Origin of the sequence: Thioclava sp. GXIMD4216, assembly GCF_037949285.1 — a bacterium.
Classification (GTDB): domain Bacteria; phylum Pseudomonadota; class Alphaproteobacteria; order Rhodobacterales; family Rhodobacteraceae; genus Thioclava; species Thioclava litoralis.
In genome coordinates, this window is record NZ_CP149926.1 from 651336 (window position 1) to 765432 (window position 114097).

The window sequence follows — 114097 nt, forward strand, 5'->3', positions numbered from 1 at the left end:
GAGTTGCTACTTTTGGAACAGGAGGCGGATAAAGAATTTCCTCTGTTGTTGATCGAAGAGCCAGAAGCGCATCTCCATCCGCAGCTTCAGATGAAACTGCTGCAATTCATCAACGAAAAGGCCAAGTCTGCCGACAAGCCTGAGGGTGTGCAGTGTATCTTGACAACACATAGTCCGAATATCTCGTCGCAGGCTCTTCCTTCAGAAGTAATTATGCTCGGAGCCGGGATGGCATGGGCTCTTAGGCCAGAAGAGACTGAGCTGAGCCCAGATGACTACAAATTTTTGCAGAAATTCTTGGATGCGACAAAGGCCAACATATTCTTCGCAAAGGGTATTCTTTTGGTCGAAGGAGATGGCGAGAATATCCTGCTGCCCGCAATCGCGCGCCTGCTTGGTAGACCTTTGGAGAACTACGGCGTCTCGATCGTGAAATATGACAATAGCGGTTCATGGAAGCGATTTGCCAGACTGTTCCTGCGGACAGGCAAAGATGATAAATCTGAACGTGAAAACTGGAACCCAATAAAGGTGTGTGTACTGCGCGACCTCGACCTATGGCCCGACTGTGCCGAAGAAAAAGATGATGGGAGCAACCCCTACGGTTTCAAAAAGCTAACGGAAAAGAACCAAAGATACTGGCATCGAAACTGCGATGATCCAGAGCAACGCAAGGTCGATCACAGAGACGGCCTTAGCAGGCAAAATATTTTGGTCAAAATATCTGACGATTGGACGTTTGAATACTGCCTGGCCAAGTATGGCCTGTTTGATGAGTGCTACGAGGCAATCAAAGGGTCAAAAGAAGGGATAAATAGTGTCGTCGGCACTAACGAAGAAAAAGCGACATATATTTTGGCCAACACCTCCAAAACGGACTTCGCCTATAACTTATCCGAAATCTTGTCAGCACAACTGAAGAACAACGTTTCGGACGCAGTTGCCGCCCTAGGCGTTGAGCAACGGAGCGACACTGTCGTTTGCGCTGCTGCATCCGCAAGCGCGCGGTATAAATTTGCTGTCGAATTAAAAAACAAATTGCCACCCTATATTGTTGAAGCCATAGAATATGTGACCGCTTCAATTGATGATGCAAAACAGGAAGAGGAGCCGGTCAATGGTGTCCTCGCTTGATGACCTGATCACACGTGAGGACATTGTTGAAGTGGCTGCAAGCGAAGGCTTGGTGCTTGAGGATGAAGATCGCATTTCGATCCTTAAGGCGATGCGGTCAATTGACGTTCAAGCTTGCCCTGGAAGCGGCAAGACGACTCTTGTGGCCGCCAAGCTTATTCTTCTCGCGAGAAAGTGGCCCTACAAAGATCGAGGTATTTGTGTTCTATCACATACCAACGTTGCCAAGAACGAGATTGTCGAGCGGCTTGTCGCGTCCAAATACCCCGAAGCGCAAGGGCTCCTTTCTTACCCCCATTTTATAGGAACCATACAAGAGTTTGTTGGAAAATATTTGGCTTTTCCATTCCTGAGATCCAAAGGAATAGAGATTCGTCAGGTTGATACAGACGCATGCGTTCAGATGCTTTATTCAAAGCTTACAAGAGGGACGCGCGCTTACGTTGATCGGAGGAGCAGGTATTCAAATATTCTCTATGATTTCAGATTAGACAACGTCGATGGAAGATTAAAGATTAAAGTTCCAACATTTCCAAGCGGTTCGAAGTCAAATTCATTCAAGGAGCTGTATGGGAGGAAAGCTGATCTGATTTCTAACGGCTATTTTTTCTTTCGTGACGTGTACACCTTCGCCGATCTAGCCTTGGAAAGAAGCGAAACCTTGCTGTCAGCGCTTCGGACTAGGTTCCCATGTATTTTTTTGGATGAGATGCAGGATACCCAGAAGTTTCAGGATGATCTTTTGAGAAAGATATTTTCTGTCGATGATAGGAGCCTGATTGTTCAGCGTTTCGGGGATCCTGACCAGGCCATTTTTCATGGTTCCGGAGGAGAGGAGCCGAATGAGAGTTTTAATGGGAAAACTGCCAGCGACATGGATTATGTCGTCAACAAATCCCATCGGTTTGATGGATCAATTGCCGGGAAAACAAGCGTATTCAGCCTGAATTCAGTGCCGCTCGAGACAGAGCAATCTGAGGAGAAGGTTGCGGAACTACTCGCTCACGCCTCAAAGGCAGGCAAATTCCAGCATACGCTGCTGATCTATGAAAACGACACGCGCGAGAACGTTATCGACTGTTTTGCCGAACTTGTTTCCAGTCAATTTTCTAACGAAAAGAAAGAGTCCGATCGCTTTTGCGTGAAGGCTGTAGGCGCAGTTGGTAACGAAATTGATCCTGCCAAAGATCAATTGAAGATTGGTCATTATTGGTCTTCATATGACAAGACTAGGTCGAAAGCGAGTTTCAAGCCGGCTACCTTGCAGGAGGCTGTGGAATTCTGCCGCAGATCCGAGGTCTCGGACTGGGCAGATAGTTACAAACTGCTCTTGGACTGTATTGTCCGTTTTTTGAGATTGGCGGGTTTCATAGAAAAAGGTGGACGGAACCATACGTCGAGATCGCTGCGGATGTATTTGACCTCCAAAAATCAATGGGCTGACTTTCGTCAGACCATTCATTTATTGCTCAGCGCAACGGGGAAAATTGAAAAGGATTTTTGGACAGAAATCTGTGAGAAGTTGAAGAAAATATTTGATTTTGATACACTGCCGCCCGAAGCCAAAGCATTTCTGGCTTACTCCGAAAAAGCTGAACTGTTCGAAGATGACGTTGATGCCGAGGGACAGGAGGTGACTGCGTCTGTTCAGTCCGATGGAAACTCTTACTTCCACCCGGATGGCTTCAAAATTGAATTGTCGACCATCCACGGCGTTAAAGGTGAAACGCACGACGCAACCTTGGTTCTGGAGACAAAAAACTACTGCTGTGATCTCGAGGTGATGCTTGGGTATTTGACTGGATGCCTGCCGAGCGCGGCGTATCCAAATTCAAATTTGCCTGACAAGCCGCACGCGACTAGAGCATTCAAACCCAATAAGACATTCATGCGCCAGCTTTATGTAGCGATGAGCAGGCCACGACATTTGCTGTGTCTTGCTATTCATTCGGACAGAATAACTGCAGATCAGAAAGCTACTTTGCTTAGACTTGGCTGGAAGGTTCAAAGGGTAATCGTTCCGGAGGAAGAAGAAGAGTGATTGTGCGATGGCAATTTCTGGCTTTGCTCAACGTTGCCGACCTTCATAAAACAATTTCGTTGCACGCTGCACGAATGGCCGCTTGAGGGATGCTGCTCATCGGCGGCAGGAGCAAGTTGAATGTCCGGATAGGGCCGTGAGTGTCAGGCAGCGGGAGGCGGGAGGGACCATGCGGTTTGTCCGGTTCAGCAGTTTTGCCAGGGCATCTCGCGATTACGGTCAGTTGACCCGCTGCGCACAAACAAAGTCGGCGCGTGTTACGATGTCGGTGCGCGGCAGCTCCGTGATCTCGTAACCAAGCGCGGTGTAAGTGTCGCGCATGACGGCACCTGTCGCTTCGGCCTCGGCGCGGGTCTGCTTGCGCTCGGCGTCCTGCGTGAAGATATCGTCCCAGAACGGCGCTAGGAAGATGCGGGCGTTGTAGCGCGTTTCCTTGGCTGCTGCAGCGATGTGAGGCGGCACGGGGAGGCCGCAGAGGGTCAGGTAGCCCAGAATGTCGGGAGTGCCCCGGTCGAAGATCACGGGGCCTGAGAGTGCCCGAGCGTCCTCATAGGCGCGCAGGTCGCGCTCCAGCATCCTTTCGGCGTAGGCCATGCGATCAGCCCAAGGGAGGGCATCTCCGCCGCTTACCATCTCTTCGCGGATGATCGCGCGGCCGGATTCGGGGATTGTATGGAAACCGCGGCGGGAGAGCTCGGTGATCAGGCTGGTCTTGCCCGCACCGGGGCCGCCCGTCACGACGAAGAAATGGTCGCTCATGGGCCATCCTTGGATTTGACAGGGGAATGCGCTGCGAAGCGATCGACACGCCAGGAGCGGCGATCAAGGCAGCATGGATTTTCGTAGGGAAAACAGCACCCGTCTGCGCGGCAGAGGCAAATCCTCTGACGGAAAAGGCAGAACTATCTGGTGCGTTTCATCAATGTGGGAAGCGTCACAAAGTTCTGCCTCTGCATGCCAAAATTTCCTTTTGAATTCAGTGCCCCGAAATCTCGATGCTGAACTGAAGCTGCCTTTTTCGTCAGATAAGGTTGCCTCTGACCGCACATGAAAAAGCCGGCGCAGCGGCCGGCTTCCCGTGAGTGATGGTTCAGAGAACGTCGTTTCGCCTGAAAATCATGTTGGCGCGTGGCTCCAACGGTAGCGGCTTCGCCCCGCGATCAAGTTGGATCACGGCCTCTACGCCCGGCAGCCGCCCGTTCTTCGCCGCCAGCTCTACCACCGAGATATGACTCTTGGAAAACTGCTCCATCGACTTGGCGCAGACGTACCGTCGCCTTCGTCCGCTGTTCAGCTCCTCTATGTCGCAAGATTCTAGTACGCCTGTGTCCATCAGACTGCGGATCGTCCGGATATTGATTCCGAGAATTTTCGCGGCCCGGGTCGGCCGAACGGTTCCGTGGTGATCGGTAGCGATGACCTCCCGCAGCACGGCGAGCGACACGTGGAAATCCGGGAAACGCGTGGTGGCAGGGTCGACTGCATGCAGCGGAAGGCGGTTTCTCAGAATGATTTCGACCACGCGCTCGGTCGGTATGCGGACACGATGCGATGCCGTCGCAATGTCGAGTAGGTCCTCCGATTTGGGGCGTTCAACGCGCGCCCGCAGCTTCCCAAGGAACCCATCGAGATCGCGTGGATGATACATCGGCGAGGCATTCTTTTCGTCGAAATACTTCTCAACGAGTCCGGGCTTCGTCAGCTTGGTCATCATGAAACGTTCGACGCCAAGGTATTTTCCTGCATCGGCGGCGTTCAGGAGGTCATCGAAATCGGTCGCGATGTCATTGATGATCTCTGTGGGCACGTAGCCGGTCAGTACAAAACCTTGGCCTGACGTTTTCCTCTCCGCGAGCCCCATTGAGGCCAGGCGGCGCGCCAGCTTCCAGCCAGACATCCCATAGCGCGAGCGCGCCGTCGAAAGCGAATGAACGTATTGTTCCGGGCAAGGTCGGCCCAGAACGATGTAGCCTTCGGAGATCGGAAAATTGCGGAAGATGAACTCTCGCACCAGATCACGGATCACATCGAACTGAGGGTCGTCGTCGCGGTGGCGCAACCACTCGAAGAACACGCGATAGCGGGTCCGATAGAGGGTGTTGTCGACCGGATGCGCCCGCTGGATCTCCTTGAGCTTTTCCCTGAAAGCATCTGGTCCGTGACGTAGGACACCATAACCGGCAGTGCCTGCAGCCGCCCATTGCGCCGGCGTCACTGTTTCTCGCCGGGCTTTCGGGCCAAGGGTCAGCAGGAGCCCGAAGCCTTCGCACGTCTGCGCCGCAACATGGAAAGGCAACCGGTCGAGCCACGTTTTCCCGGGCCCTTTCTCGATCCTGGTTCTCAGGTAGTGCTCGAACAAAAGGTCCTGATCGTTCGCGATTTGGGGTTCTGGTGGTGAAAAGCCAGAGGTCAGCTTGATGACGTCAAACCGCTCTCGCGTCCCAGAAGACGTGGGCAACGGAGTGAGGTAGCAGCCGTGCAAGCAGCAGGTGCGGATTGAGGTCAACTGCCATAGGCCGAAATGCGCAGCATCGTTTTGGTTTGAGGCGTCTTGCAGGCATTGCGGGCAGCCTTTGAGAGCGGTTCGGCTGAAGGCCGTGAACTTGATCTCCTCCATGCCCAACCGGAACCAGCCAGGAGAGACTAGCGCAGGTGTATGACGATGCAATTCCGCCTGATCGACACCGGCAAGTGAAGCCAATCGGGCGCAATCCTCCTGGTCGCCATTGGATAGTTTCAAATAGTCGATCCCGAAGTCCGACAGAAACATAACCATGCCTGACACGCCGTTGCGACGTGCCAAGCGGGATGCGAGAGAGGTTGCGGATTCTCCGTTCTGGTATTTTACATTTAGGGGCAACGGCTTGACTGTCGAAAACATCATGTGCGGTTCTCCCGAGAAAACACCTGGCGAGCGTCGATGCGCAAGAAGTCCGGCACGACAAACGGATTGAACTCGGCATCGCAGGAGGTCCGCCGATGGTAGGCCCTGATGAAATTGTGCCGGTTCAGAGTCTTCTGGCCATGCAGATAGGCATCCTCGATGGCGTCGAGGATCAGGACAATGGCGATGCCGAACTGGTTTGCCGCAGCATGGACCACGCGTTCGCCGTGGGATAATTCCAGAACGTCATCCTCTGGTTCGAGCTGCGCCAGTTCACAGTAGTTCTCGAGCAGGTCGAGGATATCATCACCATATGCGGCGGGGGATAGGCTCTCGAAACGAACGGTCCTCATGCGTCGAGCGAGCTGGTGGTCGTGGTTGAGGATGTCTTCCAGTTCGTTTGTGCCCGACAGAATGATCCCGACTGGCCATTCCGGGTCCGTCATCAGAGTCTTCAGCATGGATGTCACTGAATCCAGCTCGTGCTTGGTGCCCCGCGACGCCAGGTCCTGCGCCTCGTCGAGATGCACGAACAAAACGCGACGCTCTTTCAGGTGATGTTGGACCAGATCCCAGATGTACCAAGCATGGCGATCGGCACCGATAGGGTAGCCGAGCGCCCGAAGGAGCATCTGCCCGACGAATTTCAGCGTTGCGGGTGATGGCACCCGCAAGCTGATGATGGTTGAATCTCCGTATCCCTGATCGGCCAGCCTCTGCCTTTCTTGGGCAAGAAGATGGGTGATTGCCGCGCTTTTTCCGGCCCCGGAGTGCCCGGACAGGGCAAGCCCTTGCGCCTCGCTGATACGGTCGGTCTGGATGTCTACGAGCCTTTTCTCAGCGAGGATGAAAAACCCTTCTGCCAGTGGAACGAAGCGCTCGTGATCGACGAAATACGCCTTCAGTTCAGCGACCCGTTGTGCCGCTTGGGTGATCAGATCATTTCCCATCGTTGAACCCCCAGCGTCTGCGGTTCTTGCGTCTCGTTCGGCGCTCGGAGACCGGCCCGTTAAATCTCGATGACCTGGTTCATCAGGGCTTCCGCCTTTGGACACCAGCGCCGGCTCCGATTGCCGGATAGGTGAGTGGCCGGAATGAGCGAAAGTGCGGAATAGCCTGCCGCCTGATAAGAGCGGACCCACTGCAAGACTGTCCGGCTTCCCGGCAGCTTGCGAGTTTTTATTTCCTTACCCGGTCGTATCTTGGCAAAGGCCGCTGCGCCTTCACCAACGAGCCTGGCCGTCACTGATGCGAGCTGCGCTTTGGCCTGCTCATAGGCCCGCTGCGTGCGTTTGACGAGGCCCGCAGCTTCGAGAGCCAGGAAGGCGTCACAGACGGCCTTCCGCCAGATCACCAGCCGTGCGGTCTTTTCTGACAGTTCGCTGATGACCTGCACAGGTTTATCGCGATGGGCCTCTTGGGTGGCTCGATCAAAATACCCGGCAAAGTAGGTCGTGTCCGGCCGACGCATCATCTCGGCGAGCTCTTGGTGGGAAAACGCCTCAGTAATTCCCGGCTGGCCGACGCGCTCGAAGGTGCCGCCTTTGTCGTCGATTTCTAGCGGGCGCATGGCGACGCCTGCCGTGGTGATCATGTCGGAGTTCGAGAAGCGAAAACGCAGGGTCATGCCGCCACCTCCGTTAGAGAGGGGCGCGACCAGGCGAGTGTCCGAGCCGCTTCGGCAGCGGCAGCCCGATCGATGTGCTGGTCGGTGACCAGCAGCACGCGGTCTGCAAAGGATTTGGAAACTGCGGCTGCAACAGCTTCGAGCTCGGATGCAAAGTTCAGCTTCAGCACACGCTGCATAGGTTTGACGGCCACTGCAATGCGCTCCCCGTCAGTTTTCGTGATCACGAAATCGAAGACATGTCGCACGGGGCGGCCGTCAGTGCCGACATAGAATATCGCCGGGGGTTGTTCGCGGATGTGGTGCACGTCGTCGCGTACCAACATCAGGCAGAGGAAAGCGTATTCGAGCGCACTCTCGAAGTGGATGATGCGCGGGCGCTCGAAGCCGGGCAGCAGTGCGACCATTGAGCCGCGAAGGCTCCCCTTTGAACGGCGCGCAGGCACCCGGGTCGCGTGGCTCGGCTCCGGCCCGCGGTAGAACAAGGTGTTGTACATGATGTTTGGAGCGCACCTCACCTGGGCGCCGACCCATGTGGATCGGAGCAGGCGCGGGGCGACATCCCCCTATGTTTGAGATGAGTTTGACTGCCCTGCCGAGAGACGCCTCGGCAGGTTGACTTTTCGTGAGACTCAGGGGATGAATAAGGGGTCGCGACCAACGACACTTATTCAAAAGGCCTTCCTGTTAGCGCAGGAGGGTCTTTTTATTTCCCGATGTCAGGTGTTGTTTGCCGCGTTGTCCTCCTCTGCTGGGTAACGGTCGGGGAAAAGCTCGGCCGGAGTCGTGTCGACAGCATCGGCAAGGGCCCTCTCGATTTTCAAAGACCTGCGCAGGCCTTGGCTGACCAGCGTAACTGTCGAACGCAGAACCTCCAGCTCGCGGGCGACTGAGGCGATGGATTTGCCACGTAGACGTAGCTCCATTTTCAGGCGTTCATGAGCTGGGTTCACTGTGTGTGACATTGACGCTGTAACCATGATTGCTGGGACTTCGTGATCCGGAGGGAATCAGCTATCAACGAATCAGTCAAGGATAACTGTTTAGAATCATGTGGTTAAAATCTGCGGCAAAATTCTCATGATGGATGGCGTTAGAATTTCACCGGAGTTTTTAGTCAGAGGAAGGGTCTATGGCCGAAGCAAAACACTATCTGGAGGTTTCTGGCGATTTCGTCATCATCTTTGCGGATGGCGACGGTCAAGGCGTCCATCATTCTGAACTCATCGAACTAATGACGCTTAGCCGGTCGCTGGCTGAGGTTCGGAAACGTTTCGTCGGCAGTCGGACCAATCTGATCGAGACGTTGGAGCACTTCGGCTATGATTTCGACGCGCTGCTCCAATCCCAGTTTCGGGAGGGTTATCGCGACACGACCCTGGCGAAGCTACATCGCGTTGATCCGAAATGGATCGCTCGTAAGCGGGAGGCACTGGGCTTTCCGAATACGCCAGGACGGTCGCGTGTGGAGTTCCCGGCTGATCAAGTGAGAATGGCGTATGATGCCGCTGGCAGCTTTGTCGGTGCCGCAAGGCTGATGGGCATCGATCGGCGGACGTTCAGAGAGTTATACGCCCACGCGACCGAGCAAATGGGGCCGGGGCGTGATGACACCTTGGACCGGCCTCTGGAGAATGAACGTCTCGCAAGGGCGCGAGCGGCAGCTCGCTGCGTCGGACCCAAGGTTTATTCTTCTGAGGATGAGCTGAAGAGGTTCTTCGACGAGGAATGGGGGGAGAGTTGATCGCGACATACTGTGGCCAGTGAAGAGCGACCCTAGCAGTCACAATGACCAGAAGTGGCTAGCCGGTCGCGTGATGCTAAGGTTGGAATGGGCAGGAAGCAGACATGCCACTGACTCTGGAAGTCCTGCTGCAGCTGATACTAACGACCAAAACTAGCCTTTGGTGTCGGGCACGGCAGACGATCGGTGTAAGCCACTCAGCTGTATAAAGCTGATGCTGAGCAGCCAGATTTCTGCCATGCGAGAAGGTGTGCGGATCACCTCTATTAGGTGCGAGGCGCTGGATTTCAAGACGCACGGCGGCCAAGTTCTATTCAATAGAAGGCAAGCGCGACCGCGTCGTTCGTGGTGAATATCGCGCTGCGGAATGGATCAAGGTCAGATTCGACGGGCCGGAGGACAGTTACAAACCTGAGGGATCGGTCAAGGAAATGGATACGCTCCATCCCATACTGCAACCGGCGTGTGGTGACAGTATGGGTCTATAATGCAATAGCACTATACCATCGTGCTCAGCCTAGTCCAAAAGGCATTGCCGAAAGCTACAGTCAAGCAATAACCACTAATCGGCATCAATTGTGCCGTTGCTAAAAAAATCAATTCTGAGGGAAGTCTGTGAATAGGGATCTGATCGTTAATGTCGATGCGTCGTCTTGGCCGCCCCCGGGAAATCACCCTGTCTTTCCGAGCGCTTTTCACAGCGGCATTGCTACCTGGGATATGAACTTTCCGGCGATGCTACTCATGATCGGGTATTTGACCACCCCCACGACGTCCACTGGTGTCTCTCTGAGCGAATTTTGGGCGTGGGTAAGATACCTATCGGCAATCACGCCGGATCCGGACCTCAGGCTCACTGGCAGCTTCTCCGAACTTGATGCCCACCAGAAGACAATCTTGAGCGACGATTTTGGTATGGGGGCTCCCCTCCTATGGTTGAGCGAACGCTTTGACTTGGATCGTATTGTGGATGGTCGATATTTCGTCGAATACTTGGCACCGAGATTGGGGGCTACACAACGAAGAACGGCCAAGCGCGGCCCGAATAAAACTCCAGATTTTGTGGCCCGGGATGTAAGTGGTGTATGGCATGTTATCGAGTGTAAAGGAACGCAATCAGGCTCGGAATACAGCGCCCGACAGTTGGGGCATGTAGGCCCTCCGCCAACTGGAGGTGTTGCGCAAAAACGTTCTATCGTCTTCCCCTCCGGATACAGCGGACAGCGCCTAGTCAGTGGACTTCAGATTGGTGTCCCTCACGGAGAGCCTAGCCGCCTCACCATCATCGACCCGGAAGCAGAGAAGCCATTTCAGATCTTAGAGACTGAGATGGCGATGGCGGATGACGCGGCAACCAGATGTGTCGTTTCAAAATCCTTGCGGCAAGCGGGCTATGAAGTCGCGGCAGAGGCGATTTCCATGCCGTATGATGATGTTTTCTTTATGGAACGCCGCGCAACCGCAGGGCTCTCGGATGATGAGGGCACAGCTGGCCTACGCGATGAACGCGCCCGAGAAGAGTTGGGGAGTCGAGAGCGGACTGTCCAGTTCGCAGAAAAATATGTCGGGCGTGAAAGGCAGTTTATGCTGCCGAGACCCGTGTTCGTTAATGATAAGCCCGTCTATCGCGTGATCTTGAGGCAAGGGATGCATAAGGAGGCCCTCGACGAAATGCAGTCGGATCCGAGCATAGTGGGCCCTTTGTCAGCATCCAGCGCCGATTGGGTGGCTGGTCTAGGGAAGAGTGTAAGCAAAGGCAGAGAAGGCTTCGCATCAATGACGATTGGTAACATTTTTCGTTCAGAGATAATTCTGGAAGAATAGCTGATTGGGTCGATGCTTTGAAGACCTGGCTGGCAAATGCGTTGCTTGGCGGTCCGAACCCATAGGTGGGTCTGCAAAGGCCGGGATGGCACGGAAACCCGCCTTTGGTGTTGGCGTTTAGCGTCTTGCGTGGATGTTGCAGAAGGGCCGCCGACGGCCCTAGCCGTGCCTCGCCTTGAATGCGGCACTGAGGAATACATCCAAAGGAATCCGCTTTCCTCATTTCGACGAAAATGCGAGCGTCACCACAACGCTCGAGCCACTCTTTACACTTCGTGTGTTTTGTTAAGAGTTGATCAAGGCCAACCCTTGCTCGGCAGAGACTTGTGAGAGGCACCAGAACCATGCCCACCCGGCGAAGTGTCAAGAGTGACGATGACCGCGCGACCCATGCCCATATCCGGAGCCGGGACTACCTTGGTCAGCCGGATATTGACCGGCTTCTCGCTGCCGCCAAGAAGAGCCGCCACGGGGTTCGCGATCGCCTCTTGATCCTGATGATGTTCCGGCACGGCCTGCGCGTCTCCGAAGTGATCGCGCTTCGACGGCGAGATGTGGATCTCGCGCAGTCGCGGATCTGGATCACACGGCTGAAGAACGGGCTCAGTGTCGAGCAGCCAGTCGCTGGCGACGAGCTGCGGGCTATCAAGCGCTGGCTCGCGCGCAGGGACGATGCACTGCCCTGGCTCTTCGTCTCCGAGCGTAAGCTGCCGCTCACACGGCAGGCCGTGAACTACATTGTCGGGACCGCCGGCACCCGTGCCGGACTCGAGCGCGTCCATCCACATATGCTACGCCATTCCTGCGGTTTCGCGCTAGCCAACAAGGGCCGCGATCTGCGAGTCATTCAGGACTACCTCGGCCACCGAGATCCCCGACACACAGCGCATTACACGCGGACGGCGGCGCACCGGTTCGACGACCTCTGGTAGCCGGAAGCTGCAGTGCCTGAGAAGAGGAGGAAGGGCGGAGAGCCGACCTTCGCCGCAGGCTAGCAAGAAACATCTAGCCACGGAGAAAGCCGACCTTCGTAGTAGACCAGAACGACGGCATGCCTCTGTACAGCCTTACATAAGAACGAAGAGGTTCTGCTGGCGATCGCCCCCTTACGCTTAAGCGGTTTCAACAGCGAACCGCATTACCCTTCGTGATTGCAATTCTTAGCGGAATAGCTGCTATGGAATGCGGATGAAGCGAGTGCGAAATCAGGCTAGGGTTGCGCCAGCGCCTGCTGCAAACGGCAGAAACCGGAAATCACAATCGAAATATATTTCTTCTTATAAAATCACAGTGGTGTGGAGAACATGAGCTTGAAAACGATCGGAATAATAGATCCTGATAGACTTCAGAACATTCCAAAAAAGCACTGGGCAGAGCACGAGTTTTGCTTTCACCTGCATGACCTTATGGCGCGACTGCTTGTGCAAATGGAAATTCAAAAAGCAGGACATATTCAGTTTGAGATCGAGTCCGAAGCTGATCGCCATCTGTTGGCTAGCGGAATTAACATTTTGGATTTTCTTGATAAATCCGGACGCGGGGACTTAGAACGGCGGGCGGCAGTAAATCACGTCTGCAATGCGCTATTTTCAGACATGCTCCACTTCATCTATGAAGCTCTACGGGCATTGGAAAAGCGAAAATTCACTGTCGCTTTTTCGCTCCTACGCAAGCCCCTGAAAGAAGGCATGTTGATCGTTGCTCAAATGTGCGCGGACGAGGGGGCATTCTTTGATAAGCTGAAATCTGACGCAAAGAACCTGCTCAACCGGAAAGACTTGGATGAAGCAGGTATTAAAGCCTTACTAGCCTCGGCGATGAAAGAGAGCCAAGGGTGTAGCTTCACAAATGCTGATGCAGTGTATGATACACTTTTCAACTTTCAAAATGACCTTGGCTTTGCAGGCCTTTTTGATAAGGCAACACATCTGGTGACGGAGTTTAGAAGAAACCAGACGGAAGATTACAATCTGAATTTCATCTTCAAAAATCCCATGGATGACGACATCTATGCCGGTGGGACATATAGCCAACTCGCAATGTTAATGCTCTTTCTCCATGTCATGCAGATTGAACTGTATGGTCGAATGAGAAAGCCCAGCAAGAAATATCAGAATTGGATGCTGTTCACATCGCTAGGCTCATATGAAGCGCTCTTTACGAGGGGGCGCTCCCGACTGACTAATTTTGTGAACTCGAACTTCGCCGAGCTTATGCGGTGTCCGGTGTGCGAAGCGCGGATTCGTATTAAAAAAGTAGATGCTCCGCGTCTATTTATCGGAGAACGCCTAAACTGCGACCAATGCTTCACCGACCAACATTTTCCCTTTGGTTGGCTACTCAATCAATTCGATTTAGACCTTTTCAATGAGTAAGATGCCCACGTTTGCGTCGCGTTTTTTGCACATGGAACAGCATCTGGAACTCTGAACTTAGAGCAGGCACTAGCCGCGCCTTCAACGGGTGTTATGTCGCCTACTGCGGGCCCTCATTATCTAAACTTTCGGCGTGATGTCACGAATGGCGGCTTCGGAGAAGCCGCGCTGCAGCAGAACAGAACCTGGCGAATGACCGCAGAGGGTCGTCACACTAGGTACAACCAGTTGGACAGGTGATTTCTGGCTAGTGTGGTGATTTGCAGAAAGCCACGAAGCGATGACCAGCTGCCGTCAATCGGTCGCCAAGGAGGTCGAGCCCTTGCGAGGCTGTCATCGTATGGAATATTGACTTGTCTGTGTTGAGGAAGCCAAGCTGGTAAAGGTCTCCGAATGCACCTTTGATCGACTCAATGCCCACGCCTGGAAGGGCAACTGGCATGAAAGAAGACAAGCCTCCGCGGAGCTGCCCTTCGGGTATTTCATACGCGAACAAATATGTCTTCGGATCAGATAAAAAAGCCAAGATTCTCAAATGCAATGCAGACAGCCTTTCAACCAAGTTGAGGTAATATTCCCGTTCATCCGAACTGACCTTCGATCCAACCGCCGAGTTTATCAGAATACCTCGGAACGCCTGCAACTTCTCCATTTGGTAATTTTCTGCCGCTCCGCGGAAACATCTCTCCAAAACGAAAGCAAACTCATCTGTCCGAATTGTTTTTTCGTCTATGCGGTTTTCAAGCGCTTGCAGGTCGCACGCAATTCCTTGGACGAAGTCTTTTAGGCGCTTTTCCTTCATAGATGGGATGTAGTCTGTCATTAGAGATGCGATGCCTCCACCGAACGGCGCCGTCGACAGAGCGGCTTTGACGATGTGAAGAAGGTGCTCCCTTGGCCTCATCTGGCTGTCAATTTCTTGGATAGGTGAGTGCTGCTCTTTGTCGTTCATGTGCTCTACCTTCTTTTGGCTGCCCCAAGTAATCTAGCGCAAAGCTCAGCATCTCCGGAACAAACTATTTCTTACGCAATCTAAGATAGGTCGATCCTAGGTCGCTGCAGTGCGGCTCTCAATTGTGCTCTCAACGGCCGCTTTGGGCCGGGTGCATTGGTCATCTCGTCGTCGTTGCGAGGGGCGGGAAGTTGCCGTTCGCTGCTCTTGCAAACTTGATCGCGACTCTAAACCCAAGGGACTTCGGTGACCGGATGTCTCCACATTCTTGCTGCACAAGGTTGCGGCGAGTGCTAGCTTCGAGAAAAACATAGGAAATCTCGATTTGAGCAGTGAGATCGCAAGCCAGGGCAGCCTTTTTACTTCCGACTTTTTGACCGATTCCATTCAGGACGTTTCGGAGTGGAACACGCTTGGCGATGCTGATCCTGAAAAGTTTGGTGACAGCATTCGCTGCCATTCTGACAGCTTCCCAAACCGCGACGCGGAGATCAAGTTATGAGTGTAGAAGAGAAGGTCGTTGAAAGGATTGCAACCGTAGCCCAAAGTTGCATCCAGCGACATCCGGTCCTCATTTTGGGAAGTGGGGCATCGGTCGTTCACGGTCTAAGAGGCATGGGTGAGTTGGCCCAGTATCTTCGAGATCACATGCAACCTGACGAAGGCGAGGAGACCGATGCTTGGCTGCTAGTTAGAACGGCTTTGGCGAAAGGTGATGGCCTTGAGGAAGCTCTGTTAAAAACTGCTGCACCGCTCAGTCTCGTCGAGAAGATTGTAGCACTTACCTGGCAAGCCATTGCAGAGGATGACCTTGCCTTGATGGCGAGGGCAGCACGAGGGCAGGAGCATTTTAGCCTGTCTGACTTGCTTCAAGGAATGTTTAAGACCACTCACATGGTCACAAATATTGTGACACCAAATTATGACCGTGTGGCTGAGTATGCGACTGACATAGCGGGGTACATTCACGTTACAGGTTTTGCGCCAGGGATCATTCGAAGCCGTGAGGGCAGCGATCTAGTGTCAATTCGACGTGGAGCGCATGCGGCAAGGACGGTCAGAATCTGGAAGGTTCATGGTTCGCTCGATTGGTTCGTGGATAACACCGGTCGCGTCGTATCCTTGCCGATTCCAGAACGGTTACCAGAGGATTTTAGTCCGCTAATCGTGACACCAGGTGTCAGCAAGTATGAGCGAACGCATGACGAACCTTTTCGGTCTGCCATCCAAGGAGCAGACAGAGCGTTGGATCAAGCGGCTTCCTTTCTCTGTGTCGGCTACGGCTTTCGTGATCGGCACATTCAGCCGAAAATCGTCGATAGGTGCAGGCAACGGAATGTTCCAATCGTGATATTGGCGCGCACACTCACAGATGAAGCTAAACGGTTCCTCGCCGATAGCGCAGGGCAAGCATATATGGCGCTTGAGAAGGACGGCGAAGCAACTCGTGTGTTTCTACCAGAGCATCCCGAAGGAATGAGCATCCCTCTGCCCGATCTCTGGTCGTTCGATAATTTTAATAAGATGGCTTTGTGAGGTTTTAGATGGCAATTTTTGACTACGATGATGGTGAAGCGTTAGGGAAGATTATAGCCGTTGATACGGCAGTAGTCGTTGTGAGAGTTGATGAACTTGAGCGCCTAAAGCGAGTGCAGGTCAATCGACTGGTCGCACTTCAGAGCAGTAAGGCAGGGCAACATTTGGTTGGTGTTGTTTCACGGATCACACGTAGAGCGCCCGAAGTTACGCCAGACGAGTCGGAGGCTGATCCAGATGAAGTCACTGAGTTGCCAGAGAATAACTTGGTGCGAGTTTCGTTGATTGGCACTTTGATCGACAAACAGGGTATGCTCAAAAATATTTTCAGAAGAACACTTGAAACCGTACCTGAAATTGATGCCAATTGCTTTGCTCTTGAAGGCAAGCGTCTGACAGACTTCATGCAAGTAATCTCGAACGTAACAGGTGACGGCCCGCAGTTAGAGCTTGGAAAATATACCCTTGATGAAAATGCCACCGCGTTTCTCAACGGGAACAGGCTATTTCAGCGCCATGCGGTGATTGTAGGCAGCACCGGTTCAGGTAAATCATATACGACAGCGCGTATGTTAGACCAAGTTGCCGCTTTAGATCAGGCCAACGCCATCTTGTTCGATATACACGGTGAATATAAGACGCTTGACGGTGAAGAGTTTCGACATTTGCGCGTAGCTGGCCCAGGTGATTTGGAGCACGATCAAGGGCTTGATGATGGCGTCCTCTATCTACCATATTGGCTTCTCGGTTATGAAGCTATGGTTTCGCTATTTGTTGATCGCTCTGATCAAAACGCCCCAAACCAAGCAATGGTCATGGCCAACAGCATTACCGATGCAAAGCGTAAGTATCTTCAGGACGGTAAACATGCAGAGGTTTTGGCGAATTTTACCGTTGATAGCCCTGTACCATTTCCACTTCAGGCTGTGCTTGAACGTCTAAGTTTTCTCGATACTGAACGCGTCCCCGGCGCGAAGGCCAACACTGACAAAGCGGGCGACTTCAACGGAAAGTTAAGTCGTTTGATTGCCCGCTTTGAGGCTAAGCACATGGATCGCCGCTTAGGTTTTCTTTTTCAGCCTCATTCGGAATGTATGGAAATGGACTGGTTGCCAAGGTTGGCGCACGCGCTGACAGCAAGCAGAGGGACGCAACAAGACAAGAAAGGCGGCATAAAGATCATTGATTTCTCGGAAGTCCCATCCGACATACTGCCTTTGATGGTCAGCCTACTTGCGAGATTGGTTTTCAACATCACTCAGTGGACTCCAGTGGAGAAGCGCCACCCCATTGCCTTGTTTTGCGACGAGGCGCACCTTTATATTCCCGAGCGAGCGGGGCGTGATGGGGTCGATGACATATCCGTAGGCATCTTTGAACGTCTGGCCAAAGAAGGCCGGAAATATGGTGTTGGGCTCGTGGTCATTAGCCAGCGTCCTGCGGAGGTGAACAGGACAGTTCTAAGTCAGTGCAATAATGTGATCGCCATGCGCCTGACGAATGGCGACGATCAGAGTGTTGTCCGAAGGCTTTTGCCAGATAGCCTTGGCGGGTTTGGAGATCTGTTACCCGTTCTCGATGTTGGGGAAGCGTTGGTAGTTGGTGACGCGAGTCTTTTGCCGACCAGAGTTCGCGTAGGAGAGCCGAGATACAAACCAAACAGCGCAACCATCGACTTCTGGGATCGTTGGGCGGGTGAGACGCCGGAATCTGATATTACGGGGGCAGTGTTGTCTTGGAGGCGTCAAAGCGCGAGATAGTGACGCGAGGAATGCGTGCATAGATCAAGACTTATGCACACCCGCACTGCGTTAGCGTTTTCAATCGCTTCGAGCGTGCAAAATTCACGGTCGGAATTTTGTTTGCAACGCATGAATGTCGGCTTGGCAGGCTGCAACAACAGCAAGTTGGCTGGTCGGCGAATGTCCGGTTAGGGCCGTCGGCTTCAGGTAGTAGGAGGCAGGAGGGAGCTGCGCGGTTTGTCCGCTCCAGTAGGTTCTCCGTCCATCTGGAGAAGCCGGTCAGAGCGCTAGTTGCGCAGAGACAAAATCAGCGCGTGATGCGATGTCGGTGCACGGCAGTTCCGTGATCTCATATCCGAGCGCGGTGTAGGTCTCCCGCATGACGGCGCAGGTCGCTTCGGCCTCGGTGCGGGTCTGCGTGCGTTCGGTGTCCTGTGTGAAGATCTCGTCCCAGTAGGGCGTCAGGAAGACGCGGGCGTTGTAACGGACTGCCTTGGCCGTAGCGGCGACGTGGGGCGCCACGGGGAGGCCGCAGAGGGTCAGGTAGCCCATTATGTCGGGAATGCCCCGGTCGAAGATCACGGGGCCTGAGAGTGCCTGTGCGTCCTCGTAGGCGCGGAGGTCGCGCTCAAGCATCCGTTCGGCATAGGCCATGCGGTCCGCCCAGGGGAGGGCGTCTCCGCCGCTCTGCATTTCCTCGCGAATGACCGCGCGACCGGATTCGGGGATCGTATGAAAGCCGCGGCGGGAGAGCTCGGTGATCAGGCTGGTCTTGCCCGCACCAGGGCCGCCCGTCACGACGAAGAAATGGTCGCTCATGGGCCATCCTCGGGTTTGACAGGGGAAGGGCTGCGCAGCGATCGACGCGCCGAAAGGTGCGGATCAAGGCAGCATGGATTTTCGTAGGGAAAACAGCACCGGTCTGCGCGGCAGAGGCAAATCCTCTGACAAGAAAGGCAGAACTATCTGGTGCTTTTCACAATGATATTTGGTGGAGCCTAGGGGGATCGAACCCCTGACCTCTTGCATGCCATGCAAGCGCTCTCCCAGCTGAGCTAAGGCCCCGTCAGCAAATTGCTTTGCTTGAGCATCTCTTAGGGGGGAATTCCGGTAGGAGCAAGAGAAAAAGATCGTCGATCTGCTTTTTAAATTGTACACAATGTACGACTGATTCTGCCTCTCGCAAAACTGCTCCCTGTAACTGAGAGTCTGCGTCAGTTCTGAAGGAGCAAATGTATGCAAAAAATCCGCATCACCTAGGTGCGGAGGATGTCTGTCGCGAACCGTAGCGCATTTGCGCGGCGCGCCTTGGCACTTTTCCATGTGACTGACGTGGAAGTCGCCCACGCATATGAGATACGGCGCTGTCCGTTCTTCTCTGATGAGCATCCTAAAGCTTGTGGTGGAAAACAATTCCCACTAAGTTCAAGGAACTTCCTCACACAGTGTAGCCGATCTTCACATAATTCCGAATTAGATCATATATTTTAGAATCGCGCGGAAAAACTCGATGCATTTTGAAGCAGTGTTAAGGCTATGGAACTTGAGCTTGTAGCGGTACTGCCATTCATTACTTGCTCTCGTAACAGGTAGTATTTTATGAGTTTTTCGACATTTTCACTGTCTGTGAACTGAGATACATCGTCAGAACCAAAAACCTGCTGCGCTTTCTGTTTATAAACGGTCAACTGTTGATCAACATCGAGAGAAGCAACGCTTTCTGGTAAACCCAAACCAGTCCGGACGACAGTTGCGAGAGCTTCATTGCCAATAATTGTGTACCATTTCGTATTCTCAGATCCGTCTTCTGCGGCTAACTCTGGGAGTTCACGCTGTACATTGAGAGCAAATCGATAAGTCTCATCACTATCGCCAACCGCCAACTCAAACTGGCGGTCCTCGTATTGCGTTAGGATTTCATCCGAGAAGCTACTCAGGGCTGTATTCGGAGGCGTAAAATCAAATCCGAATGCGCTTGCAAGGTCGGAATAGCGACTATCCGTTAGCTTATTGGCAAAAGCATCCTCGCTAATTGTGCCTTCTTCGAGAACTTTCTTGATAAAGAACTTGTTCTGAATATCATCATCAAGACCGAAAGCGCCAAGAGCAACCTTCAATAGCTTGTAGTCAGACACCAATTCTTCTGCGGAAGAAATATTTCCGATGTTTTCTCGGAAATATTCTTCATCACTTTGAACCGTCGCAGAGGCAGTAAAAGCTGCCTTCTGCGTCTCCATTGTCCGCGTCAAGACTTTCCAGCCTGCATAACCGCTTAATGGGACAATGGGTTGATAGGTCATTGGCGTGCGGCGGCCAGAAGCCGCTCCTCCCTTGGAAGCAAGCTACGCAGCGCTTTAAGCGCTTGATAATGCTGTTCTTCAAGAACAGATTTCGTAGCGATTGCAAGTTGCGTACGACTGTCGTGATCCGTGAGGACCTGACTCAGTTGCTCAATACCTCGCAGAAGTTGCATTCTTGTTTCTTCCGGATTGTTATCTCCGGAGAGCACGAGCTGGGCAACATAGCACACACGCCGCACAGGCGTATTTGCCTCTTCGGGATGGATGGCATCGCGCAGGCGCAAAATGTTTGCATTGGGCGTCATAATAGCCAGACGAGACCGTCGGTCACCATTTTCGATCACGGCACCGTTGATGAGGACACGCTCTTTGGGAGCGAGTTTTAGAACCAAACCACTCACTTAGCGCCTCCAGTCGGTCGAAGGCCACGCATGATGGCAGTGTTTATTTCGATGAGAGGGGCAACCGACGCCTTGCGCGCCAGAACCTTCGAGCTATGCGCATCGGTGAATTTTTGGAGGAAAAGAATCCGTGCACGCAGCAGGTCAGGCAAACCATTTCCTGAAGTTGCAACGTCTTCCGCAAGAATTTTCCAGAGCTTGCGGTTGCGATTAACCGCGTCAGCGAGATCCGGGAATTTTTCGAGCTCTTTGCCCAACACGCCGCGAAGACGGCTTGTTATGCGCGCGATGGCTTCGTATTCGATATCTCGGTCGGTACGAATAGCCTGATTTGGAGTGGAATAGGCCGTTTTGGCCTGAGCATAAGCGTTCACGAGAAGCCCTTCCTGTGGCTGCAAGTTTAAAACCCCGGCATTTTGCCAGGTGGTTGAGGGGCGCATATGCTGCGCCCCTCAGATGCTCATTAACGGAACAGCGACAGGAGCTGTTGGGGCGCCTGATTGGCAATCGACAGAGCTTGCGTGCCCAGCTGCTGCTGAACCTGCAGAGCCTGCAGACGCGCAGAGGTCTCTTCCATATCGGCGTCGACGAGCGAACCGATCCCCGAGGTCACCGAGTCAGACAGCTTCGAGATGAAGTCTTTCTGATCGGTAATACGGGCAGACGATGCACCCAACTTAGCGGCTTCGGCCGTTGCGGTGTCGATAAATGCCTCGATCATCGCCAACGACTCATCAGCTTTGGCCGAAGTCGTCACATCAATGTTAGCCAGCGTCACACCGGTAGCCGTGCCGACGGTAATACCACTGGTCGTGAATTTATCGGTGAAATCCGCGGCTGAGACACTGATATTCGATGCCGTCACTTTACCGGTATTGTCGCGATCAAGCGATGACAGGACGGTGATACCGTTGGTAGCAGAAGTACCGGTAGTTACCGTCGAGCTGTCGAGCAGGTTCGCACCGTTGAACTGCGAAGCACCAATGATCGAGGTGATCTGACTCTTCAGTTCTTCGACTTCGCTCGAGATCTTGTCATTATCGACATTCTCGCCGGTTGCCGAAACAACCTTCTCTTTGATCTCTTTGAGCTTTTCGACAATCTGCTCTGCCCCGGTGGAGGCAACAGCAACGGTCGATTCGCCAAGAGACAGGGAGTCTTCGATTGCGTTGTAGCCGGCAACATCCGACTCCATCACTTTCGAAATTGCCCAAACGGACGCGTTATCTTTTGCCGAGTTGATATCCTTACCGGTCGAGATGGCCGACTGGGTATCATTCAGCGAGGAGTTGATCGACTTCAGGGTTTGAAGTGCAACCATTGCGCCATTGTTGGTCAGAATGCTGGACATAGTTTTGGGTCCTCAGATATGTGCGCTTTTGCGCGAAGGTGTCTATAAACCGCCCGACATCTTGTCGGAGCGAGTGCACAGGTCCTTCTGACACATGCGTCCCGGTTCCCGGAGCGCGCCACCCATTCACTGGATGCAGGGGCATATTTGCACTATCTCCCCTAACGAAATGCTAAGGCCGGCACTGTGGCCGGCCCTAGATAGATTGCATTTGATTAAAATGGTTTACGCGCGCTTCTCTATAGATCCCTGCGTGCCAACAATCCTCTGCGGACGACCAGATTTATCGTAGCTTCCGAAACTATGCGCCGCTTTCTGGATCGCCGAGAGACGAATCTGCGCGGCCCGTATCCCTTTCAGTGCCGCCGACAGCAGGCGCTGATTCTGCCGCGACATCTCATGTGCACGCCGCAGTTTTTGCGCTGGAATATCTTTCACCTGTAGCAGGAGCGATTCTTTGCGCGCGGCGATATCCGCCATCGCATCAAATTCTGCCTTCCGGATTACGTCACGCTCGATTCGCAGAAGATCAATCAGCTCTTCAATCACGGCATCATCTTTCTCAGCCATTCTGGGCCCTCTTCAGCATTGCATTGAAAATTGTTTCGGCAAGGCCGATTCCACCAGCCTTCGCCATCTCCTTGGCTTGTTCTTCCCGCAGGAAAGACGAGAATTGTTCTTCACCGACTCCCCCTGAAAATTCAGACTTATTTTCGCCCAGGCCGGTATATTTCAGCATTTCGGACAAAAAGCTCGCTTCCAGCGCCTGCGCCGTTTTGTGCATCTTCTCTTGTGTTTCAGCACTGACCGCACGGGGCGTCTGGGAACTCTCTATAGAGAGGGGCAATCCTGTCTGTGTGACTTGCATGGGATTCTCCGCATCATTCGCATTCACCCCTTTTTGCCAGCTTGCGGTAAAGAAGCGGTAACCTCATTGAGGCAATATGCAGATCATCATAGGCAGAAGTCTTGAGGATCATGACCAGTTTTGACTCATTAGCAGCGCAGTTCCCCTTTGCAGCAAAGGGACAAGCAGCTGGCACCGATTCGGCCCAGGCCGCAAAGACAGAAGGCGGCTCCGAGTTTTTCGCAGAATTTTCAGCATATGCCCAAGGTGGCGGTGCTCCGGCAGAGGCCGCAGGGGCGCGTGCAAAAGATATGACCACTCTAGCGCAAGGCAAAAGTCAAAGCGCGGATGGCACCGTGACTGCGGTCAGAACCGATGTCCAGCCAATGTTGCGCGATGCCTCCGAGCCTTCTGCGCAAGTGCTGCCCGAACCAAAGACAGAGATTGCAGAACCGGCCTCTTCTGCTCTTCCCGCTCAGGCGGAAGATGCGGCAGATACGGACGCTTTGGAAGCCGCGCCGTCCGGTGACGTGATTGCCCCCGCGCCCGTTCTGCAAGTCAAACAGGCGGCACCTTCCAAGACATTTAATGCGGAAAATGACCCTGATCCAAAGGGGGCAGAGCCGCAGAAAGCCGCATCTCTGACCACGCAGAGTGATCTGGTCGCGTCCGAGCAAACGATGTCCATGCTGGGCTCAGTTTCAGGGGCGGACCAACAACCTGCCAATGCGTTTGGGGACGACGATAGGGCAGTCGCTCTGACGCAGCCAGAGAGCGCTCCGCTCCAGAATATGTCCGTTCCCCATCACGAAAAGCAGGCGACGATTGCCGCGTCAGATAGCACTGATGTGCGCCAAGCTCCTGCGCAGAGTGCGAATGATCCTGCCTCTGGGGGGCGCGCGCGACTTTCGGACGTTAAAGCCGCGTCCGAGACCGTGCCCTTCGCTGCTATGCAAGGAGAGGATATGCAGGAAGCATCTCGAACCGCAGCCGCGTTCCCACGACACGCGACCGAGGCTTCGCATATCTCGCAATCTGCAGCCTCTTTGTCTGTTATGTCGAGCCCGGCCCAGGCTACGTCGCAACTCGCTACGGCTCAAAATCCGCAGGACGGCAGCGTCGCCCTTCCCGATGGGATGACCCTTTTGGAGGTGCCGGAACGTATCGAGCTTGCGCAGGTGCCCTCGACAGGAACAGACCAGGCAGCACCCGAGGGGGAGGTGAAGATCAAATCCGGTGCTCCGATGCGGACAGCCGGCCCCGCTACCGCGCCGCAGGTCGCGTTAGAGGCTGCGCAAGCGACGGGCGATTCGCAGGCGGTAGGCGATATCGATGCTCGCACGGCAGATCTGACGCCGCAGGCACAGGCCAGCACAGCCGCCGTTACGCAGCCGTCGCTTGCCATGCAAACCGCGGCTCACGTGCAGATGGGGGCCGAAAAATATGTTACGGCCCGGAAGGAGATCCGCGAGCAAACCCATGCCGACAGTGTGCAGACATCAATGACGACCGGCGCGCCGGCAACCGTCAAACCTGAAACCGCCTTCGCGGTCACCAGCGCCTCGGCCGCCACGGCCGCGCCACCGGCAAGTCTGCAAAATGCAGCGGCAGAGATGCAGGTGATCTCGCCAGAGGGGGCTGAGGCGACGGAAGACGAGCAACTGCGCTTCACCCTGTCCGCCACCAGTACGCCCCATCTGGCGTCGGGTCCCGCAACCGCACAACCTGCATTACAGCAAGCCACGGCGCACAACATTTCGCAGCAACTCACCCGCGCATTGAGCAATAGTTCGGACGATTCGGTCGAGCTCACTCTTGCGCCTGAAGAGCTGGGGAAAGTACGCATGGTCCTGCATCATAGCGATCAGGGCATGTCCGTCATGATCTATGCAGACCGGCCCGAGACCCTCGATCTGATGCGACGCAATGCCGATATGCTCAGCCGCGACCTGCGGGAGCTTGGCTATACCGATGTAAATCTGAATTTTACCGATCAGGGGCAGGGTGGGAAAAACTCCCAAGAACTTGCCGAGCAAGTCGACCGTATCCGTGCTGAACGCGGGACACAGACAGCGTTCACGATGGGACCTGTTTCAAACGATCTTAATCCCTCACGCACCTCCGGCTCGTTGCTGGGGGGGCTGGATCTCAGAATGTGACAGAGGATTTTTCATGACAACCGTAACAAGCGCGACGTCCTCGACAACGTCGACAAGCAGTTCGACCACGGCGAGCGCGGATACATTTGCAAGCACGGACTATCAGACATTTCTTGAAATGCTCACGGTCCAGATGCAGAACCAAGATCCGCTTAACCCGATGGACAGTACAGATTATGCTGTGCAACTCGCCACCTTCTCGGGGGTAGAGCAGCAGGTTCAGACCAATCAGTTGCTGGAAACGATTGCCGGTTCGATCGGACAGATGGGCATTTCCGAACTGGCCAATTGGGTGGGTATGGACGGCAAGACGGAAGAGCCTGTCTATTATTACGGCAACTCGGTGGTTGTCGAAACCGATCCGGCAAGCGGTGCGGATTCTGCGGTGCTGACGGTGAAAGACAGCTATGGAAACACCGTCTATAGCGGTGCCGTCGATATCACCAATGACTTTGTAGAATGGGACGGCACGCAATCGGATGGCACAACGGCCGCATATGGCAATTATAGCTTCCAACTGAAAAGCTATTCCGGCAGCGATCTGATCGCGACCGAAACGGCTCCGGCTTATGGGCGGATTGTCGAGGCCCGCGTCACCGATAGCGGCACGGAACTGGTCATGGCCTCTGGCGCAACGGTTTCCAGTTCCGATATCACCGGCCTCCGGACGCCATCCAGCTGATCAGGCAATCAAGCCTATTGCCACCCCCCCGACAAAGACCGCCGCAACTATCCCTGCCCAAATGGCGGGGTGCAGCGGTTTATCGGCGGGGGCGGCATCCTGAGGTTCGGAATGCCGTTCGATCGAGGCTTTCAACATGTCGGGGAAGCGCGAGCTGTAGCGCGTAATGACTTTTGCGGCCCGTTGTACATCCTGCAACGCAGCCTTGGGGCCAAGGTTTTCGCGGATATAGGTTTCGACTGCAGGCTTGGCCGCCTGCCACATATTCAGCGACGGGTTGAGCGAGCGTGCCACCCCTTCCGCAACCACCATAGACCTCTGGAGCAAGATCAGTTCCGTCCGCGTCGGCATCCCGAAACGTTCTGTTACTTCAAATAGATAGGCCAGAAGTCGCGCCATAGAAATATGGCTCGCATCCATCCCGAAAATCGGCTCGCCCACCGCACGGAGTGCCAGTGCGAATTCGTTCACATCGCGATCTGCGGGCACGTATCCCGCTTCAAAATGTACCTCTGCCACACGACGGTAGTCGCGCTGGATAAACCCGATCAGGATCTCGGCATAGACACGGCGGGTATATTCATCGATTTGCCCCATGATCCCGAAATCATAGGCGACGATATCACCGTTTGGCGCAACTTTCAGGTTGCCCTGATGCATATCGCCGTGGAAATACCCGTCGCGCAACGCGTGGCTTAGGAAAAGCTGCAAGATCCGTTCCGACAGACCCACCAGATCATGCCCTGCCGCCTTGATCGCTTCGGGGTCGCCCATCGGCACGCCTTCGGCCCAATCCAGCACCATCACACGACGGCTCGACATATCCCAAATGGGTTTGGGCACCGAAAAGCCTGCATCACCTGCCGTATTGGCGGCAAATTGCGACGCACGCGCGGCTTCCATACGTAGATCCAGCTCGCCCATCACGGTGCGTTCGAAATGCTTCACCACATCCGTCGGACGCAAACGGCGCGACGCGCGCGAAAAACGTTCGATGAAATTTGCCACAAAATGAAACGCATCCAGATCACGGCGGAAAGCTTTTTCGATTCCGGGACGCAGGACTTTGACCGCCACTTTCTCGCCATTACGCAGCAACGTTGCCTGATGGACCTGCGCAATCGACGCGGCCGCTACCGGCTCGGAAAATTCTGCAAACATCTCGGAAATCGGGCGCTCGAACTCTTCCTCGATTGTCCGCTTTGCCAGCGCGGTCGAAAACGGCGGCAGACGGTCTTGCAACACACGCAGTTGGGCGGCCATTTCCGGCCCGACAACGTCGGCGCGTGTCGAAAGGATCTGGCCGAACTTGATATATGCGGGTCCAAGCGCCGTGATCGCCCGCGTGACCGGGGGGAGGTTTGGATCCCCTTTATAACCAAGCCACGCAAAAGGAGCCGAAATCGCATAGGCCGCTGCCCGCAGACGTGGCGGCGCATCCATCGCCTCCAGCACGGTATGCATGGCGCGCGAGCGGATAAAGGTCGCACCCGTACGGATCAGGCGCCAGATATTGATCGGCCCCCGCATCTCAGATCTTCCAGCCCGAATGCAGCGCCGCAATGCCCATAGTCAGGTTGCGATAGCTGGCCTGTTCGAAGCCCGCCTTGCGGATCATCGACAGGAAGGTGTCCTGATCGGGGAATTTGCGGATCGATTCGACCAGATATTGATAGCTGTCGCGGTCATTGGCCACGATCTGCCCCATGACCGGAATGATGTTGAAGGAATAGAGATCATAGACCTTCTGCATCAGGTCATTGGGGATCTGGCTGAATTCCAGCACCATCAGGCGACCGCCGGGTTTGAGGACGCGATAGGCTTCGTTCAGTGCCTCCTGAACGCGGGTCACATTGCGGATGCCAAAGGAAATCGTGTAGACATCAAAGGCGTTATCCTCGAAGGGCAGGGCCATCGCATCGCCCACGATCCAGTCCAGACGCTCGGCCATATCCTCGGCCTCGGCGCGTTTCTGGCCCTCGATCAGCATCGATTCGGTCATATCGCAGACGGTTGCCGTGGCCCCCGGCGCGCGGCCAAGGAAACGGAAGGCCACATCGCCGGTGCCGCCCGCCACATCCAACAGCTTCTGACCCGGGCGCGGCGCAAGCCAGTCCATCATCGCATCCTTCCAGATACGGTGGATGCCCATGCTCATCAGGTCGTTCATGATATCGTATTTCGACGCCACGCGCGAAAATACGCCATGCACCATTCCGGCCTTCTGGCTTTCATCCACGGTCTGAAAGCCGAAATGGGTCGTTTTGCTTTGCTCTGCGGTCATCTGTCCCGTGGCCCCTTGAGGTTCGTCTGATCTATCCCTTCTTATAGGGGCGGTTTCAGAAGTGACAATGCGCGAGGGGGATCACAATGCCCGAACTTCCCGAAGTAGAGACTGTCCGACGCGGACTTCTGCCTGCAATGGAAGGCCGCATAATTGAAAAGGCCGAGGTGAATCGTCCGGATCTGCGCTGGCCGCTGCCCGAGAATATGGCCGCGCGGCTGACCGGCGCACGGGTGCTGCGGTTGCGTCGGCGGTCGAAATATATCCTTGCCGATCTGGACCGTGGCGAGACGCTGCTGATCCATCTCGGCATGTCGGGGCGGATGCTGGTCTCGGGCGTGGCTTTGGGTGACTTTGTCATCGACCACCCGACGCCCCAGAAACACGACCATATCGTCTTCCATATGGAGGGCGGCGGGCGCGTCACCTTCAACGATGCACGGCGCTTCGGGGCGATGGATCTGTTTCCGACCGAGGCCGAGGATAGCTATTGGTTGCTGGAAAAACTGGGGCCGGAGCCCTTCAGCAACCAGCTGAGCGAGGATTACCTGACGACCAAGCTGCGCGGACGGGCCAGCCCGATCAAGACGCTCTTGCTGGATCAGGCGATTGTCGCGGGGCTTGGCAATATCTATGTCTGCGAGGTTCTGTTCCGCGCAGGCATAGATCCGCGCCGTCAGGGGCGCCAGATTGCCGAGAAGCGGCTGCGGCCTCTTGTCGCAATCATCCGCGAGGTTCTGGCAGAGGCGATCGACGCGGGCGGCTCATCGCTGCGCGACCACCGGCAGGCGGATGGGGAGCTTGGATATTTCCAACACCGGTTCAAGGTTTATGGCCGCGAGGGGCAGCCCTGCCGCAGTTGCGGGCAGCCTGTGCTCCGTATCGTGCAATCGGGGCGATCCAGCTTTTATTGTGCGCATTGCCAGCGCTGAACCCATCACGGGCGTGAGAGTTGACTTGATATATGGGCCGGTTTTGTTAGGACTTCGATCTGATGAAAAGGAAAGGCGCTGCCACATGGCCTACCAGACGCTGATCGTCGAGATCGAAGATAATGTTGCCCTCGTCCGGCTGAACCGACCGGAGGCGCTGAATGCGCTGAACTCCGTTCTGCTGGGGGAGCTGGGCGACGCGCTGTCGAGCCTTGACGCGAATGACAAGGTCCGCGCCATTGTCATCACCGGCTCCGAGAAGGCCTTTGCCGCCGGTGCCGATATCAAAGAAATGTCCGAGAAGGGCTTCGTCGGCATGTTCAAGGCCGATTTCTTCGGCGATACGACCGAGGATTTCCTGCGCACCCGCAAGCCGGTGATTGCGGCCGTGTCCGGCTATGCCTTGGGCGGCGGCTGCGAATTGGCCATGATGTGCGACTTCATTATCTGTGCCGATAATGCGAAATTCGGTCAGCCCGAGATCAATCTCGGCATTTGCGCCGGTATCGGCGGCACCCAGCGTCTGACCCGTTTCGTCGGCAAATCCAAAGCGATGGACATGCATCTGACGGGGCGCTTCATGGATGCCGAAGAAGCCGAGCGTTCAGGGCTGGTCAGCCGCGTGGTGCCTGCCGCCAAACTGGTTTCCGAAGCGATGGCCGCCGCAGCCAAGATCGCCGAAAAATCCCAGATTTCCGCAATGGTTGTCAAAGAGGCGGTCAACCGCTCTTACGAAACCACGCTGCGTGAAGGGCTTCTGTTCGAAAAACGCATGTTCCACGCGCTCTTTGCAACGGAAGACCAGAAAGAGGGCATGGCGGCCTTCCTTGAAAAGCGCGAGCCGCAATTCCGCGACAAATAAGAGCGGCCATTCGTTCCTGAAGCCGGGCCTCTGGGTCCGGCTTTGCATTTGGGGCTTCCCAAGCGGACAGAATTGCCTTATAGGCAGCCTTCACATGCGCGTGGAGCCCGCTTAGGCTAGAATCGACCGGTTCACTGGTGTGCCCGGGTTTTGTCGTGCAACAGATATTGTAACAAACCCGAAAGTGGAAACACACATGGCAAATACGCTCCAGTCCAAAAAGCGCGCACGTCAGAACGAGCGTCGCAACGACATCAACAAAGCCCGTCGTTCGCGCATCCGTACCTTCATCCGTAAAGTCGAGGAAGCTATTGCTTCGGGCGACTACGCAGCGGCTCAGGAAGCTCTGAAAGTGGCGCAACCGGAACTGATGCGTGGCGTTGTCAAAGGCGTGGTTCACAAGAACACCGCCTCGCGTAAAGTGTCCCGTCTGGCGGCACGCGTGAAGGCCCTGAACGCCTAAGCGATTCCCTTTTCAAGACAAGATAAAAAGGCGCCATTTCTGGCGCCTTTTTTGTTTTTCATAATGTTTTCAAGGTCATGATATGTCCGAAATGCAACATGACATCTTTATGGAAGATTCGATTCACGCAATCAGGAGTCAAGCGTGAAGTTCTGTTGCGACTCGTTAGCGGGGCGGGGTAGTTTCACTGAGCGATCAACGTCGCCTCGGGGGACTGACGCATCTTAACCTAGCCGGACCGGACAATAACGTCTGCCACGACAAGGATAACAACCGGACGATACAGGCTGGAAAGATGCGATTCCGATGCTGGAGGACTGCCACCTCCCACATTTCGACTCTGTCGAAGTCTGCGTTAGCGGGCCGGGTAGCTTTGTCCTAAGTGCAGAAAATGCACCACGCGCCAAAATGTGTTTGGCGTGTTGGGTCGTATTTTCCGAGAGAGGTTGGTCTAATGGTGTGATAAAAATGGGCAAGAATGATGACCGAAGATACTTGGGGGCGGGTCTGTGATGAACTCCAGAAAAGCGTTGGGAAGAACAACTTCCTCACCTGGATTGCACCGCTAAAGGTCATTGAAGTCGAAGACGGCATCGCTGCCTTTGAAGCACCGACGAAATTCATGCGTGACTGGGTCCAGCGGAACTTTTCCGAAGCGATCCAGAACGAGCTGCGCAAATTCGGGATCATTGTCGAACGTATCGATCTGCGCGTGTCCACGGCACCGATGATCCGTCCGGCCAATTCCGCCAATCCTGTTGCGCAGGCCACCACTGTCAGCAATTCGCCCCGTATTGCCTCGATCAAGCCGCGTCTTGCCCAGACGCAGGACGATGATCTTCCCGGTGCACCGCTGGATCAGCGCTTTACCTTCGACACATTCGTGGTCGGCAAGCCGAACGAGCTGGCCCATGCCGCGGCCCGTCGTGTGGCCGAAGGCGGCGTGGTGACCTTCAACCCGCTGTTCCTTTACGGTGGCGTCGGTCTTGGTAAGACGCACCTGATGCATGCCATCGCCCATGAGCTCCAGACCAAGCGCCCCGATCTGCGCGTGCTCTATCTCTCGGCCGAGCAATTCATGTATCGTTTCGTGCAGGCCCTGCGCGAGCGTCAGATCATGGATTTCAAGGAGATGTTCCGCTCGGTCGATGTGCTGATGGTGGATGACGTGCAATTCATCGCGGGCAAGGATTCGACCCAGGAAGAATTCTTCCACACGTTCAACGCGCTGGTCGATCAGGGCAAGCAGATCGTGATTTCCGCCGACCGCGCGCCGGGCGAGATCAAGGAACTGGAAGAGCGGATCAAATCGCGCCTGCAATGCGGCCTTGTGGTTGACCTGCACCCGACCGATTACGAACTCCGCCTTGGTATCCTGCAGACCAAGACCGAAAACTACCGCCTGCAATATCCGGGCCTGATGATTGCCGATGGCGTGCTGGAATTCCTCGCGCATCGCATCTCGACCAACGTGCGCGTGCTGGAAGGCGCACTGACCCGTCTGTTCGCCTTCGCCTCGCTGGTGGGCCGCGAGATCACGCTGGATCTGGCTCAGGAATGTCTGACCGATATCCTGCGCACCTCGGACCGCAAGGTCACCATCGAAGAGATCCAGCGCAAAGTGGCCGAACATTATAACGTCCGCTTGGCCGATATGATCGGGCCGAAGCGCGTGCGCACCATCGCACGTCCGCGTCAGGTGGCGATGTATCTGTCCAAGCAGCTGACCACCCGCTCGCTGCCCGATATCGGGCGTCGGTTCGGTGGCCGTGATCACACGACCATCATGCATGGTATCCGCAAGATCGAAGAGCTGAAGGGCGATGACCGCCAGCTGGCCGAGGATATCGATCTTCTGCGCCGTCTTCTGGAAAACTAAGCAAAATCTGCGGGAAAACGGGCGGGTCTCTTGACCTGTCGGGCTTTGCGAGTGATTGTCGCAAAAAATCTTGTGTCCGGTGTCTTAGATGGTAACGTCACGGTCCGGACAGCCGTGAGGGATTGAAATGAAGATCAGCATCGAACGCGCAGAGCTGTTGAAAGCCGTCGCGCAAGCGCAATCGGTTGTCGAGCGCCGTAACACGATCCCGATTCTGGCCAATGTGCTGATCGAGGCCGAGGGAAGCACGATCTCTTTCCGTGCGACCGATCTCGATATCGAGGTGGTTGACCGTGCTCCCGCGCAGGTCGAAAAGGCGGGTGCTACGACCGTTTCTGCCGTGATGCTGCATGAAATCGTGCGCAAACTTCCCGATGGGGCGCTGGTGACCTTGATGGATGATCCGGCGTCTGGGCGTCTGGTGATCGAGGCGGGCCGGTCGAGTTTCACGCTGGCGACGCTGCCGCGCGAGGATTTCCCCGTGATGGCCAGCTCGGATTACACCGCGAATTTCACCGCCAAGGCGGGCGAGCTGAAGCGCCTGTTCGAGAAGTCGCGTTTCGCGATCTCCACCGAAGAGACCCGCTATTATCTGAACGGCGTCTATCTGCATGTGGCCACCGCCGAAGAAGGCCAGATGCTGCGCGCCGTGGCGACCGATGGTCACCGTCTTGCCCGTATCGATGCGCCGCTTCCTGCGGGTGCCGAGGGCATGCCGGGGGTGATCGTGCCGCGTAAGACCGTGGGCGAACTGCGCAAATTGCTGGATGATGAAGAGACCCCGATCGAGGTGTCTGTCTCGGAAACCAAGGTGCGTTTCGCCACGCCGCGCATCACGCTGACCTCCAAGGTCATCGATGGCACCTTCCCCGATTACACGCGCGTCATCCCGATGGGCAATACCCGCCGTCTAGAAGTGGATGCGAGCGAATTCGCCAAGGCGGTGGACCGTGTGGCGACTGTGTCGTCGGAACGTTCGCGTGCGGTGAAGCTGACGCTGGATGCCGATAAGCTGGTGCTGTCGGTCAATGCCCCCGATGCCGGTGCCGCCGAGGAAGAGCTGGTCGTGGCCTATGCCGACGAGCGTCTGGAAATCGGGTTCAACGCGAAATACCTGCTGGAAATCGCCAATCAGGTCGACCGCGAGAATGCCGTCTTCCTGTTCAATTCCTCGGGCGACCCGACCCTGATGCGCGAAGGTGGCGATACATCGGCGGTCTATGTCGTCATGCCGATGCGTGTGTAAGATCCGCGTTTTTCAAGAATTCCCGCGATGCTATCGGACCTGAGCCTCTATCAGTTCCGGTCGCATCGTCGTGCCGTTCTGACCCCTGATACACGCCCTGTCGCGATTTTCGGGGCCAACGGGGCGGGCAAGACCAATATTCTCGAGGCCATTTCTCTGCTGTCTCCGGGCCGTGGGCTGCGCCGTGCGCAGGCCCCTGACCTGATGCGCCGCGCAGAGGCTGTCGGCTGGAAGGTCACCGCGCAGCTTTCCGGTCACGATATCCTGACAGAAGCCGCCCCCGCCCAGCCGCGTCAGGTGCGGGTGGATGGGAAACTTGTGCCGCAGACGGCCTTGGGGCGGCTTGTGCGTATCCAGTGGCTGGTGCCCGCGATGGACCGTCTGTGGATCGAGGCCCCCGAAGGACGGCGTCGTTTTCTGGACCGGATCACCCTGTCGTTCTTTCCCGATCATGCCGAAGCCAGTCTGGCCTATGAAAAGGCCATGCGCGAACGCAATCGTCTGTTGAAAGACGGGGCAGGGGATGCCCATTGGTATCAGGTGCTTGAGGCCCGTATGGCCGAGGCCGCAGCCGATATCCGTGGCGCGCGGACCGCCGCGCTGGCTCGTATCGCGCAGGCCCAGGACGCGGCGCAAACGGCCTTTCCTGCCGCCGATCTGTCGATTACTGGCGATGATGTCGGGGATCTTCCGGCTTACTGGGCCGAAACCCGCCGCCGCGATATGGCTGCCGGACGCACGCTGGAAGGCCCGCATCGCGCCGATCTTCAGGCGATCTATAGCGCCAAATCCATGCCAGCCGATCAGGTCTCGACGGGCGAGCAGAAGGCGCTTTTGCTGTCTTTGGTGCTGGCCAATGCCCGTGCCATCGAGGGAGCGACGGCCATCGTTTTGCTGGATGAGGTCTCGGCCCATCTGGACCCTGCCCGCCGTGCGGCGCTTTACGATGAAATCTGTGCGCTGAAGGCGCAGGTCTTCATGACGGGCACCGAGCGCGCGCTGTTTGACGCTTTGGGCCCGCGTGGGCAGTATTTGCAGGTCTCGGAGGATGCCGCGACCTCGATTCTGGAGGAAGTGCCATGACCTACCCCCTGCAGCGCGTCACGCTGATCACCTTGGGCGTGGCAGACCTTGCCGCGTCCTGCGCCTTTTACGCGCGTCTTGGCTGGGTGCCTGCCGCGCAGCAGGAGGGCGTGGCCTTCTATCAGATGCATGGTCAGGGGCTTGCACTCTTCGGGCGCGATGATCTGGCCAAGGATCAGGGCCGCGAGGGCGCCTCCTTGGGCACGGGCGCGGTCACTTTGGCCCAGAATTTCGACACAGAGGCGGATGTGGATGCGGCCTTCGCCGCCGCTTTGGCCGCAGGTGCGACCGCCCTCAAACACCCCGAAAAGGTCTTCTGGGGCGGCTATTCCGGCTATTGGGCCGACCCCGATGGCCATGTCTGGGAAATCGCGATGAATCCCTTCTGGCCGCTTGAGGCCGATGGCAGCCTGAGACTGCCTGCATGAGCATCACCCTGCAACAGGCCCTGTTCTATTCGGGGGCGCTTCTGGTGGTCTTCCTGACGCCCGGCCCCGTCTGGCTGGCCATGCTGGCGCGCACGGTTTCGGGCGGGTTTGCCGCCGCATGGCCGCTGGCGCTGGGTGTGGCGTTGGGCGACGCCTTCTGGTCCATCCTTGCCCTTGTCGGCATGAGTTGGGTGGTGGGCCATGTCACCGGCTTTCTCGACATCCTGCGCTGGGTGGCGGTGGGGATGTTTGGCGTTATGGGCTGCCTGATGATCCGCCATGCCAAGGCAGGCATCTCGAAAAACAGTACTCTCACCCGACCCGGCCGCTGGGCGGGCTTCCTTGTGGGGATCGTCGCCATTCTGGGCAACCCGAAAGCGATCCTGTTCTATATGGGCGTCGTGCCGGGCTTTTTTACGCTTGATGCGCTTACGGCGCTGGATGTGGCCGCCATCGCGCTGTTATCGGCCCTTGTTCCCATGATCGGCAATCTGATCCTCGCGGCCTGTGTCGGGCAGGTGCGCAGGCTGCTTTCGAGCCCTCGGGCAATGGCCCGCCTGAACCGCATTGCCGGCAGCCTGATGATTGTCGTCGCCATCGTGATCGCCTTTCTCTGAAGCCCCTGCATCCCCCGTAAGAAAGCCCCGAAACTTGAGGCTAAGGCGTGACATTGTGGCCCGAAACTTCTATAAATCATGCACGTAAATAAGGACGAGCAGGCATGACCGAAGAACACGTCAAGAAATCCGAATATGGCGCCGATTCCATCAAGGTTTTGAAGGGGTTGGAAGCTGTGCGGAAACGCCCCGGCATGTATATCGGGGATACGGATGACGGGTCGGGCCTGCATCACATGGTCTATGAGGTCGTCGATAACGGCATCGACGAGGCTCTGGCCAATTATGCCGACTATGTGCATGTGAAAATCCACGCCGATAGCTCGGTTTCGGTGCGCGATAACGGGCGCGGGATTCCGGTCGATATGCACCATGAAGAGGGCGTCTCGGCGGCCGAGGTCATCATGACCCAGCTGCATGCGGGCGGTAAGTTCAACAACACCGATACCGACGGCAATGCCTATAAGGTTTCGGGCGGTCTGCATGGTGTGGGCGTGTCGGTGGTGAACGCGCTTTCCGACTGGCTGGAGCTGACCGTCTGGCGCGATGACAAGATCTATAAGGCCCGTTTCGAAAAGGGCGAATGCGTCGAGCATGTCCATGTCGTGGGCGAAGAGGTCGGCGGCCGCGGCACCGAGGTGCGCTTCCTTGCGTCGAACAAGGAAACCGACCCCGAGGGCACCTTCTCGAACCTCGATTACAGCTTTGAAACGCTGGAAAAACGCCTGCGCGAGCTGGCCTTCCTGAATTCCGGCGTGCGGATCATCGTCGAAGACGAGCGCCCCGCCGAGCCGCTGAAGTCCGAACTGCATTATGACGGTGGCGTGCGGGAATTCGTGAAATATCTCGACCGCTCGAAGACCGCTGTGATGGATAGCCCTGTCTATATGATCGGTGAGGTGAACGGCATTGGCGTCGAGGTCGCGCTGTGGTGGAATGACAGCTACCACGAGACCGTGCTGCCCTTTACCAACAACATCCCCCAGCGCGATGGCGGCACCCATATGGCGGGCTTCCGTGGCGCGCTGACCCGCACCATCAACAATTACGCGCAGTCGTCTGGCATCGCCAAAAAGGAAAAGGTCAACTTTACCGGCGATGACGCCCGCGAAGGCCTGACCTGCGTGCTGTCGGTGAAAGTGCCGGACCCGAAATTCTCCAGCCAGACCAAGGATAAGCTGGTCTCCTCCGAGGTCCGGCCTGCGGTCGAGAACCTCGTGAACGAGAAGCTGGGCGAATGGTTCGAAGAGCATCCCGCCGAGGCCAAGCAGATCGTTGGCAAGATCATCGAGGCAGCCCTTGCCCGTGAAGCCGCCCGCAAAGCGCGCGAGCTGACGCGGCGCAAGACGGCGATGGATGTCGCCTCGCTTCCGGGGAAACTGGCGGATTGTCAGGAAAAAGACCCCGCTCTGTCCGAAGTCTTCCTCGTCGAGGGGGATTCCGCAGGTGGTTCGGCCAAACAGGGGCGCGAGCGGAAAAATCAGGCGGTGCTGCCGCTGCGTGGTAAGATCCTCAACGTGGAACGCGCGCGGTTTGACCGGATGCTGTCGTCGGACCAGATCGGGACGCTGATCACTGCGCTTGGCACCGGCATTGGCCGCGATGAATTCAACATCGACAAGCTGCGCTATCACAAGATCATCATCATGACCGATGCGGATGTCGACGGCGCCCATATCCGCACCCTGCTGCTGACCTTCTTCTTCCGCCAGATGCCGGAACTGATCGAACGCGGCTATCTCTATATCGCGCAGCCGCCGCTGTATAAGGTCGCACGCGGCAAGTCCGAGGTTTACCTCAAGGACCAGAACGCGCTGGAAGATTATCTGATTGCCCAAGGGGTTGAGGGGGCTGTGCTGAAGCTGGGCACGGGCGAAGAGATCGTCGGCAATGACCTGCAGCGTGTGGTCGAAGAGGCTCGCGTGATCAAGCGTATCCTTGGCACCTTCCCGACGCTTTACCCGCGCCACATCCTTGAACAGGCCGCAATCGCCGGTGCGATGGTGCCGGGCGTGCTGGATAATGACGCGCAGGGCACGGCGGATGCTGTGGCCGCCCGTCTGGATCTGGTCGCGCTGGAATACGAGCGTGGCTGGCAAGGCCGTCAGACCCAAGATCACGGGCTGCGCCTGACCCGCATTCTGCGCGGTGTCGAAGAGGTCCGCACGCTGGATGGTCAGGTCATGCGCGCCGGTGAAAGCCGCCGCCTTGGCGCGCATACGAAGGCGCTGCAGGACATCTATGGCAAGCCCGCCCGCCTGCACCGCAAGGACCGTCACCAGCTGATCCACGGCCCGCTGGAACTTCTGAACGCGATCCTGCAAGAGGGCGAAAAAGGTCTGTCCTTGCAGCGCTATAAAGGCTTGGGCGAGATGAACCCCGAGCAGCTTTGGGAAACCACGCTGGATCCCTCGGCGCGGACGCTGTTGCAGGTGAAAGTGGATGATGTGGCCGAGGCCGATGACATCTTCACCAAGCTGATGGGCGATGTGGTCGAACCCCGCCGCGACTTTATCCAGCAAAACGCGCTGAACGTTGAAAACCTTGATTTCTAAATAAAAAGCGGCCTCTCGGGGCCGCTTTTTTGGTGTTCTCAAAGGGAAGGGCCGGAAGATCCGGCCCTTTGTTTTACCCCAGTTCAGCCAAGCGTTTGACGGCTGCGGCAATCTTATCCGCTTCTTCCTGACGGAGCGCCAGATTGCCGCGGGTTTCCTCGATCACCTCGGCATCGGCTTTCTCGAGGAATTTCGGGTTCTTCAGGCGACCCTCCATCCCGCCGATCTCTTTCTGGATCTTGGCCAAGGCTTTCTCCAGACGGGCTTTCTCGGCCTTGACGTCGATCACCCCTTCCAGCGGCAGACCAAAGAGCGCGCCATGCGCAGGGATCGAGATCGCACCTTTGCCGATCGGCCCTTCGGTGATGCTGTCGATACGCGCCAGCTTGAGGATCAGCGCCTCGTTATTGGCCAGCGCCGCACGGGCAGGGGCGTCGGCCTCGGCCAGAATCATCGGTAGTTTCAGCCCGACCGGCACGCCCATTTGTGCCCGCGACGAGCGGATTTCCTCGATCAGCGCGATCACCCAGTTCATCTCGGCATCGGCTGCCGGATCGACCAGATCTGCCGCCGTGTAGGTCGGCCAATCGGCATGGGCCAGAAGCTTCGCGCGCTCGCCGGTCAGCTCCCACAGCTCTTCGGTGATGAAGGGCATGATCGGGTGCAGCATGACATAGGCCTGATCCAGAACCCAGCGCATGGTCTCGCGGGTTTCCTGCGCATGCTCGCCGTCAAACAGGGGCTTGGCGAATTCGACATACCAGTCGCAGACCTTGCCCCAGACAAAGCCGTAAAGCGCATTGGCCGCATCGTTGAAGCGATAGGTGTCAAAGGCCGCATCGACCTCTTCGCGGACCTTGGCGACCTCGCCCACGATCCAGCGGTTCACCGTATGGGTGGGCGCGGGCATCGCCACCGGCGCACCCTCGAAGACGCCATTCATCTCGGCAAAGCGGGTGGCGTTCCAGATCTTGGTGCCGAAGTTGCGATAGCCTGCGATACGGTCTTTCGAGAGCTTCAGCACGCCACCCAGAGCCGCCATGGACGCATTGGTAAAGCGCAGCGCATCGGCGCCGAATTCGTCAATGATTTCCAGCGGGTCGATGACATTGCCCGTGGTCTTCGACATCTTCTTGCCCTTCTCGTCACGGACAAGCTGGTGCAGGTAGACGGTGTGGAAGGGCACCTGATCAACCACGGCCAGCTGCATCATCATCATGCGCGCGACCCAGAAGAACAGGATGTCAAAACCGGTGACCAGAACATCGGTCGGGAAGTATTTCGAGGTGCTCTCGTCCCAATTCGGCCAGCCCAGCGTGCCGATCGGCCAGAGACCCGAGGAAAACCACGTATCCAGCACATCGCCATCGCGCCAGACCGGATAGACCAGATGGGTCGGGTCCTGAGAGACGTTATATTCGGCCAAGGATACCGCCAGCGTCTCCATCGCCGCCTTACGGTCGGCGACTTCAACGACACGCGCCGCCGACAGAGGCACGGGCAGATCGGCATTGGCATCGCGGAAGAGTTCGGTCACCGCATCGAAATCGGCGGCGCAATGGTGGATGTCGCCACGGTGCAGCATGCCGCCTTCATTCAGCAGGCGCCCCAGTTCGACCTCGTCCAGATCGCCATCGCCCTCGTCATCACGGAATTCCGGCGCCGAGAGGTCAAGCCCGTACCACACGGGGATCTGGTGACCCCACCAGAGCTGACGCGAGATGCACCACGGCTCGATGTTTTCCAGCCAGTGGAAATAGGTCTTCTCGCCCGACTCGGGCATGATCTTGGTGCGGCCATCGCGCACGGCGTCCAGCGCCTTGCCCACGATCTTTTCGGCATCGACGAACCATTGGTCGGTCAGCATCGGCTCGATCACCACCTTCGAGCGGTCGCCGAAGGGCTGCATGATCGGCTTGTCCTCGACATAGGGCACCCAGACGGCGGCTTCATTGCCCTCGTCATCGGTGATGATCTTCTCGATGGTCACCGCCAGACCTGCGGCGTTGATATCGTCGATCACCGCCTTGCGGGCCTCGAACCGGTCCATGCCACGGTATTTCTCGGGCACGAGGTTGAGGCTGTCGATCTCCATCTCGGAGGCCGTGGCCCCTGCCGCAATCTCGCGGGCGCGGGCTACGCAGTCGTCATAGGACAGGCCATCGGCCCGCATCGCACCCTGCATATCCATCAGGCGATACATCGGCAGATTGCAGCGTTTGGCGACCTGATAATCGTTGAAATCATGGGCGCCGGTGATCTTCACCGCCCCCGAGCCGAAGTCCATATCGGGATATTCATCGGCCACGATCGGGATCAGACGGTCACAGAGCGGCAGATGCACCATCTTGCCGACGATGGGCGCATAGCGCTCGTCCTTCGGGTTCACGGCCACGGCGCCATCGCCCAGCATGGTCTCGGGGCGGGTGGTCGCAATGGAGATGTAGTCGCGGACCTCCTCGAAGGTGACGTTCCCGTCTTCGTCCTTTTCGCGGTAGGTATAGGTCTCGCCGCCTGCCAGCTTGTATTTGAAGTGCCACATATGGCCCGCGACTTCGATATTCTCGACCTCGAGGTCCGAGATCGCGGTTTCAAAATGGGGGTCCCAGTTGACCAGACGCTTGCCGCGATAGATCATGCCCTTGTTATACATATCCACGAAGACCTTGATCACGGCGTCGTGGAAATTGGGGCTGTTCTCATGGCCGGTGCGCGGGTCCCCCGGTGCGCCTGCCATGGTGAAAGCATTGCGCGACCAGTCGCAGGACGAGCCAAGGCGCTGCAGCTGGCCCACGATGGTCGAGCCGTATTTGCCCTTCCAGTCCCAGACCTTCTCGAGGAATTTCTCGCGGCCCAGTTCGCGGCGGCCCGGTTGGCCGGTCTTGGCCAGTTCTTTCTCCACCATCAGCTGGGTGGCGATGCCCGCATGGTCCTGACCCGGCTGCCAGAGCGTGTCAAAGCCGCGCATCCGGTGCCAGCGCACCAGAATATCCTGAATGGTATTGTTGAACGCATGGCCCACATGCAGCGCGCCGGTGACATTCGGCGGCGGGATCATGATGGTGAAGGTTTCGGGGCGCGAGGCATTGGCGCCTGCTTTGAAGGCGCCTGCCTCTTCCCATTTGGCGGAGATGCGGGGTTCTGCTTCGGCGGCGTTGAAATTCTTTTCCATCGGCATGGGTCTGATCCTTTTAAGGCTTGGCCCTCTTTAACGTGGGGCAGGCGCGAGGAAAAGCCTTTGACGCAGGGCAAATGTGTCAGAGCGTGATGCGATAAAGCGCAAATCCCCCCTCGGCCTCGCCCGCATACGCGATCTGCACGCCTTTTACCGCCTCCATGAACGCGCGCCCTGCCGGACCGGAGGCAAAGGTGACTGTGGTGTCAGCCATCGGCGCAAAGCCCCAGTTGCTATCGGCCGAGGGGTTGATCGTGCCTTCCTTCTGGATAAAGCGCAGAAGGATGTCGCGGTTGGTATCCGGCCCCTCGAAGATGATTTTCGAGGGTTCGATGCCCGGAAAATTTCCGCCGCCGCCTGCACGATAGTTGTTCGAGGCCACGATAAACTCCTGGTCAGGGTCGATGGGTTTGCCGTTGAACATAAGGTCTTTGATGCGCCCACCCTCGCTGATCTGCTTGCCGTCGCTGTCGAATTTCGAGGGCTTCGAGAGGTCAATCCTATAGCTCACCCCATCCATCACGTCGAAATTATAGCTGGGGAAATCAGGATTCAGCAGCGCTGCGTCCTGAGCGCCCGCCGTGATCTGGTTGAAGGCCCCAGCCGAACGCTCCAGCCAGTCGGCCACAGTGGCCCCCGTGACCTTCAGCGCGCGGAAAGTATTGGGATAAAGATAGAGGTCCGCCACATTCTTGATGGCCACGGGGCCTTTGGCGACATTGGTATAGTAGTCCGGCCCGCCGCGCCCGCCGCATTTGAAAGGCGCTGCCGCCGAGAGGATCGGCAGATCCTTATAGGCGGTTTCCTTCAGCATATCCCTAGCATACCAGCTTTGCGCCTGTGACACGATCTGCACCGAAGGATCATCGGCCACCTGCGCGAAATAGCTGTAAAGCGGTGCCGAGGTCTTCCCCACGGGCGCGCGGATATAGGCCAGCGTCGATTCATGGTCGGCCTCGACCGCATCAAGGATGATCGGCAGGCTCCCGACAAGCGCCACCGCCTTGCGGTCTTCGCGCTTGTAGATCGGGCGCGCTTCCGAGGTATGGCTCACGATCTGCCATTTGTCGCCCTGCTTTTCGAGCATCAGATCAATCAGCCCCATATGCGAGCCCCAGAACCCTGCCATCACGGCAGGCTTTCCGGCCAAGGTGCCTTTCTGGGCGTCCACCCCTTCGATGCCCTCGTAATCGGGGCCGGGCAGGACGCGGTGCTGATGTCCGGTCAGGACGACATCAATGCCCTCGATCTCGGCCACATACAGCGCGGCGTTTTCCATGCCTGCGGTATAGCCGCCGCCCTCGATGCCGGTATGGGCCAGCGCGATCACCAGATCGCAGCCTTCGTCCTGCCTGAGCTTGGGCACCCATGCCCGAGCCGCCGCAACAATGTCTCGTACCGACACGCGGCCTTTCAGATTGGCCTCGTCCCATTGCAGGATCTGGGGCGGCACAAAACCGATGACCCCGATCTTGACCTCATGCACCTCGCCCGCCCCGTCCACAAGTCCGCGATCCATGACGTAATAGGGCGGAAAGAGGGTCTCGTCCTGCGTCGGGATCTGCCCCAGTTCGGGGCCGACCACCACATTGGCGCATACGAAGGGAAAGGCGGCATCGGCCAAAGAGGCCTGCAGGAACTCCAGCCCGTAATTGAATTCATGATTGCCCAGGGTCGCGCAATCATAGCCCAGAATATTCATCGCTTTGATCATCGGGTGCACGTCATCGCCCACCCCTTTCCGATGCGCGATGTAATCCCCCAGCGGATTGCCCTGCAAAAGGTCGCCATTATCCAGCAGCAGGGTGTTCTCGGCCTCGTCCCTGAGGCTTTCGATCAGGGTCGCCGTGCGCGCCAGCCCCTGCGTGTCATCGGGCTTGTCCCCGTAATAGTCATAGGGGTCGATGGCCACATGGATATCGGTCGTTTCGATGAGCCGCAGATGGATCTGTCCGGCGGCGGCTTCGGCCTTGAACGGGTGGACCAGATAGGCTCCGGTTGCGGCGCTTGCCGCCAGAAAATAACGGCGAGAAATTCCGGTCATGGCGGGTCCTTTCGTGATCTTGCCCTTAAACTGGCGCAGTTTCCCTGCGGTTTCACGACAAATGCGCGCTGCACGTGGCGTCAGCGGGCGCGCGCCCGTCGCGATGCGCGAAAATTAGACCGCCCGATCCAGCTTTGTGGTCAGATGGATCAGGCTTTCCGAATTGAGCACGCCCGGAATCTCGCCGATCAGGTCCAGCACACGGTCAAGCTGCATTGTGGTATCGGCGGCGATCTGTGCCATCAGGTCGATCCGGCCCGAACAGGTCACGATGCGCTCGATCTCGGGGATGGCTTTGAGGCGTCCCAGAATGGCCTGTTGGACCTTCAGATCAATCTCCAGCAGGGCGGTGGCGCGCAGGCGCTGGCTGCGGGCGGCTTCCCCCAGTTTGACGGTGTAGCCCACGATCACCTTCTCGGATTCCAGCCGCTCGAGCCGCGCCTGCACGGTCGAGCGCGCCACCTTCAGCCGCCGCGCCACGGTCGAGAGGGAAAGCCGCGCATCCCCCGAAAGAAGCCCCAGAAGGGCACGATCCAGCTCATCCATCGCATGCCTGCCAATTTTGTCGTGAAAGCCGTCAGTTTAACGAAGATAGGCTACAGATTTGGTCTTTCCATGACAAGGTTTTGGCCCCATATGGCGCGACACAGAGGCAGGCGGAGCCTTGCGAGAGGCCCGTCTGGTTGGATAAACCGCGTAAGCGCTTTCCCAACCCATGCGGGGCCAAAGGCCGCGCGCAGGGCAAGAGGTGGCTGCCACTCATTGTGCGAGGAAAGCCGATGGGCGTGTCGAAGACAATCTGGAGCAATCCGTCCGAAATCATCCGTGTGAACAAGCCCGATCATCCGGTCTTGGTGTTTTCGCCCGCCATGTTGCAGCAGACGGCGGTGCGTTTCATCCGCGGCTTTCCGGGGCTTGTGACCTATGACGTGAAATCCAACCCTGCCGAGATGGTGATTGAAAACCTCGCCGCAGCGGGGCTGCGTGGATTTGATGTGGCCGCGCCCGACGAGATCGACCTGATCCGCCGTCTCGCGCCCAACTGTGCGTTGCATTACCACAATCCCGTGCGGGGCCGCGCCGAGATCGCCCATGCCGTTGCGGCGGGCGTCAGGGCGTGGTCGGTCGATAGCCGGAGCGAATTGACCAAGCTGGTCGCGCTGGTGCCCTATGAGAATTGCGAGATCTCGGTGCGGTTCAAACTGGCCGATGAGGCTGGCAATTACAACCCGACCGCCAAGTTTGGCGCGACGCAGGAACTGGCGGTTGATCTGCTGCGCGAGGTGGAGGCGGCGGGGTTCAGGCCCTCGCTGACCTTCCAGCCCGGCTCGCAGGTGACCGACCCGATGGTCTGGGACCGCTTCATCCGCGCGGCGGCCGCTATCGCGGGGCAGGCGGGCGTGCGGCTCTACCGGCTGAATGTGGGGGGCGGCTTCCCGAACCACCGCAAGGCCGGCCCGGCCCCCAATCTCGAGGCGATCTTCACCACGATCGGGCAGGCGACGGGCGAGGCTTTCGGCGAGAGCCGCCCCGCGCTGGTCTGCGAGCCGGGCAGGGGGCTGGTGGGCGATGCTTTCACCCATATCACCCGCGTGAAAGCCCTGCGCGATGGCGGCGATGTGTTCCTGAATGACGGGATTTACGGTGGCCTTGCCGAATTGCCTCTGGTGGGCAATATCGAGCGTCTGGCCGTCTATGATCCAGAGGGCCGCAAGCGTGAGGGCGCACCTTTGCCGCGGATGATTTTCGGTCCGACCTGCGACCCTGTGGACCGCCTGCCGGGCAAGCTGGCACTGCCCGACGATCTGGCCGAGGAAGACTTTATCGTCTTCCACGGCATGGGGGCCTATAGCGCCGTGACCAACACCCATTTCAGCGGCTTCGGCAAAATGGAGATCGTCACGGCCCTGAGCTTGGTGTGATCAGGCTTTCAGGCTGGTGGTGACGTAATTCACCGACAGATCCCGTGCCGAGGTGGACCAGCGCCATGTGATCGGGTTCAGCACCATGCCCTTGCGGTCGACCATATCCAGCTGCGCGTTCAGGACCATATCCTCCAGCTCGTCGGGCGTGATGAACTTGGCCCAGTCATGCGTGCCATTGGGCAGCCATTTCAGGATCCGCTCCGCGCCGACAATGGCGAACATATAGCTTTTGGCATTGCGGTTGAGGGTCGAGACAAACATCATCCCGCCCGATTTTACCAGCGCCGCACAGGTGTCGATGAACTCCTGCGGCACGGCCACATGTTCGACGATCTCCATCGCCAGAACCACGTCGAACGCTTCGCCCTCGGCGGCCAGCGCCTCGGCGGTGCCGTGACGATAGTCGATCTCCAGCCCCGACTGCTCGGCATGCAGACGCGCCACGGGCAGGTTGCCCTCGGCGGCATCCACCCCCACTACCGTGGCACCCAGCCGTGCCATCGGTTCCGACAGGAGCCCGCCGCCGCAGCCGATATCGAGGATGCGCAGCCCTTCAAAAGGGCGTGCATCGCGCAGGTTGCGGCCGAATTGCGTGGCGATCTGCGTGGTCAGATAGTCCAACCGGCAGGGGTTCATCTGGTGCAGCGGGCGGAATTTGCCGTTTGGATCCCACCATTCGGCGGCCATAGCCTCGAATTTGGCAACTTCGTCAGGGTTGATGGTCGATTTCACGTCTGACATGGCTTACCTCGAAATATCTGCCTCTGCCCCGTGGTGGAGCACCGTTTTGCGCTATATAGTCTGATCATGGATAGAACTGCAGGTCAAAAACGCCAACCGACGTCTTATCTTTACCCGCCGATCGAGCCTTTCGACCGGCGTATGCTGGACGTCGGCGATGGTCATCAGCTGTATATCGAGCAATCGGGCAATCCGCATGGGGTGCCCGTGGTGGTGTTTCACGGCGGGCCAGGGGGCGGATGCAGCCCTGCGATGCGGCGGTTCTTTGACCCCGCGCATTACCGGATCGTGTTGTTTGACCAACGCGGCTGCGGGCTGTCCAAGCCGCAGGCGTCGGTCGAGAATAACACGACATGGCATCTGGTCGCCGATATCGAGGCGATTCGGCAGGTTCTGGGTATTGAACGCTGGATCGTTTTCGGCGGTAGCTGGGGGGCGACTCTGGCGCTGATCTATGCCGAGACGCATCCCGACCATGTGCGCGCACTCGTGCTGCGCGGAGTGTTTCTGGCGATGGCGCGCGAGATCGACTGGTTCTATGGCGGGGGAGCGGGGCAGTTCTTCCCCGATCTGTGGAAACGGTTTTGCGAGCCGATCCCCGAAGAGGAGCGGGGCGATATGGTGGCCGCCTATCACAAGCGGCTCTTCAGTGGCGATTATGTGACCGAGGCCCGCCATGCCCGTATCTGGACGATGTGGGAGAACGCGCTGGCCTCGGTGGATACCGACGGCCATATGGGCGAGGCCCCTGCCGATTACGCTCGTGCTTTTGCGCGGCTGGAAAACCATTATTTTTCCAATCAGGCGTTCCTTGAGGAAGATGGCCAGATCCTGCGCGACCGTCACAAGATCGAGCATATCCCGACGATGATCGTGCAGGGCCGTATGGATATGATCTGCCCGCCCTATTCGGCATGGCGTCTGGCGCAGAACTGGCCGCTGGCCGAGTTGCAGATGGTGTCCGCCTCGGGACATGCGTTGTCGGAGCCGCGGATTACCCAAAGCCTTGTGGGGATCATGGACAGGCTGCGGCGCTGAGCGTGACGATTGTAAGGCGTATGTGCGGGGGCTTGCGCGAAACGCTTGCAAACAAGCCCGCGATGGGTTATAGACTTGCCCAACAGCGGCGTGTCGGGCTTGGCTCGGCATCCACCGAACCTATGCAACGGGCCGCTTGGCCCGTTTTTCTGTTTTCGGGTCAAGGCTTTCAACGAAGGACGGACATGACCGACCTCATCGCAAAGACCGCCATCGACCGGCGTCTGGCAGATATTGTTCAGCCCACCATCGAGGGGCTGGGTTTCGAGTTGATTCGTATCCGCCTGCAGGGCGGCAAGACGGCAACGCTCCAGATCATGGCAGATCGCCCCGAGGGTGGCATCATCGTGGATGATTGCGCCAAGATCTCGACGGCTGTCAGTGCTGTGCTGGATGTGGAAGACCCGATCGAGGATAATTACCACCTCGAAGTGTCTTCCCCCGGTATTGACCGCCCACTGACACGTCTGAAGGATTTCGATGTCTGGGAAGGCTATGAGGCCAAGGTCGAGACGTCGGAGATGATCGACGGGCGTCGCCGCTTCAAGGGCTTCATCCGCGGGACGGAAGGGGAAGAGGTTCTGCTCGAGATCGAAGAGCAGGGCGAGCCGGTGACCATCGGCTTGCAATTCGACTGGCTGTCGGATGCGAAACTTGTGCTGACCGACGAGTTGATTGACGAGATGCTGCGCCAGAAAAAGGCCTCTGGCGCAATTGATGAGACCGAATTCGACGAGATCGAAACGGATACGGATGCTTCCGACGAGGAGAAAGAGTGATGGCAATCACCTCTGCCAACCAGCTTGAACTGCTGCAGACCGCCGAGGCCGTGGCCCGCGAAAAGATGATCGACCCCGATCTGGTGATCGAGGCGATGGAAGATTCGCTGGCCCGTGCGGCAAAGTCCCGTTACGGCTCGGAAATGGACATTCGCGTCCATATCGACCGCAAGACCGGTCGTGCGACCTTCACCCGTGTGCGCACCGTTGTGGCGGATGAGGAGCTTGAGAACTATCAGGCAGAGCTGACCGTCAAGCAGGCCAAGCAATATAAGGCCGAGCCCGAGATCGGGGACGAGATCATCGACGAGGTTCCCCCTGTCGATCTGGGCCGTATCGCCGCGCAATCCGCCAAGCAGGTCATCCTGCAGCGCGTGCGCGAAGCCGAGCGTGACCGCCAGTATGAGGAATTCAAGGATCGCAAGGGCACCATCATCAACGGTGTGGTCAAGCGCGAGGAATATGGCAATATCATCGTCGATATCGGTCGTGGCGAGGGCATCCTGCGCCGCAACGAGAAGATCGGCCGTGAATCCTACCGCCCGAGCGACCGTATCCGCTGCTATGTAAAAGACGTGCGCCGCGAGACCCGTGGCCCGCAGATCTTCCTGTCGCGTACCGATCCGCAATTCATGGCGGAACTGTTCAAGATGGAAGTGCCGGAAATCTATGACGGCATCATCGAGATCAAGGCCGTGGCCCGTGATCCGGGATCGCGCGCGAAAATCGCCGTGATTTCCTATGATAACTCGATCGACCCCGTCGGCGCTTGCGTCGGTATGCGCGGGAGCCGTGTGCAGGCCGTCGTGGGCGAGCTACAGGGCGAGAAGATCGACATCATTCCGTGGAACGAAGACACCGCGACTTTCCTTGTGAATGCGCTGCAACCGGCAGAAGTGTCGAAAGTGGTGTTCGACGAGGAAGCCCAGAAGATCGAAGTGGTTGTGCCCGACGAACAGCTGTCGCTGGCCATCGGTCGCCGTGGTCAGAACGTGCGTCTGGCCTCGCAGCTGACCGGTCTCGATATCGACATCATGACCGAGGCCGAGGAATCGAGCCGCCGTCAGGCCGAATTTGCAGAGCGCACCAAGCTGTTCGTGGATGCACTTGATATCGACGAGTTCTTCGCCCAGCTTCTGGTCGCGGAAGGTTTTGCGAACCTCGAAGAAGTGGCTTATGTCGAAAGCGACGAGCTGCTGTCGATCGAGGGGATCGACGAAGGCACCGCCGAGGAACTTCAGGCCCGCGCGCGTGACTATATCGAAGAGCTCAATCGCAAGGCCATCGAGAGCGCCCGCGCGCTTGGTGCCGAGGACAGCCTGTTCGAGGTCGAGGGCCTGACCGCACCGATGGTCGAGGCACTGGCGAAAGACGGCGTGAAGACGCTGGAAGATTTCGCGACCTGCGCCGACTGGGAGCTGGCCGGTGGCTGGACCACCGTCGATGGCAAGCGCCAGAAGGATGACGGCCTGCTGGAATCCTTCGATGTGTCGCTGGAAGATGCGCAGAATATGGTGATGACCGCACGTGTGCAGCTGGGCTGGGTTGACCCGACCGAGCTGGAAGCACAGGCGGATGCCGCAGAAGAAGATGCGGCCGAGGGCGAAGAGCCCAAGGCCTAAGAGAAGGGGATCAGACCGATCATGAGCCGTGGTGGGCGAGACAAAGTAAATGACGAGCCGGAACGGCGCTGCATCGTCACGCAAGACGTGCAGCCCAAGGCCGGGCTTGTGCGTTTCGTGCTGGGGCCGGACGGTCTGATCTATCCCGATGTGGCAGAAAAGCTGCCAGGTCGGGGTATCTGGGTGACCTCGGATCGCGAGGTGATCGAGAAAGCTGCAACCAAGGGATTGTTCTCCCGCGGGGCAAAGGCCAAGGCGGAGGTGCCGGATAATCTGGCAGATCTTGTCGAAGAGGCCCTTGCACATCGCGTGGTTGAGCTTATCTCCTTGGTCAGGAAATCTGGCAAAGCCGTTTGTGGCTTTGAAAAGGTCAAGGGCTGGCTCGCGGAAGGTCGGGCAAAAGTGCTCTTCCAGGCCTCCGATGGATCGGAGCGCGGGAAGGGTAAGCTCTGGACCCCCGAGGGCGGCCGATGGTTCGGCTGTCTGACCAGCGCGGAATTGGGTTTGGCTTTTGGGCGCGATCGTGCAATACACGGCGCGCTTGGTTCTGGTGGACTCACTCCGCGTGTCATAACAGAAGCGGCAAGGCTTGCGGGGATGCGCAGGCAGGACGGCGGCAAAGCGGCAGCCAGTAAGGATACGAAGACGGCATGAGCGATACGGACGGCAAAAAAACCCTCGGTCTTGGTGGCGCACGCCCCGGTTCGGTGAAGCAAAGCTTCAGCCACGGGCGCACCAAGAGCGTGGTGGTGGAAACCAAGACCAAGAAACGGGTCGTGAACAAGCCTGCGGCCGCGGCGGCCGGTGGCAAGCCCTCCGGCTCGCGCCCGAATCTGGGCGACCCTAAAAAACGCCCTGCAGGCATCTCGGATGCCGAGATGGAGCGCCGCCTGAAGGCGCTGCAGGCTGCAAAAGCACGTGAGGCCGAAGAGGCCGCTGCCCGCGAAGCCGAGGAAAAGGCCCGCGAGGAAGAGCGCGAGCGTCGCCGTGCCGAGCAGGAAGCGAAAGAGAAAGAAGAGCGTGAGCGTGAAGAAGCGCTGCGCCTGAAAGCGGAAGAGGACGAGCGTAAAGCACGCGAGGCCGAACTGCGCGCCAAGAAAAAAGAAGAGGTCCGCAAGGCACCGAAGGCCGACGCACCTGCCGCGCCGCAAGACCGCGCTGCGGCCGAAGCAGCCGCAGCCCGTGCCGAGACCAAGGGCGTTTCGGCCTCGGGTCCGCGCAAGACCGACCGCGAGCGTGATCGCAACGAGCGGGATGCACGCGGCAAGGCGGCCAAGGATAACAGCCGCCGTGCAGGCAAGCTGTCGCTGAACGAAGCGCTTTCGGGCACCGAGGGGCGTCAGCGCTCGCTCGCGTCGATGAAGCGCAAGCAGGAACGTCAGCGCCAGAAGGGCATGGGCACGCAGCGCGCCGAGAAACAGGCGCGTGATGTCCAGCTGCCGGAAACCATTCTGGTGGGCGAACTGGCCAACCGTATGGCCGAGCGCACCGCGGATGTTGTCAAATCGCTCATGAAAATGGGCATGATGGTGACCGCGAACCAACCGCTGGATGCCGACACCGCAGAGCTGGTGATCGAAGAGTTCGGCCACCGCGCCGTCCGCGTGTCGGATTCGGATGTGGAACAGGTGATCGACACGGTTCAGGACAAGCCGGAAGACCTTCAGCCGCGTCCGCCGATCGTGACCATCATGGGCCACGTTGACCACGGCAAGACCTCGCTTCTGGATGCGATCCGCAATGCGAATGTCGTTTCGGGCGAAGCGGGCGGGATCACGCAGCATATCGGTGCCTATCAGGTGACCACCGAGCGCGGGTCGGTTCTGACCTTCCTTGACACCCCCGGCCACGCGGCGTTCACGTCGATGCGGGCGCGCGGTGCGAATGTGACCGACGTGGTCATTCTGGTCGTGGCGGCGGATGACTCGGTCATGCCGCAGACCATCGAGGCGATCAACCACGCGAAAGCGGCGAATGTGCCGATGATCGTGGCGATCAACAAGATCGACAAGCACGAGGCCAATGCGCAGCGTGTGCGCACCGAGCTTCTGCAGCATAACGTTGTTGTCGAAGAGATGGGCGGCGACGTGCAGACGGTTGAAGTGTCGGCCAAGACCGGTAAGGGGCTTGATACCCTGCTGGAGGCCATCGCGCTTCAGGCCGAAATTCTGGAACTGCAAGCCAACCCGAACCGTCAGGCGCAGGGTGCGGTGATCGAGGCCAAGCTCGATGTGGGCCGTGGTCCGGTCGCGACCGTTCTGGTGCAGCATGGTACTCTCAAACGCGGCGATATCTTCGTTGTGGGCGAGCAATGGGGTAAGGTCCGCGCGCTGATCAACGACCGCGGCGACCGTGTTGATGAAGCCGGCCCTTCGGTTCCGGTCGAGGTGCTTGGCCTTAACGGAACGCCGGAAGCAGGCGACGTGCTCAACGTGGTTGAAACCGAGGCACAGGCCCGCGAGATCGCGGATTACCGTATCTCGGCGGCCAAGGACAAACGTGCCGCAGCCGGTGCCGCCACCACGCTGGAACAGCTGATGGCGAAAGCCAAGGCCGATGAAAGCGTTTCGGAACTGGCCGTTGTGGTCAAGGCCGATGTGCAGGGCTCGACCGAGGCTATCGTTCAGGCGCTTGAAAAGATCGGCAATGACGAAGTGCGCGTGCGTGTCATCCATTCGGGTGTGGGCGCGATCACCGAATCCGACATCGGTCTGGCCGAAGCAAGTCAGGCACCGGTCATCGGCTTCAACGTCCGTGCAAATGCGCCGGCACGCAGCTCGGCCAACCAGAAGGGTGTCGAGATCCGTTATTACTCGATCATCTATGATCTGGTGGATGACATCAAAGCGGCCGCATCGGGCCTTCTGTCGGCAGAGATCCGCGAGAACTTCATCGGCTATGCCGAGATCAAGGAAGTCTTCAAGGTCACCGGCGTCGGCAAGGTCGCAGGCTGCTTGGTCACCGAAGGCGTTGCCCGCCGTTCGGCTGGCGTGCGTCTGCTGCGCGACAACGTGGTGATCCACGAAGGCACGCTGAAGACGCTCAAGCGCTTCAAGGACGAGGTCAAGGAAGTCATTTCCGGTCAGGAATGCGGTATGGCGTTCGAACGCTACGAAGATATCCGCCCCGGCGATGTGATCGAGATCTTCGAGCGCGAAGAGATCGAACGCTCGCTCTGATCGGCGGTCTGACATCCAAAAGAAAAAGGCGGCCCGCGTGGCCGCCTTTTTTATGCGCGTGGATCCGGTGGCAAAGGCCGTTGCGAGGCCCCGTCTGTTGCTCAGGGGCGGGGCAGGCCCGATGCCCGCCAGCCCGAAGAGTACCTATCGGGAAGCGGATGCGAAACGGGCCTGCTTTGGGTCTCACCATGCGGCAGATTGGCCCGCCTTGCGGTTCGCGCGGGGCTTAAAGCCCCAGCACATCCATCATGTCATATTGACCGGGGTCTTTGTCCTGCCCCCAGAGCGCGGCCTTCACCGCGCCACGGGCAAAGATGCCGCGGTCGGTGGCGATATGGCGCAGCACGATCCGTTCGCCCATGCCGGCAAACAGCACGTCATGTTCGCCCACGATATCGCCGCCACGAATGGCCGAAAACCCGATGGCGCCTTTCTCGCGCGCACCTGTAATGCCGTCGCGCCCCGATTCCTTATGGTCGGCAAGCGTGATGCCACGGCCTTCGGCGGCGGCCTCACCCAACATCAGCGCAGTGCCCGAGGGTGCATCGACCTTGCGGTTATGGTGGGCTTCGATCACCTCGATATCCCAATCCTCATCCAGCGCCTGAGCAACCTTTTTCGTCAACTGGGTCAGCAGGTTGACCCCAAGGCTCATATTGCCTGCGCGCACCTGCACGGCGTGGAAGGCGGCAGGCTTCAGCGCCTCGAGCTGGGCGTCGGTAAAGCCCGTGGTGCCGATCACATGGGTCGCGCGGGCCTGGGCTGCCAGTTCGGCAAATTCCAGCGTGGCTTCGGGCGTGGTGAAATCGATCACCGCCTGCGCCTTGGCAAAGGCCTTAAGCGCATCGTCGGTCACCACGACGCCGTGGCCCACGCCCATCAGCGCGCCCAGATCGCGGCCGGCCCAGTCATGGCCCGCCCGCACGACCGCGCCCACAAGGCGCGCCTTATCCGACGCCACGACGCTGCGGATCAGCATTTGCCCCATACGGCCCGACGCGCCGGTGATGACGATGCCCGGAAGTTCACCCATGGTTCTCTCTTTCGTTATTGGCCTTTCAGTTGGGCTCTTGCTTATCCTGCGGGCAGGGGCTTGGCAAAGCCTCATGCGACCTTGCGCCGCGCACAGGGGCCACGCGGCCATTGCACGAGACGCGGCAAATGAGTATGTGCGGAGTATGGCAAAGAACCGCTTCACTTCGGCCGAAGGGCCCTCTCAACGGCAGCTCCGCGTGGGCGAGCTGATCCGTCGTGCATTGTCTGACATCCTGCTGCGCGGCGATGTGCATGATCCCGACCTGTCCGGCGTGTCCGTGACGGTGGGGGAGGTGCGCTGTTCGCCCGATCTCAAAGTCGCGACCGCCTATGTTACCCCTCTGGGCGGCAAGGGCGAGGAGGGCCTGATCAAGGCGCTGGCCCGCAACAAGGGCGAGATCCGCCATATGGTGGGCAAGAGCCTGACCCTGAAATTCACCCCCGATCTGCGGTTCCGTCTGGACGAGACCTATGACCGCATGGATGAAACCCGCCGTTTGTTCTCGGATGAGAAGGTGCAGCGCGATGTGGCCCGTCACGATGACGAAGATGACGAAGATCTGGACTGAACTCGCCTTTCTGGGAGTTCTGGCAATGGGGGCGGGGCCGGTTCTGGCGGCCTCCGATGACCCGTGCCATCGGGTCGAGTTCGACTCGGCCGTCTTTACCGTCTGCGAGGCGGAGGCTGGCGATGATCTGCGGCTGTGGTGGAATGATCCGCAGGGCGCGCTGATCGGCACGCCCGACCGCCTGACCGAGCAGCTCAAGCCGGACGAGGTTCTGGCCTTTGCGATGAATGCGGGCATGTATCATGCGGATCGCCGCCCCGTGGGACTGTTCGTGGAGCAGGGGCGGGAAGAACGTCCGATTGTGACCTCCGAGGGGCCGGGCAATTTCGGCCTGCTGCCGAACGGGGTTTTCTGCATCGGCGAGGACCGGCTGCAGGTTATCGAATCGCGCAGCTATCGCGACAATCCGCCCGCGTGCAAATACGCGACGCAATCGGGGCCGATGCTGGTGATCGACGGGGCTCTGCATCCGAAGTTTCTGCCCGACAGTGATAGTCTGAACATCCGTAACGGGGTGGGTGTGTCTGCCGATGGCCAGCACGCGTGGTTCGCCATTTCCGAAACGCCGGTGAACTTCCACCTGTTCGCGCGCCTGTTCCGCGACAAGCTGGGCGCACGCAATGCGCTTTATTTCGATGGCAAGATCTCGCGGTTGGTCGATCCGTCGGAAAACCGCGCCGATTTCGGTGTGCCGATGGGGCCGATTGTCGGGCTGGTGCGCGCGGCCAAGCCTGCTGCATCACAGTCTGAATAAGGGCCGGATAGGGGCCGGTTGACCATCCGTCCCCCTTCGGCTAGCAGGACGCCTTGCAAACGGGCGCAAGCGAAGGGCGGACAAGGCAATGGCACGTAAAAAAGGTCGCGATGTTTCGGGCTGGCTGATCATCGACAAGCCTGCGGGGATGACCTCGACATCCGTTGTCAACAAGGTGCGTTGGGCGCTTGGCGCGAAGAAGGCGGGCCATGCGGGCACGCTGGACCCTGCGGCAACGGGGGTTCTGGCCGTGGCTCTGGGCGAGGCCACGAAGACTGTGCCCTATATTACCGATGCCGATAAATGCTACCGTTTTCAGGTGCGTCTTGGGGCGGCCACGAATACCGATGATGCCGAGGGCGAGGTGATCGAGACCTCCGAGACGCGCCCGAGCGATGACGAGATCCGTGCCGCTCTGCCGCAATTCACCGGCGATATCATGCAGGTGCCGCCGCAGTTTTCCGCCGTGAAGGTGGATGGCGAGCGTGCCTATGCCTTGGCCCGTAAGGGCGAGGAGATGGAGCTGGCAGCGCGCCCCCTCTGGGTCGAGAGCCTCGAACTGGTCTCGCGCGTGGATGCCGATACGATCGAGCTTGAGATGGTCTGTGGCAAGGGCGGTTATGTGCGCTCGATCGCCCGCGATCTGGGGCAAGTGCTGGGGTGCTTGGGCCATGTGCTCTGGCTCCGGCGCGAATGGTCCGGCCCGTTCGAGGCGGCGCAGGGGGTCAGCCTTGACGAGGTTGACCAGCTTGCCAAGACGCCCGAGCTTGATGCCAAGGTCCTGCCGCTGGAGATCGGTCTGGCCGACCTGCCCGAGCTGAAATGCACCCCCGATGGCGCGGTCCGTCTGCGCAATGGCAATCCGGGCATGGTTCTGGCCTCGGCCTGCGAATATGGCGACGAGGCTTGGGTGTCCTATGAGGGCGTGCCCTTGGCCGTGGGGGTCTACAAGGCGGGCGAATTGCACCCGAGCCGCGTGTTCAACCTGTAACCTGACGGGCCGGTGGATCTCCTCCGGCCTTTTCCTTGGCGAGAGGATGCCCCATGATCACGCGTGAATTCCTGAAAGGCGATGCGGCCTCGGTGGCGGTCTATTCCGACGACGAGCAGTATCGTTATCTTCTCACCCGTGTCTGGGACCCCGAGGGGCCGAGGGCGCTGTTTGTCATGCTCAACCCCTCGACCGCGACCGAGGTGCAGAACGACCCGACCGTCGAACGCTGCGAGAGGCGCGCGCGGGTTCTGGGCTTTGGTGCCTTTCGGGTGACCAATATCTTCGCCTATCGCGCGACCGATCCCAAGGTGATGCGCGCCCAGCCCGACCCTGTCGGCCCCGAAAACGACCGTGCCATTCTGGAGAGCCTCGACTGGGTGTCCGGCCCGCAGGACCGTGTGATCTGCGCATGGGGGGCGCATGGGGCGCATCTGGGGCGCGGAGCGGCGGTGGAGGCGCTGCTGCGCGGGGCGGATCGGGCGCTCTATCATCTTGGGTTGACGCAGGCCGGTGCGCCGAAACATCCGCTCTATATCGGTTATGCGCAGCAGCCGGTGCTCTGGGCCTGACTTAACCATCCGTGTATTTTTCATCACCACCGCTTATTTTGCCCTTAGGGAATCCGCGGGTGTTGCTGTAATGTTCTCGCGCGCAGGTGCCGCGAGGAGAATGGGATGTTGTTCTTTACAGGGTTGGTCGGTCTGTTGATGGCCGGTGCAGGGGCGGCTTTTGTGGGCAGTCACCGTTCGGAGGACACGGAGGAGGACCATCTTGCCGCTCCCGAAGCGGACGAGGCTCTGGCCGATGCGGTGGCCGAAGACCAGATCCTGTCCGGCAGTGCGGAGGATGACCATGTCAGCGGGGCCGGGGGCGATGACCAGATCAACGGCTATGGCGGGAATGACAGCCTGTATGGCGGTGCGGGCGACGACCAGCTTTGGGGCAGCGAGGGCGATGACGCCCTTTGGGGCGAGGCGGGAGAGGACACTCTGTCGGGAGAGCGTGGCGATGACAGCCTGCGGGGCGCGGACGGGGCGGATCTTCTGCGTGGCGGGCCGGGGCAGGACACGCTGTCGGGTGAGGCGGGCGAGGATTGTCTGCAGGGCGGCGAAGGCGATGATCTCCTTTCGGGGGGCGCGGGCGATGATGTCCTGCAAGGCGGGGCGGGGCAGGATACGCTGCATGGCGGGGCCGGTGCGAACGAGCTGGATGGCAATGGCGGCGATGATCTTCTGATCGGTGCGTCCGATCCCGAGGAGGATCAGGATGGCGCGGATTATCTGAATGGCGGCACGGGGGCCGACACGCTTGTGGCGGGCAGCGGCGACAGCCTCTCTGGCGGGGAAGATGCGGACAGTTTTGCACTCGGGTCCTGGATTTCAGCCGATCGCCCTGCCGTGATTTCCGATTTCGATGCGCAAGAGGACCGTCTCCTTGTGGTCTATGATCCGGCGCAGTCGCTTTCGCCCAGCCTGACACTGGAAGAGGATGCACAGGGCACATGGGTGACGCTTGACGGCCAGCGCGTGGCGCAGGTGCAGGGGGCAGAGGGGCTCTCGCTGGAAGATCTGCAACTGGTTACCCGCGCTGTTTTCGAACAGCAGACCGGCTTTGGCTGATTGCCCCTTTATTTTTGAGCGGATTCGGTGTAAAGGCGCCCATCGCTTTTGCAAGAGAGCGTGTTTTATGGACCCTGCTGGACGACATCCCGGCTTGTGCCCCCACCCTTAACCAAGGAGATTCCGATGTCGATCACCGTCGAAGACAAGAACGCCCTGATCAAAGAATATGCAACCAAAGAAGGCGACACCGGTTCGCCCGAAGTGCAAGTTGCAATCCTGACCAAGCGTATTGCCAACCTGACCGAGCACTTCAAAACCCACAAGAAGGACAACCACTCGCGTCGTGGCCTTCTGATGCTGGTTGCTCAGCGCCGTAAGCTGCTGGACTACCTGAAGGGCAAAGAAGAAGCACGTTACCAATCGCTCATCGAGCGTCTGGGTATCCGTCGCTAAGCGCCTCGCGCTGGTCTGTAAGGATCGGGACGCCCGCTGGTTTCAGCGGGCGTTTTCTTTTTGCGCGGTCTGGCGAATCATTATGCAAAGATATGCTGAAAATTTTGGCATTTTGACAAAAGTGCAAATCGACCAAATCAGCCCAATATCTGATCATAATGACCAATATGGATGTGTCATCTGGTCTATTTGACTTATTTGCATGATCTGGCTGTGTGTTATGTCTTTTTTCTTCGTTTTTTGGCTGGTCCGTGCAAGAGACCCGTAACGAAAAACAGAGGGGGAATTGATGAGTATCGGTATCTGGATCAGTCTCATCGCCTATTTTGCATTGATGCTGGGCATCGGCGTTTACGCATGGCGTAAATCCACATCGAATTCCGAAGAGTATATGCTGGGTGGCCGTGATCTGCCGCCGTCGGTTGCAGCCCTGTCGGCGGGCGCTTCGGATATGAGCGGCTGGCTCCTGCTGGGGTTGCCGGGCGCACTTTACGCATCGGGTCTGGTCGAAGCCTGGATCGGCATCGGCCTGTTCATCGGGGCGCTGTTCAACTGGATCATCGTGGCACCGCGCCTGCGCGAGCAGACCGAGCGCTATTCCAACAGCCTGACCATTCCGGCTTTCCTTGCCAACCGCTTCCCGACCCATGCCACCGCGCTGCGCATGGTGTCCGCGATCATCATCGTGGTGTTCTTTGCGGTCTATACGGCGTCGGGCCTTGTCGGCGGCGGCAAGCTTTATGCCAGCGCCTTCGGCGGTGACTATATGGTGGGCGTGTGCATCACGCTGGGCATCGTTCTGGTCTATACGGTCATCGGTGGCTTCCTTGCGGTGTCGCTGACCGACTTCGTGCAGGGCTTCATCATGATGCTCGCGCTGATCATCATGCCTGCCGTGATCCTGTATATGGGGCAGGGCAATGGTGTCGATCAGGCTGCGGCACGCCTGTCGGATATGCAGGAGGGCTATCTGTCGATGACGCATGGCCTGACCGCGATTGGCTGGCTCTCGGCGATGGCATGGGGGCTGGGCTATTTCGGCCAGCCGCATATCATCGTGCGGTTCATGGCTGTGCGCTCGGTCGCGGATGTACCGAAGGCCCGTAATATCGGCATGGGCTGGATGGCAATCTCGCTGCTGGGGGCGATCGGCGTGGGGATTTTCGGCCGCGCCTATGTAGAGCGTAACGGCATCACTGTTGATGACCCCGAGACCATCTTCATCCTGCTGTCGAACCTGCTGTTCCATCCGCTGGTCACCGGCTTCCTCTACGCAGCCCTTCTGGCGGCGATCATGTCGACCGTGTCCTCGCAGCTTCTGGTTTCGGCCTCGTCGATCTCGGAAGATTTCTACCGCATCGTGCTCAATCGTACCGCCTCCGACCGCGCTCTGGTGAATGTCGGGCGTCTGGCGACGGTTCTTGTCGGCGCGGTCGCGATCTGGATCGCCCGTGATCCGGGCTCCGAAGTGCTGGGGCTTGTGTCCAATGCCTGGGCCGGTTTCGGTGCGGCCTTCGGCCCGCTGGTGATCCTTGCGCTGACTTGGCCGCGCATGAACGGGGCAGGCGCGCTGGCCGGTCTGGTTGTCGGTGCCGGAACGGTGATCTTCTGGATCTATTCGGGTCTGGCGGCGTCGACCGGTCTTTACGAGATCATTCCGGGGTTTGTGGCGGCTTTCGTTGCTATTGTCGTGGTGACGCTGATCACACGGGATGCCGGCGAATACCGCGCAAAATAAGGCGCGACGCAGAAAAAGGAAAAGGCCGCGGCATTTGCTGCGGCTTTTTTCATTGGGGCAATGTTTCACGGGGAACGTTGGCAGCCGCCTTTCCCGAAGAGCGGCAGAGGGCATGCAAGGATTGCTTTTCATAAGCCGCATTTTCCTGTATGAGGCGAGGCATCTGAGACGTGACGCCCGAGCCCCCGGGGCACATGCACAGGATAGAGGGGCGGCGGCAATGGGGCCGCCATGCAAACGGGAGCCCACGGGATACGCCTGTGAGGTTTCCAGACAGGATACGCTGAATGTTCAACGTTACGAAAAAATCCATCCAGTGGGGCGAAGAGACCCTGACGCTGGAAACCGGCAAGGTGGCACGTCAGGCCGATGGGACCGTGATCGCCACGCTGGGCGAAACCTCGGTCATGGCCAACGTGACCTTCGCCAAGGCACCGAAGCCGGGTCAAGATTTCTTCCCGCTTACGGTTCACTACCAAGAGAAATATTACGCAGCCGGTAAGATCCCGGGTGGCTTCTTCAAACGCGAAGCACGCCCGACGGAAAAAGAGACGCTGACCGCGCGTCTGATCGACCGTCCCTGCCGCCCGCTGTTCGTTCCGGGCTTCAAGCATGAAGTGCTGGTCATGTGCACCGTGCTCAGCCACGATCTGGTCAACGAGCCCGATATCGTCGCGATGATCGCGGCCTCGGCGGCTCTGACCATCTCGGGCGTGCCCTTCATGGGCCCGATCGCGGCAGCGCGTGTTGGCTTCGTGGATGGGGAATATATCCTCAACCCCGAATGCGAGGACATGACCCAACTGCGCAACAACCCCGAGCAGCGCCTCGATCTGGTTGTCGCAGGCACCAAAGACGCCGTTATGATGGTGGAATCCGAAGCTTACGAGCTGTCGGAAGAAGAAATGCTCGGCGCGGTCAAATTCGGCCATGACGCGATGCAGCCGGTTCTGGACCTGATCATCGATCTGGCCGAAGCCTGCGCGAAAGAGCCCTTCGACTTCGTTCCGCCGAACTATGACGAGCTCTATGGCAAGGTCAAAGCGGCTGGCGAGACCCAGATGCGCGCCGCCTTCGCGATCAAGGACAAGCAAGAGCGTTCGAATGCGATCTCTGCTGCCGTGACCGCAATTAAAGAAGCGCTGTCGGAAGAAGATCGCGAAGACGCGAATCTCGGTTCGGCGATCAAGAAGCTGGAATCGGGCATCCTGCGCGGTGACATCATCAATGGTGGCGCCCGTATCGACGGTCGTGACAAAACCACCGTGCGTCCGATCACCTCGGAAGTGGGCATCCTGCCGCGTACCCACGGTTCGGCTCTGTTCACCCGTGGCGAGACCCAAGGTCTGGTCGTGACCACGCTGGGCACCGGCGATGACGAGCAGATCATCGACGCGCTGGAAGGCAACTACCGCTCGAACTTCCTGCTGCACTATAACTTCCCTCCCTATTCGGTGGGCGAAGTTGGCCGCGTGGGTTCGCCGGGCCGTCGTGAAATCGGTCACGGCAAGCTGGCATGGCGCGCGCTGCAAGCGGTGCTGCCGGCAGCAACCGACTTCCCCTACACCATCCGCGTTGTCTCCGAGATCACCGAATCGAATGGTTCGTCCTCGATGGCTTCGGTCTGCGGCGGCTCGCTGTCGATGATGGATGCGGGCGTTCCGCTGAAAGCTCCGGTGGCAGGCGTTGCGATGGGCCTGATCCTTGAAGACGACGGTCGCTATGCGGTCCTCACCGACATCTTGGGTGACGAAGACCACCTTGGCGATATGGACTTCAAAGTGGCGGGTACCGAAAACGGCATCACCTCGCTGCAGATGGACATCAAGGTTGCAGGCATCACCCCCGCGATCATGGAGCAGGCTCTGGCGCAGGCCAAAGACGGCCGCATGACCATTCTGGGCGAGATGAACAAGGCGCTGTCCGCGGGCCGCACCGAGTTCTCCGAGCACGCACCGCGCATCGAGACGATGCAGATCCCGACCGACAAGATCCGTGAAGTGATCGGCTCGGGCGGTAAGGTCATCCGCGAGATCGTGGAAACCTCGGGCGCGAAAGTGGACATCAATGACGACGGCATCATCAAGATCGCCTCGGCCAATGGTGAAGCCATCAAGAAGGCCTATGACATGATCTATTCGATCGTGGCAGAGCCGGAAGAAGGCAAGATCTACACCGGTAAGGTCGTGAAGCTCGTCGATTTCGGCGCCTTCGTGAACTTCTTCGGCAAGCGTGACGGCCTCGTCCACGTGTCGCAGATCGCCAACAAGCGCCTGAACCACCCCTCGGATATCCTCAAAGAGGGTCAAGAGGTGAAGGTCAAACTGCTGGGCTTCGACGATCGCGGCAAGGTGCGCCTTGGCATGAAGATGGTCGACCAAGAAACCGGCGAAGAAATCGCGCCGGAGAAAAAAGAAGAAAAAGCAGACTGATCTGCGCTTTTCGATGATTGTGAGGGGCGTGGTTCATGCCCCTCATTTACTATTTCAGGCCCTTTGCCCCGCGCGCTTTCGTGCAATGGCCTGTGGAGCAGGACAGTGACGCAGACATCCTATTTGCCGCCCAAGAAAACCCCCTCGGAAAAATTTGTTCGTGAAATAAAACGGCTCGGGCGTCAGATTTATTTCAAGTTCATGCCCTATTGGGGGCATGTGACGCGCATGATCTGTGATTTGCAGCGCAGTCGTAAGGTCCATGTGATCGAAGGGCAGCAGGTCGCAACGCAGGATGTGGTCGTTTTGCTGGTCTATCAGCCTAAAGGCATTCTGGCGTCGACCTATTGGCAACTCGACTGGCTGGCCAAGCAGGGGCTGTCGGTGGTTCTGGTCTCGAATACCAAGATCTCCGATGCCGATAAGGCAAAGCTTTCCCCGCTGACCCGTCTCATCGTGGAGCGCCCGAATATCGGCTATGATTTCGGTGGCTATCGCGAGGGCGTCTTGCAGGTTCTCGACCGCAAGATGGCCCCGCGCAACCTCTATGTCATGAATGACAGTATGTGGTTCCCGCTTTCGGAAGACTCCGATGTGATCGACCAAAGCCGTGCTGCGCCCGAAGATGTCTGGGGGTTGTTTGTCGATCTGGACTGGCGGCACCGGAAGGCGGGAAACCATCACCGGACCCATGTGCAGTCCTATTTCTTCCGCTTCTCGCAGAAGGTTGTGCAGGACCCGCGATTTGACCGGTATTGGCGCAAGATGTCGATCGTTAATGACAAGCGCCTTGTGATCAAGATGCGCGAGTTGAAACTTGCCAACCATTTTGCGGATCTCGGTTTCAGCGTTGGCGGGTTGCATAGCTGGGCAGAGGTGCGCGATTTCCTGATCAATCTCGACGATGAAGAGATGATGGACGCGATTTTGCGCCTGCAATGCAGCGTGAAGCGCCATGATGCGCGGATTATCCAGCCGCTTCTCGAGCGGGGGGATATGACCGCGCTTCAGATCCGTGATGCGCTGAGCGACAAGATCGAGGCAACCAATCTTTTTGTCTTTTCTACGGCGCTGCATCCCTATGTGATGCGGTCTCTGGGCTTTCCTTTCCTGAAAAAACAGCGGGTGGCTGAAATGATCGGGGCACGGGCCAAGATCCTTGAACTGGGGCTGGAAGCCGAGTTTCCGCCCGCAATCCGCGATGAGGTCGCGGTCTGGGACAAGAACTGAAATCTCTAGGGAGAGCGGGATGACCGATCCGGTGCTGATCCTCACCATGAAATGGGGCACGCTCTATGGTCCCGAATATGTCAACCGGCTGGCGGCGGGGGTGCGGCAGCATCTGGGCCGCCCGCACCGGTTCATCTGCTTTACCGATGATGCCTCGGGGCTGGACAGCCGGATCGAGGCGTTGCCTTTGCCCGAGTTGGGCTTGGCGAAGGGCAAGACCGACACCCGTTGGCGCAAGCTGGCGCTGTTTCGCGAGGATCTGGCAGGGCTATCGGGGACGGCGCTGTTTCTCGACCTTGATCAGGTGATCGTGGGGCCGCTCGATGCGTTTTTCGAGCTGGACGGCCCCTTCCGCATCATCCGCGACGATGATCTTTTCCGGCACAAGCCCCTGCGCAAGGTGAATGCCGAACGCGATGCCTTCCTGCATTCGGTCGGCAACAGCTCGGTCTTCCGTTACGAAATCGGCGCGCATAGCTATATCCTTGACGCCTATCTGGCCGATCCCGAGGCCGCGACCCGTGATTACGAGATCAGCCAGCAGTTCCAGTCGGCGCAACTGGCAAAGCATGGTCATCTGGCCTATTGGCCCAAGGGCTGGTGCGTGAGTTTCAAGAATGATTGCGTGCCGCGCGGGCTGAAAAGCTATCTGGCCGATCCCACGCTGCCGGAGGGCGCCAAGATCGTCTGTTTCGCGGGCAATCCCAAAATGACCGATGCGCTGAACGGGCGGGGCGGAAAATGGTATCGCCGGATCGGGGATGTCTCTTGGCTGAAACAGGCATGGGAGGCCCCGAATGGCTGAGCCGAACTGGTTTCGCTATCTGAAATGGCGCAGGCGCGTGGCCAAGGCACGGCGCGAGGTTCTGTCTCGCAAGGGGCAGGGCAGGCCGCATGGGCTGGCGGGGCGCCTGATCGTGTCGCTGACCAGCTATCCGCCACGTTTCGGCTCGCTGGAGATCACGCTGCGCTCGATCCTGACGCAGAGCGTTGCTCCTGACGAGGTTATCTTGTGGCTGGAACCCGGCCATGAAGAACAACTGCCGCCTGCTATCCGTGCCTTGCCGGGACTAAGTATCCGCAGCCACGAGTTCCTGCGCTCGTATATGAAGATCATCCCGACGCTTCTGGCCTATCCGGAGGCGACCATCGTGACCTTCGATGACGATGTCTATTACCCTCGCGACTGGCTGGAGCGGCTGGTCGAGGCCGCCAAGGCGTCTCCGCGCCAGATCATGGTGCACCGCGCCCATCGGTTTACGGTTAGGGACGGGCAGCCTCTGCCCTATGGCGCGTGGCAAAAGAATATCTCGGAAACGGAAAGCGCCGCGGATGTGTTTCTGACGGGGGTGCATGGGGTGCTTTACCCGCCCCATAGCCTGTATAAGGATGTGACGCGCAAAGAGCTGTTCATGACGCTCGCGCCGATGGCCGATGATGTCTGGCTTTACTGGATGGCACGGATGCAGGGCACGCTGATCCGGCATGTCGGGGGGCGGACGCGGATCATCGAATGGCCGGGCTCGCAGGAGGTCAGCCTGAAGTCCTTCAATATCAACGAAGAGACGCGGGGCAATGATCAGGCAATCGCGGGCATGATGGGCCATTACGGCCTGCCCGAGCCGCGCAGTTGAGCCAAGCCCATAAAAAAAGCCCGCATATCGATGCGGGCTTTTTCAAACCATGTGCCGTGTTTCAGTTCTGCTGTTTTGCGAAACGCAGATAAGGCAGCTTGATATCCAGATCGCCGTATTTCGCTTTGGCATCGTCATCCGACACCGAAAGCGCCACGATCACGTCCTGCCCCGGCACCCAGTTTGCGGGGGTGGCAAACGGCACGCCATCGGTTGCCCGAACGGCATCCAGCGCGCGCAGGATCTCGGCGAAGTTGCGGCCCACCGACATCGGGTAGGTCATCGTCAGGCGGACCTTCTTGTCCGGCCCGATGATATAGACGGTACGCACGGTCGCGGTATTGGCGGGGGTGCGGTTGGCTTCGGGCAGATAGAAATCTGCGGGCAGCATGTCATAGGCTTTCGACACGGTTAGCGAGGTGTCGTCGATGATCGGGAAACCGGCTTTCGCGCCCGAGAAGGACTCGATGTCGTTTTTCCATTTCACATGCTCTTCGACCGTGTCCACCGACACACCGATAACCTTGGTGTTCCGCTTGGCCCATTCATCGGCCAACTGTGCGACAGCGCCGAATTCGGTGGTGCAAACAGGGGTGAAGTCACGCGGATGCGAGAACAGCACGACATAGCCATCGCCGATGTAATCGTGAAACTTGATCTCGCCTTCGGTCGAAGGCGCGGTGAAATCGGGGGCGATATCGTTGATGCGCAGTCCCATAGAGTCCTCCATCTGAAATCTCTGCCCCAGATATAGGCGCAGCCTCCGGCTTTGCCCAGCCTGTGCCATTGAATTGCGCAAATTTGCACGGCTCTATTCCCGCTTTGCATGGCGGAATGCGCTTTCGGTCCCTTGCGTCTCTGGCCGCTTTCAGACAGGCTGCGCGCGAAATAGGAGTCTGCTCATGATCGAGAAACGTCAGTTTTACATCAATGGTGAATGGGTTGCGCCGCTGGCCCCGCGCGACCACGACGTCATTGATCCGTCCACCGAAGAAGCCTGCGCCATTATCAGCCTTGGCACCAGTGCCGATGTCGATGTCGCCGTCAAGGCCGCCAAGGACGCGCTGCCTGCATGGCGCGCGACGCCCCCCGCCGAGCGTATCGCCTATGTCGAGCGTCTGCTCGAGGTCTATAAGGCCCGCCAGCAGGAGATGGCCGAGGCGATCAGCCTTGAAATGGGCGCGCCGATCGATCTGGCCTTCGCCGCGCAGGCCGGAGCCGGTATCAGCCATATCACCAACTGCCTGACGGCGGCGAAATCCTTCGAGTGGCTGCACCCGCTGGGCGATGGCACGCCGGGCGCGATGATCGGCTATCAGCCGATTGGCGTTGTGGGTCTGATCACCCCGTGGAACTGGCCGATGAATCAGGTCACGCTGAAGGTGGCTCCGGCGCTTGTGGCGGGCTGCACCATGGTGCTGAAGCCTTCGGAAGAGGCGCCGCTCAGCTCGATGCTCTTCGCCGAATTCGTGCATGAGGCAGGCATCCCCGCAGGCGTGTTCAACCTTGTGAACGGCGATGGCATGGGCGTGGGCACCGCGCTTTCGGGCCATGTGGATATCGAGATGATCTCCTTTACCGGTTCCACCCGCGCAGGCCGTGCGATCTCGAAAAATGCCGCCGAGACGCTGAAGCGCGTCGCGCTTGAGCTGGGTGGCAAGGGCGCGAACCTTGTGTTTGCCGATGCCGATGATGCGGCTGTGGAACGTGGCGTGAAGCATATGTTCAACAACTCCGGCCAAAGCTGCAATGCGCCCTCCCGTATGCTGGTCGAGCGCGCGATCTATCCGCAAGCGCTGGAAATCGCGAAGAAAGTGGCCGAGGAAACCAAGGTCGGCAATCCGCGCGAGCATGGCAAACATATCGGTCCGGTGATCAACAAGTCGCAATACGACAAGATCCAGGGGTTGATCGAGAAGGGCATTGCCGAGGGCGCGACCCTTCTGGCCGGTGGTCCGGGTCTGCCCGAGGGTGTGAACCGTGGCTATTACGTCCGCCCGACGGTCTTTGCCGATTGTACGCCGGATATGAGCATCATGAACGAAGAGATCTTCGGACCGGTGCTGTCGATCATGCCCTTCGATACGGAAGAAGAGGCTGTGAAAGTGGCCAATGACACCGAATACGGGCTGACCAACTATGCGCAGACCCAAGACCCTGAGCGTCTGCGCCGCATGGCCATGCAGCTTCAGGCGGGCATGATCGAGCTGAACGGTCAATCGCGCGGGGCGGGTTCGCCCTTCGGCGGGATCAAGGCCTCGGGTCGTGCGCGCGAAGGCGGGCGCTGGGGCATCGAAGAGTTCTGCGATGTGATCGCGATCTCGGGCTATGCTGCCGAATAATCCGGCCGGATATCTGGTCTGAAAAAGTGGAAAGCCGGAGCCTCATGCTCCGGCTTTTTCTTCAGGCGGGTTTGACTTGGGCGACGGCCTCTAGCAGAGCCTCCGAGATGAACTCCAGATCGGGCTGCGTCAGCCGCGCCGGCAGGCGGATGTCACAGGCGCGCATCAGCATGGCGCGGGTCTTGGGCAGCTCGGGCAGCTCGCCCAAAAACTGCCAGTTCCAGAAGGCGCGGGCATTATCGGTCGATAGCCCGAAGACCGAAACCGACACCCCCCGTGCTTTTGCCTCGGCCTGAAAGGCGCGGGCCTCGTCGTCGCTCCATTCCCCAGCCAGCAGGAATTGCAGCGAATCCGGTGCGCGGGTTTCAGGCGGCAGGGCAGGCGGCACCTTCAGCCAGCGGCTTTCCCCCAGACGGGCGGCCACATGGTCATGGTTGCGCAGCCCATCGCGCGCGCGGCGGGTGATCTCGCCGATCTGCGGCAGCAGGATCGCCGCCGACAGGTTCTGCATCCGGCAGTTATAGAGCGGCAGTTTGTTCTGCCACGCCTCGCAGCGCGTCATCAGGCCCGAGTGCTTTTTCCAGTTATGCTCATAGGCGCCTGACATGATGATGGCGCGTGCGGCCAGATCGGGGTCATCGGTGATCATCACCCCGCCTTCACCCGCGTTCAGAAGCTTGTAGCTTTGGAAGGAGAAACAGCCGATGCGCCCGATCGTGCCGATCTTGCGGTTGTGCCAGCGGGTGCCAAGACTATGGGCGGCATCCTCGATCACCGGCAGGCCATGCGCCTCGGCCTGTTCCATGATGGCATCCATATCCGAGGTATGGCCCCGCATATGGCTGATCAGCACGGCATCGGCGCTGGCGATCTTGGCGGCGAAATCCTCAAGGTCGATGCGGAAATCCTCGCCCACCTCGACCAGAACCGGCACGCCGCCCGCATGAATGATAGCCGAGGGCACGGCGGCAAAGGTAAAGGCCGGCACCAGAACCCGCGCGCCCAAAGGCAGATCCAGCGCCTTCATCGCCAGAAACAGCGCCTGCGAACAGCTGGACACAGCCACCGCATAGCGGACCCCCATATGGGCGGCGAAGGCCTCTTCGAGCCGCGCGACAGGCGAACCTTCGGAGGTATAGCGGAACAGGTCTCCCGTGGTCAGCAGGCGGTCGATCTCGGCGCGGGCGGCTTCGGGGATCGGCTCGGCGTCATAGCAGTTGGGGGCGATCTGTGCATCGCGTGGCATGAGGGTCTCCTGACACAATTTGCAGCTTCATTGCCCGAGCAGTATGCTAAGGCCAAGTGAAACTAATGTGTCAACCCGTGTGTAGGCTTACAAGAGCCGCAGCAAATTCCCCTACTGGCCGGGGGGCGTTTCTGGTGGGGCCGTTACAGGCCCAGCCGGTCGCGCATCGCATACCATGTCATCGCGGCTGCCAGAAGCGGACTGCGCAGCATCGCGCCACCGGGGAATTTCGGAACATTCAGGGATGCGAAGATGTCGAATTTCTCGGCCTGACCGCTGATCGCTTCGGCCATGATCCGCCCCGCCAGCACCCCCATTGCGACCCCATGCCCCGAAAACCCCGAGGCCGACAGGATGTTATCGCCTGCAGGGCGGATGAAGGCGGGCATGCGGTTCATGGTAATTGCCAAAGTCCCGCCCCACGCATAGTCGATCCGGATATCCTTGAGGCCGGGATAGACCTCAAGCATCGGTTTGCGCACGGTTTTCACGATGTCGGGAAAACGGTAGCCATAGCTTTCGCCGCCCCCGAACAGCAGCCGGTTATCTTCCGAAAGCCGCCAGTAATTGACCACGAATTTCGTATCGGCCACGGCGACATGCTCGCGCAGCACCTCCGAAGCCCGCGCGCCCAATGGCTCGGTCGCGACGATGAAATTGTTGATCGGCATGACGCGGGCCGCGACCTTGGGCTTGAGATCGCCCAGATAGCCGTTGCAGGCCAGCACCAGATACTCCGCCCGCAGCACGCCGTCATCGGTGGTGATGGTGACCTCTGGCCCCGTTTCCACCGATTGAACATGGCTTTCCTCGTAAAGCACCGCCCCCGCCTTTTCGGCGGCAAGGGCAATCCCTTGGGCAAAGTTCAACGGATGTAGATGTCCGGCACCGCGGTCGATATCGCCGCCTTTATAGCGGTCGGAGGGCAGGATTTCCTGCAACTCGCTCTTGGTCAGCGGTTCGACCAGATCATAGCCGTAATCGCGGGAGAGTTTCTCGGCCATATGGTGGGAATGGCGGACCTCGTGCTTGTGCAGGCAGGCATGCACGATGCCCTCGTGGAAGGTCACCGGAATATCATGCGCGGCAATCAGGCATTTGACCAAGCCTTTGGCTTCCTGACCGAATTCCCACAGCCGATGCGCCATCTCGCGGCCATAGGCGGCCTCGAGATCGTCCTGTTCCAGCCGCTGACCGGAGCCGACCTGCCCGCCATTGCGCCCCGAGGCTCCGAAGCCCACCCGATGCGCCTCGACAAGGCGCACCGAATAGCCGCGTTCGGCCAGATGCAGGGCCGCCGACAGCCCCGTGAACCCGCCACCGATGATCGCGACATCCGCTTTTTCCGCACCGCGCAGCTTGGGGCGGCGTTTGTCGGAAAAAGCGGTGGCGGCGTAATAGCTGGGCGCATGTTCGCCCGTGGTATCATTGGCAAAAAGCAGGTTCATCGGGGGCCTTGTCAGACGTTCAGCAGCAGGTGTTCGCGTTCCCACGGGCTGATGACCTGAAGGAACTCTTTGTATTCATTGCGTTTGACGGCCTCGTAGACAATGCAGAACTCTTCGCCCAGCACATCGCGGATCGGGTCGTGACCGGCCAGAAGATCCAGCGCATCGCCGAGGTTGGCAGGCAGCTCGTCGGTGCCGGAATAGGCGTCCCCCAGATATTCGGGGCGGGGCAGCTGTTTTTCCTTCATGCCCAGATAGGCGCAGGCCAGCGTCGCCGCGAGCCCCAGATAGGGGTTGCAATCCATCCCTGCCAGCCGGTTCTCGATCCGCCGTGCAGCGGGGCTGGAGATCGGTACGCGCAGGCCCGTGGTGCGGTTGTCGCGGCCCCATTCAAGGTTGATGGGGGCGGCGAAATCCGGAATGTAGCGGCGGTAGCTGTTCACATAGGGCGCCAGCAACCCGATGACCGCAGGCAGGTGGCGTTGCAGCCCGCCGATGCAATGCAGGAAGGTTTCCGTCTCGTTGCCCTTCTCGTCCGAGAAGATGTTGTTGCCATTGGTGTCGATCACCGACTGGTGGATATGCATGGCCGACCCCGGCTCGCCCTCGATGGGCTTGGCCATGAAGGTGGCGAAACAGTCGTGACGCAGCGCCGCCTCGCGGATCATCCGTTTGAAGAAGAAGATCTGGTCGGCCAGCTCGATCGGGTCGCCATGGGCGAGGTTGATCTCGATCTGGCCCGCGCCGCCTTCCTGCAGGATGCCGTCAATCTCGAACCCCTGCATCTCGGCAAAGTCATAGATATCGTCGATCACCTTGCCATATTCATCCACCGCCGACATCGAATAGGCCTGTTTGGCCGCAGCGCGCCGCCCCGTGCGGCCCATCGGCGGGATGATCGGCTGGTTGGGGTCAGTATTGCGCGCCACAAGGAAGAATTCCATCTCGGGCGCGACAATCGGCGTCCAGCCTTCGGCCTTATACAGATCGACCACCCGTTTGAGCACATTGCGCGGCGCGATGGGCACCAGATTACCGGCCTGATCCTTCACGTCATGGATCACCTGCAGCGTCCAGTCGGCGGTCCAGGGCGCGGCCGTGGCGGTCGAGAAGTCGGGTTCCAGGATCATATCCGGTTCGGTAAAGGCCCCCGAGGGGTTATCCGTCCACTCGCCGGTGATGGTTTGCAGGAAGATCGAGTTCGGCAGGTAGAAATGTTTCTGATGCGCGAATTTCGAGGCAGGCATCGCCTTGCCGCGCGCAACCCCCGCGATGTCGGGGACGATACATTCGACCTCGTCCAGCCGCCGGCCTTCCAGATAGTCCTGCGCGGCCTGCGGGCATTTCTTGATCCAGTCGCTCATGCGGTTTTCCTTTTTTCTGCGGCAAGGAACATCTGTGCGATGCGGTCGGCGATGGCCGACGAATTCTTGCTTTCGTCCAGTTTTGTTTCGGCGGCGTCAATCAGCGCATTCGGGATCGGTCCGTCGCGGCGGGTGGCCAGCATATCGCCGATCAGCGCATCGTCGAATTCGGGATGCGGCTGGATGGTGAAAATCTGGTTGCCCTTGACCATTGCGGCATAGCGGCAGAAGTCATTGCTGCCCACACAGTCGAAGCCTTCCGGCATCTGCGTCACCTGATCCTGATGCCATGCGTTCAGCGTGACGGGGGTGCCGTCGATCAGGTAATGCTGTGCGCCCACGGCCCAGCCGCCTGCAAATTTCTCGACCTTGCCTCCCAGTGCCTGTGCGATGATCTGGTGCCCGAAGCAGATCCCCGCCATCGGCACGCCCGAGGCCGCGACCTTGCGGATGAACGCTTCGAGCGGCGGGATAAAGGCGTGGTCTTCATAGGCACCGTATTTCGAGCCGCTGAGAATCCAGCCATCGCATTCATCGGGACGGGCGGGCAGTTCGCCTTTTTCGTCCACATCATAGATGCGATAGGTGAAATCGTAGCGGGAGAAGAGGCGCTGGAACATGTCAGAATACTGGCCATGTTTTTCGCGAAGCGGCTCGGCCATAGGCCCGAGCTTGAGAATGCCGATCAGCATGTAGAAACCATTCATTGAGGCGATATCGCCGGTATCCCGAGCCTAGTGCTGCAAGACGGTGGCGGCAAGGGCTGTCGCGGGGGGCGTGTCTCGGGCATCGTTCTGATAATTGGCGGGGCAGGTGATCCGCCCGCGATATCCGCAGTTTTCGCGGCTTGGGCCTTTCTATTGCCGTCAGGCGCGTTACCTTCGCGCCATGTTGAGAATCACCGATACGATTTCGATTGCCGACTGGGAGATCACCGAAAGCTTCACCCGTTCCCAAGGGCCGGGCGGGCAGAATGTGAACAAGGTCTCGACGGCGGTCGAATTGCGCTTCGAGGCGGAGCGCTCGCCGCACCTGCCCGCGATGGTGAAGGCGCGGCTGAAAACGCTTGCAGGGCGGCGCTGGACACAGGACGGGGCGGTGCTGATCCGCTGCGAGGAAACCCGCTCGCAGGCGCGCAACCGCGAATTGGCGCGCGAACGGCTGGCCGAGCTGGTGCTGGCGGCCACCCATCGTCCGAAGCGCCGCATCGCAACCAAGCCCACCAAGGGCAGTCAGCGGCGGCGGCTGAAGGCCAAAACGATCCGTGGCGAGGTGAAGGCCCTACGAGGAAAGGTGGGTGGCGATGAGTGAGGTGGTCTCTCTGATCCGGCGTGATGGCCCTTGGGGCTGGGATGCGGCGCAGACCCGTTATCTCTGTTGTGACGGGCTTTATGGTGAGGAGCTGGACCGTAAGGGGGACGGGGCGGTTGCGGTGGACCCGCAGGTTCTGGCCTTTCTGGCCGTCCGGCTGGCGGCGCTGCCGTTTCGGGGGATCACGATTGACCCTGCACCGGCAGAGATCGGCCTTGTTTTCGCACCGCCGGACGGGGCGGAGAAGGCCCGACAGCTGCGGGCAGGCTTGCTGGAACACCTGTTGGTGCTGCCTGTACCGGAGGGGGTGCGGCTGTCCTTGCGCCCCAGCGCGGGGTTTTCCCTGCAGAATGCGGCGTTGCTGGTCGAGATGATCTCCGAGGTGCTGCTGGACATCGCGCCTGCGGGGGCCGCATGGTAGGGCGGCTCTGGCAGGAACCGACGCAAGCGGAAAGGGAAAAGTCATGATCCGCCGCCTGATGGATGTGCTGGGTAGCCTTCTGGGCCGTCGCCCTGCCGCCTTGCAGGTGGCGGCGCTGTGCACGCGCGGGCGCGGCGAAAAAACCGAAGTCCTGTTGATTACCTCGCGCGGGACGGGGCGCTGGGTGACCCCGAAAGGGTGGCCGATGCGTGGCCGGTCGCTTTCGGGGGCGGCGGCACAGGAGGCATGGGAAGAGGCAGGGGCCCGCGGGCGCATCACCGAGCGGGCGGTTGGCCATTTCACCTATGACAAGGGGCTGGATAGCGGGCTGGATATTGCTGTGGAGGTGGCCGTGTTCCATCTGTCGCAGGCAGAACTGTCGCCGGATTTCCCCGAAGCCGGAGAGCGCGAACGGCGCTGGTTTGCACCGGAAGCAGCGGCACAGGCCGTTGCCGAAGAGGGGCTGTCTGACATAATTCTGTCATTGACCAGTATCAAACGTTGATTTCTAGCCGCGTCCCTTTTATGGCCCGCCCCTGAATGTAACAGTTTTGTGGCGGATTCATGTCTTTGAACGAACAAGACGGCAAGGGTGTAAACCAGTGGAAGACGCTTGACCGCGATTTGAAGCGGCTCGGGCGTCTTGAGCATGGCGCACAGCATGTGTCGCGCAGTCTGGTTGCACCGGGAATTGCGCTGGCCTTTATCGGTCTGGCGGGGCTTGTAGCCGCGCTGCTGATGGGGGCCGGGCCGGGGCAGGGGGTTGTGGTCGTCGGGGCCGCGATCGGTGCTTATATGGCGCTGAATATCGGGGCCAATGACGTTGCCAACAACATGGGGCCGGCGGTCGGTTCCAAAGCATTGCCGATGCTGGGCGCGCTGGTGATTGCCGCCGTGTTCGAGACCAGCGGGGCGCTTCTGGCGGGCGGCGATGTGGTGAAAACCGTGGCCACAGGCATTGTGGACCCGCTCGCGCTGCAAGATCCCACAAAATATATCTGGGTGATGATGGCCGCGTCGCTGGCAGCGGCGCTGTGGCTGAACCTTGCGACATGGATCGGGGCTCCGGTCTCGACCACCCACTCGATCGTGGGCGGTGTCGTCGGGGCAGGGGCGATGGCGGCAGGGTTCCATGCGATCGACTGGACGATGATCTTCCGGATCGCGGCCAGCTGGGTGATTGCGCCTGTGCTGGGCGGGGTGATTGCGGCGGCCTTTCTTGCGGTGATCCGCCGCCAGATGCTGGATGTCGAAGAGCGCATTCAGGCCGCGCGGCGCTGGGTGCCGGTCTGGAACGGGATCATGGCGGGCGCTTTCGGGGCCTATATCCTGTATAAGGGCCTCAAGCATGTGTTTCCGATCCCGCTCAACGTCTCCTGCTTGCTGGGGGTCGGGTTTGGCGTGGCCTGCTGGCTGATCTCGATCCCGCTGATCCGGCGCCAGTCCGAAGGGCTGGAAAACCGCAAGAAGTCGGTCAAGACGCTGTTCTCCTTCCCGCTGATCGCGGCGGCGGCGCTGCTGTCCTTTGCGCATGGGGCCAATGATGTGGCCAATGCGGTCGGGCCGCTGGCGGCCATCGTGCATACCGTCGAGGTGGGGTCTATCTCGTCTTCGGTCGGTCTGCCGCTCTGGGTTCTGCTGGTGGGCGCAATGGGGATCTCCTTCGGTCTGCTGCTGTTCGGGCCGCGCCTGATCAAGCTGGTCGGCTCCGAGATCACCAAGCTCAACACGGTCAGGGCCTTCTGTGTGGCGCTGTCGGCGGCGATCACCGTCATCGTTGCAAGCTGGCTTGGGCTGCCGGTCAGCTCGACCCATATCGCTGTCGGCGGGATCTTCGGCGTGGGCTTTTACCGTGAGTTCCACGCTCAGCGTCGGGCCGCCCGTCCCGGTGCGCTGCAAAAGGGCAAGCCTGTGCCGCCCGAAGAACGCAAGCGCCGCCTTCTGGTGCGCCGCGCGCATATCCTGCAGGTGGCCGCAGCTTGGGTGGTGACCGTGCCCTTCTCGGCGGTCCTTGCCATCGGCATCTATCTGCTGCTGACGCTGGTCGCCTGAGCGCGGCCACAGCCTGAAACGCAAAAGACGCAAGCCCCGCTTGCGTCTTTTCCATGTGCGGGGCCAGAGCGTTCCTGTCAGAGCGTTCCGGCCAGAGTATTACGGCCAGACCCTGCTGGGGCGTGTGGCGCAGGCCGCTCAGGCTTTTGCAAGCGCCGCAAGCTGGTCATGCAGCGTCGTGACACCCAGGGCGGCCTGCGCCGCCTCGCGGCCTTTCTGCACGAAATGGTCTTTGTAGATCCGGTTGTGGTGGTCGGTTTCCTGATAGTGATGCGGGGTCAGCGAGACCGACAGGACCGGAACACCGGTTTCAAGGCCGGTGCGCATCAGGCCGTCGACCACGGTCTGGGCCACGAAATCATGACGGTAGATCCCGCCATCCACCACGAAGGCCGCACAGGCGATGGCGGCATAGCGCCCCGTTTGGGCCAGTTTCTTGGCGGCCAAGGGCAGTTCGAACGCCCCCGGCGCATCGAACACGTCAACCTGATCGGCAGGGATCAGTTCGTAAAATCCTTTCAGCGCCTGATCGACAATATCGGCATGCCACTGCGCTTTGACGAAAGCATAACGGGTGGGTGTCATCTGGATCTCCTTTCGCAACAACACGTCACCCAAGGCGATCACATGCCAGAACGCTTCGCGAAGGGCGCGCGCCTGACACATTCTCTTCCATCCGGACTATGACCGTCGGCTCGGGAATTGCACCCGATCTGCTGACCCCTCTTGGTGAGGGCGCTCGCGGGCTTGCAGACCTGCTGCTTACCGCCGGTGGGGAATTTCGCCCCGCCCTGAGAACAGCGCGAAAGTGGCGCGTTTCACGGGCGGGTGCAAGAGGCAGCTTGTGGCTGAATTGCACAGCCTGTCATGCATTTACGGTCAGACAATCACATCGCGCGCGATTTGCTGGCCGATGCCGAACACGCGGCGGTAGCGGTCGATCTCGGAGAGCGGGCCCATCGCCTTATTGGGATTGTCCGACAGTTTCACGGTCGGTTTGCCATTGGCCGAGATCGCCTTGCAGACAAGGCTGAACGGAGCCAGCCCGTCATCCGGCACGAAGCCGCGGAAGTCATTGGTCAGCAGCGTGCCCCAGCCAAAGCTGCATTTGACCCGCCCGTGGAACTGGCCATGCAGTTTGCGGATCTCCTCGACATCCAGCCCGTCAGAGAAGATCACCAGCTTCTTGCGCGGGTCTTCCCCTTTCGACTCCCACCAGCGGATCGCGGCCTCGGCCAGAGGGGCCGGATCGCCGCTATCGATACGGATGCCGGTCCAGCCTGCCAGCCAGCTTGGTGCATCGCGCAGGAAGCCTTCGGTGCCGTAAGTGTCGGGCAGGATGATGCGCAGGTTGCCGTCATGCTCTTCGTGCCAGTCCGCAAGCACCTTGTACGGGGCCTGCTTGAGCGCTTCGTCGGTATCGGCCAAGGCGGCATAGACCATCGGCAGTTCATGGGCATTGGTGCCCACCGCCTCGATGTCGCGGCGCATGGCGATCAGGCAGTTCGAGGTGCCGGTAAAGGCCCCGCCCGCCGCACTGTCGCCCAGACCTTCCAGCATCGCCTGCACGCACCAGTCCTGCCAAAGATGGCTATGGCGGCGGCGCGTGCCGAAATCCGCGATTTTCAGCCCTTCGAGATCCTTGAGCGCATTGATCTTTTCCCAGATGCGGGTCATCGCGCGGGCATAGAGCACCTGCAGCTCGAAACGGCGCATCTGGTTGACAATCGCGCGCGAGCGCAGCTCCATCAGGATTGCCAGCGCGGGAATTTCCCAAAGCATGACCTCATGCCAGCGGCCTTCGAAGGTCAGCTCGTACTGGCCGTCTTTGACCTGTAGGTCATATTCCGGCAGCTGGTAGTTGTCGAACCACTCCATGAAGTCGGGGCGGAACATCTGGCGCTTGCCATAGAACATATTGCCGCGCAGCCATGTGCTTTCCCCGCGCGACAGTTTCAGCGAGCGGGCGTAATCCAGTTGCATGCGCAGGACATTCTCGTCGATCAGCTCGGCCAGCTTGATGTCTTTCGAGCGGTTGATCAGCGAGAACCGCACCACCGTATCGGGGCTGTTGCGGAAGATCGACTGGCACATCAGCAGCTTGTAGAAATCGGTGTCGATCAGGGAGCGGATGATCGGGTCGATCTTCCACTTGTGGTTATAAACGCGCGTCGCGATATCGACCATACTTGGCCCCTCCCTCGTTATGGCAGGGACTAAACCGATAAATCAGGCACTTGGCAAGAGCCGGGGGTCAGGTAAGCCGAATGCCCGCCGCCTCCATCCGGCCCAGCGCCGCCGCCTGTGAACCGTCCAGATCGATGCCACGGCAGGCCGAATGCCGGACGCGGACCCCATAGCCCAGCTTTGCCGCATCCAGCGCGGACCAAGCGACGCAGAAATCCAGGGCCAGCCCGCAGAAGGTCAGATCCGTCACATCGCGCTCTTGCAGATAGCCATGCAGGCCGGTGGGCGTGGTCCGGTCATTCTCGAAAAAGGCCGAATAGCTGTCGATCGCGGGGCGAAAGCCCTTGCGCAGCACCAGATCGGCGGCATCCGTGGCCAGATCGGGGTGAAACGCCGCGCCTTGCGTGCCCTGCACGCAATGATCCGGCCACAGGACCTGCGGACCATAAGGCATGTGCGCCACCGAATAGGGATCGGCCCCGTGGTTCGAGGCAAAGGATTGGTGGTCGGCGGGATGCCAGTCCTGCGTCAGTACGGTCACGTCATGCTCGCCCATCAGTGCATTGATTTCTGTGACAATCTCGTCGCCTGCAGTAACGGCAAGTTTGCCGCCCGGACAGAAGTCGTTCTGCATGTCGATGACGATCAGGGCTGTGGTCATGAGAGGGCTCCGCTGTTGTGTCAGGCAGGCTAGGCGGCGCTGGGCCAAGGGTCAACTGGCACGGAAAAGCTGTGGCCGTAATACAGATTATATCAGGCTTGCCTGAAGCGGGCTCAAGGCAGTAAACGCAGGCGCATGTATATCGTAGCCGCACTCTATCACTTCACCCGATTCGATGATCTGGCCGCTATCCGTGGCCCGCTCTTGGCGCTGGCACAGGCGCAGGGCGTAAAGGGCACGCTTCTGCTGGCCCATGAGGGGATCAATGGCACCATCGCCGGCCCGCGCGAAGGGATCGATGCCGTGCTCGCCCATGTGCGCGCGCTTCCGGGCTGTGCCGATCTGGACTGGAAGGAAAGCACCGCCGAGGATGAACCCTTCCTGCGGATGAAGGTGAAGCTGAAGAAAGAGATCGTGACGATGGGCCAGCCGGACGTGGATCCGACGGCCTCGGTCGGCAATTACTGCACGCCGGAAGAGTGGAACGAACTCATTCAGGCGCCTGATGTTGTGGTGATCGATACGCGCAATGATTACGAGGTCGATATCGGCACCTTCAAAGGCGCGGTGGACCCCAAAACCAAGACCTTCCGCGATTTCCCGAAATGGTGGGAAGAGAACCGCGAGCGTTTCCACAACAAGCGCGTGGCGATGTTCTGTACCGGCGGTATCCGCTGCGAGAAATCGACCAACTATCTGATCGGGCAGGGTGTCGAGGATGTCTACCACCTGAAGGGCGGCATCCTGAAATATCTCGAAGAGATGCCCAAGGAAAACAGCCTCTGGGAAGGCGATTGCTTCGTGTTTGACGGGCGTGTGGCGCTGACCCACGGGCTGGAGCAGGGCAAGCACCGCGAGGTCTGCCATGCCTGCCGCCGCCCGCTTGCCCCCGAAGACCGCGCCCGCCCCGAATTCGAGCAAGGCGTGCAATGTCACCATTGCGTGGGCGAGTATTCTCCGGAAGACCGCGCCCGTTTCCGCGAGCGCGAGCACCAGATCCAGCTGGCGAAGGCCCGCGGCGAACGCCATATCGGTCGGGAAGAGGCCTCGGAGGTCTGATCCCCTTCCGGCCTCAGGCGGCCTTGGCCGCCCCTTGCGCCGCCCCTTGTGCCGCCTCGTAACGCCGCGCCCACGCCAGCCCTGTTTCCACGCCAAAGGCAATGGTCAGCGCCGCCCCGATATCGATCGAGGATTTTTCCACGGGTTGGAGGCTGTTGACGCCCAATGCGGCGATTGCTCTGTGAATAAGTTCGAATGGCGTGTCTTTGCTGACGAGGCCGAGAACGAAAAACACGACACAGATTGCTACAAAGCTTATTAGCCTGCGCCAGTTGGCAGCGCTGATCGCCGGATCGTCAAGCCGCATGATCGGGCTGAAGAAAAAGCCTGCATAGAGGCATAGCCAGAATGTCAGAAACAGGATGATGGCGATAGGGGTCGGGATGTCTCCCGTAAGATGGTAATAGGCGCTATAACCTATGCCGAGCGATATGCTGGCTAGGCAGATGCTCACGCCGCATGTCCCCAAGATACAGGCGACATCGGGGCGGCGGTTTGCGGCAAGCGTAAACGTTATCCCCGCAGCGATCACACCGGGCAAGGCGACAACGCCCAAGATCGCAACGACGGCCTCGCCAGGGCTGTTGAAATAATCGAAGTGATGCGTGAAATCGACCGGTAGCAGGCCTATCCCGATGGTGGTCGCAATGGCGACCAGCAACCAGACGCCAAGGCCGAGTGTCAAAGATTTCATCTTAAAATCCGTGGTTTGTTATGAAGCACGGCGTCTTTAGCACTCGACAGAGGGGCAGAGAAGGTAAAATAGGGCCTGTGAGGTTTTCGGTCTTGGCAAAGAACCGCGCCTCGCCTACCTTAGAACTGTTCTAAAGTTGAGGGCCGCATCCATGTTTTCCTTCCTCGGTAACCGTCGCCGCTTTTCGGACCTGAACGAGCAGGAGATCCTCGCGCTGGCGATTTCGTCGGAAGAGGATGACGCCCGCATCTACCGTCAGTTTGCCGAGCATCTACGGGCGGAATTTCCCGCCTCGGCCAAGGTGTTCGACGGGATGGCACTGGAGGAAGACGAACACCGCCGCCGTTTGATTGAAACACATCAGGCGCGGTTCGGTCAGGTGATCCCGCTGATCCGGCGCGAACATATCGCGGGGTTCTATTCGCGCAAGCCGGTCTGGATGGCAGAAACCATGTCGCTGGACGCCATGCGCGGGGAAGCGGCAGCGATGGAACGCGAGGCCGAGCGTTTCTATACCGCTGCTGCCGGACGTGCCACCGATGCCACGACCCGTAAGCTGCTGGGCGATCTTGCCGCTGCCGAGGCGGGGCATGAAGCCACGGCCGAGCATCTTGTGGAAGAACATCTGACCCCCGACGCCCGTGCCGAGGAAGACCGCGCGGCGCATCGTCAATTCGTGCTGACCTGGGTGCAACCCGGTCTGGCGGGGCTGATGGACGGGTCGGTCTCGACTCTGGCGCCGATCTTTGCCACCGCTTTCGCCACGCAGGACCCGAAGACCACGCTGCTGGTCGGGCTTGCGGCTTCGGTCGGGGCGGGGATCTCGATGGGCTTCACCGAGGCCGCCCATGACGACGGGGTGATCTCGGGCCGTGGCTCGCCGCTCAAGCGCGGTCTGGCCTCGGGAGTGATGACGGCTTTGGGCGGGTTGGGCCATGCGCTGCCCTATCTGATCCCCGATTTCTGGACCGCAACCATCATCGCGATGATGGTGGTCTTTGTCGAACTCTGGGCGATTGCCTGGATCCAGAACCGCTATATGGAGACCCCCTTCCTGCGTGCGGTCTTCCAAGTGGTGCTGGGCGGCGCGCTGGTCTTTGCCGCAGGTGTGCTGATCGGCGGCGGCTAAGCGCCAAGCAGGCTTATCATGGATAGGCTAGCGATTTTGCGAAAGCCGTGCTAGCGACATGCTATGTTCGCGATATTCCTGCAGCTGCTTCCGTTTTTCGCCCTGATCGGGCTTGGCTGGTCTGCCGGACGCATCGGTTTTTTCCCGCCCGCTGCAACGGCCTATCTGACGAAATTCATCTTCTTCTTCCCGCTGTCGGCGATGCTGTTCGACTTCACCTCGGGGCTGGAGATCGGCCATGTGTTTCAGGCCCGCTTCATGGGTGCCTATCTTGCGGGATCGCTTTGTATCTGGCTGATGGCTTTCGCGGTGGCAAAGCTGCGCGGCGAGGCCACCGATATGTCCACCATCGAGGCGCAGACCGCGATGATCGGCAATACCGGCTTTCTGGGGGTGCCGATGCTGGCCGCCGTGCTGGGGCCGGAGGCGGTGCCGGCCATCATCATGGTGCTCTGCGTCGATCTGATCGTATTCTCGGTGCTGTTTACCGTGGTGATCAGCGCGGCCCGCACGGGGCGGGTCGCTCTTTGGCCCCTTGCCTTGGGCGTGGTGAAAAACCCGATGGTGGTGTCGATGGCGGCGGGGCTTATCTGGTCGGCTTCCGGCCTGCCGATCCCCGAGTGGCTGTCCCAGACCGTGACCATGCTGGGCGCCGCCGCCACCCCAGGTGCGCTTTTCGCCATAGGGGCCAGCCTTGCCGCGCTGACGCTGAACCGGCTTGGCCCTGCGTCGTGGCTGTCGGTCTGCAAGCTGGCGCTACATCCCTGCATCATCGCGCTTTCGGCGTTTTTCGTCTTTGGCGTGGACCGTTTCGATGCGGGGGTGATGGTGGCCACCGCCTCCTTGCCTGTCGCGGGAAATGTCTACATGCTGGCGCAAAACTATAACATCGGCGCGCCGCGGGTCTCTGCTGCCATCTTCGTGTCAACGGCCGCCAGTATTCTAACGCTGCCAGTCATTCTGCACTGGGTCCAATAAGAGAGGGTGCCATGCGCATTATTTCCGAAAACCGCTGCTTCGAGGGCGTGCAAGGCGTCTATGCGCATGACTCCAAGGCCACCGGCACCGAGATGACCTTTGGCCTGTTCCTGCCCGAAGAGGCCGAAGACGGCCCCGTGCCGCTTTTGTGGTATCTGTCGGGGCTGACCTGCACCCATGAGAACGCGATGACCAAAGCGGGCGCTCAGGCTTGGGCGGCGGAACATGGTGTGGGGCTGGTTTTCCCCGATACCTCGCCGCGTGGCGAAGGCGTTGCCAATGACGAGGCCTATGATCTGGGTCAGGGCGCGGGCTTTTACGTCAATGCCACGCAGGACCCTTGGGCCAAGCATTTCCGCATGTGGGACTATGTGGCAGAAGAGCTGCCTGCGCTCCTACTGTCGGAATTCGCCATCGACCCCGACCGTCAGTCGATTACCGGCCATTCGATGGGCGGGCATGGCGCGCTGACCCTAGCGATGCGCCTGCCGGGGCGGTTCCGGTCGGTCTCGGCCTTTGCACCCATCGCGCAGCCCACGCAAAGCGACTGGGGCCGCAAGCAGCTGGGCGCCTATCTGGGCACCGATGAGGCCGCGTGGCTTGACCACGACAGCACCCATCTGATGACCGAACTGGGCTTTGACGGGCCGGTTCTGGTGGATCAGGGCGCGTCTGACCAGTTCCTCGAACTGCTGCGCCCCGAAGCGCTGGCCGGGGCCATGATGGCGCGCCGCCAAGAGGGCACCTTCCGCATGCAGAAGGGCTATGACCATAGCTATTTCTTCGTGCAAAGCTTCATGGCCGACCATCTGGCCTTCCATGCCGAGGCTCTGTGGAAATGATCAAGGCCGTCGTATTCGATATCGGCAACGTGCTGATCGAATGGCAACCCGAGCGCCATTTCGATACCCTCATGGACACCGAAGACCGCAAGCGCCTCTTTGCCGAGGTCGATCTGCACGCGATGAATGATGCCGTCGACAAGGGCGGCAACCTTCCCGAGCTTTGCGCGGCACTGGCCGAGCGCCACCCCGGGTGGCGCGAGCAGATCCTGCGCTGGAACGCCGACTGGCTGCAGATGGCCAGCCCCGCGATCCCGCAGTCTGTCCGCCTGTTGCGAGCCCTGCGGTCCAAGGGCATCCCCGTCTTCGCTCTGTCGAATTTCGGCATCGGCACTTTCGCCATGGCGGAAGAGAAATACGACTTCCTGCAAGAGTTCGACCGCCGCTATATTTCGGGCCATATGGGGGTGATCAAACCCGATCCGACAATCTACCAGATGCTGGAAGAGGATTGTGGCGTGGCCCCCGAGGCGCTTCTCTTTGCCGATGACCGCACCGATAATATAACGGCGGCCAAGGCACGCGGCTGGCAAACCCATCTTTTTACCACACCTCAGGGATGGGCCGACAGGCTGGTGGCAGAAGGGCTTTTGACGCCAGAAGAGGCGCGCTAAAACAAACGGCCCCGTGTAGGGGCCGTTTTCTTTCATCAGGCCCGCTTGGCCACGGAAATATCCATCATCTCCAAGACCTTCGCCTCGATCTGCGCGGCATTCATACCCGCCACCTGATACATCTTCTCGGGCGAGGCATGGTTGATGAAGTCATCGGGCAGCACCATCGACCGCAGACGGAACCCGCGATCAAACACGCCTTTTTCCATCAGGAAGTTCTGCACATGGCTGGCAAAGCCGCCAATCGCGCCTTCCTCGATGGTCAGAATAGCCTCATGCTCGGCCACAAGCTGCAAGATCATATCCTTGTCCAAAGGCTTGCAGAAGCGCGCATCGGCCACGGTCACAACGATGCCGCGCGCGCGCAGCGCCTCGCTGGCCTTCAGTACTTCCGACAGGCGCGCGCCATAGCTGAGGATGGCCAGCTTCGCGCCCTCCTGAATGATGCGCCCTTTGCCGATCTCCAAGGGCACGCCCTGTTGGGGCATATCCACGCCCATGCCTTCGCCACGCGGATAGCGGAAGGCCGAGGGACGGTCGTCAATCGCCGCAGCGGTCGCTACCATATGCACCAGATCGGCCTCGTCACCCGCCGCCATCACCACGAAATCGGGCAGGTTCGCCAGAAAGGCCGTGTCGAAGGCGCCAGCATGGGTCGCGCCATCAGCCCCCACCAGCCCCGCGCGGTCAATCGCGAAACGCACCGGCAGCTTCTGGATCGCCACATCATGCACGATCTGGTCATAGCCGCGCTGAAGGAAGGTCGAATAGATCGCGCAGAAGGGCTTGATCCCCGAGGCCGCAAGCCCCGCCGAGAAAGTCACCGCATGTTGTTCGGCAATGCCCACGTCAAACATCCGGCGCGGGAAATGCGCTCCGAATTCCTTCAGCCCCGTGCCATCGGGCATGGCGGCTGTGACGCCGACGATCTTCTCGTCGCGCTCGGCCTCGGAAATCAGCGCCTCGGCAAAGACCTTGGTGTAGGAGGTCGCATTCGACGGTGCTTTCTTCTGCTCGCCGGTCGCAAGGTTGAACTTCGCGGTCGCATGGCCCCCATCGGGGCGGCTTTCGGCAGGCGCATAGCCCTTGCCCTTCTTGGTCAGCGCATGGATCAGCACCGGCCCACGGGCACGCGCCTTCAGCGTGCGCAAGAGCGGCAGCAGGCTTTCCAGATCATGCCCGTCCACAGGGCCGATATAGGTAAAGCCCAGCTCTTCAAACAGCGTCCCGCCCATGGCCATGCCCTTGAGCATCTCCTTGGCGCGTTTCGCCCCTTCCTTGAAGGGCTCGGGCAGGAAGGCGCGGGCGGCACCCTTGGCGACCTCCTTGAGGTCCTGCAGGGGCGATTCCGAATACAGCCGCGTCAGATAGGTCGACAAAGCCCCGACAGGCGGCGCAATCGACATCTCGTTGTCATTCAGCACCACAAACATGCGGTTTTTCAGATGGCCACCGTGGTTGAGCGCCTCGAAGGCCATGCCTCCGGTCAGGGCGCCATCACCGATCACCGCAATCGCATCGCCCGTCTCGGCCCCCAGCTCCCGCGCGGTGGAAAAGCCCACAGCGGCCGAGATCGAGGTCGAGCTATGGCCCGCGCCGAAGGGGTCATAGGCGCTTTCCGAGCGTTTGGTAAAGCCCGACAGACCGTCCTCCATCCGCAGGGTGCGGATACGGTCGCGGCGTCCGGTCAGGATCTTATGCGGATAACACTGGTGGCCCACATCCCAGATGATCTTGTCGCGCGGGGCGTCAAAGACCGCATGCAGCGCCACGGTCAGTTCGACCACCCCCAGACCCGCGCCCAGATGGCCGCCGGTTTCCGACACGGCCGCAACGGTTTCACGGCGCAGCTCTCCGGCCAGCTGGATCAGCTCGCGGTCGCTGAGGCCCTTCATATCGGCAGGCAGGCGCACACGGTCCAGAACGGGCGTGGTCGAGGCTTGGTTTTGCGGGAGGTCGCTCATCTGTGGCTATCCGCTTTCGTCAGTGTTTGCGCGCGATGGTGAAACGCGCGAGATCGCGTAGGCTATCGGCACCTTGCGCATAGGGGGCAAGGGCGGCAATGGCGAGGTCACAAAGCTCTGTGGCGCGGGTCTTTGCGCCCGCAAGCCCCAGCAACGACACAAAGGTCGCTTTACCGGCCTCGGCATCCTTATGCAGGCGCTTGCCGGTCAGATCCTCATTGCCCTCGATATCCAAGATGTCATCGGCAATCTGGAAAGCAAGGCCCAGAGCCTTGGCATAGGCAGCAAAAGGCGCAGGGTCCTTTTCGGCAAGCACGGCACCGGCCTTCGCGGCAAAGCCGATCAGCGCGCCGGTCTTGCCTTCCTGCAGCTCTATGATCTGTTCGATGGTCAGCGGGGTCGGGGCGGTCTCGGCGGCGATATCCAGCGCCTGACCATACACCATGCCCTCCGCACCAGATGCTTGCGCCAGATCGGCCACCAGCCTGATACGGGTCTCTGCCGTGCCAAGCGCAGGGCTGGTCAGCAGTTCGAAGGCCATTGTCTGGAGCGCATCGCCTGCCAGAGCGGCGGTGGCCTCGTCCCATTGCACATGCACCGTCGGCATGCCGCGGCGCAGGTCGTCGTTATCCATGCAGGGCATGTCGTCATGGACAAGGCTATAGGCGTGCAGCGCCTCGACCGCGCAGGCCGCAGGCATGGCTTTCTCGGTCGGGATGTCGAAAATGGCAGCCCCTTCCAGCACCAGAAACGCCCGCAGCCGCTTGCCGCCCTGCAGCGCGTAATGCATCGCGTCACGCAGCTGGCCTGCCGGATATTGCGCCACATGCGCGTCAAGCGCCGCTTGCACGGCGGTTTGGACATTTGTCAGACGGTCGGTGAACATTTACAGCCCTTCGGTCGGCACCGTGCCAGCGGGGGTGCCATCGGCGGCCAGCGTGATTTTCTCGACGCGCTCTTCCGCCGTCTTGAGAAGGGTGGCGCAGCGCTCTTTCAGCGCGGCACCGCGTTCGTATAGTGCAATCGACTGGTCAAGAGGCACATCGCCCCGATCAAGCTGGTTCACGACCTGCTCGAATTCCTTCATCGCTTCTTCGAAGCTCATTGCGGAAACATCGCGTGTCACGTCGGTCATCGCCCACTCCTTCGTTGGGCTTGGGATGCCACCAAATGCCGCGCGGGTCCAGCCCCCATAAGGGGAAAGCGGTGCGATGAGGGAAGGCGAGGGCGCTAAAAAGCAAAACCCCGCCCAAAGCAAAGCCTGGCGGGGAAGCAACTTGAAGGGCCGTCTTGAGAAAGACGGCCCCCGAGTTCTAAGGAGATGGTCCGGTTAGGGGTCTGAAGACGATCCGAAACGGAGCCCACCCAGGGTTCAAATTGCCTTAGGGATTGCCCTCAGGCCTCGGCCCCCCTGAATGTCCCGATACCTCTCTCCAATATCACTCTAGACACTGGATCACCTCCTTTCATTGCGTTACCGATAACTCAAAGGTGGCACAGATTTGGTTTATGACAAGTTAATTCATGCTGTTTTGGGTGATAGTTTCGTGACAGCTGCCTTAAAAGGCAGCAAGGCGATCAAAGATAAGGCAAACTTGAGCGAACTATCTGCAATCGCAAGCGAAACCCAAAGCGGTGCCATCGGTCCGACGCCCAAAACCGGCAGGGTCTCATTGGCCCATGAGACATCATCGGCAGGCCAGATGAAGGCGAGCTGGGTCGCGAAGGCCATCGAGAAAAAAATCGTGGAATCCAGACAGGATCCGATCAGCGAGGAGACAAGCGGTGCGCGCCACCAGCTGCCGCTGCGGAGCCGGTCGAAAATGGCGACATCCACCATCTGTGCCAGCAGGAAGGCCGACCCCGACCCGATGGCGACGCGCACCGAAACGAGCGGGCCGAACTGGCCTTCGATCTGGCTGCCGATCAGCGAGCACAGGACGCCGGTGACAAACCCCGCCAGAACGACGCGGCGCGCCTGTCGGGGGCCGTAGAAGCGGTTCATCAGATCGGTGACGAGAAAGGCGAAAGGATAGGTGACCGCGCCCCAAGTGAGCCAGTCGCCCAACAGGAACTGCACCAGAATATTGGAGGCCACGACAATGATGGCCATAGCGAGAACGCCAGGGAGGAAGTGTTTCATGATTTTGACCGTTTTTACATGGTAGCGGAGACATGGTCCGATGTACCGGACGATAGGCGCGCATATCGCCTCGCCGTCCTTGCGGTCAAGAAAAAACTTGGGTCATGCTTATTTGGGAAGACGGTATTCGACGATTTCCGTGCGCTGGAGCATGCGGAAATTATCATCCGAAATCATTGTCAGCCGGATGAACCCTTCTGTATCGCGCCAGACGGAAAGCCCTTCGAGATTGTCGTGATGGCCCGCTGTGGTCTGCAGCAGAACCTGTCCTTGGCCCAGCTTGCCATCCCTGACCTCGAATACCTCGACCCGTGTCAGGAAACCCAGAAGCCCCCAGAAATCGCGTTCGAGCAGATAGAAGCGCCCGTCCGGTCCGAAATCTGCGCCCACGGCCTGCCATTCCCCCTCGCGGGCGATGGAAAAGGGGCGCGACCAGCGGTTATCGGCCAGTTTGAACACCGGAAAGGGCCGCCCCGAGCGCCCCGACCGTTCGGGCAGGGTGTAAAGCGCGCCGCGTCCGTCGATCGCAAGCGCCTCCAGCGAGGCATTGGCCTGAAGATGCCGGAACTCGGCCGCCCGTGGCAGCGGCACCGCCTTGCTGGAGCCTTTGGCATAATAATCGATACGCGGCAGGTCGCCCTCGAAGGAGACATAGACGCCGCCATCGGGGGCAAGGGCCAACCCCTCGGAATCACCGCGCGAGACGGTCATCGGGCGGTCGTGATTGTCATGCAGGGTAAGCGGATTGGCACTGGGGCTGACCGCTGTGATCTTGCCTGATGCGTCTCGGGTGATCGTGGCACGCCAGAGGCTTGTCCGGTCCGACAGCGTGACCAGTTCGCGCCCGTCTTCGGTCAGTTCCAGCCCGGAGAACCCGCCGAATTGCGGGTGGTCGACTTTCCAGACATAGGTCTGCAGGAATTCGGCGGGCCCTGCGGTTTGCGCTTCTGCCGGCAAGGCGAGGCAAAGCGCGATCAGGGTGAAAAGGAAAGGTTTCATTGCGCAGATAGGATCGTCCGGCATTGGGCGGGAAGATCCGCCATCGTATAGGTTTTCGCCGTGCGCGGTGCAGGGCCTTTGGGCTTTTGCGGGGCGGCGGGTTTGGTCGGGTGCAGGGCTTCGGTCACCCACCAGTTCAGCGTCTCGTCACAGCCGTCGCCGCCTTTGGACAGCTGGGTCACGGTCGGCGTCTGGGCTTCGCAATATTTCGCACCGGGCGGGCATTTCAGCCGCACGTGGAAATGGGTGTTATGACCCCAATAGGGGCGGATTTTCTGCAACCACGCGCGGTCCCCACGCGGCGCCGCATTGCACATGGCGATCTTGGCTGCGGCGGCCACGAAGATCCGGTCCACCCGCGGGTCGGAGGCGGCGGCCTTCAGCAATGCCATATGGGCGGGGGTCCAGTTGCCATTGGTCCGCGTCTGGTCAGCGGTGCGGATGGAGATCGACGAGATTTTCTCGCGCTCGGCACGGCTGAGGGTCAGCCGTTTGGGCGGCAGCATCCAGATATCGGCATCCAGCCCTGTCTGGTGGCTGGCATGGCCGCCGGTCATCGGGCCACCGCGAGGCTGTGCGATATCGCCGATATAAAGCCCCGACCAGCCGGGCAGGGTGGCCGCATAGCGCGACAGATCCTGTAGGAAGGCCAGTGTTTCGGGCTGGCCATAATAGCGGTTGCGCGACAGGCGCATCATCTGCCATGTCGGGCCGCTTTCGGGCATAGTGGCCAGACCCGCAGCACATCCCTTGGAATAGAACCCCACAGCGGCGGGAGCTTGGGTGGTGGGGGTGGATTTGGCACCGAACAGCTGCCGTGCAAGCGGTTCGGCCTGCGCCATCTGGCCGGAGGCCAGAGAGATCCCCAGAACCAGTGGAAGAACCAGAACCAGTGGAAGAAGACGAGACAGTTGCACGGGCGGAATGTCCTGTTTTACGAACGAGAGGGGGCAGAGGCGGTGGCCGTCGGTCTGACCCAGCTTAACAGCACAAGCCCCGCCACGAAAAGTGCCAAAACCGGGGTGATGCCCAGAGATTGCTGCCCCGTCACCGAGGTCACGATTCCGATGGACAGCGGCGCGATAAATGCGGTGGCCTTGCCCGACAGCGCATAGATGCCGAAATATTCGGTCATCCGCTCGGGCGGGGACTGGTGCACCATCATCACACGGCTGGCCGATTGCAGGGCACCGCCTGCCCCGCCGATGACGCAGCCCAGAACGAAAAAGGCGATATCGGGGGCTGCGGACTCCGCTGTGACGGGCAGGCCGAAAACATGATCGGGGGTAATCGAGATGATGCCCAGCACCGCCGCGATCAGCATCAGCAGGCAGGCGATGATAACCGGTTTGGAGCCGAACCCGTCATCCGCGCGCCCGCCGAGCCATGCGAAGATCGCACCTGTGATAATCGAGAGAATGCCGAAGATGCCGATCTGCGTGATCGACCAGCCCAGCACGCCCGCCGCATAAAGCCCGCCAAAGACATAGACCCCGTTGAGCGCGTCGCGATAGAGCATCGACGCCGCCAGCCATGCCATCAGGCTCGGGCGCTTGGGCAGCGACCCGAGCGTCATACGCAGGTTGGGCCAGCCTTGCGCCACGGCTGCCCTGATCGTCAGGGCATCCGGCTTCGGGCGGTCTTTCACCCAGAGGAAAAACGGGATCATGAAGACCGCATACCACAGCGCCGTCAGGGGGCCTACGATGCGCGTATCCTCGCGGCTGCCGACATCCAGCCCGAAGATCGGGGCGCGCCCGATCAGGGTATGGCCGGTTTCGGGGCTGGCCTGAAACAGGGTCAGCATCAGGATCAGCAGGATCAGCCCGCCGACATAGCCGAAGGCCCAGCCCGCCCCCGAGATCCGGCCCAATGTGCTGCGGGGGCCAAGCTCGGGCAGGTAGGCATTGGTGAAGGTGGTCGCGAATTCCATGCCGATCAGCCCGATCGCAAAGCTCGTCAGGATAAGGAGCAGACTGTAATCCTGCGGAATGGCCCACCACAGGCCGGAAGCTCCCAGCACATACATCGCGGAAAACAGCCACAGGAACCGGCGTTTGGCCCCGCTTCTATCGGCGACCGCCCCCAGAAAGGGGGAGGCCAGTGCAATCACCACCCCTGTCGCGCCAATGCCATAGCCCCAGACGGCCTGCGCCGCACTGCCATCGCCCAGAAGCGTCTTCATATAGGGGCCGAAGGTGAAGGTCAGCAGAAGCGTGTTATAGGGCTGGCTGGCCCAGTCGAAGAAAAACCAGCCCCAGAGAGCTTTCCTGTCGCGCTGCATGAGAGACCTCTTGAATGGTAACGGGACTGCGTAAAGCGTCATGATACCGGCGATGCAAGCATTCTGCCCGGAAGAATTTACCGAAAATCGATATCACGGGCATGCGTTGCAAGGTTGCAAGATGACTGCGGCTCGCATAGGTAGTTACTCACCCAGCCGGAGGTCTTTTGCATATGGTCACGCTGTTTCAGGCGCTCAATCTTATACTGGATATTGTGTGGTTTGTGATGATTGTCCACATCATCATGAGCTGGTTGATCAATTTCAATGTCCTGAACCTGAACCAGCAGATGGTCCGCCAGATCTGGTACGGGCTGAATTCGCTCTTGGAGCCGATCTATGCGCCGATCCGCCGCATTCTGCCCAATACCCCCGGTCTTGATCTGGCGCCGCTGGTGGCTTTCGTGATCCTGATGATCCTGCAGCGCGCGCTGATCAATAACGCGGGCTTCTTCTACGGGTATTGATCCGATGGTCGAGGCCACGCTGCCCGACTGTCATGCAGTCCTGACCGATATCTTCGGGTTCCGCGAATTCCGTCCCGGACAGGAAGAAATCGTGCGCTCCGTCATGGCGGGGCGCAATACTTTGGCCATCATGCCGACGGGCGGTGGCAAATCGCTGTGTTTCCAGATCCCCGCGCTGTGCCGCGAGGGGCTGACGGTGGTGATATCGCCGCTGATTGCCCTGATGCGCGATCAGGTGCGGGCGCTGCGCGAGGCGGGGGTCGAGGCCGGTGCTCTGACCTCGGGCAATACCGAGGACGAGACCGAAGAGGTCTTTCGTGCCATCGACGAAGGCCGGTTGAAGATCCTCTATATGGCGCCGGAACGGCTGGCCTCGGGCGGGGCGGTGCATCTGCTGCGCCGTGCGCGGGTCGGGCTGATTGCCGTGGACGAGGCGCATTGCGTCAGCCAATGGGGCCATGACTTCCGCCCCGATTACCTGCGCATCGGGGAGTTGCGCCGCGATCTGAAGGTGCCGCTGGCCGCCTTTACCGCCACCGCCGATGAAGAAACCCGCGCCGAGATGGTCACGCGGCTGTTTGACGGCGAGGCGCCCGAGACCTTCCTGCGCGGCTTTGACCGCCCCAATATCCATCTGGCGTTCGAGCCCAAGAACCAGCCGCGCGGGCAGATCCTGCAGTTTGCCGCCGCGCGCAAGGGCCAGTCGGGCATCGTCTATTGCGCCACCCGCAAAAAGACCGAGAGCCTTGCGCAGGCGCTGAATGAGGCGGGGCATACGGCCTGCTATTATCACGGCGGCATGGACCCCGACGAGCGGCGGCTGGTCGAGACGCGCTTTCAGCAGGAAGACGGGCTGATCGTGGTGGCGACTGTGGCCTTCGGCATGGGGATCGATAAGCCCGATATCCGCTGGGTGGCCCATGCCGATCTGTCGAAATCCATCGAGGCCTATTATCAGGAGATCGGTCGCGCGGGCCGTGATGGCGCTCCTGCCGAGACGCTGACCCTCTTTGGCCCCGACGATATCCGCATCCGCCGCGCCCAGATCGACGAGGGGCTTGCGCCGCCCGAACGCAAGGACGCCGATCACGGGCGGCTGAATGCGCTGCTGGGGCTGGCCGAGGCCACCGCCTGCCGCCGCCAGAGGCTGCTGGCCTATTTCGGTGAAGAGGCAAGCCCTTGTGGCAACTGCGATATCTGCGACACTCCGCCCGATCTGTTCGATGCGACCGAACCGGTGCGTATGGCGCTGTCGGCCTGTCTGCGCTGCGACCAGAGCTATGGCAGCCAGTATCTGATCGAGGTGCTGCTGGGCCAGTCGAACGAGCGCATTTCCTCGCGCGGGCATGACCGCCTGCCGACCTTCGGGGTGGGCAAGGCCTGGACGCGCCCGCAGTGGCAGGCGATCTTCCGGCAGATGATGGGGCATGACCTGATCCGCCCCGATGCCGAACGTCACGGCGCGTTATTCGTGACCAAGGCCGCGCATCCGATCCTGCGCGGCGAGGAACAGATCACCTTCCGGCGTGACCCTGTGCGCGGGGCGAAAAAGCAGACGGTGGTCAAGGCGCTGGTGTCCGAGGAGGACGCGCCGCTGCTGTCGGCCCTGAAGGCCAAGCGGCGGGCGCTTTCCGAGGCGGCGGGGCTTCCGGCCTATATGATCTTCCCCGACCGCACCCTGATCGAGATGGTCGAGGCCCGTCCGCAAACGCTGGACCAGATGGCGCGGATCAACGGGGTCGGAGCCAAAAAGCTGGAAAGCTATGGCACGGCATTCCTTGAGGTGCTGGTGGGTGAGGAGATGCAGAAAATGCATCCCGCGCGCCGTGCTTTGGCGGGGCGTCAGGCCGGACCTCTGTTTGATGCGCTGCTGGCAGAGCAACTCCGTTTGGAGCGTGGCGAGGACGGGACAGGGCGGATGCTGAGCGTGTCTTCGTCGTTGCTGCGCAAGATTGCCGAGATGCGGCCAGGCGACCTGAAGGGGCTGGAACGGCTTGGTCTGGAAGACGCCAAGCTCGACCGTTTCGGTGCCGCCTTCCTGCAGCTTATTTCCGAGACCTAGGCAGCCCCGTCCTGTAGCGACTGTGCGGTCGGGGGACAATTTGCCACGATATGGTCGATGATCGCCGTTTTGCGCAATGGTTTGGTCAGATAGTGATCCATACCCGAGGCCAGTATGCCCTCGCTATCGCCGTCCATCGCATGGGCCGTCAGGGCGCAGATCGGCACGTGGTTGCCGCTTTCCAGAGACCGGATGCGGCGGGTGGCTTCCTTGCCATCCATCTCGGGCATGGAAATATCCATGAAGATCAGGTCGGGCTGGAAGCTTTGCCATTTCTCGACCGCTTCCAGACCGTTATTGGCGAAGACCAGATCAATAGGCAGATCTTTTACCATCTTGCCAAAAACGAGCTGGTTGGTGCGATTATCCTCGGCGGCGAGGATGCGCATCTTGCGTTGGCCAACAGGGGGCGGCGGCGCGGGCGGTGGCACCGTTCTTGCAACCGGATAGGACAGGTTTTGCAAGGTGCGGAACAGATGCGACCGCAGCACCGGCTTTTCCAGACATTCGATCTGGGCCGCGTGGGCCTCTTCGGGGGTGATCGCATCGGGGTCCGAACTCAGCAGCACCACGGGAATCTTCACGCCGCGTTGCCGCAAGGTCTGGCACAGATGCAGGCCATCCATATCCGGCATCCGGAAATCGCTGAGCATAATGTCGAATTTCGCGCCCCTGTCGAAAGCGGTCAGCGCTTCCTGTGCGTTCCGGCACAATGTCACCTTCAGCCCGTAGGTTTCCAGCTGCCGTTCGAGAATGACACGGTTGACCATCAGATCATCGACCACAAGCGCGGCCCGCAGCGTGATCGGCGGACCGGGGGTCGAGACATGCGGCGCGGGTTCGGCGGCGGGCACCAGAATCTTGAACCCGAAACACGAACCGCGCCCCAGCTCGCTATCGACCCAGATCTCGCCGCCCATCATCTCGATCAACTGCTTGGTGATGGCAAGGCCAAGCCCCGTGCCCTCGAACTTGCGGTTGGTTTCGCTTTCGACCTGATTGAACTCGCCGAAAACATGGTCGATCTGTTCGGGATTGATGCCGATGCCGGTATCCTCGACGGTGATATGCAGCTCGTAATTATTCTGCTTCCGCTCTATCCCGACCACGCGCGTCAGCACATGGCCGCTAAGCGTGAATTTCACCGCATTGCCCAGAAGATTGGTCAGAATCTGGCGGATACGCCCCGGATCGGCCACGAATCGTGTCGGCAGGAACATGTCGTAATCGACCAGAAGCCTCAGCTTCTTGTCGCGTGCGGAAGGTTGCAGCAGCATGGTCACCTCGTGCACACACCGCTCCAGATCGAAAATCTCGGGATAGAGCTTCAGGCGCTCCGCCTCGATCTTGGAATAGTCGAGCACATCGTTGATGATCGTCAGCAGCGCCTCGCCGGAAGAGCGGATGGTTTCCGCATAAAGACGCTGATCCTCTGTCAGCTCTGTCTCGGTCAGCAGTTCGGCCATGCCCACCACGCCATTCATCGGCGTCCGGATCTCGTGGCTCATATTGGCAAGGAAGGCCGATTTCGCGCGATTGGCGGATTCGGCCTTTTCGCGTGCCTCTTCCAGTTCCGCTTCGCGGCTGACATGGGTCGAGATATCCTGCGCGATGCAGACCAGATCGCCGCCTTCGCCCCACCGGTCGATCAGCCGGATATGGGCCCCTTTACGGGTGATGATCGTGATCGGTTCGATCGGATTGCGGCGGATGCGCGCGATCATGTCATGATGCCAGTCGGCAGGGTCGCGCCCGTCCAGATCCACCATCCGGTGCTTGGCCACGATATTGAGCACCGAATCGTAGGTCACGCCCGCAGCGATGGCCACTTCGCCCTCGAAGAAATCCAGATAGACCTTATTGGCGGCCACCAGCCGCAGATCGGCGTCATAGACGGCAAACCCGTCGGGAATCGTCTCAAGCGCGTCCCACAGCCTGCGTTGGGCTATCATGGCAACGGAATTGGCCCGTGCGAGATCATCCATCACGCGATGGTTCTCGCCCTTCAAAGAGGCGGCTTCCGTCAGGGCGCGGGTCAGGCCGTGGCGCTGCTCCACGATCTGGTCGGACAGGGCGCGGGCATGCAATGCCAGTTTCTGATTGGCCGTAAACAGTTCACGCTTCTTCTGGTCAAGCAGCCGTTCCGCCGCCAGACGGGCGCGACGCTCCTGAGCCAGCTTGTCAGCGATCGTGTTTCTGGTGCCTGTCGGCATGCTGGTTCAGTCCCCATTCCGTTCGACCAGCATCTTGGTGACGTCCAGTAAATTTAGGCTTAATCCTTAAGGCTGATCGCGGGCCAGCTATAGAAAATCCCTCACAAATTTCTACTTTAAGAAGAAAATCCTGCGGTTTTACAGCCTGCGTATAACGGGCTCAACATGACCGTTGGCATGTTGACGCGGCGGCAGTATCGCCGCGTCAGGACAGGCCCCGGTTTCGGCCCCGGGCGATTCTGTATCCTGCCCGCCTTCGGGGCCGCTGCGCGCGATATACCGTGGTCAGGCGGCGATAGTGGCAACCGGAACAAGCGGTTGCCGCCCGTTTTCGGTCAGCAGCCATGCGTCGCGGCCTTCGATCACCACTGCCGAGACAGGGCCGCCATAGCCCGCACTGCTATCGAGGTTGAGGCGGTTGCCATAATGCGTCACCTGATCGATTGCGGTATGGCCATGCACCACCAGCATGCCGTGATCGCTGGTATCTTCCAGCCAGCCTTTGCGGATCCAGCACAGATCGTCTTCGGTCTGGTTGCCGATGCTGACCCCCGGACGGATGCCGGCATGCACAAAAAGCAATTCACCGAAGATGAAGTGGTTGGGGCGGCTGGCCAGCCAGAGCCGGTGCGATTCGGGAACCATCCGGAGCGCCTCGGCATGGACGATATCGGCGGGGCGTTCATCGGCATTGGGCACGCCATAGGAGGCCAGTGTGGTATTGCCGCCCAATCGTGGGTTCAGCCATGTCAGATCCTTGCGCAGCATCGGATCGGCGTCGAAAGGGTCGTTCATGAAAATCGAGAACATCCTGTCGTGATTGCCTTTCAGTACCACCCAGTTTTTCCCCGCCCGCATCGCGTTGAGCAGGTAATCGATGACGCCGGCACTCTCGGGGCCACGGTCGGCAACATCTCCGACATGGATCACAGGGGCGGACTGGTCGCCAAAGGCCGCACGGTCCTGCTCGATCAGATCGTGCGCAATCTTCAGCTTGTCGAGATGTCCGTGAATGTCTCCGATGGCATAGGCGCGCATAGTTCTTTCCTTACAAATGAAAAAGGCCCCCGCGGGTCGCAGGGGCCTTGGCGTTCATGAACCTATTATGGCTCAGCCGAGAATGAATTCCAGCGGTTTTACTTGCTTGAAGATACCGGTGGCTTTCATGGCCTCGACCGTTTCCGGTTTCAGGGCTTCGTCGAGATAGGCAATGGCGATGGCTTCCCCGCCGGCTTTCGCGCGGCCAAGGGTGAAGTTGGCAAGGTTTGCCCCATGTTCGCCCAGCAGCGTGCCCAGCTTGCCGATCACACCGGGGACATCCTCATTGGTGGTATAGAGCATATGCTCGCCCACTTCGGCATCGATATTGATGCCCTTGATCTGGATGAAGCGCGGCTTGGCATCCGAGAACACGGTGCCCGCGATCGAACGCTCTTTGGTTTCCGACACGACGGTGACCTTGATGTAGCCATCATAGGCGCCCGATTGGGTCTGCGACGTGGTCGAGATCTGGATGCCGCGCTCTTTCGCCAGAGCGGGGGCCGAGACCATGTTCACTTCCGGTTGGCTGGCTTTCATGATGCCGGCCACAACGGCCGCATCCAGCGCCTTGAGGTTCAGCTCGGCGGCCGATCCGTCATAGGTGATGTTGATCGCCTTGATCGCATCTTCGGTCATCTGACCGATGAAGCCACCCAGATGTTGTGCCAGCTTGACCCACGGGCCCATGACCTTGGCTTCTTCGGCGGTCATCGACGGCATGTTCAGCGCGTTCTCGACAGCGCCGTCCAGCAGGTAGTTCGACATCTGCTCTGCGACTTGCAGCGCCACGTTTTCCTGCGCTTCGGTCGTGGACGCGCCAAGGTGGGGCGTGCAGACGACGTTGGGCAGGTTGAACAGCACGTTATTGGTCGCGGGCTCTTCGGCAAACACGTCCAGCGCGGCACCGGCAACATGGCCCGATTTCAGCAGATCGGCCAGCGCTTCCTCATCGACCAGACCACCACGGGCGCAGTTGATGATACGCACGCCTTTCTTGGTCTTCTCGAGGTTCTCGCGCGACAGGATGTTCTTGGTCTGCTCGGTCAGCGGCACGTGCAGGGTGATGAAATCGGCGCGCTTGAGCAGATCCTCAAGCTCGACTTTCTCCACGCCCATTTTGTCGGCTTTTTCCTGGCTCATGAAGGGGTCGAATGCGATGACCTTCATTTTCAGGCCGCGGGCACGGTCGCAGACGATGCCACCGATGTTACCGGCACCGATCACACCAAGGGTCTTGCCGGAAAGCTCGACACCCATGAATTTCGATTTTTCCCACTTGCCCGCATGGGTCGAGGCGGACGCTTCGGGGATCTGGCGCGCCACGGCGAACATCATCGCGATGGCATGCTCGGCGGTGGTGATCATGTTGCCGAAGGGCGTGTTCATGACGATCACGCCTTTTTTCGAAGCGGCTTCCTTATCGACGTTATCGGTGCCGATACCTGCGCGGCCCACGACCTTCAGGTTGGTCGCGTTTTCCAGCAGTTTCGCGGTCACTTTGGTGGCCGAACGGATCGCAAGGCCGTCATATTTGCCGATCACTTCGGCCAGCTTGTCTTTGTCCTTGCCGAGTTTGGGTTCGAAATCGACTTCGATGCCACGGTCACGGAAGATCTGGACGGCGGTTTCCGACAGGCTGTCAGAGACGAGAACTTTGGGGGCCATGTGCGGGCTCCTTGAATTTTCTGAAATCTGGGAAAACGGGTGGGCAAAGCACTGCCCACCTCAGGTTCAGAGAAAGATCGAACGCTTAGGCTTGCGCTGCGATTTCGGCTTCGAAGGCATATTCGATCCAGGGCATCAACGCCTCCAGATCGGCTTTCTCGACCGTGGAACCGCACCAGATCCGCAGACCGGCGGGCGCATCGCGATAGGCACCGGCATCCAGTGCCACGCCTTCGGCGTCCAGACGTTTTGCAACGGCTTTGGCGAAGGTTGCCCCATCCTTGATGCGGTCATCGGTGAATTTCACGCAGACCGAGGTGGTGGAGGCATTTGCCGCGTTATTGGCGAGGTTTGCGATCCACGGCTTGGCGGCGCAGAAATCCCAGACCACTTTCGCATTGGCATCGGCGCGGGCGATCAGCCCTTCGAGGCCACCGATGGATTTGGCCCAGTTCAGCGCAACGATGTAATCCTCGACGCAGAGCATGGAGGGCGTGTTGATCGTCTCGCCTTTGAAGATACCTTCGATCAGCTTGCCGCCTTTGGTCATGCGGAAGATCTTCGGCATCGGCCATGCGGGGGTGTAGTTTTCCAGACGCTCGACGGCGCGCGGCGACAGGATCAGAACGCCATGACCGCCTTCACCGCCCAGCACTTTCTGCCAGGAGAAGGTGGTGACATCGAGCTTGTCCCACGGCAGGTCCATTGCAAAAGCCGCCGAGGTGGCGTCGCAGATGGTCAGGCCTTCGCGGTCGGCGGGGATCGCATCGCCATTGGCCACGCGCACACCCGAGGTGGTGCCGTTCCAGGTGAAGACGACGTCGGTGTTGAAATCGACGGTCGTGAAATCGACGATATCACCGTAATCGGCGGTTTTGGTATCCGCATCGAGTTTGAGCTGCTTCACGACATCGGTGACCCAGCCCGAGCCGAAGCTTTCCCATGCGCACATGGTGACTTTGCGTGCGCCCAGAAGCGACCACATTGCCATTTCGACGGCGCCGGTATCGGAAGCCGGAACGATGCCGATCTTGTAATCTGCCGGAACGCCGAGAATTTCACGGGTGGTTTCGATCGCCTCTTTCAGCTTGGCTTTGCCAACAGCTGCGCGGTGCGAGCGGCCCAGAGGCGCGTCGGCAAGCATGTCGAGGGAGAAACCGGGGATCTTCGTGCAAGGGCCCGAAGAAAAACGCGGATTTGCCGGCCGCGTAGCCGGTGCTTCAATAGCCATATCTGGTATCCTCTCAGATAAACGCCCCTCGTTGGGGAGGGGTGTCCCGCGTTGGGACTTACGCCTGCACCTTGATTCATGCAAGTGACAAAGTCGTATCGACCGCAAAAAATGTCGCTTCGGGACAAGAGAAAACCGTAAAATGTGAGGCGTTGTGGCGCAAAATCGACACAGGCGCAGCGGCGGCCCTTCGCGGGCGTGACCGAAGGCCTGATACTCTCTGATACCTGCTGCGACCCTGCCAAAGGGGAAGCGCGCTGATCCAAGGAGAGGACCCCTTCGGAGAGGCGGCGGGCAGTGCCGCGCGTGCCGGTCGAGTGGCGGCTATACGCCTCGGGCCTGGGGTTCGGGCCTGGGGTTCAGGCCTGCGACTTGGGTCTGCGATTCGGGTCGCGCGTCGGAAACGGCCTCGGAAAAGAGGACGGATCTGCTATCTGCTCCTAACGCTTCTAACAGGGGCAAAACCGCGAGAAGCGGGGCGGTTGGCGCGGATCATGTGGATCGGGCTTTTGCGGTGCGGGCGGGGCTGGAAACGGCGGTTGTTTTTGCGCTATAGCGCCCCCAACCCTGTGATCCGGAGATCTAGCTATGTTCGTCGCCCTTCTCATGACCTGCCCGAAAACGCCCAAGCTTGACGAAACCACGCTTGTGGCGCTGCGTAATGCGTGGGGGGGAGGCGAGGTCACTTGGCTGGCCGAGGGGTGCGCTGCCGAATTTCCGATGGAGGTGATTCCCGATAACCGCTGGACCGTCTGGGCGGACCTGCAGGCGCTGGGGATCGACCTTGTGGTGATCCCGGCGGAAGACCGCAAGAAGAAGATGCTGCTGGCCGATATGGACAGCACCATGATCCAGCAGGAATGCATCGACGAACTGGCCGATGTGGCGGGTGTCGGGGCACGTGTGAAAGAGATCACCGCCAAGGCGATGAATGGCGAGCTGGATTTCGAAGGCGCTCTGACCGAACGTGTGGGGCTGCTGGCTGGTCTGCCCGAGACGGTGATCGCTGAGGTCATCGACACCCGTATCACCCTGATGCCCGGTGGCCCGGCCCTGCTGGCGACGATGAAGCGCGACGGGGCGTATTGTGCGCTGGTGTCTGGCGGGTTCACGGCGTTCACCAGCCGTATCGCGGCCACTTTGGGCTTTGATGAAAACCGCGCCAATACGCTGCTGGTCGAAGAGGGCAAGCTGACCGGCAAGCCGGGCCTGCCGATTTTGGGCCGTGAAGCCAAGGTGCAGGCGTTCCACGAGATTTCCGCGCGGCTCGGGCTGTCGGCGGATCAGGTGATGGCGGTGGGGGATGGGGCCAATGATCTGGGCATGCTGCAACTGGCAGGGTTTGGCGTGGCGCTGCATGCAAAACCCTCGGTCGCGGCGCAATGCGACATCCGCATCAATCACGGTGACCTTTCGGCGCTGCTGTATCTGCAAGGCTATGCACAGGCGGAGTTTGCCTGAGGCGGTCTTTCGCCTCCGTTCCGGCGGGGGCTGTCACAGGGCTGTGGGGGAACTTGCTCTTTGGGCCGGTAGTTACTAAGCCTTGCGTAAGCTCTGTGTTCCGGAAAGGTGGCAATATGGCGATGTCTCGTGTGAAGCTCGGTTTGTGTGTGACGCTTGTGGCTTCGGCTCTTGCCGGTTGCCAGACCACAATGGGCCCCCAGGCGACAGGCACCGTCATCGCCGGAGATACCGTGCTCAGTGCACCGGCGGGCTATTGTGTGGCGGGGCAGGGGCATCCGGGGCAGGCAGAGAATAACGTCATCCTGTTCGGTGACTGCGCGGCGGTGACCAATGACGCGACCCATGCCTCGGCCCCCCATCCGGCCATGCTATCGGCGACGGTCGGGCCGAAAATGACCGGCTCGATCACCAAGCGGTTCCCGATGATCGAGGCCTTCTTCCGTTCGGCGGCAGGACAGGCGGCGATTGCGCGTTCGGGCCGCAGCGATGATGTCGATATCCTGAAATCGCAGGTTTCGGGCGATCTTCTGCTTTTGAAGGTGCGCGACAGGTCGCTGGCCGAAGAATTTCCTGTCACCGCTGAGTATTGGCGCGGCGTGACCTCGCTTGACGGGCATCTGACAGCGCTGTCGGTAATGGCGCTGCGCTCGCAACCCATGAGCGATGCCGCACAGTTGCGATTGCTGAAAGAATTTGTCGGCCGGTCCGAAGCGGCGACCAAAGCCCATGCCGCCAGTGCAGGGCAGGTCAAACCGGCGCAATAAGCGGGTCTGCGGGCGCTCCCGCACGGGGATATGATGCGGTAATGGGGGCCTACGGAGCCTGCATATCCGCCAGAAGACAGCTTGCACTTTTGGTCTTGCGGGCGCAGTCTTGACGCTGCGCAAAGATTTTAGACATGACGCCGGCTATTATGTGTCAGGCGAGACAAAAACGGGTTTTGAAATGGGGCAGAAGCAGGTTGGGCAGGCTCAGGGCGGTCTCCTGAACCGGCTGGCATATAGCCGCGTGATGAAGCATTGGCATGACTGTGCGGCAGCAGCACCGGATATGACCGGCGAGGATCTGGCGCTGCTGCGCAAGAAGGCCGGGTCTATGGCCGCGACCGCTTCGGGGCTTCTGGGCCGGATCGACCGCCAGACAGAGCAGCGTTTTAATGCCGCCGATGCCATCGACCGGCCCTTGGGGTGTGACTGGGCGTGGCGACCGCAGGCCTTTTCAATGCCGGTGGCGCCGCAGGCCTATGTGGGCGCGGCATCCGGGTGCTGTCTGGGCGAGGATCTGACGCTGTTTCACGACTGCCCGCTGCAGCAGCTTTCCCTGCGGCAGATCCGCAATAGCGGCAGACCCTCCCCCTTCGGGGCCGAACTGGAGGTTTTCGGCTTTCAGGGCAGTTTCCTGTCGCTGGTGGTCGATCTTCCGCCCGAGGCTGTGCAGGGCTTCCGTTTGCACCATCTCGTGCAACTGGGCCTTGATGTCCGCATGGAAGAGGCGCGTCCCGTCTATTGCCGTTTCAACATCCAGCATGGTCCCAATAGTGACCAGCTTGTCAGCCAGATGCCGGTTGGCGGCGGTGTGGTGCAGTTCGATCTGGCCTATACCAAATTGAACGAGAAGCGCCTTGAAAAGGCGTGGATCGACCTGATTTTCGAGGCACCGGCAATGAACAAAATCACCTTGCAGGATCTGACCTTGCTGCGCCATCCCCGCGCCGATCTCTAAAGGAGTCTGTTGATGATTGTTGAGTATTCCCGTTTGCAGGCCGGAGAATGGGTGGTGGTGCTGCAATCCGCCATGCGCCCCGCATTGACCGCGTCCTACCGTGCGACGGTGTTGGCCGAGGGGGACTGGACCGATCTCGGGGACGGGCGCTGGCGCTTGCGTCAGGGGCTTCCGGTCGATCTGCTGGAAGATGGCACGCAAAGCCTGCTGCTGTCGGATGCCGAAAGCGGTGTTGTGGCCAGCCTGTCCATTGCGGCGGGCGAGATGCTCGTGCCGGATCTGGCCGCGCAGGTGGACAGGTTGCAGGCCGAACTGGATCTGCTCAAGCGCGCTTTCCGCGACCATTGCCGCCAAAGCCACGAGGGCTGATCCCGTCCTGATGGGCGCTGCTGGTGGGCGGCAGGGAGGCTAGCCCAGAGTGCCGGTGCAGGCATCCGCGTAAAAGAGCTGTTTGCACAGGGTGACTGTGCCATCGGCATGGGTGTCTTGCAGGCTCATCCCCAAATCTTCCATCTGGCGGTGATAGGCCAGCGCGCCTTTGCCGGTGACCATCGTGACCGATGTCTGGGGCTGGTCGCGGAACTGCCAGATGGGGATGGCGGCGGGATGCAGCGTGTCCCACGCGCGTGCGGCGCGGATCAGCACATCGCGCGAGGCGATATCGGGGCCCAGATCCACCCTGAGGCCATCCAGACCGGCAAACTGTCCCGCAAAGGCCGAGCGGTAGTTGTTGGTGGCCACCACAAAGCTCTGCCGGTCATCGACGGGCCGCCCCTGATAGCACAGGTTGCGGATGCGGCCGCGCGATTGGGTGGTCTGCATGCCGTGAAGGTCGAAGACGGGCGGGGCGGACAGGTCGATTTCGTAGGTGACGCCCAGCATGATGTCGAAATTATAGGCGGGGATCTCGGGCCGGATCAGGGGCAGCCCCCGTGTCCCGTCCGCAATGGTGTTGAAGATGATGCTGGCGCGTTCCAGCCAGCTTTTCAGCCCCTTGCCGTCAATGACCACGGCGGTGACGATATTGGGAAAGAGATAGATCTCGCTGAGATGGCGGATGCTTAGCGGGCCGGGCGGGATATCAAGGTAATAGTCCGCCCCCGCGCGCCCGCCCGATTTGCACGGGGCGACGGCCGATAGCAGCGGCAGCTCGCCCTCGGGGCGGTCCGCAAGCAGGCTCTGCACATGGTCACGCTGCGCCTGTGCCACGAAACTGAGTGCAGCATCGGGGCCCACCAGCGAGAAATAGCTGTGCAGCGGCACGTCCAGCCGTGCCACGCGCCGCGATGTGTAGCTTTGCACTTCGGCATGGGCCTTGGCATTGCGCGTGACAATCCGCTCGGCTTCGGGCACGGGGGGCTCTTGCGCCACCGGTATCAGGGTTGCGCAAGAGGCAACAACCTGCCACCCTCGCGCCCCTTGCACCAGATCCAGATCGATCTGGCCCAGATGGCTGGCAAAGCGGCCCGGTGTTACCGTCGGAACGCCGTAGAGCCGGCCTGCCACGGGGTCCACATCTGCACTTGGCGCGACATCGGGGCCGGGAAAGGCGATATGGTCGTGCCCTGCGATCAGCGCATCGATCCCGTCGATCTGTGCCAGCAGGGTGGCGGCATGCTCGCAGGTGGGATCATCGGCTCTGGCAAGGGGATCAATGCCTGTATGGGCCAATGCGATCACCAGATCGCAGCCCTGCGCCCGTAATTGGGCCACCTGCGCCCTGGCCGTCTCGATGATGGAACGGCTTTGCAGGCGGCTTGCCAGAATGGCGCTATCCCAAAGAATGAATTGCGGCGGCAGCACCGAGAACACCCCGATACGCACCCGCCGCAGGTCTCCGTCCTCGTCGTGCAGGTCTTTTTCCAGCACGACATGCGCCTGCGTCAGGGGCACGTCCTCTTCGGGGCGGGGGGCGCGCAGGCGCAGGGCATTGGCCGACAGACAGGGGAAACGGGCATCGCGCAGGCTGCGTGTCAGGAAGTCCAGCCCGTAATTGAATTCGTGATTGCCAAGCCCGACGGCGTCATAGGCCAGCGCGTTCATGGCATCAATCACCGGATGCGGGGTGTCTGCGCGGCTCTGACGGTCGCGCGCCCAATATTCGGTCAGCGGTGTGCCCTGTAGAAAGTCGCCATTATCGAAGAGCAGCGTATTGGGGCAGCCGGTGCGGGCCCGTTCGATCAGGGTGGCCACGCGGGACAGGCCGCAACCGGTGTCTTCCCTGTCGGCAAACAGATCATAGCCACGGATATGGCCGTGCAGGTCGGTGGTCGCCAGCAGACGCAGTCTGACCACCGCAGCGGGCCGTTCGGCATGCGACGGAGTTTCGGCGTGCGAGGACATCGCTCTCCTTTCGTCCGGGCGATCTTGCGCCGCCCCTTACGTCACTTAAAAAACACGTTTACTTGCTGAACCGGGATGCGCGTCGTCGCTGTCATTAGGTCAGGTGCGGCTATACTTCTTTGACGATTAAGGACTAAATTTCTAACCTTAGGCAAGCCCAATGCAGCAGCAACCTTAAGATCGAGATATTTTCGCAATGCCAGCCCCGTTTCCAGACCGCTTTCTTGTCGCCGAAGGGCCGTTTTTCTACGATAGACACCCCGGTCTGGCCTTTGCGGGCAGCGGTCTGGATCGTGCCGCCCACAGGCGCGCTGGCCCCGATATGACGGGCGCGCGGGGGTTTTTGATGTGTAACGGGCAGGTGTTGTGCACACAAGACGGGGACACGGCAGGCGATGCGGCCCCCCGTCTGGCGCTTTTTCCGCCGGATCATCCGCTGATGTCGGAGGCTCTCGGCGCGCGGGTGTTTCTCGGGGCGGGCGGGCCACGGGGAGAGCCCGTGTTTGCGCAGGACATACAGGACATGCCCGTCCTGTCCGGCGCGGTCGCCTTGCGGGATCTGCGCGATGTGATGCTGGGCCTGCCGCCGCTGGAGGCAGAGCTTGCGGCAACCGCGCGCGGGATTCTGGGCTGGCATCGCAGTCATGGGTTCTGTGCGGCCTGCGGGGCGGCGTCCGAGATCGTGCAATCGGGGTGGCAGCGCCATTGCCCGAGCTGTGGGGCGGATCATTTTCCGCGCACCGATCCTTGCGTGATCATGCTGGTCACCCAAGGCAATGACACGCTTCTGGGGCGCAATCCCAACTGGCCCGAGGGCATGTATTCCTGTCTTGCGGGGTTCATGGAGCCCGGAGAGACCGTCGAAGCGGCGGTCCGTCGCGAGGTCTATGAGGAAACCGCGATCCGCACCGGCAGGGTCCGGCCTGTCGCGTCGCAGCCCTGGCCCTTTCCGGCCTCGTTGATGATGGGGTGCCGTGCCGAGGCGACCAGCCGCGAGATCATGACCGATCCGGTGGAAATCGAGGATGCGCTTTGGGTCAGCCGTGAAAGGCTGCTGCGGATTATGGCGGGCGGTGACAGCGTGATACGTGCGCCACGACCCGGTGCGATTGCGGGGTGGTTAATGCGGGAATGGCTTGCAGACCGGCTCGATTGACGGCTAGATCAGCCCTAACGTCATGATCAGTGTCACCTTTTGCTTGGTGCTGCCTTCCAGGAGTGTCGGATGAAATTCTCGACCCGAGAAGATATTTCTGTTCCCGTCGAGTTCGTGTTCGACGAGTTGAGCCAGTTCGACGCAATGGAAGAGGCGGCGCGCGAGCGGGGTGTGAAGCTGCGCCGGACCGACCAGCTCGAGTTTCCGGGCAAAGGGGTAAGCTGGGAAATCGAGTTCAGGCTCAGAGGCAAAATGCGCAAGCTGGAGGCCGAGGTGACCCGTTTCGAGCGCCCCGAGGTGGTGGCACTTTCCGGGCAGTCATCCAGTTTTCAGGTCGAGACCGTGATTCTGCTGACGGCGCTGTCGCGCAGCCGGACCCGTTTGCAGGTCGGTCTGGATATCCGTCCGCGCACTTTGGGGGCGCGGCTCATGCTGCAATCGGCCAAGCTGGGCCGGTCGAGCCTTGACCGCAAATTCGCGGACCGCGTCGGCAAGCAGATCCGCGAGATTGCGGCGCGTTACGAGGCCCCCGATCAGGACTGAAAAACAGCGCGACCCGACGTAGGGGAGGGCAGGTTTGCCCGCCCTTTCCTTGTGCCCTGTCCTTTGCCCGTTTCACGCTTTTGCCTATCCTGAGGCGGCCCCAAGCTGACCCGACCAACCGGCCCCGAAAAATCAGGGCCAAAAAATCAGGGCCAAAAAAACAGGCCCCGAAAAATGTGATAGGCTTTGTGATCAGCCGATTTCCTGACGGATCGGATCGGCCGGATAGACCCCGAGAATCTCTAGCATATCCGTGAAATAGGACAGCTCTTCGAGCGCCAGTTTCACATTGGGGTCCTCGGGGTGGCCCTCGATATCGGCATAGAACTGCGTCGCGGTGAACTGGCCGCGCACCATATAGCTTTCCAGTTTGGTCATGTTCACGCCATTGGTGGCGAAGCCGCCCAAGGCTTTATACAGCGCCGCCGGAATGTTGCGGACACGGAAGATGAAGCTGGTCATCATCTTCTCGGCGCGGCGCTCGAAATCGGGCATGCGCGACATCACGAGGAAACGGGTGGTGTTGTTCGAGGCATCCTCGATATGGCGGGCCAGAACATCCAGCCCGTAGATCTCGCCCGCCAGTTCCGACGCCAGCGCGGCGATGCTCGGATCGCCTTTTTCGGCCACGATCTTGGCAGAGCCTGCGGTATCCGCGCCGACGATGCGATGCAGGTTATGGGTGGTCAGGAAGTTGCGCACCTGCCCCAGAAGCACGGTATGCGACATGGCCGATGTGACCTCTTCCAGCTTCGTGCCGGGCACGGTCAGCAGGTTGATATGCACCCGCACGAACGCTTCGCCAATGATCTTCAGCCCCGACGAGGGCAGAAGCTGGTGGATATCGGCCACGCGGCCATAGGTCGAGTTCTCGACCGGCAGCATCCCCAGATCCGCCGCGCCCGAGCGCACGGCCTCGATCGCATCCTCGAAGGTCCGGCAGGGCAGGGGGTCCATTTCGGGGAGGGCATCATGGCAGGCCTGATGGGAATAGGCCCCCAACTCGCCCTGAAAGGCGATTTTTCCGGTCTTGGTCATCGGGATCTTCCTGTCTGTTTGCATGGTGCCTAGCGCCAGATCGCCCGCAAGAAAAGGGAAAACGCGCATGTTCCGCACGCGGCGCGTGCGGCAGGGCGGCAGGAGGGGTATTTACCGGACCCGCCAGCAGGATTAAGATGCGCCGCATGACGCCTGAAGCTCTCTCGCCTTTCGATCTTAGCTATGATGCCGCTTTGGCGGCGTTGGAATGGCTGTGCGAGCTGGGGGCGGACGAGGCACAGGGCGATCTGGCGATGGATTGCTATGCTTTGCCCGATCGTCTGGCAAAGCCCGATCTTCCCGTTCCCGCTCCTGTTCCGGCGGGCGCGGCAGCTACGGCGGGCATGCTGGCCGCATCGCAGACGACGGCTTTGCCGCAGCGGCAGGCCCCGCCGAAGGTCGATCAGGTCGGGCTTGCGCGACAGGCGGCAGGGCAGGCGCGCACATTGGCCGATCTGCACGAGGCGCTGGACGGTTTCGAGACCTGCGATCTGCGCAAGGGCGCGCGCTGCACCGTGCGTGCCGAAGGGCCCGATGCGGCCCGCGTCATGATCATCGGGGATGCGCCCGACCGCGAGGAAGACCGTGCGGGGCGGCCCTTCATTGGCCGTTCGGGGCATATGCTGGACCGGATGTTTGCCGCCATCGGGTTGCGGCGCGACACGCCCGATAGGGCGGCGGCGCTGTTTCTGGCCCCCGTCCTGCCGTGGCGTCCGCCGGGGCAGCGCGAGCCCGAGGCATCGGAAATCGCGATGATGCGTCCGTTTCTGGCGCGGATGGTCGAGCTGGTCGATCCGGATGTCGTGGTGCTGATGGGCAATGCCGCCTGCTCGGCGGGGCTGGCACGGCGCGGCATTACCCGCCTGCGCGGCGAGTGGTCGGAGGCGTTCGGCAAGCCCGCCATCGCGATGTTCTCGCCGGTGCAGCTTCTGCGCAGCGCCGAGGCCAAGCGCGACACATGGGCCGATCTTCTGGCGCTGCGGGCCAAGCTGGACAGTCTGGGCTAGGACAATTTTGCCCGCATTCCCATGCAGATATATCTATCCCTAAAGGCGAAAGGCTGGCACTATAAGCCCACCTCGCCCATAGCCCCGGATACGCATAGAGATGCATTTTCTTTCACGCAGCCTTGGCGGAATTTTCCTTTTTGCGCTGACCCTCGGTCTTTTGGGAAGTGCTGTGGCGCTGATGCGGGCCACGCCTTCCGCCGAGGGGCAGGGCCATAGGCCGCCGCCTGCGGCAGAGCGCATCTTCGCCGCCGATGTGGTTGCGCTCGATTATCGGGATCTTCAGCCCAAGCTTGTCGCCTATGGCGAGATCCGGTCGAACCGGCGGCTGGAATTGCGGGCCTCGGCGGCGGGCACGATCCTCGCACTTGCGCCGGCGTTCGAAGATGGCGGCATGGTGCGTAAGGGGGATGTTCTGGTGCAGCTTGATCCTGCACAGGCGCAGGCCGTGCGCGACAGTGCCGTGGCCAGCCGTACCGAGGCCGAAGCCGCCTTGGCGCAGGCCGAGCGGGCCTTGGCGATTGCGGGCGATGATCTGGAAGCCGCCCGCGCGCAGGCGGGATTGCGCCAGAAGGCCTTGCAGCGCCAGCTGGATCTGAATGCGCGCGGCATCGGCTCTGCGGCGGTGACCGAAGAGGCCGAGCTTGCCGCTTCCGCCGCCGATCAGGCCGTCCTGTCGCGCCGGTCGGCGCTGTCGCAGGCGCAGGCCACGCTGGATCAGGCCGGAACCGCGCTCAGCCGCGCGCGCATCGATCTGGCCGAAGCCGAACGCGAATTGTCGTTGACCACGCTGCGGGCGGGGTTTGATGGCAATCTGGCGGCGGTCAGCGTGGTGCAGGGGGGGCTGGTCTCGGTCAACGAGATGCTCGGGGAACTGATCGACCCCTCGGCGCTGGAAGTCTCGTTTCGGGTATCGACCAGCCAGTTTTTGCGTCTGACCGATGCACAGGGCGAGGTGCTGCCCCTGACCGCGCAGGTGGCGCTGGAGACTGCGGATGCGCAGGTGCGCTCGGCGGCCAAGCTGCTGCGGGTCGGAGCGGCGGTGGAAACCGGCACGGCGGGGCGGCTGCTTTATGCCCAGCTCCAGAGCGCGCGGGGGTTCCGTCCGGGGGATTTCGTGACCGTCACGCTGGACGAACCGCTGCTGGAGCATGTCGCGCGTTTGCCTGCGCAGGCGGTGGATGGCAATGGCGCACTTCTGGCGCTGGATCACGAGAACCGCCTGTATAGCGCGCAGGCCCGGATCCTGCGGCGCGAGGGCGACACCATTCTGGTGCGCTCCGATCTGCCGCAGGGCACACAGGTGGTGGCGCGGCGCAGCCCGCTTCTGGGACAGGGGATCAAGCTGCGCCCGCTGGATCAGGGAGCATCGCTGGATCAGAGCATGATCGATCTGACCCCTGCGCGGCGTCAGGCATTGGTGGCGGTGGTGCAGAAGGATGCCACGCTGAGCGGTCCCGACCGCGCCGGATTGCTGGCGCAGTTGCAGCAGGAACGGGTTCCGGCGGCGATGGTGGCGCGGCTTGAACAGGCAGGGGGTTAAGATGCCCGCGCCGCGTGGTCTGATCAGCCTGTTTACCCGCCATGCCACGCTGGCCAATATCGTGCTGGTGGTCATGCTGTGTGCCGGTGTCTTTGCCGCGCCCAAACTGCGGGCGCAATTCTTTCCCGATACCGTCACCGACGAGATTGATGTGACGGTCACATGGGAGGGGGCGGGGCCGGAAGATGTGGACCGCGCGATCGTGCAGGTGCTGGAACCCTCGCTGCTGACGGTCGAGGGGGTCGCCTCGAGCGAAAGCACGGCCCGCGAGGGGCGTGCCGAAATCGAACTGGAATTCGAACCCGGCTGGGATATGGGCCGCGCGATGGATGATGTGGAAAACGCCATCCAGCTGGCTGGCGATCTGCCCGAGGCCGCCGAAACGCCCGAGATCCGCCAGAGCGTCTGGCGGGATACGGTGACCGATGTGGTTATCACCGGCCCCTTGGCGCCCGAACAGCTGGGCCGTCTGGCTGACGAGATGATGGTGCGGCTTTATGCGCAGGGCGTGACGCGCACCACCTTATCGGGCATGGCAGCCCCGCAGACCGTGGTCGAAGTGCCGACCACCGCGCTGATGGCGCATAATGTCAGCCTGACGCAGATCATCTCGGTTATCGGGGCGGCTGCCGATGCGACGCCTGCGGGGGATGTGGCCTCCGGAGCCTCGCGGGTCCGGGCGGGCGAAGAGCGGCGCGAGGCGCGGCAGATCCGCGATCTGGTGATCCGCACCGATGCCGACGGGGCTGTGCTGACCGTGGGGGATGTGGCGCAGATCCGCGTCGAGGGGGCGGCGCGCGACCGCGCCTATTACGTGGGCAAGACCCCCGCCATGACACTCAATGTCGCCCGTTCCGCGCAGGGGGACGCCATTGCCCTGCAACGCAAGGTCGAACAGGTGGTCGCGCAAATGCGCCCCGATCTGCCCGCAGGCACAACCATCGCCCTTGTGCGCAGCCGGACCGAGCAAATCGTCGCGCGGCTCGATCTGCTGGTCGATAACGGCGTGATCGGGCTGGTGCTTGTGCTGGTGCTGCTGTTCCTCTTTCTCAATGCGCGCACGGCGATCTGGGTGGCGATGGGGATTCCGGCCTCGCTCGCGGCGGGGCTGGCGGTGATGTATGTTTCGGGGATGACGCTGAACATGATGTCGCTCTTTGCGCTGATCCTGACTTTGGGGATCATCGTCGATGACGCGATCGTGGTGGGCGAACATGCCGATTTCCGTGCCCGCCATCTGGGGGAGGCCCCCGCGATTGCCGCTGAAAACGGTGCCCGCCGGATGCTTGCGCCGGTCTTCGCCTCGACCTTGACCACGGTGATCGCCTTTGCGGGGCTGGTGGTGATTGGCGGGCGGATGGGCGATATGATCGTCGATATTCCGTTGACGGTGATCGCGGTGCTGGCGGCGTCTCTGGTGGAATGCTTCCTGATCCTGCCCAACCATATGTATCACGCATTGACCCATCTGGGTCAGCCGCGCTGGTATGATGCGCCGTCACGGGTGACCAATCGCGGGCTGGACTGGTTCCGGCGCAAGGTGATGCGCCCCTTGCTGCGCGGAATCATCCATGCGCGCTATCCGGTGCTGGCCTTTGCGGTGCTGCTGCTGGCGGTGCAGGTGTTCCTGCTACGGACGGGGCAGGTGCAATGGCGGTTTTTCGCGCCTCCAGAACGCTCGAGCGTGTCGGGGGCCTTCGCAATGGTCAACGGCACCACGCGAAAGGACACATTTGCGGTGATGGGGGAATTGCAGGATCTGGTCAGCCGTGTCGCTGCCGGATACGAGGCCGAATATGGCCGCAATCCGGTGACCTATGTGATCGGCCAGATCGGCGGCGCGTCGGGGCGGGATCTGGCCTCGGCGGATACCAAGGATAGCGACCAGCTGGGCTCGATCTCGATCGAGCTGATCGATCAGGATCTGCGCCCCTATAGCAGCGCCGATTTCATCCGCCGCCTTCAGGAACACCTTCCCGATGATCCGATGCTGGAAGAGCTGGCCTTCCGCAGTTTCCGTGCGGGCCCTGCGGGGGACAGCCTTTCGGTTCAGTTTACCGGCGCGGAAACCCGCGTGCTGAAGGAGGCCGCCGAAGCGTTGAAAGCCGCCCTTGCCGTCTATCCCGAGGTCTCGGCGCTGGAGGATAATCTGGCCTATGACAAAGAGGATCTGATCCTTGCGCTGACCCCGCAGGGGCAGGCGCTGGGCTTTGATACCCAGACGCTGGGGCAGGAATTGCGCGCCCGTCTGAACGGCACCGAGGCCGCAACCTATCCCGATGGCGTGCGCTCTGCCTCGATCCGTGTCGAGCTGCCCGATGCCGAGAAGACCGCCGATTTCGTGGACCGGATGCTGCTGCAAAGCCCGAACGGACAGTGGGTGCCCCTGTCCGATATTGTCACGGTGCGCCGCGAGGCGGGGTTTTCCACCATCCGCCGCGATGACGGGCTACGGCAGGTCGAGGTGACGGGCGATATTTCCGAAGACAACCCCGAACGCGCCAATGCCATCCTGACCGAAATGCAGACCCGTATCCTGCCCGATATCGCGCAGCGGCTGGGAGTGACATGGCTGCAAACGGGGCAGGCTGCGGACGAGCGCGCCTTTATGGCGGATGCAAAGGTCGGGCTGGTTCTGTGTCTGCTGGGGATCTATGTCGTGCTGGCATGGATCTTGGCCAGCTGGGCGCGTCCGCTGGTGGTGATGTCGGTGATCCCCTTCGGTCTGGTGGGCGCGGTCTGGGGCCATTACATCTGGGATTTCCCGATGTCGATGTTTGCCGTGGTCGGCGGGCTGGGGATGGTGGGGATTATCATCAACGATGCCATCGTGCTGATTTCGACGGTGGATGATTATGCCCGCACGCGCGGATTGCGACCGGCCATCGTGGATGCGGTGGCCGACAGGCTGCGGCCTGTTCTGCTGACGACGCTGACCACCGTGCTCGGGCTTGCGCCGCTGCTTTATGAAGGCAGCGCCGAGGCGCAGTTTCTGAAATCCACAGTGATCACGCTGGTTTACGGACTTGGCTTCGGCATGGTGATCGTGCTGCTTCTGGTGCCGGCGGTGCTGGCTATTCAGGCCGATATCGCGCGACTATGCGCATCGACGCGCCGCGGGCTGAAGGCCCCTCGGCTGGCGGGGGCGCTCTGGCTGGGGGTCGGGCTGATCGTTGCGGGATTCGGGCTGGCCTTCGGGCCGGTGCTTCTGGCGGGCGGGAGCCTGGCGCAAAGCTGGCTGGTCTACACGCCCTTCATTCTGGGCGCGCTGGCCGTGGCGGCATGGCGCACGCGGCGGCAGCGCTGATCACATTCTGGCGCAGCCGTCCATTTCGATGGCATGGGTCTTGTCCAGAACCGTGATCCGCAGATCCTTCGGGTCAAGATCGAATGGCGCGGCATCGGGGGGGACGAAATCGGCGGTGGCCACCAGCGCGCCATTTTCGAGGCTCATCCGCGAATCAGACACCCAGACCGGCTGCGAGGGCAGTTCGAACAGGGCCACCTGATGCGGGGTCTGACCCGCAAGCTGGTTGTTGGAGGGCTGGTTGTTGGAGGGCAGGCTGCTGACAGGCAGGCGGGCGGTGACCCGCATCCCGTCACGGATCGGCTCTATCTGGCAACTGGCCCGACTGGCGACTTTCTGCGGCTGCGCCTGCAGGGCTGCGGAAATCACCGGATCGCGGCGTCCCGGCCCTACCAGATCGGCGTCAAGTTCCAGCGAGACCGGCACACAGATATCGTGGCAGATCCCCAGATCCAGATCGGCATCCAGCCGGATCGGTTGGGTGGGATCAATCGGGGACAGTTCTATCGGCAGGATCATCTGGTCTTTGTAACCGATTGATCTTGTGCCGCTTTGGGTGAAAACCTCGGGCCGAGGCCAATAGATTTTCACATCCTTGAGATTACTGGAAGCGCGGAAGCTGAAACTGGGAGGAATTCCCGCATCTCCGGGGTGGCGCCAATAGGTTTTCCAGCCCGGATCAAGCGTCACGCGGATTGCCGCCAT

Annotated in this window: 102 protein-coding genes, 1 tRNA gene and 1 riboswitch (2 of these 104 only partly in view); of the genes, 58 read left to right on the forward strand and 45 right to left on the reverse strand. The window is 59.9% G+C overall.

The window, feature by feature from the left end; all coding sequences use genetic code 11:
• On the forward strand, positions 1–1134 hold the 3' portion of the coding sequence (locus tag WDB88_RS03245; protein ID WP_339108769.1) for an AAA family ATPase. The gene continues 861 nt to the left of window position 1, outside the view; 1134 of the gene's 1995 nt are visible here — the last part of the coding sequence; its start codon lies off the left edge, out of view; it ends in the stop codon at positions 1132–1134.
• Complete coding sequence (locus WDB88_RS03250) at positions 1118–3175, forward strand: UvrD-helicase domain-containing protein (protein ID WP_339108770.1); 2058 nt, start codon at positions 1118–1120, stop codon at positions 3173–3175. Before WDB88_RS03245 ends, WDB88_RS03250 begins: the two co-directional genes overlap by 17 nt.
• A gap of 219 nt (positions 3176–3394) precedes the next feature.
• Here WDB88_RS03250 and WDB88_RS03255 read toward each other — a convergent pair whose 3' ends face one another.
• The 6 genes from WDB88_RS03255 to WDB88_RS03280 all read right to left on the reverse strand — a co-directional run bounded on the left by WDB88_RS03255 (position 3395) and on the right by WDB88_RS03280 (position 8612).
• Positions 3395–3934: an AAA family ATPase gene (locus tag WDB88_RS03255; RefSeq protein ID WP_207019457.1), complete on the reverse strand. Its 540-nt coding sequence runs from the start codon at positions 3932–3934 to the stop codon at positions 3395–3397.
• A 331-nt stretch (positions 3935–4265) separates the two neighbouring features.
• A complete protein-coding gene (locus WDB88_RS03260; RefSeq protein ID WP_339108772.1) occupies positions 4266–6059 on the reverse strand; it encodes a TniQ family protein in 1794 nt (597 codons plus the stop codon).
• Positions 6056–7009 carry an ATP-binding protein gene (locus WDB88_RS03265; protein ID WP_339108773.1) on the reverse strand — a complete coding sequence of 318 codons (954 nt, stop codon included), beginning with the start codon at positions 7007–7009 and terminating at the stop codon, positions 6056–6058. Before WDB88_RS03265 ends, WDB88_RS03260 begins: the two co-directional genes overlap by 4 nt.
• Positions 7010–7068: 59 nt before the next feature.
• The gene (locus tag WDB88_RS03270) at positions 7069–7686 is read right to left on the reverse strand and encodes a hypothetical protein (RefSeq protein ID WP_339108774.1); all 618 of its coding nucleotides are present in this window, start codon (positions 7684–7686) and stop codon (positions 7069–7071) included.
• Entirely contained in the window at positions 7683–8093 is a 411-nt protein-coding gene (locus WDB88_RS03275) for a hypothetical protein (protein ID WP_339108775.1), read from the reverse strand. The genes WDB88_RS03270 and WDB88_RS03275 overlap by 4 nt, the downstream gene beginning before the upstream one ends.
• A gap of 312 nt (positions 8094–8405) precedes the next feature.
• The gene (locus WDB88_RS03280; RefSeq protein WP_339108776.1) at positions 8406–8612 is read right to left on the reverse strand and encodes a helix-turn-helix domain-containing protein; all 207 of its coding nucleotides are present in this window, start codon (positions 8610–8612) and stop codon (positions 8406–8408) included.
• Between the two features lie 206 nt (positions 8613–8818).
• Between WDB88_RS03280 and WDB88_RS03285 the strand changes: the two genes are divergently transcribed.
• The 4 genes from WDB88_RS03285 (at position 8819) to WDB88_RS03300 (ending at position 13629) form a co-directional block, all read left to right on the forward strand.
• Entirely contained in the window at positions 8819–9430 is a 612-nt protein-coding gene (locus tag WDB88_RS03285; protein WP_066011903.1) for a hypothetical protein, read from the forward strand.
• A gap of 897 nt (positions 9431–10327) precedes the next feature.
• The gene (locus WDB88_RS03290; protein ID WP_339108777.1) at positions 10328–11254 is read left to right on the forward strand and encodes a hypothetical protein; all 927 of its coding nucleotides are present in this window, start codon (positions 10328–10330) and stop codon (positions 11252–11254) included.
• 344 nt (positions 11255–11598) lie between these two features.
• Positions 11599–12186: a tyrosine-type recombinase/integrase gene (locus tag WDB88_RS03295; RefSeq protein WP_339108778.1), complete on the forward strand. Its 588-nt coding sequence runs from the start codon at positions 11599–11601 to the stop codon at positions 12184–12186.
• 372 nt (positions 12187–12558) lie between these two features.
• Positions 12559–13629: a hypothetical protein gene (locus WDB88_RS03300; RefSeq protein ID WP_066011899.1), complete on the forward strand. Its 1071-nt coding sequence runs from the start codon at positions 12559–12561 to the stop codon at positions 13627–13629.
• A gap of 247 nt (positions 13630–13876) precedes the next feature.
• On the opposite strand, the gene WDB88_RS03305 is transcribed toward WDB88_RS03300, so the two are convergent.
• Positions 13877–14581 (reverse strand): hypothetical protein, encoded by a 705-nt coding sequence (locus tag WDB88_RS03305; RefSeq protein WP_339108779.1) that lies wholly within the window; start codon positions 14579–14581, stop codon positions 13877–13879.
• A 325-nt stretch (positions 14582–14906) separates the two neighbouring features.
• Here WDB88_RS03305 and WDB88_RS03310 point away from each other — a divergent pair, with 325 nt between their 5' ends.
• From WDB88_RS03310 to WDB88_RS03320, 3 genes are read left to right on the forward strand one after another with little or no spacing between them, the layout of a single operon-like run.
• Positions 14907–15083, forward strand: a complete 177-nt coding sequence (locus WDB88_RS03310) for a hypothetical protein (RefSeq protein ID WP_339108780.1) — start codon at positions 14907–14909, stop codon at positions 15081–15083.
• The gene (locus WDB88_RS03315; RefSeq protein WP_066011893.1) at positions 15080–16117 is read left to right on the forward strand and encodes an SIR2 family protein; all 1038 of its coding nucleotides are present in this window, start codon (positions 15080–15082) and stop codon (positions 16115–16117) included. The genes WDB88_RS03310 and WDB88_RS03315 overlap by 4 nt, the downstream gene beginning before the upstream one ends.
• 8 nt (positions 16118–16125) lie before the next feature.
• Complete coding sequence (locus tag WDB88_RS03320; protein ID WP_066011891.1) at positions 16126–17877, forward strand: ATP-binding protein; 1752 nt, start codon at positions 16126–16128, stop codon at positions 17875–17877.
• A gap of 261 nt (positions 17878–18138) precedes the next feature.
• Here the strand turns inward: WDB88_RS03320 and WDB88_RS03325 are convergent, their stop codons facing one another.
• From WDB88_RS03325 to WDB88_RS03360, 8 genes are all read right to left on the reverse strand, one after another.
• Positions 18139–18678: an AAA family ATPase gene (locus WDB88_RS03325; RefSeq protein ID WP_066011888.1), complete on the reverse strand. Its 540-nt coding sequence runs from the start codon at positions 18676–18678 to the stop codon at positions 18139–18141.
• 170 nt (positions 18679–18848) lie between these two features.
• A tRNA-Ala gene (locus WDB88_RS03330) sits at positions 18849–18924 on the reverse strand.
• Positions 18925–19346: 422 nt separating this feature from the next.
• Positions 19347–20159 carry a DUF1217 domain-containing protein gene (locus WDB88_RS03335; protein WP_339108781.1) on the reverse strand — a complete coding sequence of 271 codons (813 nt, stop codon included), beginning with the start codon at positions 20157–20159 and terminating at the stop codon, positions 19347–19349.
• Positions 20156–20560: a flagellar biosynthesis repressor FlbT gene (gene flbT / locus WDB88_RS03340; protein ID WP_339108782.1), complete on the reverse strand. Its 405-nt coding sequence runs from the start codon at positions 20558–20560 to the stop codon at positions 20156–20158. The genes WDB88_RS03335 and flbT overlap by 4 nt, the downstream gene beginning before the upstream one ends.
• The gene (flaF, locus tag WDB88_RS03345; protein WP_339108783.1) at positions 20557–21000 is read right to left on the reverse strand and encodes a flagellar biosynthesis regulator FlaF; all 444 of its coding nucleotides are present in this window, start codon (positions 20998–21000) and stop codon (positions 20557–20559) included. Before flaF ends, flbT begins: the two co-directional genes overlap by 4 nt.
• Before the next feature lie 23 nt (positions 21001–21023).
• Entirely contained in the window at positions 21024–21911 is an 888-nt protein-coding gene (locus WDB88_RS03350; protein WP_339108784.1) for a flagellin, read from the reverse strand.
• Between the two features lie 225 nt (positions 21912–22136).
• Positions 22137–22481 carry a hypothetical protein gene (locus WDB88_RS03355; RefSeq protein ID WP_339108785.1) on the reverse strand — a complete coding sequence of 115 codons (345 nt, stop codon included), beginning with the start codon at positions 22479–22481 and terminating at the stop codon, positions 22137–22139.
• Positions 22474–22779 (reverse strand): rod-binding protein, encoded by a 306-nt coding sequence (locus WDB88_RS03360; protein WP_339108786.1) that lies wholly within the window; start codon positions 22777–22779, stop codon positions 22474–22476. The genes WDB88_RS03355 and WDB88_RS03360 overlap by 8 nt, the downstream gene beginning before the upstream one ends.
• Positions 22780–22889: 110 nt before the next feature.
• Between WDB88_RS03360 and WDB88_RS03365 the strand changes: the two genes are divergently transcribed.
• Together WDB88_RS03365 and WDB88_RS03370 are read left to right on the forward strand one after the other, a co-directional pair.
• On the forward strand, positions 22890–24917 hold the full coding sequence (locus tag WDB88_RS03365) for a flagellar hook-length control protein FliK (RefSeq protein WP_339108787.1): 2028 nt from the start codon (positions 22890–22892) through the stop codon (positions 24915–24917).
• A gap of 13 nt (positions 24918–24930) precedes the next feature.
• The gene (locus WDB88_RS03370; RefSeq protein WP_339108788.1) at positions 24931–25599 is read left to right on the forward strand and encodes a flagellar hook capping FlgD N-terminal domain-containing protein; all 669 of its coding nucleotides are present in this window, start codon (positions 24931–24933) and stop codon (positions 25597–25599) included.
• Here WDB88_RS03370 and ubiB read toward each other — a convergent pair whose 3' ends face one another.
• Together ubiB and ubiE are read right to left on the reverse strand one after the other, a co-directional pair.
• Complete coding sequence (gene ubiB / locus WDB88_RS03375; protein WP_339108789.1) at positions 25600–27129, reverse strand: 2-polyprenylphenol 6-hydroxylase; 1530 nt, start codon at positions 27127–27129, stop codon at positions 25600–25602.
• 1 nt (position 27130) lies between these two features.
• A complete protein-coding gene (gene ubiE / locus WDB88_RS03380) occupies positions 27131–27883 on the reverse strand; it encodes a bifunctional demethylmenaquinone methyltransferase/2-methoxy-6-polyprenyl-1,4-benzoquinol methylase UbiE (RefSeq protein ID WP_339108790.1) in 753 nt (250 codons plus the stop codon).
• A gap of 86 nt (positions 27884–27969) precedes the next feature.
• Between ubiE and mutM the strand changes: the two genes are divergently transcribed.
• The 9 genes from mutM to gyrB all read left to right on the forward strand — a co-directional run bounded on the left by mutM (position 27970) and on the right by gyrB (position 37948).
• A complete protein-coding gene (gene mutM, locus WDB88_RS03385; RefSeq protein WP_339108791.1) occupies positions 27970–28815 on the forward strand; it encodes a bifunctional DNA-formamidopyrimidine glycosylase/DNA-(apurinic or apyrimidinic site) lyase in 846 nt (281 codons plus the stop codon).
• Positions 28816–28900: 85 nt separating this feature from the next.
• Positions 28901–29677, forward strand: a complete 777-nt coding sequence (locus tag WDB88_RS03390) for an enoyl-CoA hydratase (protein ID WP_339108792.1) — start codon at positions 28901–28903, stop codon at positions 29675–29677.
• A gap of 196 nt (positions 29678–29873) precedes the next feature.
• Positions 29874–30140 carry a 30S ribosomal protein S20 gene (gene rpsT / locus WDB88_RS03395; protein WP_339108793.1) on the forward strand — a complete coding sequence of 89 codons (267 nt, stop codon included), beginning with the start codon at positions 29874–29876 and terminating at the stop codon, positions 30138–30140.
• A gap of 481 nt (positions 30141–30621) precedes the next feature.
• A complete protein-coding gene (dnaA, locus tag WDB88_RS03400) occupies positions 30622–32019 on the forward strand; it encodes a chromosomal replication initiator protein DnaA (RefSeq protein WP_339109460.1) in 1398 nt (465 codons plus the stop codon).
• Between the two features lie 127 nt (positions 32020–32146).
• The gene (gene dnaN / locus WDB88_RS03405) at positions 32147–33265 is read left to right on the forward strand and encodes a DNA polymerase III subunit beta (protein WP_339108794.1); all 1119 of its coding nucleotides are present in this window, start codon (positions 32147–32149) and stop codon (positions 33263–33265) included.
• A gap of 27 nt (positions 33266–33292) precedes the next feature.
• Positions 33293–34348, forward strand: coding sequence for a DNA replication/repair protein RecF (gene recF / locus WDB88_RS03410; RefSeq protein ID WP_339108795.1), 1056 nt, complete (start codon positions 33293–33295; stop codon positions 34346–34348).
• Positions 34345–34776, forward strand: a complete 432-nt coding sequence (locus WDB88_RS03415; RefSeq protein WP_339108796.1) for a VOC family protein — start codon at positions 34345–34347, stop codon at positions 34774–34776. Before recF ends, WDB88_RS03415 begins: the two co-directional genes overlap by 4 nt.
• On the forward strand, positions 34773–35393 hold the full coding sequence (locus WDB88_RS03420) for a LysE family translocator (protein ID WP_339108797.1): 621 nt from the start codon (positions 34773–34775) through the stop codon (positions 35391–35393). Before WDB88_RS03415 ends, WDB88_RS03420 begins: the two co-directional genes overlap by 4 nt.
• Before the next feature lie 104 nt (positions 35394–35497).
• Positions 35498–37948, forward strand: coding sequence for a DNA topoisomerase (ATP-hydrolyzing) subunit B (gene gyrB, locus WDB88_RS03425; RefSeq protein WP_339108798.1), 2451 nt, complete (start codon positions 35498–35500; stop codon positions 37946–37948).
• A 73-nt stretch (positions 37949–38021) separates the two neighbouring features.
• Here gyrB and WDB88_RS03430 read toward each other — a convergent pair whose 3' ends face one another.
• The 3 genes from WDB88_RS03430 to WDB88_RS03440 form a co-directional block, all read right to left on the reverse strand.
• On the reverse strand, positions 38022–41126 hold the full coding sequence (locus WDB88_RS03430; RefSeq protein WP_339108799.1) for a valine--tRNA ligase: 3105 nt from the start codon (positions 41124–41126) through the stop codon (positions 38022–38024).
• Positions 41127–41205: 79 nt separating this feature from the next.
• Positions 41206–43167 carry a bifunctional 2',3'-cyclic-nucleotide 2'-phosphodiesterase/3'-nucleotidase gene (locus tag WDB88_RS03435; RefSeq protein WP_339108800.1) on the reverse strand — a complete coding sequence of 654 codons (1962 nt, stop codon included), beginning with the start codon at positions 43165–43167 and terminating at the stop codon, positions 41206–41208.
• Positions 43168–43281: 114 nt separating this feature from the next.
• Positions 43282–43713, reverse strand: coding sequence for an Lrp/AsnC family transcriptional regulator (locus WDB88_RS03440; protein ID WP_339108801.1), 432 nt, complete (start codon positions 43711–43713; stop codon positions 43282–43284).
• Between the two features lie 233 nt (positions 43714–43946).
• On the opposite strand from WDB88_RS03440, the gene WDB88_RS03445 reads away from it, so the two are divergent.
• On the forward strand, positions 43947–45089 hold the full coding sequence (locus WDB88_RS03445) for a type III PLP-dependent enzyme (protein WP_339108802.1): 1143 nt from the start codon (positions 43947–43949) through the stop codon (positions 45087–45089).
• On the opposite strand, the gene ubiG is transcribed toward WDB88_RS03445, so the two are convergent.
• Positions 45090–45833 carry a bifunctional 2-polyprenyl-6-hydroxyphenol methylase/3-demethylubiquinol 3-O-methyltransferase UbiG gene (gene ubiG / locus WDB88_RS03450; RefSeq protein WP_339108803.1) on the reverse strand — a complete coding sequence of 248 codons (744 nt, stop codon included), beginning with the start codon at positions 45831–45833 and terminating at the stop codon, positions 45090–45092. It lies immediately after the preceding gene.
• A gap of 66 nt (positions 45834–45899) precedes the next feature.
• Here ubiG and pip point away from each other — a divergent pair, with 66 nt between their 5' ends.
• The 5 genes from pip (at position 45900) to infB (ending at position 52451) form a co-directional block, all read left to right on the forward strand.
• A complete protein-coding gene (gene pip / locus WDB88_RS03455) occupies positions 45900–46871 on the forward strand; it encodes a prolyl aminopeptidase (RefSeq protein ID WP_339108804.1) in 972 nt (323 codons plus the stop codon).
• Between the two features lie 185 nt (positions 46872–47056).
• On the forward strand, positions 47057–47650 hold the full coding sequence (gene rimP / locus WDB88_RS03460) for a ribosome maturation factor RimP (protein WP_339108805.1): 594 nt from the start codon (positions 47057–47059) through the stop codon (positions 47648–47650).
• The gene (gene nusA / locus WDB88_RS03465) at positions 47650–49272 is read left to right on the forward strand and encodes a transcription termination factor NusA (protein ID WP_339108806.1); all 1623 of its coding nucleotides are present in this window, start codon (positions 47650–47652) and stop codon (positions 49270–49272) included. The genes rimP and nusA overlap by 1 nt, the downstream gene beginning before the upstream one ends.
• 21 nt (positions 49273–49293) lie before the next feature.
• Positions 49294–49926, forward strand: a complete 633-nt coding sequence (locus WDB88_RS03470) for an RNA-binding protein (RefSeq protein WP_339108807.1) — start codon at positions 49294–49296, stop codon at positions 49924–49926.
• Positions 49923–52451 carry a translation initiation factor IF-2 gene (gene infB / locus WDB88_RS03475; RefSeq protein WP_339108808.1) on the forward strand — a complete coding sequence of 843 codons (2529 nt, stop codon included), beginning with the start codon at positions 49923–49925 and terminating at the stop codon, positions 52449–52451. Before WDB88_RS03470 ends, infB begins: the two co-directional genes overlap by 4 nt.
• Before the next feature lie 226 nt (positions 52452–52677).
• Here infB and dapB read toward each other — a convergent pair whose 3' ends face one another.
• Positions 52678–53484: a 4-hydroxy-tetrahydrodipicolinate reductase gene (gene dapB / locus WDB88_RS03480; RefSeq protein WP_339108809.1), complete on the reverse strand. Its 807-nt coding sequence runs from the start codon at positions 53482–53484 to the stop codon at positions 52678–52680.
• Between the two features lie 145 nt (positions 53485–53629).
• Between dapB and rbfA the strand changes: the two genes are divergently transcribed.
• The 11 genes from rbfA to WDB88_RS03535 all read left to right on the forward strand — a co-directional run bounded on the left by rbfA (position 53630) and on the right by WDB88_RS03535 (position 64852).
• Complete coding sequence (gene rbfA, locus WDB88_RS03485; RefSeq protein ID WP_339108810.1) at positions 53630–54055, forward strand: 30S ribosome-binding factor RbfA; 426 nt, start codon at positions 53630–53632, stop codon at positions 54053–54055.
• A 25-nt stretch (positions 54056–54080) separates the two neighbouring features.
• Positions 54081–54809, forward strand: coding sequence for a phosphodiester glycosidase family protein (locus WDB88_RS03490; protein ID WP_339109461.1), 729 nt, complete (start codon positions 54081–54083; stop codon positions 54807–54809).
• An 88-nt stretch (positions 54810–54897) separates the two neighbouring features.
• Positions 54898–55800, forward strand: a complete 903-nt coding sequence (gene truB / locus WDB88_RS03495) for a tRNA pseudouridine(55) synthase TruB (protein ID WP_339108812.1) — start codon at positions 54898–54900, stop codon at positions 55798–55800.
• 53 nt (positions 55801–55853) lie between these two features.
• Positions 55854–56372 carry a DUF1643 domain-containing protein gene (locus WDB88_RS03500; RefSeq protein ID WP_339108813.1) on the forward strand — a complete coding sequence of 173 codons (519 nt, stop codon included), beginning with the start codon at positions 55854–55856 and terminating at the stop codon, positions 56370–56372.
• Positions 56373–56477: 105 nt separating this feature from the next.
• Positions 56478–57422: a calcium-binding protein gene (locus WDB88_RS03505; RefSeq protein WP_339108814.1), complete on the forward strand. Its 945-nt coding sequence runs from the start codon at positions 56478–56480 to the stop codon at positions 57420–57422.
• 126 nt (positions 57423–57548) lie between these two features.
• Positions 57549–57818 (forward strand): 30S ribosomal protein S15, encoded by a 270-nt coding sequence (gene rpsO / locus WDB88_RS03510; protein ID WP_339108815.1) that lies wholly within the window; start codon positions 57549–57551, stop codon positions 57816–57818.
• A 289-nt stretch (positions 57819–58107) separates the two neighbouring features.
• Positions 58108–59556, forward strand: coding sequence for a sodium/proline symporter PutP (gene putP / locus WDB88_RS03515; protein WP_339108816.1), 1449 nt, complete (start codon positions 58108–58110; stop codon positions 59554–59556).
• A gap of 287 nt (positions 59557–59843) precedes the next feature.
• On the forward strand, positions 59844–61988 hold the full coding sequence (gene pnp, locus WDB88_RS03520; RefSeq protein WP_339108817.1) for a polyribonucleotide nucleotidyltransferase: 2145 nt from the start codon (positions 59844–59846) through the stop codon (positions 61986–61988).
• A 105-nt stretch (positions 61989–62093) separates the two neighbouring features.
• Positions 62094–63218 carry a rhamnan synthesis F family protein gene (locus WDB88_RS03525; protein WP_339108818.1) on the forward strand — a complete coding sequence of 375 codons (1125 nt, stop codon included), beginning with the start codon at positions 62094–62096 and terminating at the stop codon, positions 63216–63218.
• 19 nt (positions 63219–63237) lie between these two features.
• Positions 63238–64023, forward strand: a complete 786-nt coding sequence (locus WDB88_RS03530) for a hypothetical protein (RefSeq protein ID WP_339108819.1) — start codon at positions 63238–63240, stop codon at positions 64021–64023.
• On the forward strand, positions 64016–64852 hold the full coding sequence (locus WDB88_RS03535) for a glycosyltransferase family 2 protein (protein WP_339108820.1): 837 nt from the start codon (positions 64016–64018) through the stop codon (positions 64850–64852). Before WDB88_RS03530 ends, WDB88_RS03535 begins: the two co-directional genes overlap by 8 nt.
• 61 nt (positions 64853–64913) lie before the next feature.
• Here the strand turns inward: WDB88_RS03535 and WDB88_RS03540 are convergent, their stop codons facing one another.
• Positions 64914–65570 carry a peroxiredoxin gene (locus WDB88_RS03540; RefSeq protein ID WP_339108821.1) on the reverse strand — a complete coding sequence of 219 codons (657 nt, stop codon included), beginning with the start codon at positions 65568–65570 and terminating at the stop codon, positions 64914–64916.
• 184 nt (positions 65571–65754) lie between these two features.
• On the opposite strand from WDB88_RS03540, the gene WDB88_RS03545 reads away from it, so the two are divergent.
• Complete coding sequence (locus tag WDB88_RS03545) at positions 65755–67194, forward strand: aldehyde dehydrogenase family protein (protein ID WP_339108822.1); 1440 nt, start codon at positions 65755–65757, stop codon at positions 67192–67194.
• Between the two features lie 61 nt (positions 67195–67255).
• On the opposite strand, the gene WDB88_RS03550 is transcribed toward WDB88_RS03545, so the two are convergent.
• The 4 genes from WDB88_RS03550 to WDB88_RS03565 form a co-directional block, all read right to left on the reverse strand.
• Positions 67256–68440 (reverse strand): aminotransferase class I/II-fold pyridoxal phosphate-dependent enzyme, encoded by a 1185-nt coding sequence (locus WDB88_RS03550; RefSeq protein WP_339108823.1) that lies wholly within the window; start codon positions 68438–68440, stop codon positions 67256–67258.
• Positions 68441–68583: 143 nt separating this feature from the next.
• Positions 68584–69888 (reverse strand): FAD-binding oxidoreductase, encoded by a 1305-nt coding sequence (locus tag WDB88_RS03555; RefSeq protein WP_339108824.1) that lies wholly within the window; start codon positions 69886–69888, stop codon positions 68584–68586.
• 11 nt (positions 69889–69899) lie between these two features.
• Positions 69900–71252 carry a glutamine synthetase family protein gene (locus WDB88_RS03560; RefSeq protein ID WP_339108825.1) on the reverse strand — a complete coding sequence of 451 codons (1353 nt, stop codon included), beginning with the start codon at positions 71250–71252 and terminating at the stop codon, positions 69900–69902.
• Positions 71249–71959 carry a type 1 glutamine amidotransferase gene (locus WDB88_RS03565; protein WP_339108826.1) on the reverse strand — a complete coding sequence of 237 codons (711 nt, stop codon included), beginning with the start codon at positions 71957–71959 and terminating at the stop codon, positions 71249–71251. The genes WDB88_RS03560 and WDB88_RS03565 overlap by 4 nt, the downstream gene beginning before the upstream one ends.
• A gap of 181 nt (positions 71960–72140) precedes the next feature.
• On the opposite strand from WDB88_RS03565, the gene arfB reads away from it, so the two are divergent.
• From arfB to WDB88_RS03585, 4 genes are read left to right on the forward strand one after another with little or no spacing between them, the layout of a single operon-like run.
• Entirely contained in the window at positions 72141–72563 is a 423-nt protein-coding gene (gene arfB, locus WDB88_RS03570; RefSeq protein ID WP_339108827.1) for an alternative ribosome rescue aminoacyl-tRNA hydrolase ArfB, read from the forward strand.
• Positions 72556–72984 carry a hypothetical protein gene (locus tag WDB88_RS03575; protein WP_339108828.1) on the forward strand — a complete coding sequence of 143 codons (429 nt, stop codon included), beginning with the start codon at positions 72556–72558 and terminating at the stop codon, positions 72982–72984. Before arfB ends, WDB88_RS03575 begins: the two co-directional genes overlap by 8 nt.
• 43 nt (positions 72985–73027) lie before the next feature.
• Positions 73028–73489 carry an NUDIX domain-containing protein gene (locus WDB88_RS03580; protein WP_339108829.1) on the forward strand — a complete coding sequence of 154 codons (462 nt, stop codon included), beginning with the start codon at positions 73028–73030 and terminating at the stop codon, positions 73487–73489.
• A gap of 59 nt (positions 73490–73548) precedes the next feature.
• The gene (locus WDB88_RS03585) at positions 73549–75036 is read left to right on the forward strand and encodes an inorganic phosphate transporter (RefSeq protein WP_339108830.1); all 1488 of its coding nucleotides are present in this window, start codon (positions 73549–73551) and stop codon (positions 75034–75036) included.
• Positions 75037–75174: 138 nt separating this feature from the next.
• On the opposite strand, the gene WDB88_RS03590 is transcribed toward WDB88_RS03585, so the two are convergent.
• The 3 genes from WDB88_RS03590 to pncA form a co-directional block, all read right to left on the reverse strand.
• Complete coding sequence (locus tag WDB88_RS03590) at positions 75175–75621, reverse strand: 6,7-dimethyl-8-ribityllumazine synthase (protein WP_339108831.1); 447 nt, start codon at positions 75619–75621, stop codon at positions 75175–75177.
• A 75-nt stretch (positions 75622–75696) separates the two neighbouring features.
• Positions 75697–75839, reverse strand: a riboswitch (FMN riboswitch).
• A 76-nt stretch (positions 75840–75915) separates the two neighbouring features.
• Positions 75916–77223 (reverse strand): nicotinate phosphoribosyltransferase, encoded by a 1308-nt coding sequence (gene pncB, locus WDB88_RS03595; protein ID WP_339108832.1) that lies wholly within the window; start codon positions 77221–77223, stop codon positions 75916–75918.
• A gap of 67 nt (positions 77224–77290) precedes the next feature.
• A complete protein-coding gene (gene pncA, locus WDB88_RS03600; RefSeq protein WP_339108833.1) occupies positions 77291–77884 on the reverse strand; it encodes a bifunctional nicotinamidase/pyrazinamidase in 594 nt (197 codons plus the stop codon).
• A gap of 135 nt (positions 77885–78019) precedes the next feature.
• Here pncA and WDB88_RS03605 point away from each other — a divergent pair, with 135 nt between their 5' ends.
• Positions 78020–78943, forward strand: a complete 924-nt coding sequence (locus WDB88_RS03605; RefSeq protein ID WP_339108834.1) for a rhodanese-related sulfurtransferase — start codon at positions 78020–78022, stop codon at positions 78941–78943.
• A 13-nt stretch (positions 78944–78956) separates the two neighbouring features.
• Here WDB88_RS03605 and WDB88_RS03610 read toward each other — a convergent pair whose 3' ends face one another.
• Positions 78957–79637 (reverse strand): hypothetical protein, encoded by a 681-nt coding sequence (locus tag WDB88_RS03610; protein ID WP_339108835.1) that lies wholly within the window; start codon positions 79635–79637, stop codon positions 78957–78959.
• A 151-nt stretch (positions 79638–79788) separates the two neighbouring features.
• On the opposite strand from WDB88_RS03610, the gene mbfA reads away from it, so the two are divergent.
• The 4 genes from mbfA (at position 79789) to WDB88_RS03630 (ending at position 83200) form a co-directional block, all read left to right on the forward strand.
• Positions 79789–80766 (forward strand): iron exporter MbfA, encoded by a 978-nt coding sequence (gene mbfA, locus WDB88_RS03615; RefSeq protein WP_339108837.1) that lies wholly within the window; start codon positions 79789–79791, stop codon positions 80764–80766.
• Positions 80767–80829: 63 nt separating this feature from the next.
• Entirely contained in the window at positions 80830–81744 is a 915-nt protein-coding gene (locus tag WDB88_RS03620; RefSeq protein WP_339108838.1) for an AEC family transporter, read from the forward strand.
• 11 nt (positions 81745–81755) lie between these two features.
• Positions 81756–82586: an S-formylglutathione hydrolase gene (gene fghA, locus WDB88_RS03625; RefSeq protein ID WP_339108839.1), complete on the forward strand. Its 831-nt coding sequence runs from the start codon at positions 81756–81758 to the stop codon at positions 82584–82586.
• Positions 82583–83200: an HAD family phosphatase gene (locus WDB88_RS03630; RefSeq protein WP_339108840.1), complete on the forward strand. Its 618-nt coding sequence runs from the start codon at positions 82583–82585 to the stop codon at positions 83198–83200. The genes fghA and WDB88_RS03630 overlap by 4 nt, the downstream gene beginning before the upstream one ends.
• A gap of 35 nt (positions 83201–83235) precedes the next feature.
• On the opposite strand, the gene dxs is transcribed toward WDB88_RS03630, so the two are convergent.
• The 7 genes from dxs to WDB88_RS03665 all read right to left on the reverse strand — a co-directional run bounded on the left by dxs (position 83236) and on the right by WDB88_RS03665 (position 90590).
• Positions 83236–85164: a 1-deoxy-D-xylulose-5-phosphate synthase gene (dxs, locus tag WDB88_RS03635; protein WP_339108841.1), complete on the reverse strand. Its 1929-nt coding sequence runs from the start codon at positions 85162–85164 to the stop codon at positions 83236–83238.
• Positions 85165–85183: 19 nt separating this feature from the next.
• On the reverse strand, positions 85184–86050 hold the full coding sequence (locus tag WDB88_RS03640; protein ID WP_339108842.1) for a polyprenyl synthetase family protein: 867 nt from the start codon (positions 86048–86050) through the stop codon (positions 85184–85186).
• Positions 86051–86299 (reverse strand): exodeoxyribonuclease VII small subunit, encoded by a 249-nt coding sequence (locus WDB88_RS03645; RefSeq protein ID WP_339108843.1) that lies wholly within the window; start codon positions 86297–86299, stop codon positions 86051–86053.
• Positions 86300–86686: 387 nt separating this feature from the next.
• Positions 86687–87310 (reverse strand): queuosine precursor transporter, encoded by a 624-nt coding sequence (locus WDB88_RS03650; RefSeq protein WP_339109462.1) that lies wholly within the window; start codon positions 87308–87310, stop codon positions 86687–86689.
• 105 nt (positions 87311–87415) lie between these two features.
• Positions 87416–88306: an esterase-like activity of phytase family protein gene (locus WDB88_RS03655; RefSeq protein ID WP_339108844.1), complete on the reverse strand. Its 891-nt coding sequence runs from the start codon at positions 88304–88306 to the stop codon at positions 87416–87418.
• Positions 88303–89199, reverse strand: coding sequence for a penicillin-insensitive murein endopeptidase (gene mepA, locus WDB88_RS03660; protein WP_339109463.1), 897 nt, complete (start codon positions 89197–89199; stop codon positions 88303–88305). The genes WDB88_RS03655 and mepA overlap by 4 nt, the downstream gene beginning before the upstream one ends.
• Before the next feature lie 41 nt (positions 89200–89240).
• Positions 89241–90590, reverse strand: a complete 1350-nt coding sequence (locus WDB88_RS03665) for an MFS transporter (RefSeq protein ID WP_339108845.1) — start codon at positions 90588–90590, stop codon at positions 89241–89243.
• Positions 90591–90763: 173 nt separating this feature from the next.
• Here WDB88_RS03665 and WDB88_RS03670 point away from each other — a divergent pair, with 173 nt between their 5' ends.
• Entirely contained in the window at positions 90764–91057 is a 294-nt protein-coding gene (locus WDB88_RS03670) for a YggT family protein (protein ID WP_339108846.1), read from the forward strand.
• 4 nt (positions 91058–91061) lie between these two features.
• Entirely contained in the window at positions 91062–93119 is a 2058-nt protein-coding gene (gene recQ / locus WDB88_RS03675; RefSeq protein ID WP_339108847.1) for a DNA helicase RecQ, read from the forward strand.
• On the opposite strand, the gene WDB88_RS03680 is transcribed toward recQ, so the two are convergent.
• The 4 genes from WDB88_RS03680 to WDB88_RS03695 form a co-directional block, all read right to left on the reverse strand.
• On the reverse strand, positions 93116–95332 hold the full coding sequence (locus WDB88_RS03680) for a response regulator (RefSeq protein WP_339108848.1): 2217 nt from the start codon (positions 95330–95332) through the stop codon (positions 93116–93118). The two genes, recQ and WDB88_RS03680, sit on opposite strands and share 4 nt — an antisense overlap.
• Before the next feature lie 285 nt (positions 95333–95617).
• Positions 95618–96370: a metallophosphoesterase gene (locus WDB88_RS03685; RefSeq protein WP_339108849.1), complete on the reverse strand. Its 753-nt coding sequence runs from the start codon at positions 96368–96370 to the stop codon at positions 95618–95620.
• A gap of 72 nt (positions 96371–96442) precedes the next feature.
• Positions 96443–98038: a phosphoglycerate dehydrogenase gene (gene serA / locus WDB88_RS03690; RefSeq protein WP_339108850.1), complete on the reverse strand. Its 1596-nt coding sequence runs from the start codon at positions 98036–98038 to the stop codon at positions 96443–96445.
• 85 nt (positions 98039–98123) lie between these two features.
• Positions 98124–99269: a phosphoserine transaminase gene (locus WDB88_RS03695; protein ID WP_339108851.1), complete on the reverse strand. Its 1146-nt coding sequence runs from the start codon at positions 99267–99269 to the stop codon at positions 98124–98126.
• A 588-nt stretch (positions 99270–99857) separates the two neighbouring features.
• Here WDB88_RS03695 and serB point away from each other — a divergent pair.
• The 4 genes from serB to WDB88_RS03715 all read left to right on the forward strand — a co-directional run bounded on the left by serB (position 99858) and on the right by WDB88_RS03715 (position 102824).
• On the forward strand, positions 99858–100730 hold the full coding sequence (serB, locus tag WDB88_RS03700) for a phosphoserine phosphatase SerB (protein ID WP_339108852.1): 873 nt from the start codon (positions 99858–99860) through the stop codon (positions 100728–100730).
• A 116-nt stretch (positions 100731–100846) separates the two neighbouring features.
• Positions 100847–101497: a hypothetical protein gene (locus tag WDB88_RS03705; RefSeq protein ID WP_339108853.1), complete on the forward strand. Its 651-nt coding sequence runs from the start codon at positions 100847–100849 to the stop codon at positions 101495–101497.
• A gap of 181 nt (positions 101498–101678) precedes the next feature.
• A complete protein-coding gene (locus WDB88_RS03710; RefSeq protein ID WP_339108854.1) occupies positions 101679–102455 on the forward strand; it encodes a DUF6478 family protein in 777 nt (258 codons plus the stop codon).
• Positions 102456–102467: 12 nt separating this feature from the next.
• Complete coding sequence (locus WDB88_RS03715; RefSeq protein ID WP_339108855.1) at positions 102468–102824, forward strand: hypothetical protein; 357 nt, start codon at positions 102468–102470, stop codon at positions 102822–102824.
• A 39-nt stretch (positions 102825–102863) separates the two neighbouring features.
• Here the strand turns inward: WDB88_RS03715 and WDB88_RS03720 are convergent, their stop codons facing one another.
• On the reverse strand, positions 102864–104798 hold the full coding sequence (locus WDB88_RS03720) for a bifunctional 2',3'-cyclic-nucleotide 2'-phosphodiesterase/3'-nucleotidase (protein ID WP_339108856.1): 1935 nt from the start codon (positions 104796–104798) through the stop codon (positions 102864–102866).
• 196 nt (positions 104799–104994) lie between these two features.
• On the opposite strand from WDB88_RS03720, the gene nudC reads away from it, so the two are divergent.
• Positions 104995–105954 (forward strand): NAD(+) diphosphatase, encoded by a 960-nt coding sequence (nudC, locus tag WDB88_RS03725; RefSeq protein ID WP_339108857.1) that lies wholly within the window; start codon positions 104995–104997, stop codon positions 105952–105954.
• 69 nt (positions 105955–106023) lie between these two features.
• Positions 106024–106497, forward strand: coding sequence for an SRPBCC family protein (locus WDB88_RS03730; RefSeq protein ID WP_339108858.1), 474 nt, complete (start codon positions 106024–106026; stop codon positions 106495–106497).
• 192 nt (positions 106498–106689) lie between these two features.
• Here the strand turns inward: WDB88_RS03730 and WDB88_RS03735 are convergent, their stop codons facing one another.
• A complete protein-coding gene (locus WDB88_RS03735) occupies positions 106690–107535 on the reverse strand; it encodes a prephenate dehydratase (RefSeq protein ID WP_339108859.1) in 846 nt (281 codons plus the stop codon).
• 146 nt (positions 107536–107681) lie between these two features.
• Here WDB88_RS03735 and WDB88_RS03740 point away from each other — a divergent pair, with 146 nt between their 5' ends.
• The 3 genes from WDB88_RS03740 to WDB88_RS03750 all read left to right on the forward strand — a co-directional run bounded on the left by WDB88_RS03740 (position 107682) and on the right by WDB88_RS03750 (position 113392).
• A complete protein-coding gene (locus tag WDB88_RS03740) occupies positions 107682–108542 on the forward strand; it encodes a uracil-DNA glycosylase (protein WP_339108860.1) in 861 nt (286 codons plus the stop codon).
• A gap of 100 nt (positions 108543–108642) precedes the next feature.
• Positions 108643–110085 carry an HlyD family efflux transporter periplasmic adaptor subunit gene (locus WDB88_RS03745; protein WP_339108861.1) on the forward strand — a complete coding sequence of 481 codons (1443 nt, stop codon included), beginning with the start codon at positions 108643–108645 and terminating at the stop codon, positions 110083–110085.
• A 1-nt stretch (position 110086) separates the two neighbouring features.
• Positions 110087–113392: an efflux RND transporter permease subunit gene (locus tag WDB88_RS03750; protein WP_339108862.1), complete on the forward strand. Its 3306-nt coding sequence runs from the start codon at positions 110087–110089 to the stop codon at positions 113390–113392.
• Here WDB88_RS03750 and WDB88_RS03755 read toward each other — a convergent pair whose 3' ends face one another.
• A protein-coding gene (locus WDB88_RS03755) for a protein-disulfide reductase DsbD domain-containing protein (protein WP_339108863.1) crosses the window boundary here: on the reverse strand, positions 113393–114097 show its 3' portion. Its footprint extends 213 nt past the window's final position; the window shows 705 of its 918 coding nt (coding positions 214–918); the start codon falls outside the window, past its right edge — the gene reads right to left on this strand; the stop codon is at positions 113393–113395.

What these genes read in the sequence shown, in the direction of transcription:
- WDB88_RS03250 (WP_339108770.1), top strand. Translation starts at nt 1,118, where the DNA reads ATGGTGTCCTCGCTTGATGACCTGATCACACGTGAGGACATTGTTGAA.
- WDB88_RS03255 (WP_207019457.1), bottom strand. Translation starts at nt 3,934, where the DNA reads ATGAGCGACCATTTCTTCGTCGTGACGGGCGGCCCCGGTGCGGGCAAG.
- WDB88_RS03260 (WP_339108772.1), bottom strand. Translation starts at nt 6,059, where the DNA reads ATGATGTTTTCGACAGTCAAGCCGTTGCCCCTAAATGTAAAATACCAG.
- WDB88_RS03265 (WP_339108773.1), bottom strand. Translation starts at nt 7,009, where the DNA reads ATGGGAAATGATCTGATCACCCAAGCGGCACAACGGGTCGCTGAACTG.
- WDB88_RS03270 (WP_339108774.1), bottom strand. Translation starts at nt 7,686, where the DNA reads ATGACCCTGCGTTTTCGCTTCTCGAACTCCGACATGATCACCACGGCA.
- WDB88_RS03275 (WP_339108775.1), bottom strand. Translation starts at nt 8,093, where the DNA reads ATGGTCGCACTGCTGCCCGGCTTCGAGCGCCCGCGCATCATCCACTTC.
- WDB88_RS03280 (WP_339108776.1), bottom strand. Translation starts at nt 8,612, where the DNA reads ATGGAGCTACGTCTACGTGGCAAATCCATCGCCTCAGTCGCCCGCGAG.
- WDB88_RS03285 (WP_066011903.1), top strand. Translation starts at nt 8,819, where the DNA reads ATGGCCGAAGCAAAACACTATCTGGAGGTTTCTGGCGATTTCGTCATC.
- WDB88_RS03295 (WP_339108778.1), top strand. Translation starts at nt 11,599, where the DNA reads ATGCCCACCCGGCGAAGTGTCAAGAGTGACGATGACCGCGCGACCCAT.
- WDB88_RS03300 (WP_066011899.1), top strand. Translation starts at nt 12,559, where the DNA reads ATGAGCTTGAAAACGATCGGAATAATAGATCCTGATAGACTTCAGAAC.
- WDB88_RS03305 (WP_339108779.1), bottom strand. Translation starts at nt 14,581, where the DNA reads ATGAACGACAAAGAGCAGCACTCACCTATCCAAGAAATTGACAGCCAG.
- WDB88_RS03315 (WP_066011893.1), top strand. Translation starts at nt 15,080, where the DNA reads ATGAGTGTAGAAGAGAAGGTCGTTGAAAGGATTGCAACCGTAGCCCAA.
- WDB88_RS03320 (WP_066011891.1), top strand. Translation starts at nt 16,126, where the DNA reads ATGGCAATTTTTGACTACGATGATGGTGAAGCGTTAGGGAAGATTATA.
- WDB88_RS03325 (WP_066011888.1), bottom strand. Translation starts at nt 18,678, where the DNA reads ATGAGCGACCATTTCTTCGTCGTGACGGGCGGCCCTGGTGCGGGCAAG.
- WDB88_RS03335 (WP_339108781.1), bottom strand. Translation starts at nt 20,159, where the DNA reads ATGACCTATCAACCCATTGTCCCATTAAGCGGTTATGCAGGCTGGAAA.
- flaF (WP_339108783.1), bottom strand. Translation starts at nt 21,000, where the DNA reads ATGCGCCCCTCAACCACCTGGCAAAATGCCGGGGTTTTAAACTTGCAG.
- WDB88_RS03350 (WP_339108784.1), bottom strand. Translation starts at nt 21,911, where the DNA reads ATGTCCAGCATTCTGACCAACAATGGCGCAATGGTTGCACTTCAAACC.
- WDB88_RS03355 (WP_339108785.1), bottom strand. Translation starts at nt 22,481, where the DNA reads ATGGCTGAGAAAGATGATGCCGTGATTGAAGAGCTGATTGATCTTCTG.
- WDB88_RS03360 (WP_339108786.1), bottom strand. Translation starts at nt 22,779, where the DNA reads ATGCAAGTCACACAGACAGGATTGCCCCTCTCTATAGAGAGTTCCCAG.
- WDB88_RS03365 (WP_339108787.1), top strand. Translation starts at nt 22,890, where the DNA reads ATGACCAGTTTTGACTCATTAGCAGCGCAGTTCCCCTTTGCAGCAAAG.
- WDB88_RS03370 (WP_339108788.1), top strand. Translation starts at nt 24,931, where the DNA reads ATGACAACCGTAACAAGCGCGACGTCCTCGACAACGTCGACAAGCAGT.
- ubiB (WP_339108789.1), bottom strand. Translation starts at nt 27,129, where the DNA reads ATGCGGGGGCCGATCAATATCTGGCGCCTGATCCGTACGGGTGCGACC.
- ubiE (WP_339108790.1), bottom strand. Translation starts at nt 27,883, where the DNA reads ATGACCGCAGAGCAAAGCAAAACGACCCATTTCGGCTTTCAGACCGTG.
- mutM (WP_339108791.1), top strand. Translation starts at nt 27,970, where the DNA reads ATGCCCGAACTTCCCGAAGTAGAGACTGTCCGACGCGGACTTCTGCCT.
- WDB88_RS03390 (WP_339108792.1), top strand. Translation starts at nt 28,901, where the DNA reads ATGGCCTACCAGACGCTGATCGTCGAGATCGAAGATAATGTTGCCCTC.
- rpsT (WP_339108793.1), top strand. Translation starts at nt 29,874, where the DNA reads ATGGCAAATACGCTCCAGTCCAAAAAGCGCGCACGTCAGAACGAGCGT.
- dnaA (WP_339109460.1), top strand. Translation starts at nt 30,622, where the DNA reads ATGACCGAAGATACTTGGGGGCGGGTCTGTGATGAACTCCAGAAAAGC.
- dnaN (WP_339108794.1), top strand. Translation starts at nt 32,147, where the DNA reads ATGAAGATCAGCATCGAACGCGCAGAGCTGTTGAAAGCCGTCGCGCAA.
- recF (WP_339108795.1), top strand. Translation starts at nt 33,293, where the DNA reads ATGCTATCGGACCTGAGCCTCTATCAGTTCCGGTCGCATCGTCGTGCC.
- WDB88_RS03415 (WP_339108796.1), top strand. Translation starts at nt 34,345, where the DNA reads ATGACCTACCCCCTGCAGCGCGTCACGCTGATCACCTTGGGCGTGGCA.
- WDB88_RS03420 (WP_339108797.1), top strand. Translation starts at nt 34,773, where the DNA reads ATGAGCATCACCCTGCAACAGGCCCTGTTCTATTCGGGGGCGCTTCTG.
- gyrB (WP_339108798.1), top strand. Translation starts at nt 35,498, where the DNA reads ATGACCGAAGAACACGTCAAGAAATCCGAATATGGCGCCGATTCCATC.
- WDB88_RS03430 (WP_339108799.1), bottom strand. Translation starts at nt 41,126, where the DNA reads ATGCCGATGGAAAAGAATTTCAACGCCGCCGAAGCAGAACCCCGCATC.
- WDB88_RS03435 (WP_339108800.1), bottom strand. Translation starts at nt 43,167, where the DNA reads ATGACCGGAATTTCTCGCCGTTATTTTCTGGCGGCAAGCGCCGCAACC.
- WDB88_RS03440 (WP_339108801.1), bottom strand. Translation starts at nt 43,713, where the DNA reads ATGGATGAGCTGGATCGTGCCCTTCTGGGGCTTCTTTCGGGGGATGCG.
- WDB88_RS03445 (WP_339108802.1), top strand. Translation starts at nt 43,947, where the DNA reads ATGGGCGTGTCGAAGACAATCTGGAGCAATCCGTCCGAAATCATCCGT.
- ubiG (WP_339108803.1), bottom strand. Translation starts at nt 45,833, where the DNA reads ATGTCAGACGTGAAATCGACCATCAACCCTGACGAAGTTGCCAAATTC.
- pip (WP_339108804.1), top strand. Translation starts at nt 45,900, where the DNA reads ATGGATAGAACTGCAGGTCAAAAACGCCAACCGACGTCTTATCTTTAC.
- rimP (WP_339108805.1), top strand. Translation starts at nt 47,057, where the DNA reads ATGACCGACCTCATCGCAAAGACCGCCATCGACCGGCGTCTGGCAGAT.
- nusA (WP_339108806.1), top strand. Translation starts at nt 47,650, where the DNA reads ATGGCAATCACCTCTGCCAACCAGCTTGAACTGCTGCAGACCGCCGAG.
- WDB88_RS03470 (WP_339108807.1), top strand. Translation starts at nt 49,294, where the DNA reads ATGAGCCGTGGTGGGCGAGACAAAGTAAATGACGAGCCGGAACGGCGC.
- infB (WP_339108808.1), top strand. Translation starts at nt 49,923, where the DNA reads ATGAGCGATACGGACGGCAAAAAAACCCTCGGTCTTGGTGGCGCACGC.
- dapB (WP_339108809.1), bottom strand. Translation starts at nt 53,484, where the DNA reads ATGGGTGAACTTCCGGGCATCGTCATCACCGGCGCGTCGGGCCGTATG.
- rbfA (WP_339108810.1), top strand. Translation starts at nt 53,630, where the DNA reads ATGGCAAAGAACCGCTTCACTTCGGCCGAAGGGCCCTCTCAACGGCAG.
- WDB88_RS03490 (WP_339109461.1), top strand. Translation starts at nt 54,081, where the DNA reads ATGGGGGCGGGGCCGGTTCTGGCGGCCTCCGATGACCCGTGCCATCGG.
- truB (WP_339108812.1), top strand. Translation starts at nt 54,898, where the DNA reads ATGGCACGTAAAAAAGGTCGCGATGTTTCGGGCTGGCTGATCATCGAC.
- WDB88_RS03500 (WP_339108813.1), top strand. Translation starts at nt 55,854, where the DNA reads ATGATCACGCGTGAATTCCTGAAAGGCGATGCGGCCTCGGTGGCGGTC.
- WDB88_RS03505 (WP_339108814.1), top strand. Translation starts at nt 56,478, where the DNA reads ATGTTGTTCTTTACAGGGTTGGTCGGTCTGTTGATGGCCGGTGCAGGG.
- rpsO (WP_339108815.1), top strand. Translation starts at nt 57,549, where the DNA reads ATGTCGATCACCGTCGAAGACAAGAACGCCCTGATCAAAGAATATGCA.
- putP (WP_339108816.1), top strand. Translation starts at nt 58,108, where the DNA reads ATGAGTATCGGTATCTGGATCAGTCTCATCGCCTATTTTGCATTGATG.
- pnp (WP_339108817.1), top strand. Translation starts at nt 59,844, where the DNA reads ATGTTCAACGTTACGAAAAAATCCATCCAGTGGGGCGAAGAGACCCTG.
- WDB88_RS03530 (WP_339108819.1), top strand. Translation starts at nt 63,238, where the DNA reads ATGACCGATCCGGTGCTGATCCTCACCATGAAATGGGGCACGCTCTAT.
- WDB88_RS03535 (WP_339108820.1), top strand. Translation starts at nt 64,016, where the DNA reads ATGGCTGAGCCGAACTGGTTTCGCTATCTGAAATGGCGCAGGCGCGTG.
- WDB88_RS03540 (WP_339108821.1), bottom strand. Translation starts at nt 65,570, where the DNA reads ATGGGACTGCGCATCAACGATATCGCCCCCGATTTCACCGCGCCTTCG.
- WDB88_RS03545 (WP_339108822.1), top strand. Translation starts at nt 65,755, where the DNA reads ATGATCGAGAAACGTCAGTTTTACATCAATGGTGAATGGGTTGCGCCG.
- WDB88_RS03550 (WP_339108823.1), bottom strand. Translation starts at nt 68,440, where the DNA reads ATGCCACGCGATGCACAGATCGCCCCCAACTGCTATGACGCCGAGCCG.
- WDB88_RS03555 (WP_339108824.1), bottom strand. Translation starts at nt 69,888, where the DNA reads ATGAACCTGCTTTTTGCCAATGATACCACGGGCGAACATGCGCCCAGC.
- WDB88_RS03560 (WP_339108825.1), bottom strand. Translation starts at nt 71,252, where the DNA reads ATGAGCGACTGGATCAAGAAATGCCCGCAGGCCGCGCAGGACTATCTG.
- WDB88_RS03565 (WP_339108826.1), bottom strand. Translation starts at nt 71,959, where the DNA reads ATGAATGGTTTCTACATGCTGATCGGCATTCTCAAGCTCGGGCCTATG.
- arfB (WP_339108827.1), top strand. Translation starts at nt 72,141, where the DNA reads ATGTTGAGAATCACCGATACGATTTCGATTGCCGACTGGGAGATCACC.
- WDB88_RS03575 (WP_339108828.1), top strand. Translation starts at nt 72,556, where the DNA reads ATGAGTGAGGTGGTCTCTCTGATCCGGCGTGATGGCCCTTGGGGCTGG.
- WDB88_RS03580 (WP_339108829.1), top strand. Translation starts at nt 73,028, where the DNA reads ATGATCCGCCGCCTGATGGATGTGCTGGGTAGCCTTCTGGGCCGTCGC.
- WDB88_RS03585 (WP_339108830.1), top strand. Translation starts at nt 73,549, where the DNA reads ATGTCTTTGAACGAACAAGACGGCAAGGGTGTAAACCAGTGGAAGACG.
- WDB88_RS03590 (WP_339108831.1), bottom strand. Translation starts at nt 75,621, where the DNA reads ATGACACCCACCCGTTATGCTTTCGTCAAAGCGCAGTGGCATGCCGAT.
- pncB (WP_339108832.1), bottom strand. Translation starts at nt 77,223, where the DNA reads ATGGTCGATATCGCGACGCGCGTTTATAACCACAAGTGGAAGATCGAC.
- pncA (WP_339108833.1), bottom strand. Translation starts at nt 77,884, where the DNA reads ATGACCACAGCCCTGATCGTCATCGACATGCAGAACGACTTCTGTCCG.
- WDB88_RS03605 (WP_339108834.1), top strand. Translation starts at nt 78,020, where the DNA reads ATGTATATCGTAGCCGCACTCTATCACTTCACCCGATTCGATGATCTG.
- WDB88_RS03610 (WP_339108835.1), bottom strand. Translation starts at nt 79,637, where the DNA reads ATGAAATCTTTGACACTCGGCCTTGGCGTCTGGTTGCTGGTCGCCATT.
- mbfA (WP_339108837.1), top strand. Translation starts at nt 79,789, where the DNA reads ATGTTTTCCTTCCTCGGTAACCGTCGCCGCTTTTCGGACCTGAACGAG.
- WDB88_RS03620 (WP_339108838.1), top strand. Translation starts at nt 80,830, where the DNA reads ATGTTCGCGATATTCCTGCAGCTGCTTCCGTTTTTCGCCCTGATCGGG.
- fghA (WP_339108839.1), top strand. Translation starts at nt 81,756, where the DNA reads ATGCGCATTATTTCCGAAAACCGCTGCTTCGAGGGCGTGCAAGGCGTC.
- WDB88_RS03630 (WP_339108840.1), top strand. Translation starts at nt 82,583, where the DNA reads ATGATCAAGGCCGTCGTATTCGATATCGGCAACGTGCTGATCGAATGG.
- dxs (WP_339108841.1), bottom strand. Translation starts at nt 85,164, where the DNA reads ATGAGCGACCTCCCGCAAAACCAAGCCTCGACCACGCCCGTTCTGGAC.
- WDB88_RS03640 (WP_339108842.1), bottom strand. Translation starts at nt 86,050, where the DNA reads ATGTTCACCGACCGTCTGACAAATGTCCAAACCGCCGTGCAAGCGGCG.
- WDB88_RS03645 (WP_339108843.1), bottom strand. Translation starts at nt 86,299, where the DNA reads ATGACCGACGTGACACGCGATGTTTCCGCAATGAGCTTCGAAGAAGCG.
- WDB88_RS03655 (WP_339108844.1), bottom strand. Translation starts at nt 88,306, where the DNA reads ATGAAACCTTTCCTTTTCACCCTGATCGCGCTTTGCCTCGCCTTGCCG.
- WDB88_RS03665 (WP_339108845.1), bottom strand. Translation starts at nt 90,590, where the DNA reads ATGCAGCGCGACAGGAAAGCTCTCTGGGGCTGGTTTTTCTTCGACTGG.
- WDB88_RS03670 (WP_339108846.1), top strand. Translation starts at nt 90,764, where the DNA reads ATGGTCACGCTGTTTCAGGCGCTCAATCTTATACTGGATATTGTGTGG.
- recQ (WP_339108847.1), top strand. Translation starts at nt 91,062, where the DNA reads ATGGTCGAGGCCACGCTGCCCGACTGTCATGCAGTCCTGACCGATATC.
- WDB88_RS03680 (WP_339108848.1), bottom strand. Translation starts at nt 95,332, where the DNA reads ATGCCGACAGGCACCAGAAACACGATCGCTGACAAGCTGGCTCAGGAG.
- WDB88_RS03685 (WP_339108849.1), bottom strand. Translation starts at nt 96,370, where the DNA reads ATGCGCGCCTATGCCATCGGAGACATTCACGGACATCTCGACAAGCTG.
- serA (WP_339108850.1), bottom strand. Translation starts at nt 98,038, where the DNA reads ATGGCCCCCAAAGTTCTCGTCTCTGACAGCCTGTCGGAAACCGCCGTC.
- WDB88_RS03695 (WP_339108851.1), bottom strand. Translation starts at nt 99,269, where the DNA reads ATGGCTATTGAAGCACCGGCTACGCGGCCGGCAAATCCGCGTTTTTCT.
- serB (WP_339108852.1), top strand. Translation starts at nt 99,858, where the DNA reads ATGTTCGTCGCCCTTCTCATGACCTGCCCGAAAACGCCCAAGCTTGAC.
- WDB88_RS03705 (WP_339108853.1), top strand. Translation starts at nt 100,847, where the DNA reads ATGGCGATGTCTCGTGTGAAGCTCGGTTTGTGTGTGACGCTTGTGGCT.
- WDB88_RS03710 (WP_339108854.1), top strand. Translation starts at nt 101,679, where the DNA reads ATGGGGCAGAAGCAGGTTGGGCAGGCTCAGGGCGGTCTCCTGAACCGG.
- WDB88_RS03715 (WP_339108855.1), top strand. Translation starts at nt 102,468, where the DNA reads ATGATTGTTGAGTATTCCCGTTTGCAGGCCGGAGAATGGGTGGTGGTG.
- WDB88_RS03720 (WP_339108856.1), bottom strand. Translation starts at nt 104,798, where the DNA reads ATGTCCTCGCACGCCGAAACTCCGTCGCATGCCGAACGGCCCGCTGCG.
- nudC (WP_339108857.1), top strand. Translation starts at nt 104,995, where the DNA reads ATGCCAGCCCCGTTTCCAGACCGCTTTCTTGTCGCCGAAGGGCCGTTT.
- WDB88_RS03730 (WP_339108858.1), top strand. Translation starts at nt 106,024, where the DNA reads ATGAAATTCTCGACCCGAGAAGATATTTCTGTTCCCGTCGAGTTCGTG.
- WDB88_RS03735 (WP_339108859.1), bottom strand. Translation starts at nt 107,535, where the DNA reads ATGACCAAGACCGGAAAAATCGCCTTTCAGGGCGAGTTGGGGGCCTAT.
- WDB88_RS03740 (WP_339108860.1), top strand. Translation starts at nt 107,682, where the DNA reads ATGACGCCTGAAGCTCTCTCGCCTTTCGATCTTAGCTATGATGCCGCT.
- WDB88_RS03745 (WP_339108861.1), top strand. Translation starts at nt 108,643, where the DNA reads ATGCATTTTCTTTCACGCAGCCTTGGCGGAATTTTCCTTTTTGCGCTG.
- WDB88_RS03750 (WP_339108862.1), top strand. Translation starts at nt 110,087, where the DNA reads ATGCCCGCGCCGCGTGGTCTGATCAGCCTGTTTACCCGCCATGCCACG.